We start from the raw sequence: 115,343 nt of genomic DNA on the forward strand, positions 1-115,343 counted from the left end.
TGAACCTAAGGGCGGGTACGGCATCCAGTTGCTCGTTTCTGATATGCCTATCAAAAACTGTTAAAACATCGAGTCCGTGAAAATACCGACTCTTCATTCATAATACAAGGGCGGGTGCAACCCGCGCTGTAAATCAATCTTAATGACGTATTGTTCAAATATTCGTTTAAGTATTTGCTCTCGCTTCAAATTGCCACCGCGATATTTTGAAAATTCTGGCGGCGCGGGTTGCACCGCCCTATAAATTTGACTAGCTAGGCGAGCCCGTCAAAATATTTAAAACTCCATCCAAGCCGACAAAATTCAAAGCCACATTCGCTTGCGCACGTACAACAGGCTTCGCGCGGAATGCAACGGATAAGCCAGCAATGCCCATCATCTTCAAATCGTTCGCACCGTCGCCCATGACGATAGTTTGTTGTGGATTGATACCAAGTTCGGCGCACACTTTTTCAACCGTGCGTTTCTTTTCGTCGGCGTCAACGATGGTGCCGATGACTTTGCCAGTCAGTTTATCGTCAACGATTTCGAGTACATTGGCATGGGTATAGTCAAGATTCAAGCGCGACTTCATTCTATCGGTGAAAAAGGTAAATCCGCCTGATACTAATAGAGTTTTCAAGCCCGCCGCTTGTACTTGCTTGAGCATATTCTCCGCGCCCAGCGATAAATGCAGGCGTTGATCGTAAACTTTCTGTAGCGCCGATGCTTCTAAGCCTTTCAGTAAACCGACACGACGGATTAAGCTTTCTTGAAATTCAATTTCACCACGCATAGCGGCTTCAGTGATTTCTGCGACTTGTGGCTTCAGACCTTGCATGTCGGCGATTTCGTCTATGCATTCTATGGTGATTAAAGTCGAATCCATATCCATCGCGACCAGCTTAAAGTCACTGAGTTGACGGGTTTGTCCGTGATACACATCAAGCTGCTCGACCAAGCATAACTCTTGAATTGCTTGCAGGATTTTTGTATCGCATTGCACGTTTTCCAGTCGAACTGCCTTGGCATTAATCGGTACGATTTTCTCTGCGCCTGACATCTGGGCGATGCTTTGTATAGTTGCTGCTTGCTGCGCTAAGACAGCATTTAAACCTTGTATGATCAGATTCATGTTTTGCATGTTGAAGTGTAGTGACGGACGATTAGTGCAGGGCTTTCATCGTGCTCTTAATTTGGGCTACGCGTGCGGCCAGATCGGGCATGTTGGCGCTGATGCGTAACTTGTCTTGTCCGTTGAGTTTGATGTGTTTGTTTTTCTGAACCAATTCGATAATGCGCATCGCATCGATCGGTGGTTGTGGTTCAAATTGCAGTGTTGCGGCTTCGCTGTGCGCATCAATCTTGATAATGCCCAGCGGCTTGGCGGCAACCCGCAGCCGGTGTGTTTCTAAGAGTGATTTGACGGGTTCTGGCAACTTGCCAAAACGATCTATCATTTCTTCTTGTAAGTCATCAATGGCATCAAGCTTATTGCAATTTGCCAAGCGTTTATAGATAGATAAGCGCTCGTGTACATCACCACAAAAATCGCTGGGTAAGAGAGCGGGGATGTGAAGATTAATTTCGGTCGTGGTGGAGAGTGGTGCTGCTAGATCCGGCTCTTTGCCGTTCTTTAAACTGCGTACGGCTTCACTCAACATGTCTGAATACATCTGGAAGCCAATCTCGTGCATTTCACCCGACTGATTGTCTCCCAAAACTTCGCCTGCTCCACGAATTTCTAAATCATGCATGGCGAGGTAGAAACCGCTACCAAGTTCTTCCATTTGTTGAATTGCTTCTAAACGACGATTCGCTTGTTTGGTTAAGCCTTGCACATCGTGCACCAGTAGATAAGCGTAGGCTTGATGATGTGAGCGACCGACGCGGCCACGTAATTGATGTAGTTGTGCCAAACCGAATTTATCGGCTCTGTGCATGATGATGGTGTTGGCACTTGGAACGTCGATACCGGTTTCAATAATCGTCGTGCAAAGTAAGATGTTGTAGCGCTGTGCAACGAAATCGCGCATGACTTTTTCCAAGTCGCGCTCATTCATCTGACCATGACCGACTGCGATGCGTGCTTCTGGCAACAAGACTTCGAGCATGGCTTTACGATTTTCTATGGTCTCGACTTCATTGTGTAAAAAATAGACCTGACCGCCGCGTTTAAGTTCACGTAAGCACGCCTCACGAATCACCGAATCGCCTTCACTGCGCACGAAAGTTTTAATAGCTAAACGTTTTTGCGGGGCGGTGGCGATGATAGAGAAGTCACGTAATCCTTCAAGCGCCATACCTAAAGTGCGTGGAATTGGCGTTGCTGTTAAGGTCAGTACATCGACTTCTGCACGCAGGGCTTTGAGTGTTTCTTTTTGACGCACACCGAAGCGATGTTCTTCGTCGATAATCACCAAACCTAGGCGAGAAAATTTGACGTCTTCGGATAAAAGTTTGTGTGTGCCGATGACGATGTCGACCGTGCCATCACCCATGCCTTTGATTGCTTGTGCGATTTCTTTGCCACTTCTGAAACGCGATAATTCGGCGATTTTCACTGGCCAATTGGCGAAACGATCGGTGAAGGTTTGTGCGTGTTGTTCTGCCAGCAGCGTGGTGGGTGCGAGAATCGCGACTTGCTTACCGCCCATCACCGCGACGAAAGCAGCTCGTAAAGCGACTTCCGTTTTACCAAAACCGACGTCACCGCAAATCAACCTGTCCATCGGTTTGCCCGAAGTCATATCACCTATCACTGCGGTAATCGCTGCCGCTTGATCTGGTGTTTCATCGAAACCAAAACTGTCGGCAAAGGCCGCGTAATCGTGCGCAGAATATTCAAAGGCATGACCTTGGCGCAAGGCGCGGCGAGCGTACAGATTGAGTAGCTCGGCCGCCGTGTCTCGAATTTGTTGTGCGGCTTTGCGTTTGGCTTTTTCCCACTGTCCCGATCCTAACGCATGCAAAGGCGCATCATCGGGCGAAGCACCGGAATAACGTGAGATCACATGTAACTGCGATACGGGCACGTAGAGCTTGGTGTCTTTCGCATATTCTAGATGCAGGAATTCGGTTTCACCTTCACCCAAATCCATGCTAATCAGTCCCATGTAGCGACCGATACCATGGTTGCTATGGACGACGGGATCACCAATTTTCAATTCAGACAAATCGCGCACCATGTGCTCGACTTGCGTCACGGCTTCTTGTTTTTTGCGACCTACGCGTTTGCCAGAGCCAGCGTATAACTCGGTTTCAGTAATGAAGGCGATGTCGTGCGCCTGGAATCCTGCATGTAACGGTGCTACACCTAAGACCAGTTTGGGGCTGCTGGTGATGAAGTCGGTGTAATCTTCGCTGATGCTAATTTTGAGATCGAAATCACGGAAATATTGTTGCAAGGTTTCACGTCGACCTGCAGTTTCTGCACAGATGAAGATGCGCTTATCGGTTTGCAATAAATACGAGCGCAAATTTGTTAGTGGATCATCGGCACGACGATTGACAGCGATATCCGGTAAAAAGCTAGAGACTTCAGAGGCCGCGCCACCATTTTGTATGATCCAGCGAGACTCCGATTTCAGCGTCGCAAAGAAATCCTCGTCGCGTAAGAAGATGGTTTCTGGCGGCAGGACAGGGCGTTCTCTGTCGGATTTTAAAAACTGGTAACGCGAGCGTGTATCAACCCAAAAGCGTTGTATCGCTTCCTCGATATCGCCAATCAAAACGTAATGGGTGTTTTGCGGCAGGTAATCGAAAAGTGTCGCTGTCGATTCAAAAAATAAGGGCAGATAATATTCGATACCAGCTGATGCAATGCCATTGCCGATGTCTTTATACACGGTAGAACGCGAAGGATCGCCTTCAAATTGTTCGCGCCAACGATTACGGAAAGCGCTACGCCCAGCTTCGTCCATAGGGAATTCACGACCCGGCAGCAAGCGAACTTCTTTCACCGGATACAGCGAGCGCTGAGTGTCCGCATCGAAGGTGCGTATGGTTTCTATGCTATCGCCGAACAGATCAAGACGATAGGGCAGCACAGAGCCCATAGGAAACAAATCAATCAAGCCACCGCGCACGGAATACTCACCCGGCGACATAACTTGGGAGACGTGGGTGTAACCAGCTAATGTTAATTGCGTTTTGAGTTTAGCTTCGTTGAGCGTTTCACCAACTTTAAAGAAGAAAGTATAAGCCGCTAAAAATGACGGCGGCGCCATACGGACCAAGGCCGTGGTAGCAGGGACGATTAAGACATCGCAATTGCCGCTATTGATTTCATATAAAGTCGCTAGACGTTCAGATACCAGATCCTGATGCGGTGAAAAAGCGTCATATGGCAGCGTTTCCCAATCAGGTAATAAATGGCAGCGTAGATCTGGTGCGAACCATGGTAATTCACTGAGTAAGCGTTGCGCATCTGCTGGGCTAGCAACGAAGATTGTCAGAAACCTTTGTTCAGCTTTTAAGGCGACAGCGGCTTGTGCAATGGCATAAGCATCGGCTGAGCCGTGAGTAGACGGTAGCACGAATCGGTGACCAGCTTTGGGTAGCGCTTTGATGAAATCGAAAGACATTAGATGTAAAGCAAGGAGTTCTGCAAATTCGTGCGCTACGAGCGGGAAAAAGCCCAGAAGCAGGAATTGGCGGTTAAAATGAGGATCAATTATAAACGATGCACAAGCACAGCTACTTGTATCCTCGAAATGACCCAACAATCTTCTGATTTATCGATTTTGCCCCGCGATGAGAACGGCGACTCGTCAAAAGACTTAGCGCCAAAATATATCGCTTTAATTCCAGCGGCGGGTGTGGGCGCTCGTATGGCTGCAAATGTACCTAAACAATACTTGGATTTGGCGGGGAAGAGCGTTTTGCAAAGAACAGTTGATTGTTTTCTTGCATGTCCGCAAATTGATCATATCTTTGTGGTTGTTAGCGCAGAAGATGCTTTTATCGATGAGGCTTTAGCAGCAAATAACAAGTTGACAGTGTTAAATTGCGGTGGCGCTACACGGCGAGATACCGTACAAAACGGTTTGCAAGTGATCAGCAAATTCAGCCATTATCAAAATCACGATCAAGTTCTGGTACACGATGCGGCACGACCAGGTTTGACGCCCGTTTTGGTGGGAAAATTGATCGATGCCATTGGCAATGATGTAAATGGTGGCTTGTTGGCTTTACCAGTTGTCGATACCGTTAAGCGTAGTGTGGCGGGGCAAGTAGAAACGATAGACCGACTAAACTTATGGTTAGCACAGACGCCGCAGTTATTTAGTCTTGGATTATTGTCCCGTGCACTGGAGATGGCGATAGAGGTTACCGACGAAGCCAGTGCAATCGAGGCAATCGGTTATCACCCCAAGTTAGTCGAGGGAGCGCTCCGCAATTGCAAATTGACGGTACCGGAAGATTTAGAATTTTTGAAATTATTTTTTTAAAGAGCTATGAGTACAAGTGTAAAAAGTCAGCCTATAAGTTTGCCTTTGCCATTTCGAATCGGCCAAGGTTACGATTGCCATGCCTTGGTTGAAGGGCGCAAATTGATCATTGGCGGCGTTGATATTCCCCATAAAACCGGTTTGCTGGGACACTCTGACGCTGATGTTCTATTGCACGCGATTACCGACGCACTCTTAGGCGCTGCGGCGCTTGGCGATATTGGTAAATTGTTTCCTGATACCGATGTCAAATTTGCCGGTGCAGACTCACGTGTTTTGTTGCGAGAAGCAATGGCTCGTGTGCATGCGAGTGGTTATGTGTTGGGAAATCTGGATGCCACTATCATTGCGCAACAGCCTAAAATGGCACCACATATTCCTAGCATGGTTCAACATATTGCCGAAGATTTGCAAGTAACGCTGGCACAGGTAAATATCAAAGCAAAAACCAATGAGAAGTTAGGTTATTTGGGGCGCGAAGAAGGCATCGCTGCTGAAGCTGTGGTCTTACTTTTCAAGGCTTAGTGCTACACTGAATCAAAGGGTGATTCAGAAAAATATGGCTGGAGTTTTTATCGTCGATATGTGATTGCCAGAAACAAGGAGAAAAAATATGAAACGCGATATGCTAAAAGGTTTGCTCAAACAATTGCAAGATGGCTTACATAGCACGGAGCAAGTTGACGCTGAGATGAAAGCCTTGCTACAAAACTTGCATCAAGACATTGAAACCGTATTGGCAAAAGAGGAAAGTCCCGATGACCCTTTGTATGTAGCACTAAGTGATCGTTCGCGAGCCATTTACGTCAAATTTGCCAGTAAACATCCGAAGTTAGAGCCTGCCTTACGTGAGCTTGGTAGTATGCTGGAAAAGATGGGAGTGTAGATTTTTTCCTGCCTTAGAAACAAGATTAGAAGCAAAAAAAGACGCCTAAAAGCGTCTTTTTTTGCGTCATAAGTCAGCGATCGTGAATTACTTGATCACAGCAGCTTTGATCAGGGATTGTTGGTAAGCCTGAACTTTTTCTTGTACCAAGCTTTCACCGATCTGTTGTTTTACTTCATCCAAAGTTGGCAATTTCAAAGGACGAACGTCATCCAATTTGATGATGTGAAAACCAACTTCTGTTTTAACTGGTGTTTCTGTGAATTGGCCTTTTTTCAAAGATGTCAACGCAGCAGCAAATGCTGGTGGAACATTAGCTTGAGAAACCCAATCCAAATCACCGCCTTTGCCAGCTGAACCTGTATCTTTAGATTGTTTAGCTAATTCTTCAAATTTAGCGCCGCCTTTCAATTTAGAAATGATGGCTTTCGCATCATCTTCTTTTTCTACCAAAATGTGGAAAGGATGGTATTCGTTGTCGCCGTTTTGTGTTTTCCATTTATCGTAAGCGGCTTTGACATCAGCTTCTGAAACTGGATTTTTTTCTACGTGAGCACGCATTAAAGATTGAATCAAAATTTGTTGGCGAGCCATTTCAATTTGAACTTTAACTTCTTCATTTTTGCCGTAACCAGCTTTTTCTGCTGCTTGCAACAATACTTCTGTACCAACCAAACGGTCTTTAATCATAGCGCGCAATTGTGGCGTGTCTTTTTGACCTTGTGCCAAAGCTTGCTTTACAAATGGTTCTGCTTTTGAAGCAGGGATTGCTTTTCCATTGACCGTTGCCAAATTCTGCGCCATCGCAGGGAATGCGGTTACTAGAAGTACAACCAGCAAATGAGCGGGTTTAAAAGTCATTATCTGTTCCTAAAATACAAAGTAAGTACAACAAAAACGGTTAATAAAATGTTATTTTGGTGTTTCAGAAGGACTTAAAGCCTGGATAACAAGTGCATGTATTTCCGTATGCATTAAATCGCCAACGGCATCATACACTAGTCGGTGGCGGGAAATACGATTTAAGCCTTCAAATTTTTCGCTAATAATTGTAACAGTGTAGTGTCCGGCACCACCTGCAGCACCGGCATGACCCTTATGCGCTGCGGAATCATCTTTTAGCTCGCACAAAATCGGCTCTAAAGCGGCTTGCAGCCTATGTTGTATGCGTTGAATGCGGTCATTCATTTTGGTTCCTCTATATATTTCATGAGAAAAAATGTTTGCCCAATAACAAAAACAGGCAATGCAAAGAATGAATAGAATTTGTAGCTTACCCAAGTACTTTGAGCAAAATTGAGTGCTACATACAGATTGGCTGCTCCCATAATGACAAAGTAGGCTATCCAAGCGAGATTTAAACGACTCCATGCCTCTTCTGGCATAGATATTTCGCCGCCCATGCTTACTTTCAGAAAATTCTTTTTCAATACATAGAAACCGAATGCAAAGCCAATTGCGAACATCCAGTAAATAATAGTTATTTTAATTCTAACGAAGGTGTCGTTTTGAAAGTAAATTGTGAGCCCACCAAATACACTGACAATGAAGAATGAAATCCATAGCATCAAATCTATTTTTCGCTTACGCAATAAAAGGTAAGTGATTTGCATAACTGATGCAATTACCGCAATGGCAGTTGCCAAGAGAATTGGCGCCATTTGTAATGACACCGCATTTCCAGAAGTCAATCCCGCTAGAAATTGATTTGCCAATTGATGTGAAACTGTCGGGTATTTCTCTGCCTGGTTATAGCTTAAGAAAAAGAGCAAGACTGGAAAAAGATCAAACAATAACTTCATCATAATTTGGTTGTAGCCTTAAAATTTAATGCTGCGGAATTAATACAGTATCGTAAGCGCGTCGGCGCTGGCCCATCGAGAAATACGTGACCTAAATGAGCGTCGCAGATATTACACACTATTTCGACCCGCGTCATGCCATGTGAGTGATCCGCAATTTCTCTCACGTGCTCGGGATTTAAAGCTTTAAAGTAGCTGGGCCAGCCACAGCCAGAATCAAATTTAGCATCCGATTCAAATAACGGCGTCTCACAACAAACACAAGTATAAATACCCGTTTCGTGATGATCCCAAAATTTACCGGTAAAAGCTCGTTCAGTGGCCGCATGTCGCGTCACTTGGTATTCCATGTCACTCAGTTGTTGACGCCATTCGGCATCTGTTTTCTTGATTTTATTCATGATAGTTCGCGTAAGTAGTGATGTCGGTCAAAGTATTATTGTGTCATTTTACGATGAACAGCTAACTGATAATTGACCAGCCCAATCAGGCGGCAGCTGAGCGTATTCCTTAAATTCGGGCTGTTCTGCAAATGGATTGGTTAATATTTTTAAGAGTTTTTCGATTTCACTAAAGTCTTTTTGCTCGGCCTTTTCTATCGCTTGTTGAGCCAAATAATTACGCAAAACATATTTGGGATTGATTTGGTTCATACGAATCTGGCGTTCTGCATCAATCGAATTCCCTTGCTGTAAGCGCGAGCGATACGTTTGTAACCAAATATCTAAGCTTGCCCTATCAGCAAATAGATCACGCAACGCATTATCGTTAGGGCTGGGCTGTCGTTCAACCTGACTCAAATTTCTAAATGCCAGTGTGAAATCTGTTCGCGTGCTCGCCATTAAGTCTAGGTACGCTGCAAATAATTCGTCATCACCGGGCATTTGGTCGAGTAATCCGAATTTTTGTTGCATAAGTTTGTGATAGTGCGCTTCATAATGATCAACATAAGGCGATAAGGCTTCTTGCGTAGTTTCCACGTCGCCAATTAATGGCAATAGGGCTTGTGCCAGTGCGTGACAATTCCATTGTCCTATGCGTGGTTGCATTTGGTAGGAATAACGTCCCTGATTATCACTATGATTGCAAATATGCGCAGGGTCAAATCCGTCCATAAAACCAAATGGGCCATAATCCAGAGTCAAACCCAGAATAGACATATTGTCCGTGTTTAATACACCATGCATGAATCCAACGGCCTGCCAATGCGCCACGAGCTGAGCGGTTTTGATGACGACTTCTTTCAACAAAGCTGGATAAGGATTCTCGGTATTCTGTAGGTGCGGATAGTAGTGCTGAATGACAAAGTCCGCCAATTGCTGCAATTGCTCAGGCTTTTCCTTGTAATACCAATGTTCAAATGATCCGAAACGAACAAAACTAGGAGCGGTTCGAGTTACGACTGCCGTTTTCTCTGGCATTTCACGCATCGTATATTGATCTGAACCTGTAATGCAAAGTGCGCGTGATGTGGGAATTCCTAATCCTGCCATCGCTTCTGAACACAAAAATTCACGCACTGACGAGCGTAACACTGCGCGCCCATCGCCCATGCGAGAGTAGGGCGTCATACCTGCACCTTTGAGTTGAATTTCATGTCGTATATTATCTTGTCGCGTGGCGAGATCGCCCAGTAAAATGGCGCGCCCATCACCTAACTGTCCAGCCCAAACGCCAAATTGATGCCCTGAATACACGGTAGCTAATGGGGCGCTACTTGAATGAACGCGATTTCCACTAAACACTTCAATCAATTCGGGCTCTCTGATTTGTTCATCGCTGATACCAAATTCACTTAGCATTTCCGGGCTGACTGCGATCAAATACGGGGACTTCAGTGGAGTTGGATGTTGGGGCGTGAAAAAGGCAGAGCCTAATTCAGCAAAGCAGTTTTGGAAATGAAGTGGTTTGTGAACTGGTGAATCAGGCTGGTTCATGAATAGGTACGATGTGGAGATCAAATATAGGAACACTATTTTGACAGAGAACCAGAATTCATGTTGAAACGGCGGCAGACTTCTCAGTCTGCCGCCGCTTTAGCATATATATAAACACCGATAGCTATTTTTAGCTATCTATTTCGAAGAGTTAAGTACCGTGACGCTCAACGACTTTGCAGCCATCTAGTAAGAACGACAAGCTAATTACCAATACCAATTCACCTTCGGCGGACCGCGCTGTTCCGGTAATGCCTGGTGTAGAAATGCAAGTCAATGGTTTGATCACCAAGTCAGATGTGCCATCAACAGAGTCGACCGAAATGATATAAGGATTCGGTGCGGCAATCACGATGCCGACACGTTCTGTACTCTTTTCATAGCCCAAGACTTGACCAAGCGAGCGGATTGGCAGTGGTCTGCCTAAGTCGCGCAAGACGGGCTGGCCACCAACACTTTCAAAGGTTTCTGGCAATTCAACGACGCGCTGGACGGTTGACATAGGCAATGCCAGCGATGCGCCGGCGGTACGCACTAACATGGTTGGAACAATTGATAACTCGATAGGCAAGCGGATAATGAAGGTCGTGCCTTTGCCTAAGTGAGAATTAATACGAATCGCACCGCGATGCCGTTCAACCGCAGTTTTCACGACGTCCATACCCACACCACGACCAGAAACGCTGGAAGCGACTTCTTTGGTCGAAAAGCCCGGCAAGAAGACCAATTGGAATGCCTCATCGTCCGTGCGCGCTTCATGAGCATTAATCAAGCCTTTTGAAATTGCTTTTTCACGCAGGCGATTCGCATCCATGCCTTTACCATCGTCGGTCACTTCAATCATGACGCTGCTCGCTTCTTGCCAAGCTTTGAGCAAAATCTTTGCGCGGGCTGGTTTCGTCGTCGCAGCTCGTTCTTCTGCGGATTCAATACCGTGATCCAACGAGTTACGTAACATGTGAACTAACGGGTCGTACAAACTATCCACGACGACACGATCAACCTCAGTTTCTGCTCCTGAAATTTCCAAATCAACTTCTTTACCTAAGTCTTTCGCCAACTCACGAATTAATCGTGGAAATTTTTGGAATAAGCGGCCAACCGGTTGCATGCGCGTAGCTAAAGTAGCGCGTTGCAATTCTGTGGAATAGCGCGAGGCACGGTTTAAGGTTTCTGTCAGTGCTGACATCAATGGAGCGGCATCACCATCGAACGGAAATTGCGATAGTTTTTCCAATAAAACAGCGGCTTGGTTGGCAGCCTGAACTGATTCCCCGGCAACTTCCAACAAGACATCGAGCTTAACCGCGTCAATACGTATACTTTCTTCTTTGACGGGAGCGTTTTGCTTTATTTCATTACTTGCCAGAGATGTTTTAACTGCTTCCTGTTCTTGCTTAATAACTGGATTAACTGGCGGAGCATCTGGCAAGGTTCCAGCCGGAACGACCGCACGATAATAAGCATCCCAAGGCACTTCACCTTCGGCGACTACGGTAGGGGCAACAGTTTGAATAACATCGCTACTTGATGGTTTTGCGCTGGTTGCTTTGGTGGCAGGCGCTGCAGAAGAAGATTTACCCTCGATCGCATCGTTCAGCAATTGTTCTAGCGCAGCCGGCATTGTCGATAACTGATCTGGATCGGTGCCATTTGACAGTGCAGTCAATTGATCGGACACAAAGCCACTTGCTTCGAGTGCGGCTTCAATCGCAATAGGAGTGACGGGGGATTTACCCGTGCGTAATGCATCAAATAAATTTTCTGTCAGATGGCATGCAGAGACCATCGCAGACAGATTCATGAAACCCGCGCCACCTTTGATGGTGTGGAAGGATCTAAACACGGCGTTGAGTGTGTTCATATCTTCGGGGTTACGCTGCAGTGAGAGCAGATGCTCTTCTACATTGACCGCGAGATCTAAAGCCTCAACGACAAATTCTTTGAGCATATCATCCATTTAGAAACCCAGACTATCAAGTAGGTTATCTACATCGTCCTGCTCTAACGCAGCATTTGGAACGGACGGACCTTCCATTAATTCAATGGCTTTTTCTTTGAGTTCAGTTGGTGCATTGTCGAGCAGAATTTGCGCCAACTCGTGTTCAACTGCCTGCGTGATAATGAGTACTTTTTTGATAAGTTGGCCTGTAAGATCTTGGAAATCTTGCGCCATCATAATGTCTAACAGACGTGCTTTTTCTGCATCAGTAGAAGCGAGCACTTTGTTCGCAAAGGATTTTGAGTCAGAAGCCAGTAGTTTAAAGTCATCGACGCTCATTTTCCCACTGAAAAGGGTCGCCCAACGCTCATCGATATCTTTTGCATTCTTTCCTAAAACATCTTGTTCCGGGATGCCGGCATCGGTCGCATTTAATACTTTGTTGGCTGCTTGTTCAGTCAAAGATGCGACATACTCAAGACGCCCCTGCGCATCAGCTATCTGCGACGCCACATCGGAAAGTGAGCGGTCATAGCCGAGTTCACGCATAGAATCATGCATCATGCGAACTAAGTTTCCTAGTCGATCAAACATCGGTTTGGATGCACTATCGCTATCAAGACTTAAGGATAGTTTGCCATGAGAGCTTTCGGCTACAGGCTCTGGTGCCGTGGCAGCTGCCGTGGCAACTTCAACTGCTGGCGAACTGCTATCTCGTTGATTGGACATCTCTTCAAATAATGCATCTAGATCATCTGCTGAATCTGTCATAATCTTTTTCTCTCCTAATCGCCAAACATTTGTGTGCGAACTTACATTGAATGCTGTTGTTATTGATAATAAGAATTCAGTATAGGCTCTGGGGTAGGCTTCAGTAATTGCATAAATATAATTTCATCGAAATATTTACCTACAGAAACCTAACTAGCATGTTGTAAGGATAACCCTGTGCAACAAAATTTGTCATCACTTTATTGTGCATTTAATGAATTTAGTTACAAAGCTTGCGCTTTTGCAACTAGTCTGGCTGTAAATTTTTCAGGCGTTTCAATGATGAATAAATTTAGATTTTGTATTTTTCTAGCTAATTTTAGTAAAGCCTTATCTTTTGTGACAAGAATCTGAGCATCGGCGTCACGACAAATTTCTAAAAATTTTTGATCGTCCTTATCGCTACATGCCGGGAGTTTTATGGTTTTCGGTGGGTTTTCTTCGATTGTGATGTAATGATCAAAAGTTGATACAATCTGCGCCCGATTGTCGTCGTCTACCGGTAAGTGTGGATAGTGCAATACTGCTAGCCACTCATTCCGACAATCTTCCCTCGTAATTGCGTTTAGCTCCTTACTATCCAGAGCTTGCAAAATCATTTGCCAGCGAGGGTCTTTAAAGGCAAATAAATCTAAACAAACATTGGTATCTAAGACTATTTTTATGGACATATTGGGGACCCTTGAATCATGCGTATTGTTTTACGTAGAGTTCTTAGTCTTCCTTTCGTTTGATATTCAATTTTCTGTGGCTAAGTTTGTTGCTTAATTTCTTGTAAAACCTATGTTGATATTGCTGTCCCCCGCGAAAAGCCTTGATTTCACTACCCCAGCGTTAGTTCGCACCTCGAGTCAAATTCAATTTTCAAACGAAGTTGACTATCTTGCTGGAATTGCGTCTCAACTTAGCAGCGCAGATTTGCAAGAGAAAATGAAAATCTCTCCCGCCCTGGCGCAATTAAATGTGGAGCGATTTGCAGACTTGGTAAGTCTAGCGGCAAAGAAAAAAGAAAGACAAGCAGTATTTGTTTTTGATGGCGATGTCTATAGTGGTTTGCAAGCGAGGCATTTAGCCAAGAAGGAAGTAACGTACTTGCAAAAGCACCTTCGCATTTTATCTGGCTTATATGGAATATTACGCCCTTTAGATTTAATCCAAGCTTATCGTTTAGAAATGGGAACCACATTGAAGACGATGATGGGCAATACACTTTACGCCTATTGGTCAGAGAAAGTTACCGCGCAAGTAATCGCCGATATTGAGCAAAATAAGGCGAAAACCCTAGTGAACCTAGCTTCGGAAGAGTATGCCAAGGTGGTTAAGCTCAAATCTCTTCCCGTTCCTGTGATTCAACCGATATTTCAAGATTACTCTGCAGGTAAATTCAAGGTTGTATCTTTCTTTGCCAAGAAGGCGAGGGGAAGCATGGTTCGATATTGCGCGCAGAATCACATTAAGAAAGCCTCTGAGCTAAAGAATTTTAACTATGATGGATATCGCTATATTGAGGAGGAATCAGATCCCAATCATTGGATTTTTCGCCGCAAAGTCTCCGACTAGAAACACAAAAGCCTCGAACTGATGTTAGAGGCTTTTGTAGATGTTGGTGCTCAGTTTTCTTGGAGGCCAAACTTTTCAATCAAGCTTGCTCAGACTTTGGTAGTAACTCTGAGCTTAACTCCAAAATTTCCACCATGATTTTTTTGAGCCATATGTGTCTAGTAATGTACTCTTAGGGAAATTGCTGGTGAAGACACGTTTGGCATCGTCTCTCAGCTCAATCATGCCCATGCCATCGTAAGCTTTGATAAGAACCACTAAGGCTTCTTCAATAGCCGGCGCATCTGGGTATTCTTTAATGGCAGACTGCGCGCGATTAGCTGCAGCAACGAAAGCATTTCTACGTAAATAGTATTTTGCTACGTGTAGATCATACTGTGCCAGAGAATTTACTAAATACTTCATGCGTGCAATCGCATCTGGCGTATACTTGCTGTCTGGGAATCGAGTGACCAATTCCTTGAAAGCATCAAATGAATCACGTGTCGCTTTTGGATCGCGCTCAGTAATATCCTGATTTGCGATAAAGCTGAAGAAGCCCATGTCATCATTAAAGTTGATTAAACCACGTAAGTAATACATGTAATCAACATTGGCATGATTGGGATGCAATTTAATAAAGCGATCAACCGCAGCCAAAGCTTGTGCCTGGTCGCCTTGTTTATAATGAGCATAAGCAATTTCGAGCTGTGCTTGTTGTGCATAAGCACCAAATGGGAAGCGGGATTCAAGCTTTTCAAACAATTGAACTGAGCGCTCATAAGATCCTGCAGCTAATTCATCTTTTGCTTCAGCGTATAATTTTTCTGCGGACCAGTTTTTACTTTCTTCAATTTTATCGCCGAAAATACCGCAGCCAGCAAGTGAGATGGATAGTGCGAGACCTAACAATTTTATGTATTTAATGTGCATGAGCTTTGCAAGTGCATGAGAATAATTGACGGATTATAGCCGATGGTAATTAATGTGACACCAAATGACAAAATGATTTTAACCGATAGTGAGCTAGATCTCGATGAAATTGATCAGGATACTCAGATAAAGGTAGCTGAAGAGGCTGAACCGATCGAATTGATATTGCCAGATAGTATTTGTGGTGATCGTTTGGATAAGGTTTTGTCCAAGTTGGTCCCACAGTATTCACGTGGTCGCATTCAGCAATGGATAGAAGAAGGTCACGTACTGGTTGATGGCAAACCTTCAAAAATTAAGACGACAATGCTTGGTGATGAGCGCATTACCATTATTCCTCAGGCAGCTGCCGAGGATAACGCCTATACCGCAGAAGACATTCCGCTCAATATCATTTATGAAGATGACGCGATTATTGTTCTGAATAAGCCCGCTGGATTGGTTGTTCATCCAGCTGCAGGTAATTGGTCAGGAACCTTGTTGAATGGTTTGCTATTTCATCGTCCTTTGCTGGCGGCGGTGCCACGCGCGGGAATTGTGCACCGACTCGACAAGGATACCTCTGGCTTGATGGTAGTCGCCAAAACCTTAACAGCACAAACGGAATTAGTCCGCCAGTTACAAGCAAGAACTGTCAAGCGCGAATACGCTGCGATGGTGTGGGGCACACCTAATGCATCCGGAACGGTAGACGCGGCAATGGCTAGACATTCACGTGATCGTTTAAAAATGTCTGTTTCTCACAGTGTTTTGGCAAAACCAGCAATCACGCACTTCCAAAGAATTTCTACTGGCATGTTGGAACGCTTTCCGGTGAGCTTGGTTGGCTGTCAATTAGAAACAGGCCGCACTCACCAAATTCGTGTGCACATGCTGTCGTTGGGCTTTCCTTTGGTGGGAGACACGCTCTACGGTAAGCAACATTTGGCGCGGTTTTTCCCACGTCAAGCTTTGCAAGCACGTAAGTTAGGTCTGATCCATCCTGTCAGTAACTTGCCAGTTGAATGGAGTATTCCTTTAGAAGCAGATTTCATGGATTTACTTGAGCGCGCAGGCATGGCCCAGCTATGAGTTTTATTCGTGATGATGATACTGGCTTAGTGCTAATTAAGCCCGATTGGCCAGATTGTCCTGCAAACGTTCGCGCTTATTCCAGCACGCGTATCGGTGGTGTCAGTGTAGCGCCGTATGGTGATGTCGATGGCGACAATGGATTGAACCTAGCCAATCATGTTGGCGATGATGTCAACGCTGTTCGCATGAATCGCGATTGCATATCTGATTTTTTTCCTAAGGATGTCACATTCTTATCACAAATTCATGGCATTCTGGCAGTTGATGCAGCGAACATCCAAGATGGGCAAATTGTAGAAGCTGACGCTTGCTATACCAAACTATCAAAAGTCCCTTGTGCGATATTGACCGCGGATTGTTTGCCGATTTTGTTGGCATCAACTGATGGTCGGTGTGTGGCTGCGGTGCACGCTGGTTGGCGCGGTCTTGCTGCAGGCGTAGTTGAAGCCGCAGTGTTGCAAATGCGTAAAAATAGTGGGCATGAAATTACCGCTTGGTTGGGGCCAGCAATTGGTGCGTCGGCATTTGAAGTTGGAGCTGATGTGGTGAATGCATTTACGCAAAAAATGCCACAACAAAAAGTTCATTTTAAGCCGCTTGATCGCGACGCTAAATTTCTCGCTGATATGTATGGATTGGCTCGTACGATATTACAAGGTGTGGGAATTAATAGTATTTCAGGTGGCGAACATTGCACCTTCACCGAAGATGCGCTTTTTTACTCTTATCGTCGGGATGGGGTGACAGGCCGGATGGCTAGTTGGATTTGGTTTGAGTAGTTTCGTCTTGCTGTCGTTGTTGTCGATGTTGTTCCAGGCGGTCTTGTTCAGCTTGTTTGATTCGACGTTTGCGCGCTGGTGAACTGAGTATGTACAACACAAGCCCGAGTGGGATGATGCAGTAAAAAATGAAAGTCATAACGCCTGCAAGTATTGATGACTCTGCTAAAGACATCAAGAGAACGACATAAATCCACGCGATTGCGATAAGATACAAGAAGGCCATAATATTTCAAATTAGGATGCTAAGTTAATTAGCAAAAGTTGGTTAGCAAAAGTAGTTTAGCAATACTTGATTTATTGACGCCAAAATTTAGATCAGCATTTGTGACAATACTCTAAAACTAGGAAAATTGCATAATGAGTGACAACTCTCAGACGATGTACGCAAATTGGTTACAGCAAATAATGCAACAAATGACGCAACAAATGACCCAGCAAAATCCCCTGCAAGAGTGGATGAAAGCAGGGAGTATGGGCCTCAATAATCCTTTTGCGCAAGACTCTTCCATGTTAACCATGCTGAAAGAATATGGCGCAGAAATTGACCCTGCAGTTTTAAGTCGCTTGCAGTCAGAATATTTTTCTGAGTTAGGCAATTTATGGAAAGATTTTATATCTTCTAAATTACCGCAAATAAATGATCGACGATTTTCATCGACTGATTGGCATCAACAAACAACGCATGCTTATAACGTTGCTGTCTACCTGCTGAACGCGCGATTCCTGAGTTTATTGGCGGAATCAGTGCAAGCGCCAGAAAAGAAAAAACAAAAAATTCGCTTTGCCGTTCAACAAATGGTCGACGCCATGTCACCAGCCAATTTTTTGGCGACCAACCCCGAAGCACAAGCCAAGCTCGTAGAAACTGGAGGCGAAAGCCTTATGAAGGGCATTACTCAAATGCTCGAAGATATGCAGAAGGGAAGAATTTCTCTGACAGATGAATCTGCATTTGAAGTGGGTAAAAATGTCGCGACTACGGAAGGTTCGGTCGTCTTTGAGAATCGCCTATTTCAGTTGATTCAATACAAACCGCTGAATAAAACTGTGCATCAACGTCCTTTATTGATGGTGCCACCTTGTATCAATAAATTTTATATCCTCGATCTACAACCTGAAAATTCCTTAGTTCGTTATGCAGTGGAGCAGGGGCATACCGTGTTCTTGGTGTCGTGGGCGAATCCGGATCAAAGCATGTCAGATGTGACTTGGGATGACTATATTGAACATGGTGCAATTAAAGCGCTTGAAGTCGTACAAGAGATCAGCAAGCAAGATAAATTGAATGTCTTTGGTTTTTGCGTTGGCGGCACGATAGTGTCAACCGCTCTAGCAGTGTTAGCAGATCGTGGCGTTTATCCTGCGAGTAGCTTGACGCTATTAACCACCTTATTAGACTTCACAAATACGGGCGTCTTGGACGTTTTTGTTGATGAGTTGCAAGTCAGTTTGCGCGAACAAACTTTAGGACACGGTGGACTAATGCCTGGTCGCGATCTGGCCAGCACCTTTTCTAGTTTGCGCCCAAATGATTTGGTATGGAACTATGTCCAATCAAATTATCTGAAAGGTCAAAAACCCCCAGCATTTGATCTTTTATATTGGAATTCCGATAGTACAAATTTACCAGGACCGATGTTTTGCTGGTATTTACGCAACACCTATCTTGAAAATAGTTTGAAAGAAGCTGGCAAATTGACCGTAGCTGGGAATAAAGTTGACCTATCCAAGATCGATGCGCCTGTTTTCATCTATGGCTCTAAAGAAGATCACATCGTACCTTGGCAGGCGGCTTTTGCATCAACAGAAATTCTTAATCCTAAAAAGAAAAGTCGAAATCGATTTGTCTTAGGCGCATCTGGACATATCGCAGGTGTAATTAATCCAGCATCAAAAAACAAGCGTAGCTATTGGATTAATGACAAATTAACTCACGACTCTCAAGCTTGGTTGGACGCGGCGACTGAGTGTCCGGGTAGCTGGTGGCCTGAATGGGCAACATTTTTGGCTGAACATGGTGGAAAAATGGTAAAAGCACCCGCAAAACCAGGTGCATTAGGTTATAGTGAGTTAGAGCCTGCACCTGGACGCTATGTCAAGGTTCGCGCCGATTAATTGATGTTAAGTGCATGTAATTGTTAAGTTTAGTAGTGCCTTTTATTGAAACTCTGGAGATTAAGTATGTCAAAGCGAATTGCTTATGTAACAGGTGGTATGGGTGGTATTGGAACTCCAATTTGCAAACGTTTATGCAAAGATGGCTATACGGTAGTAGCAGGCTGTGGCCCCAATTCACCACGCAAAGATAAATGGCTGGCCGATATGCGTGCAGAAGGATTTGATGTTCACGCTTCTGAAGGCAATGTCTCTGATTGGGAATCCACGCGCGCGGCCTTTGAAAAAGTCCGTACCGAAATTGGTGAAGTCGACGTTTTGGTCAACAATGCCGGTATTACGCGTGACGGTCAATTCCGCAAAATGAGCAAGGCTGATTGGGACGCGGTTATCGATACGAACTTAAATTCCTTGTTCAATGTAACGAAACAAGTGATTGAGAGCATGGTTGATCGGGGTTGGGGTCGTATTATCAATATTTCTTCTGTGAATGGTCAAAAAGGCCAGTTCGGTCAAACTAACTATTCCACTGCAAAAGCAGGTATTCACGGCTTTAGTATGGCGTTAGCGCAAGAAGTTGCGACTAAGGGCGTTACTGTGAATACGGTGTCTCCTGGCTATGTAGGGACAGACATGGTGCGCGCAATTCGTCCAGATGTATTAGAGAAAATCGTATCGGGTATTCCAGTTAAACGCCTAGCAGAACCAGAAGAAATTGCATCTATCGTGGCCTGGATTGCATCCGATGAAGGTGGATATGCAACAGGCTCTGATTTCTCTATCAATGGTGGTTTGCACATGGGCTAATCGTTCGATTTTATTCGAATGAACTATTCCCAAGAATTTTGCACTAAGTATAATGCTGTGCTGCAATAAGAGATGCTAAAAGCCTCATAGCGACACAGAGACATGCGTAGTGCAAAATTCGATTGAAATGCTTACATTGGAGACGGTAAATCGTAAGTATTTTGGCTTTATTTTTAATGTAGTTTTTGAATGAGAATGCAATGAACAGCACAAAAAAAATAAGCAAGCATTTGATTAAGAAATACCCAAATCGTCGCTTATACGACACCCAGACCAGCAGCTATATTACCTTGGTCGACGTCAAGCAATTCGTGATGGAAAATGATGATTTTGCAGTGGTGGATGCCAAAACCGGTGAAGATTTGACACGCAGTATTTTGTTGCAGATCATTTTAGAAGCCGAAGCAGGTGGTGCGCCTATGTTCTCCAGTGTCGCCTTGGCACAAATCATTCGTTATTACGGTCATGCAATGCAAGGCATGATGGGCTCGTATCTTGAAAAAAATATTCAGGCATTTATCGATATTCAAAACAAACTGACCGAGGGTGCTAGTGGTAACGTTGAAGGCAAACCATTTAGCCCAGAAATGTGGACACAGTTTATGAATGTGCAAGGACCTATGATGCAAGGCATGATGGGCAATTACATCGATCAGAGCAAAAATTTATTTGTACAAATGCAAGAACAGATGCAAAGTCAATCGAAAAATATGTTCGGCTTCCCATTTGTACCGGATGATAAGAAAAAGTAATAAATTCAATTGCTTGCAGCGTATTTAAAGCAGCGAAGGCTGTCGTAAGAAGTCTAGAAAAGGGTACAATAGCGAATTGCTTTGTATCCTTTTTTTATTATGCCTAACGAAACTCTCATTCCCGCATCCACGCAAGTCGCACCAAAAGTTGGCTTCGTTTCACTTGGTTGCCCAAAAGCTTTGGTCGATTCAGAACAAATCCTCACACAATTACGTGCAGAAGGTTACGAAACGGCAAAGTCTTACGATGGCGCGGATTTGGTGGTGGTCAATACTTGCGGTTTTATCGATGCTGCTGTGCAGGAATCTTTAGATGCAATTGCCGAAGCACTCAATGAAAATGGTAAAGTTATCGTCACTGGCTGTTTGGGCGCGAAAAAAGATGCTGATGGCAATGACCTGATTAAAAGCATACACCCGAAAGTCTTGGCGGTTACAGGTCCACACGCATTGACGGAAGTGATGAGCGCGGTGCATTTGCATTTACCAAAGCCACACGAGCCTTTCATCGATTTAGTTCCAGCCCAAGGCGTTAAGCTCACACCAAAACATTTTGCTTACTTAAAAATTTCTGAAGGTTGCAACCATCGTTGTAGCTTCTGTATTATTCCATCGATGCGCGGCGATCTGGTGTCTCGCCCGATTGGTGAAGTCATGGTAGAAGCGGAGAATTTATTCAAAGCTGGCGTTAAAGAATTACTGGTCATTTCTCAAGATACCAGTGCATACGGTGTCGATGTGAAATTCCGTACGGGTTTCTGGGATGGTAAGCCAGTCAAGACGCACATGACCCAATTGGTCGAAGCCTTAGGTGAACTCGCTAAACGTTATGACGCTTGGGTGCGTCTCCATTATGTTTATCCTTACCCGCACGTCGATCAAATCATTCCATTTATGAACAATGGACATGTTCTGCCTTACCTCGATGTACCTTTGCAGCATGCGCACCCGGACGTGTTGAAGCGTATGAAGCGCCCAGCCAGTGGCGAAAAAAATATTGAACGTATCAAAGCTTGGCGTGAAATGTGCCCAGAAATTACGATACGTTCCACTTTTATCGCTGGTTTCCCGGGTGAGACAGAAGAAGAGTTTGAATATCTTTTGGACTTCTTAAAAGAAGCTGAAATTGATCGTTTGGGCTGCTTTGCTTATTCGCCCGTGGATGGTGCCACAGCCAATGAACTGGCTAATCAATTGCCAGACGAAGTGCGTGAAGATCGTCGTCGTCGTGTAATGGAATTGCAAGAAACGATTTCTAAAAAGCGTCTGCAAGCGAAAGTTGGCAAGACTATGCGTGTATTAGTTGATAGTCTGGATCGCAGTGGCGGCGTTGGGCGTAGTTCGGCTGATGCGCCAGAGATTGATGGCGTGGTGTATGTGAAGCCGCCATTTGAACCGCATCGTAAATTGAAAGTCGGTGAATTTGTTGAAGTGAAAATCACCGCTGCCGACGCGCATGATTTGTGGGGCGAGGCAATTTAAACCAGATGTTGTAAGAATGAGAGGGGCGATTTTTCGCCCCTATTTTTTATCTGTTTTGATTTGTTTTTTTGTATGCGACCTCTGCACAACTGTCGCGAGTGGTCGAAGTTTGAATTGAGAAGCGCATCTGTGCAAGTGCACAGGGACGCATTTGCAAATAGCAGATTCAAAATTCGACCGCGTAGTAGGTTGTGCATAGGTCGCTGTATTTGAATTCAATAACGACCTTATTGTGACCACTTAATATGACTAACTTATCGCAAGGCCCAAGTACCGCGATTGTTCATCCTGATTATCAAGCTCCAGATGGATTTTCTGCTTTTCCAACCGCAATCCATCATGCATCGACTGTTTTGTTTAAAGATGTTAATGCAATGCGCGCACGTAGTTGGTTGAATAAATGGACTTACACCTATGGCTTACACGGCACGCCAACCAGCTTCCAATTAGAAGGCGAGATCGCTCAAATCGAAGGCGGTGATCATTGTGTATTAACACCTAGCGGATTGGCTGCGATCACCTTAGTGAATATGGCCTTTCTCGAAACTGGTGATGATGTCTTAGTGCCAGATAACGCCTACGGCCCCAATAAAGAATTAGGGACGTGGTTAAGGAATAGTTTTGGTATCAGCGTGCGTTTTTACGATCCTATGATAGGTAGCGGAATCACTGACTTGATCTTGCCAAACACCAAGCTTATTTGGACTGAGGCACCTGGTTCGGTATCGATGGAAGTGGCTGACGTGCCTGCAATCTGTGCGGCTGCGCATAGCAAAGGCGTGTTGGTCGCGTTGGATAATACCTGGTCCGCAGGTCTCGCCTTTAAACCCTTTGAGCACGGCGTCGATATTTCCATGCAAGCATTGACGAAATATCAGAGCGGTGGCTCTGACGTGTTGATGGGAGCGGTCATCACGAATGATGTCGAGCTAAATAATCGCTTATTGATGGCACACATGCGCTTAGGTTTGGGCGTAGGTATGGACGATGTGTACTTGGTATTGCGCGGCTTACAAAGCATGAAATTGCGTTTTGAAGCGCATGATGCCGCAGCCCGCAAAGTTGCAGCATGGTTGAAGAACCGCCCAGAAATCGCGAAAGTATTACATCCGGCGTGGGAAGATTGCCCAGGACATGATGTTTGGAAACGTGATTTTACTGGAGCAGGTGGATTGTTTTCCGTGTTGTTTGACGCAAAATATACAGAAGCACAAACCGACCAATTCGTGAACCAATTGAAGCTCTTCAAGATTGGTTTTAGTTGGGGTGGCTCGCATAGTTTATGCGTTCCGTATCGCATAGAAACCATGCGTCAAACCTGGAACGACAAGGGCATTCTGGTGCGTTTCAATATTGGTTTAGAAGATCCGGAAGATTTGATTGCCGACATAGCGCAATCTTTAAATACATTTTAATTATTTGAAAATCGTAGAGGTTCATTTTGTTACTCAGTATTCGCAAAGCAATACCAGCAGATGCTGCCACCATTCACGGCTTTATTGTTGAACTAGCTGTCTATGAAAAAGCAGAGCATGAAGTCAAGGCGAGCATCGCAGAGATAGAAAGCAGCATTTTCTCCACCGATTCACCCGCCAAAGCGTTGATTTGTGAATTGAATGGCGAAGCAATTGGCTTTGCAGTTTATTTCTATAATTATTCGACCTGGCAGGGGAAGAAGGGCCTGTATCTGGAAGATCTCTACGTATCGCTAAAACATCGTGGTCTAGGCGCAGGTAAATTTTTGCTGCGTCATCTGGCGCAAATTGCGGTGGAAGAGGGTTGTGGTCGTTTCGAATGGAGTGTCTTGGATTGGAATCAACCAGCAATTGATTTTTATGATTCCGTTGGTGCTAAGGCGCAGGCGGAATGGGTTAAATATCGTTTGGCTGGAGATGACTTACTGAATTTTGCGAACACGTAGACGGAAAAATGCCTGTAAAGCTTTCTTATTCCGAATTTGAAAGTACCAGAAAAACAAGAGCCAGGCTTCTTTACTGAAGCCTGGCTTTTGTCTTATTGAATTGCGCTAACGCTATTGATTATTTGCTTGCTGATGCAGAAGCTGCCGCTGGATTTGCTTCAGCTACTGGAGTTGAAGGCGCAGATGCTGTCGATGCTGCAGCGTCAACGACTGGCGCAGGTACAGGTGTACTTGCCGCCGCAGATGCAGCAGGCGCTGATACATGTTCAGAAGCTGCGCCAGCATGTGCGCCAGCTTCTCCCTGCATGTCCATCTTGTCACCAGCTTTAAAAATAAAGAACAAAGCGATTGCTGCAAAAACTAAAAAACCTACTAGTGCTTTCCACATACAGACTCCTCTTTTACTAAGTTAGAAAAACAAAAAAAATCGAAATAATCTCAAATACTAAAACACTGGTGTTATTGCCGTTTGATGACCTTGGCTACTTAATTTTGTGAATGACGCGGATCTGCGCCATTCATTGTGCCTTCGCCAGGCGTAATAAATAAAATCGTGCAGTTATTCTTAACCAAAGCGGTGTGCCAAGTGCCTTTAGGAATAATCACAAAGCTTCCCGGCACATTAAATTCAATTTGACTCTCTACACCACCAGAGTACAAAAGTAGGGTGGCATCACCTGAAATAAGATAAAGAGTTTCATCTCCGTTAGGGTGCATTTCCCATGATGACCAATCGGAAGAAAATGTGTATTCGGCGATCAGTAAACATCCTTTGAACTGATCAAATTTCGCATCAAGTTCTTCGTAGATGCCGGGCGTCACCGGAATTTCAGTTGCCGCTTGTTTGGTGTCTAGAACAATGAAGTTGGAGGCTAGTTTGGGTTGTGACATGTTCGGGCGCCGTATCTTAGTCTGGTAAAAGGAGAAGAAATAAACGATTCTTAGGAAATCATAAAGCTAGTGTGAAACCCTAAGCACAAAATATCCAACGACGTATTTACTTAAATATTACCACCGTATTTGTGCTTGCTCTTGTGGATTATCAAAGTTATGTCTGTACCAGATTCTGCTACGTAGGTGCGATTAGCGTAGCGTAATCACACGTATGAAAAAAAGCTGGAAATCTCAAGTATGCTTCAAATCTTATTGAAATAGAGTGCATTTTTTCGAACTTCAAAGTTGTTTACAATGATTTACATGCGTGCGATTACGCTACGCTAATCGCACCTACGAGCTCTAAGTCAATTAATTCGCGTGGACAATGCACTCTTCCCCTAACGGATTATTGACTCAGCGAAGGAAACTAAAATCCTTGTTCCTTCTAACATCGCTTTTTGATCTGGTAAAACTATGGCATGAAATCCAAGTGGATAGCGAAGATGAAATGGGTTGTCATACACACGATTAAGTTGGCTTATCCAATCAGGTCGTGGATTTATTAGATTGAATCCAGAGCGTTCAGTTTCATCCCATAACTTTAAGAGGTCGTGGCCATAAGGTCGCCTACTGAGAGTACGTGCGATTATTCCGTTGTAGGCCAATAATGATTTTAGTGCTGCCTCACATGCGTGTCCGCATAATAACGTTAATGCGAAATTCGGAATCGGTAGAATTTCCCCCAACGGCCTTGCTCCGGCGAGCATGCCCTGTGCCGCAATAAGGTAGCCTTGGGCTTCAGTAGGTTGAGCTATGAAATCATCAGCAAGTACTGTCATAAATTGATCGTCCAATGCCATATTAACTCCTGAATTAGCAGATTCTGTATATTGTTTCTTCTGAGAGTACAAGTTGAAGGCTCTCAAAATTATTATCGATAATATTTACATCCTTGCCGCAAGAGGTTTTCAGCTCTACACTTCCATCAAGTAGCCTTCCATTATGGCTTATTTGTCTAGTGTATTTTTTGACTTCAAATCGTGTCCCAGTAACTTTATTTTGATAAAGCCCGAGTAATTCAATTTTCATTTTAGGAGCCTTTTTGATTTGTTTGTAAGAGGATCAGCTACATCTAATACCTGTCGACGCGAGTTTCATCCGTGCTACAAATTTGTTCTCAATACCTTTTCTCACTGCCACACAAGAAAAAAGGGACGAAACCCAAAAGCTTCGTCCCCTATTCATCTTACTAGCAATCCTTGATTACGCAGCTAACAACTGACGCAACACGAATGGCAAGATGCCGCCGTGTTTGTAGTAATCAACTTCGATCGGTGTATCGATGCGCAATAAGACTTTGACTTCTTGTTTGCTACCATCGGCACGATTGATGACTAGAGTCACTTCTTGTTGTGGTTTGATATCGTTTTCGATACCTTTCAAGTCGAAAGATTCATTGCCAGTGATGCCCAAAGAATCAACGCCGTCTGTGCCGATGAATTGCAAAGGCAATACACCCATACCAACTAAGTTAGAACGGTGGATACGTTCAAACGACTTAGCGATAACGGCTTTTACGCCCAACAATTGTGTGCCTTTCGCAGCCCAGTCACGGGAGGAGCCTGTGCCGTATTCTTCACCACCGAAGATCATGGTTGGCGTACCTTCTGCAACGTATTTCATCGCTGCATCGTAGATTGCCATAGGCTCGCCGGTTGGTTGGAATAAAGTTTCGCCGCCTTCGACGCGGGAACCATCTTCCTTCGCTGGGATCATCAAATTCTTGATACGTACGTTAGCAAATGTACCGCGCATCATGATTTCGTGGTTACCACGACGTGAACCGTAGGAGTTGAAATCGGCTTTCAATACGCCGTTTTCTTTCAACCATTTACCGGCAGGGCTAGATTCTTTGATCGAGCCAGCAGGGGAGATGTGATCGGTTGTGATGGAGTCACCAAATACGCCCAAAGCACGTGCGCCAGTGATGCCTGTCGCTGCTGCTTTTGGTTCCATCGTGAAGTCAGCGAAGAACGGTGGCTCAGCGATGTAAGTAGAACTTGGCCAGTCGTAGACTTGACCTTCAGCCACGCCTTTGATGTCTTCCCACAATTTACCTGGAGCGCCCTTAACATCAGCATAGTTCTCTTTGAACGTTTTGGAATTCATCGCGAACTTCATCAACTTGTTGATCTCTGCACTAGTTGGCCAGATATCGCCCAAGAAGATGTCTTTGCCTTTGACGCGACCAACAGGTTCCGTCATCAAATCTTTGTTCATGTTGCCAGCGATCGCGTAAGCGACTACTAACGGAGGCGATGCCAAGAAGTTGGAACGAATGTTCGGGTGAATACGTGCTTCGAAGTTCCGGTTGCCGGACAATACCGCCGCCGCAACGATGTCGTTCGCAACAATCGCTTCGTTCATCGCTGGTGTCAAATCACCTGCGTTACCGATACAAGTTGTACAGCCGTATGCTGTTACGCCGAAGCCGAGTTTTTCCAAGTATGGCAACAAGCCAGCAGCTTCGAGATACTTAGTCACAACACGGGATCCAGGCGCTAAGGATGTTTTGATGTGCGGAGATACTTTTAAACCAGCCTCAACCGCTTTTTTCGCTAACAAGCCTGCCGCCAACAAAACGCTAGGATTGGAAGTGTTAGTGCAAGAAGTGATCGCAGCGATCAAGATATCGCCGTTTTTCACTTTGACGCCATCGGTATTGGTGTACACCGCTGTCAAATCTTCTGCTTTTTTGTTGAAGCCGCTTTCTGAAGTTGGCTTGCTGAACAGATCTGCAAAAGTAGATTTGACGTTGCCGATTTCGATACGATCTTGTGGACGTTTTGGACCAGCCAAAGATGGTGCAACCGTTGACAAGTCTAATGACAATTCTGTCGTGTAATCGATGTCGCCTTTTTTCGGAATACCGAACATTTTCTGCGCTTTGAAATAGCCTTCGAATGCGTCGATTTCTGCTTTAGTACGGCCTGTACCTTTGAAGTAATCGATCGTTGCTTCATCAACTGGGAAGAAGCCCATCGTCGCGCCGTATTCTGGTGCCATGTTAGCGATGGTTGCGCGGTCTGTCAGAGATAAAGTACGTGTACCTTCGCCGAAGAATTCGACAAACTTACCAACAACTTTTGCTTTACGCAGCATTTCTGTGATTGTCAACACCAGATCAGTTGCGGTACAACCTTCACGCAATGCGCCTGTCAAATTCACGCCAACAACGTCAGGTGTCAAGAAGTAAACTGGTTGACCGAGCATGCCCGCTTCCGCTTCGATACCACCCACGCCCCAACCAACTACGCCGATACCGTTAATCATGGTGGTGTGAGAATCTGTACCAACCAAAGTATCTGGGTAATACACATCGTTTTTCTTCGCATCAGATGCTTTATGTACGCCACGCGCCAAGTACTCAAGATTGACTTGATGCACAATACCAAAGCCTGGAGGAACCACGCCAAAAGTATCAAAGGCTTGCATGCCCCATTTCATGAACTGGTAACGCTCGTTATTGCGTTGGAATTCCAGTTTCATGTTCAAATCGAGGGCTTTCTTTTCACGGAAATGATCGATTTGTACGGAGTGATCAACGACCAGATCAACCGGCACTAATGGTTCGATATTTTTTGGATTCTTACCTTGTTTTGCTGCCACGTTACGCATCGCAGCTAAGTCGGCCAACAAAGGAACACCAGTGAAATCTTGCAATACCACGCGCGAAACGACGAATGGAATTTCATCGGTACGCGCTGCAGTTGCACCCCAGTTTGCCAATTGTTTGACGTGTTCTTCAGTGACTTTTTTACCGTCGCAGTTACGCAAAACGGATTCCAACACGATACGGATAGAAATCGGCAAACGTGATACTTTCACGCCCAGATTTTTTTCCAGTGCTGGCAAAGAAAAGAATTTACCTTTCTTAGTGTCAGTGATTTTAAAATCTTTCAGCGTTTTAAACGCGTCTTGATAGTTGGTTTGGCTCATGGCTGTTCCTTATTTTCGATGATGAACAATGAAGTGAGGTGATACGGATTTAAAACTAATCTTACAAATTCTTGAAATGCTTTTGTGTCGATGAATCTCGGCCAAATTTAGCTTAATTCAGCTTATTTGTGCTTGCCGGTACTTGCTTTTTCTTATTTAACTTCTATCTCGGTGACTTTCATGAGTGCAACTTTCGTGCTCTTACATTCATTCGCCAATTGATGGCCACGATGTGTGTCAAGTAACATGCCTTTGGAAGGAATGTTAATCCACATCAAGCCGACTTTTTGATTTTCAAATCGATGCGCACCCGTGGATGTTTCCACACGGGTTAATTTGTACAGGCGATTTCTCCAACGCATTGCCAAGCTCTGATCATCTTCCGGACGGGAGTACATCACCAAGGAGTTACCGAGCTCACACTTATATTCTGTATCTGCGCTTTGTTCGATATTCGGCTCTGGTTCGTTCGTATCAACATCAGTTTTTTTACTATCGGCTTTGGCAATTTTTGTCGTTTTTGCTTTAGTTGATTTTTTGCCAGTGGGGCCACTGGTAGTATCAGCCGCAATGGCAGATACGGTTAAGCTGCCTGCGCATAAAGTAATGAGTAACTTTGCCAGTAGCTGTGGTGTTGGTCGTAATGATTTCATGATGCCCCCAGTGATTCAAATTTGATTCAAAACTACATTCAATTTCTATTCGATTTCTAACGTCCTACTTACTTGCCTACTTACTACTTTGCTTAGCTAAGCTAAGCTAGACCAAGTATTGTGCACCTTCAGGCAAGTTGACGCCACTCATACTTGCTTTCTTTAAGACTGTCCAGTAATAGCGATAACTGGCTCGGTCATGCAGGCGGCCGTGCACTTCTATCGGCCCCCATTGACTTTCTTGTGCTGCACTCAAAATCGCAACTGCTTCATTAATCTCTGCACTGCGCGGTGCCATTGCTTTAATAATTGGTTTGATTTGGCTAGGATGTATGCTCCACATCCTGGTGTATCCAAACTCCTGACCCGCTCTGGTCGCATCGCTGATGGTTACCGATGGATCTTTAAAATCGGTAGTGACATTGTGTGATGGTACTTTGCCATGTAAATGACAAGCCGCTGCGATTTCCAGTTTGGCGCGTATCACTAATGGATGGGTGAATTGGGCTGGCGAGCGCATCGCACTCGCTGGGATTGCCCCCCAATGCGATGATACGAAATCCATAATTCCGAAGGAGAGACATTCAACTTGAGGAATTGCTGCCAAGGCTTGTACATGTGCTAGTGCAGCTTGCGTTTCAATTAGCAGATGTAGTGGAATGGATTTGCGATCATGGCATTGCGATAATTGGTTGATGGTATCAATCGCTATGTTGACTTCATCTACCGTATTTATTTTTGGAAGCACAATGTAAGCCAGTTTTTCACAGGCTACACGATTGCTTAAAAGCTGTTGAATATCTTGTTGAAACGCAGGGTGATCGAGATGGTGAACGCGCACCCCGATGCGATTAAATTGATTACTGTCGGACGCGATCATCTGCGTCAACATGTGTATGTGCGCCAACTCATTGCCAACCGCCGCGCCATCTTCACAGTCGAAAGTAATATCAAATACGGGCCCGAGCTCATTTTGCAGGCTCAAGGATTTGAGCATCAATTTTTCTGAACCAGCATAGTGATCACATACCGGTAAAAAAATTGGCGCTGCCTGATCTTGAAATAATGCCTGAGAGGGATGCATCGGCGCTGATGTCATTGATAAATATGGTAGTAAATCGTCGGGCGGTAAATCGGATTACAAATGCACTATTTTTAGACCAAATACAAATAGAGTACAAATTAAAGGGCTTGCCCTGATAGGCAAGCCCAGTTTTAGGTCAATTAGCCGACCAAGTGTTTTACGCCATCACGCTCTTCTTGCAATTCTTTGAGAGTGACGTTGATACGTTCACGAGAGAATTCATCGATTTCTAAACCTTGAACAATCGTGTATTCGCCGTTTTCTGTTGTAACAGGGAAGCCAAACATCGTGCCTTCTGGGATGCCATAAGAACCATCCGATGGAATGCCCATCGTTGTCCATTTACCACTTGTGCCAAGTACCCAGTCACGAACGTGATCAATTGCTGCATTCGCTGCAGAAGCTGCAGAAGACAAGCCACGTGCTTCAATGATTGCCGCGCCGCGTTTGCCGACTGTTGGCAAGAACACGTCTTTGTTCCATTCTTGATCATTGATCATGTCTTTAACAGATGCGCCTGCTACCGTTGCGAAACGGTAGTCAGCGTACATCGTCGGAGAGTGGTTACCCCAAACGCACAATTTTTCAATATCAGCAACTGCTTTGCCAGTTTTCGCAGCAACTTGTGACAAAGCACGGTTGTGATCCAAGCGCAACATCGCTGTGAAGTTTTTAGATGGCAGGTTTGGTGCAGATTTCATGGCGATGTAAGCATTGGTATTGGCTGGATTACCTACAACCAATACTTTGACATTGCGTGATGCAACCGCATCTAATGCCTTACCTTGCACTGTGAAAATCTGTGCATTTGCTTCGAGCAAATCTTTACGTTCCATACCTGGACCACGTGGACGTGCACCAACCAACAAAGCTACGTCAATATCTTTAAACGCTGTCATTGGGTCACTATGTGCAGTCATGCCGGCCAACAATGGGAATGCGCAATCGTCGATTTCCATCATTACGCCTTTGAGCGCTTTTTGTGCTTTTTCATCAGGGATTTCCAATAATTGTAAAATCACTGGTTGATCTTTGCCCAGCATGTCGCCGTTAGCGATTCTAAACAAGAGGGAATAGCCGATTTGGCCAGCTGCGCCAGTAACAGCAACGCGCATAGGGGATTTAGACATGGTATTTCTCCGCAGTGGTGTAAAAATAATATTGTAAAGCTTTAATCCAAGAATTAGATTGAAACGTCTTTTGAAATGTTCCTTGGATCGTCTATTTCATCAGTTTTGTCAAAATCACGCCAAATGAAATGAGCGGCTGAAATGATAACGCCGAATGATACTGACGGGCGATTGAATTTCTTGTTTTTCAGTTTGTTTTACTTCGGAAAGATCAAAAAAATTCATTAACATTGCGCTAGATCATCATAATTGTTGCGAGTTTATTGCGCCCCTCTGTTTGTGTCAATCGATATCTTATGTCTTATATAAGACATGATAAGTTTTTTACTTTTCTCTAGACTTATTGACTGCTTTTGTGGTGAAATTGCGGACTATGAATCCAACGGTATCATCAACTATGCAGCCTAATGAGTCGAAAAGTTTGCCAGCTTCCGATACGGATTCGTATTCTTCCGCAGCGCCTACGTTCAGTCCTCTGTATCAACAGATCAAAGGTTTGATTACGCAAAGCCTGCAATCTGGCGAATGGAAACCGGGCGAATTAATTCCCAGTGAAATCGAATTGGCTGCACGCTTTAAGGTTAGCCAAGGTACGGTGCGCAAAGCAATTGATGAATTGTCTGCTGAAAATTTAGTGGTACGCAGACAAGGGAAGGGCACGTTTGTTGCGACGCATCACGAAGCGCGATCTCAATTTCGCTTTTTGCGCTTAGTCCCTGATAACGGCGAGCGCTCCTATCCAGAAAATAAAATCATTGAAGTTAAACGCTTGCGCGCACCAGCAGAGGTGGCGCGTCTTTTGGAAATGAAGGCCGGTGAGTCAGTCGTTTTTTTAAAGCGTGTACAATCTTTTTCTGGCGTACCAACAATTTTGGAAGAGCTTTGGCTGCCGGGTTCTATTTTCAAGGGTTTGACTATTGAGCGCTTGAACGAATATAAGGGGCCAATGTATGCCTTGTTTGAGTCGGAGTTCGGTACGCACATGATTCGTGCGCAAGAGGAAATTCGTGCCATTTGCGCTGAAGAAGATACCGCAGATTTATTGCAAGTGGCAATTGGAACGCCACTGTTAAGTGTCGAGCGAATTTCATTTACCTATGGCGATAAAGCAGTGGAATTGCGACGTGGCTTGTACTTAACGAATGCGCATCATTATCGAAATGAATTAAGTTGAATTTGAAGTTTAAGTAGGCATGAACCAGAATTTTTGCTTAATTCTTGATCAAATTGAAGAATAATTCTCAGAAAACCATCAAATCAGTTGGTGCAATGCATCAAAATAGGCGAAAATTATAAAGTTGTAGTGCTGAGTTATTTTGGGGGAGTTAATTTATGTCTGAAGTTGTTAAAAACAAGAAGCGTTTTGGTGTGATGCGCCTTTCTGATGCAGTCTTTGGCGGCTATCGACTACCGCTAGCAGGATTTGTATCGATTCTGCATCGTATTAGTGGCATGTTGATGTGTTTGCTGTTGCCATTCGCATTGTATTTACTGGATCAAAGTCTTCGCTCTGAAGTGTCATTCGCCATGTTGCATGTTTTCTTCGCATCGATACCAGTCAAGCTCGTTGTGTTGGCTTTGGTGTGGGCGTACTTGCATCATTTTTCTGCAGGCGTGCGTCACTTGTTGATGGATTTTCATCTTGGTTTAGATAAAGACAGTGGTCGTCAATCAGCGGTCGCGGTGTTGTTCGTGAGCTTGGGCTTGACGGCTCTCGTTGCATTGAAATTGTTTGGAGTATTCTAAAAATGGCGAATAATAATATTGGATCAAAACGCCTGGTTGTTGGCGCAGGATATGGTATGCGCGATTGGTTGGCTCAACGCGTAACCGCAATTTTAATGGCGGTTTATACCGTCGTATTGTTGGTTTTGTTTTTAACTTCGAATGAGTCGAGCTACGTCGCTTGGAGTGGTATTTTTGCGATGCAATGGTTCAAGCTGTTGACGTTCGCAGTTGTCGTCGCTTTGCTCTATCACGTATGGATAGGCATGCGTGACGTTTGGATGGATTATGTGACGCATTCAGTGGTATTGCGTTTGGTATTTCAGGTCGGCACGATAGTGTGGCTGATCGCTTGTGCTGGCTACGCCGCACAGATTTTGTGGAGAGTGTAATCGTGGCTGCGACAAATTTTGGAATAAAGTCTGCAATCCCTTCGCGTCGTTTTGATGCGGTAATCGTCGGTGCCGGTGGATCTGGCATGCGTGCATCTTTGCAATTGGCAGAAGCTGGCCTCAACGTGGCTGTGCTGTCAAAAGTTTTTCCTACCCGCTCTCATACTGTTGCTGCCCAAGGTGGTATCGGTGCATCTTTGGGCAATATGTCTGAAGACAACTGGTTCTGGCACATGTTTGACACCGTTAAAGGTGGTGATTACCTCGGTGATCAAGATGCGATCGAATTCATGTGTCGCGAAGCACCGAAAGTCGTTTATGAATTAGAGCATTTTGGTATGCCATTTGACCGTAATGCGGATGGCACTATTTATCAACGTCCATTTGGTGGTCACACTGCGAATTTCGGTGAAAAGCCAGTTCAACGCGCTTGCGCGGCAGCAGATCGTACTGGTCATGCATTGCTGCATACACTGTATCAGCGTAATGTCCGCGCACGCACTCATTTCTTCGTTGAATGGATGGCGATTGATTTGATTCGTGATGCCTCTGGTGACGTTTTGGGTGTGGTTGCACTTGAAATGGAAACTGGCGAAGTGATGATGCTGGAAGCAAAAACGACAATGTTCGCAACAGGTGGTGCAGGTCGTATTTTTGCTGCTTCAACTAATGCATTTATCAATACCGGTGACGGTATGGGTATGGCTGCACGTGCTGGCTTACCTTTGCAAGATATGGAATTCTGGCAGTTCCACCCAACGGGTGTGGCCGGTGCTGGCGTTTTGATTACAGAGGGTGTGCGCGGTGAAGGCGGTATCTTGGTCAATAGCCAGGGTGAGCGTTTCATGGAGCGTTATGCGCCAACATTGAAAGACTTGGCGCCACGTGACTTCGTTTCCCGTTCTATGGATCAGGAAATCAAAGAAGGTCGTGGTTGCGGTCCAAATAAAGATCACGTTATGCTCGATTTGCGTCATATCGGCGCGGATACGATTCAAAAACGTTTGCCATCGATTTTGGAAATTGGTCATAAGTTTGCGAACGTTGATGCAACTAAAGAACCTATCCCAGTCGTTCCAACCATTCACTACCAAATGGGCGGTATTCCGACCAATATTCACGGCCAAGTCGTCACGACTAAAAATGGCGTGAATGAAGTCGTGAATGGCTTGTACGCTATCGGTGAATGCGCTTGCGTATCTGTTCATGGTGCGAATCGCTTGGGCACTAACTCCTTGTTAGATTTGATCGTATTCGGTCGCGCTGCTGGTAATCACGTTGTTGCAAGTAATCTCAAAGCACGTAGTAATAAAGATTTGCCGAAAGATGCGGCTGATTTGGCGATGTCACGTTTGTCTAAACTGGAAAACAGCACAGGCACAGAGCGCGTACAAGACGTAGCGAATGCGATTCGTAGCACGATGCAACAATATTGCGGTGTATTCCGTACTGATGAATTGTTGCAAACAGGATTGGGCAAGATTATGGAATTGGATGAACGTCGTAAGCACGTTTCTTTCAAAGATAAATCGAAAGTATTCAACACGGCACGCGTAGAAGCTTTGGAATTAGATAACTTGATCGAAACGGCAAAATCGACGATTACTTCTGCAAATGCACGTAAAGAATCGCGTGGCGCACATGCGCACCGCGATTACGAAAAACGTGATGATGAAAACTGGATGAAGCACACATTGTGGTATTCAGAGGGTAATCGCTTAGATTACAAACCAGTTGTGACTAAGCCGCTCACGGTGGAAACCTTCCAACCTAAAGCACGTACATTCTAAAGAGATCACTATGGCACGTACATTAAAATTTAAAATCTATCGCTACGATCCGGACAAGGATGCAAAGCCTTACATGCAAGACCTGACGGTGGAATTGCAAGACACAGACAAGATGTTGCTCGATGCTCTGCAGCGTATCAAGGCTGACGTCGATGATTCTTTGGCGCTGCGTCGTTCATGCCGAGAAGGTGTATGCGGCTCTGATGCGATGAACATCAACGGCAAGAATGGCTTGGCTTGCACTACCAATTTGAATGAGTTGTCTGAACCTATCATCTTGCGCCCATTACCAGGTTTGCCTGTAATTCGCGACTTGATCGTGGACATGACGCAATTCTTCAAGCAATACAATTCGATCAAACCGTACCTGATCAACGACAGCATTCCGCCTGAAAAAGAACGTCTGCAATCGCCGACAGAACGTGAAGAATTGGACGGTTTGTACGAATGTATTTTGTGTGCATGCTGCTCTACATCATGCCCGTCATTCTGGTGGAACCCAGATAAATTCGTTGGACCAGCTGGCCTATTGCAAGCCTATCGTTTTATCGCTGATTCACGCGACGAAGCGACTGGCGCGCGTTTGGATAATCTGGAAGATCCATACCGTTTATTCCGCTGCCACACGATTATGAACTGTGTTGACGTTTGTCCTAAAGGCCTCAATCCTACCCGTGCTATCGGTAAGATTAAAGAGTTGATGGTAAGACGTGCGGTGTAAGTAGTTTCAATGTATCGCGTTAATGATTAAAGATTAGCGCATTGAAGTACTCTGTGCCAGATTGACCAGGTTTTATACCTGTCAATCTGGTCAGTAAAAGAGATAGGAAAAATCATGTCAGGTGTTATGTCTGGCTTGCATCAAAGTGACCCAGTGAATCGGGCGCGTTTACGCTGGCGTGCGCGCCGCGGCTTATTAGAAAATGATTTGATACTCACGCGCTTTTTAGATGCGCATGAAGAAACCATGTCGGATGAAGAGGTGGATGCGTTTAGTCGCCTGATGGACATCTCCGACAATGCATTAATGGATTTGTTGATGGGGAAAAACGAGCCTGAAGATCAGCTTGATTTACCTCATGTCAAAGCATTGCTGACGCGTCTGCGCGCAGCATAAAATTTTTGTACTTTTTGATCATATTTTTTGATCGCATTTTTCACTAACGACTCACCTGCAACGAAGGAAGAGCCATGACTAACTCTGAAACAAAAGCAACGCTATCATTTTCTGATGGCTCCCCATCGATCGAGATGCCTATTTACAAAGGTTCTATTGGACCTGATGTAATCGATATCCGTAAGTTGTATGGCGCCACGGGCAAATTCACCTACGATCCGGGATTCATGTCGACTGCGGCGTGTAACTCTTCTATTACCTACATCGATGGTGATAAAGGTGAGTTGTTGTATCGCGGCTACCCGATTGAGCAATTGGCTCAAAATGGCGGCGACTTCTTGGAATCTTGCTACTTGTTGTTGAATGGCGAATTGCCAAATGCAGAACAAAAGCAAAAGTTTGTGGACACCGTAACTAAACACACGATGGTGCACGAACAGATGCAATTCTTCTTCCGCGGTTTCCGTCGTGATGCGCATCCTATGTCCGTATTGGTGGGTACAGTAGGTGCTTTGGCTTCTTTCTATCATGATTCTTTGGATATTAATGATGCCCATCATCGCGAAGTTTCCGCAATTCGTTTGATCGCGAAAATGCCAACCTTGGTAGCGATGGCATATAAATATTCTATCGGCCAGCCATTCGTGTATCCACGCAATGATTTGTCGTACAGCGCGAACTTCATGTACATGATGTTCTCGAATCCGTGTGAGCCATACAAAGTCAATGAAGTTTTGGTGCGCGCATTGGATCGTATTTTGATTTTGCATGCAGATCACGAACAAAATGCCTCTACGTCCACAGTCCGTTTGGCTGGTTCATCTGGTGCGAATCCATTTGCTTGTATCGCTGCTGGTATTGCCTGCTTGTGGGGTCCTGCTCACGGTGGTGCGAACGAAGCGGCCTTGAGTATGTTGGAAGAAATCGGCTCAGTCGATAACATTCCTCATTTCATCGAACAAGTCAAAGATAAAAACTCTGGCGTGAAATTGATGGGCTTTGGTCATCGCGTTTACAAAAACTACGACCCACGTGCGAAATTGATGCGCGAAACTTGCTATGAAGTCTTGAATGAACTCGGCCTGCAAGATGATCCACTGTTCAAATTAGCAATGGCATTAGAAAAAATCGCCTTGGAAGACGAATACTTCGTATCCCGTAAATTGTATCCAAACGTTGATTTCTACTCTGGTATCGTGCAACGTGCATTGGGTATTCCGACCGCTTTGTTTACAGGTATTTTCGCCTTGGCGCGCACAGTAGGTTGGGTCGCGCAGTGGAAAGAAATGATTTCTGATCCAGAGCAAAAAATTGGTCGTCCACGTCAATTGTTTGTTGGCTCACCAAAACGTGATGTGCCAGCGATTGATAAGCGATAGGCGAGAACAATAGAATGAAGTAACAGGCGATAATCAAAAACAGCCATATTCAATATTTAGTAAATTAAATATATTTTATAAAAGCGAGTAAAAATTACTCGCTTTTTTTATGGCGAAATATGTTATTCTCGCGTTTGATGTTGAAAGTCAATATTCCTCCTGTCAGTTTGAAGTGGTATTTGTTTTCCTACCGTATCAAAGTCTGGGTTGAAAATAGAATTTCGAATGAGTCCTTCCCCACAACTTGATGTGCAATCCGCTAACCGGTCAGGCCGTGTCGCGGAAGGTTAGATTAACCCGCTAATCTCGCGAAGCGCGAAGAAAGGTGAGCAATATGATGCAACAATATAACGCTAACTCGTATCTGTTCGGCGGCAATGCGCCGTATGTTGAAGAACTATATGAAGCGTATCTAAACAATCCTGGCTCCGTCCCGGATAACTGGCGTGCGTATTTCGACGCTATGCAACACGTTCCTGCTGTTGATGGTTCTGCCAAGCCTGACGTCGCACATGCGCCGGTCATCGCTTCTTTTGCAGAGCGTGCAAAACAAGGTCCTATTCGCACTGTAAGTGCTGCTGGCGATGCTGAAATGGGACGCAAACGTGTCGCCGCTCAGCAATTAATCGCTGCATATCGCTTTTTGGGTAGCCGCTGGGCAAATTTAGACCCGCTGCAACGCCAAGAACGCCCACCATTGCCAGAGTTAGAGCCAGGTTTTTACGGTTTAACTGACGCTGACATGGACACCCAGTTCAATATCAGCAACACCTATTTTGGATCAGAGACCGCCTCTTTACGCGATCTGCTCAATTCTCTACGTGATACTTACTGCCGTTCTATCGGTGCTGAGTTCATGTATATCAGTGATCCAGCCGAAAAGCGCTGGATGCAAGAAAAACTCGAATCTATCCGCTCCACACCAAGCTTTACAGCCGAAAAGAAAAAACACATTCTGGATCGCTTGACTGCAGCCGAAGGTTTGGAACGCTATTTACATACACGCTACGTTGGTCAAAAACGTTTCTCATTAGAAGGTGGCGAAAGCTTTATCGCTTCTATCGATGAGACTATTCAACGCGCGGGTGAACGTGGCGTCGAAGAAATCGTTATCGGTATGGCGCATCGCGGTCGTTTGAATGTATTGGTCAATACCTTGGGCAAAATGCCACAAGATTTGTTTGCTGAATTTGAAGGTAAACATGGCGATGACCTGCCAGCTGGTGACGTCAAGTACCACCAAGGTTTCTCCTCTGATGTTTCGACGCCAGGCGGCCCAGTTCACCTGTCTTTAGCATTTAATCCATCCCATTTGGAAATCGTTAATCCAGTGGTAGAAGGTTCTGTTAAAGCACGTATGGAACGTCGTGGTGACAAAGATGGCGCGCAAGTTTTGCCTATCTTGGTTCACGGCGATGCCGCATTTGCAGGCCAAGGTGTCGTCATGGAGACCTTGAATCTGGCACAAACACGTGGCTACGGTACAGGTGGCACAGTGCATATCGTCATCAATAATCAGATCGGTTTCACCACTTCTGATCCACGTGATGCACGTTCAACTTTGTATTGCTCTGACGTCGTTAAGATGATCGAAGCACCGGTATTGCATGTCAACGCAGATGATCCAGAAGCGGTCGTGTTGGCAACGCAAATTGCGCTTGATTATCGAATGATTTTCAAGAAAGACGTTGTTGTCGACATTATCTGCTACCGTAAATTGGGTCATAACGAACAAGATACGCCAGCATTGACACAACCATTGATGTACAAAAAAATCGCGCAACATCCAGGTACGCGTAAGATGTACGCCGACAAATTAGCGGCACAAGGTACGATCGCTGCTGACGGCGGCGATGAGATGGTGAAAGCCTTCCGTGATGCTATGGATGCTGGCAAACATACCGTTGATCCTGTTATTTCTAACTTCAAGAATAAATTCGCAGTTGACTGGATTCCATTCCTGAACAAGAAATGGACAGATGCTGCTGACACAGCAGTGCCAACCACTGAATTAAAACGCTTAGCTGAACGCATTACGAGCATTCCTGCAGATTTCAAACCACATAGTTTGGTTGAAAAAGTCTTGGGTGACCGTGCTGCCATGGGGCGTGGTGAAATGAATCTGGACTGGGGTATGGGCGAACATTTAGCATTCGCTTCTTTGGTTTCTTCTGGTTATGCAATCCGTTTAACCGGTCAGGATGCTGGCCGCGGTACTTTCGTTCATCGTCATGCGGTATTGCATGATCAAAAACGTGAGCGTTGGGATGCGGGTACGTATATTCCTTTGCAAAACATCTCCGATAAACAAGCACCGTTCACTGTGATCGATTCTGTCTTGTCTGAAGAGGCAGTGTTAGCGTTTGAATATGGTTATTCCAGCGCAGAACCGAATACCTTAACGATTTGGGAAGCGCAATTCGGCGATTTCGCGAATGGTGCACAAGTTGTAATCGATCAATTCATTAGCTCAGGTGAAGTGAAGTGGGGTCGTGCTTGTGGTCTGGTCATGATGCTGCCACACGGCTATGAAGGTCAGGGTCCAGAGCATTCTTCTGCTCGTCCAGAACGTTTCTTGCAATTGTGTGCTGATAACAATATGCAAGTGGTGCAACCAACGACAGCGTCACAGATTTTCCATCTGTTGCGTCGTCAAATGATCCGCCAATTCCGTAAGCCTTTGGTCATCATGACGCCAAAATCTTTGCTGCGTAATAAGGATGCGGGTTCACCTTTGTCTGAATTGGCAAAAGGTAATTTCCATACCGTGATTGGTGAAGTTGATGAATCTATCGATGCGAAAAAAGTAAAACGTGTAGTCGCTTGCTCCGGCAAGGTTTACTATGATCTGGTCAATGCTCGCAAAGAACGCGGTCAATCTGATACAGCGATCATTCGTATCGAACAACTCTACCCATTCCCACATAAGAGTTTTGTGGCGGAATTGAAAAAATTCCCGAATATGGTGGAATTGGTTTGGGCGCAGGACGAACCGCAAAATCAAGGTCCATGGTTCCAGATTCAACACAATATCTTTGAAAGTTTGGATGAAGGTCAGAAGCTCGCTTACGCAGGCCGCCCTGCTAGTGCATCACCTGCTGTCGGTTACTACGACAAGCACTATGCACAACAAAAAGCATTGCTTGATGCAGCCTTTTCGAAACTTAAAGGTTATATCCTGACTAAATAATCTTAGGTGGTGCCGCCAATAATAAATATAGTGCGGCACCAAATAGACATCCTACACGGAGAAAAAACATGGCAATTATCGAAGTAAAAGTTCCTCAGTTATCTGAATCCGTCGCCGAAGCGACTTTACTGTCTTGGCACAAAAAAGTAGGCGAAGCAGTCACTCGCGATGAAAATCTCGTGGACGTAGAAACTGATAAAGTGGTGTTGGAGTTACCGGCACCAGCAGCTGGCGTCATCACACAAATTATTAGCGGTGATGGTAGCACTGTGGTTGCAGGTCAAGTGATCGCGATGTTGGATACGGAAGCGTCGGCTGGCACAGTTGCCAGTGCTCCGGCAGCGGCTGCAGCGGTAGCAGCACCAGCCGCTGCGGCGGCAACTGCGAGTTCAGCAGCAGGTATCGCAATGCCAGCAGCAGCGAAAATTTTGGCAGAAAACAATTTGTCGGCAGGTGCAATTGATGGCACAGGCAAAGATGGTCGCGTGACTAAGGGTGATGCATTGGCAGCCGTGGCGAACAAATCTGCACCAGCTGTTGCGCCTTTGGCAGCTCCAGTTGCAGCAAAACCAGCATTGCAACAAGTATCTGCACCGGCAGTAGCCAACCTTGGTGATCGTCCAGAAGAGCGCGTTCCTATGAGCCGTTTGCGCGCACGTATCGCTGAACGTCTGGTGCAATCTCAATCTACTAATGCGATTTTGACGACCTTCAATGAAGTCAACATGGCGCCAGTGATGGAGTTGCGCAACAAGTACAAAGATAAGTTTGAAAAAGAACACGGCGTGAAATTAGGTTTCATGTCTTTCTTCGTCAAAGCTGCAGTTGCGGCATTGAAAAAATACCCAATCATCAATGCTTCCGTTGATGGCAATGACATCGTGTACCACGGTTATTTCGACATCGGTATTGCGGTCGGTTCACCACGCGGTTTAGTTGTGCCTATCTTGCGCAATGCAGATCAAATGTCTATCGCTGAAATCGAGAAGAAAATCGGCGAATTCGGCGCGAAAGCGAAAGACGGTAAATTGACTTTGGATGATTTGACTGGCGGTACTTTCTCCATTTCTAATGGCGGTACTTTCGGTTCTATGTTGTCAACACCGATTATCAACCCACCACAATCTGCAATTTTGGGCGTACATGCGACTAAAGATCGTGCAGTAGTTGAAAATGGTCAAATCGTGATTCGTCCTATGAACTACCTAGCAATGTCTTACGATCACCGTATCATTGACGGTCGTGAAGCGGTGTTAGGTTTGGTCGCAATGAAAGAAGCACTGGAAGATCCAGCTCGTTTGTTGTTGGATCTGTAATCTTAACAATTACTATCACACCAAAATATGAATATTGCTGACGAAATTAAACGTCTGCACGAATTGCATCAGTCAGGCGCATTGACTGATGCAGAATTCGCTCAGGCTAAAGAGAAGTTACTTGCATCCTTGAATGCGAATGCTTCGCAAGCAGGTGCAAATGGTGAAAACCCATTTGCCCATATTAATCAATTGCGTCGCTCAAAAAACGATCAATGGATAGGTGGCGTTTGCGGTGGTTTGGGTAAATTTACAGGCATGGAATCCTGGGTTTGGCGCCTGATGTTCTTTTTGTTTGTGGCATGTTTTGGATTTGGTGTTATCGCGTATTTGCTGGCCTGGATTTTCATCCCTGAGGAAGCATAAAACAGCAATATTTTTGAGCGCAGGCAATGGTCATTACGATTAATTGTTGCGCTCATTTTTCATTTATTTTTATTTACAGTGAACCTGGCAAGGTAAGACTATGAGCAAACAATTTGATGTCGTCGTGATCGGCGGCGGTCCTGGCGGTTATATCGCCGCAATTCGTGCGGCACAATTGGGTTTTTCTACTGCGTGTATTGATGCGTGGACGAATGAAAAAGGTGGTCCTGCACCAGGTGGCACTTGCACGAATGTAGGTTGCATTCCATCTAAAGCTTTATTGCAATCCTCTGAACACTATGAACACGCGGGTCATGCATTTGCGGATCACGGTATCAACGTCAGTGGTTTGGAATTAGACGTTGCGAAAATGCTTAAGCGTAAAGACACGATTGTTAAGCAAAATAACGACGGTATCATTTACCTGTTCAAAAAGAATAAAGTCACTTTCTTCCACGGTCATGGTTCTTTCGTTAAAGCTGCTGATGGCGCGTATGAAATCAAAGTCGTTGGTAAAGCGGAAGAAACTATCACTGGTAAACATATTGTTGTAGCAACTGGCTCAAATGCACGTGCATTGCCAGGCGCAGCATTTGATGAAGAATTGATTTTGTCGAATGATGGCGCATTGAAAGTTGGCGCTGTTCCTAAGAAGTTGGGTGTGATTGGCGCTGGTGTTATTGGTCTGGAAATGGGTAGCGTTTGGCGTCGTTGCGGTGCTGAAGTTACCGTCTTAGAAGCATTACCAACTTTCCTTGGCGCAGTCGATGAACAAATCGCTAAAGAAGCGCACAAACTGTTTGTAAAACAAGGCTTATCTATCAACCTCGGCGTGAAAATTGGCGAAATCGTCAAAGGTGCGAATGATGTCACAGTCAATTACACCGATGACAAAGGCGCTGAACACAAAGCGGTTTTCGACAAACTGATTATCTCTATCGGTCGTACACCAAATACCAATGGTTTGAATGCAGAAGCTGTAGGATTGGCTTTGGACGAGCGTGGCTTCGTCGCAGTGGATGGCGATTGCAAAACGAACTTGCCTAACGTCTGGGCGGTTGGTGACGTCGTACGCGGACCTATGCTGGCGCACAAAGCAGAAGAAGAGGGCGTCGCCGTCGCTGAACGTATCGCCGGTCAACATGGCCACGTGAACTTCAACACGATTCCTTGGGTGATCTACACTTCACCAGAGATCGCTTGGGTTGGTCGCACTGAACAGCAACTGAAGGCTGATGGCGTAGCATACAAAGCGGGTACGTTCCCGTTTATGGCAAATGGTCGCGCACGTGCTTTAGGTGATACATCAGGTATGGTGAAATTCTTAGCCGATGCGACCACGGATGAAATCTTGGGCGTTCACATCGTCGGTCCTATGGCTTCTGAGTTGATTTCTGAAGCTGTCGTCGCGATGGAATTCCGTGCATCATCCGAAGATATCGCTAGGATCTGCCACGCGCATCCATCTTTGTCTGAAGCGACAAAAGAAGCAGCTCTCGCAGTCGATAAGCGTTCTTTGAACTTCTGATTGACAAGTTCATAGCTCGACGCAAGAAGCGGAGTAGATTATCGATGATCTATTCCGCTTTTAATTAGGACTTACGAAAAACAGATGCTGGCGTCGTTGTTATCGCCTTGTCGTACAGTTGTACTGTCTTCGGCGACACGCTTGGTTAGCACAATCTTGCGTAAGTCCTATAAGTTTGTAAGCCAGTCCTACTGAGTATCACTCATCACGACAGCCACATCGCAATCACCTTCGCTTCACACTTTCACCATAACTAATACGCAAGCATGAATGTTCACGAGTTTTATCAAGAAGCAATTACTAAACGTGGCTTTCAAGTCGATGCTGCACAAAAACGTGCGGTTGACCGGCTACAACAGGCGTATGACGATTGGGTAATATATAAATCAAAGCGCTCGAATCGCCTGGTGCGCCTGATCAGTCGCCCCGAAGTTCCACGCGGCGTTTATATGTGGGGTGGCGTTGGTCGCGGCAAATCGTTTTTGATGGACAGCTTTTATTCCGTCGTGCCTGTGGTTCGTAAGACCCGATTGCACTTTCACGAATTCATGCGCGCAGTGCATCGTGAATTGGATGAACTCAAAGGCGTAGCGGATCCCCTCGATGAAGTCGCAGCGCGTATCGCGAAGAAATATCGATTGATTTGCTTTGACGAGTTCCATGTGTCCGATGTGGCCGACGCCATGTTGTTGTATAACTTGATGAAAGCACTGTTCGACAACGGTGTGTCCTTCGTCATGACTTCAAACTATCAACCAGATACGCTCTATCCTGACGGTTTGCATCGTGATCGCATGTTGCCGACAATCGCACTAATTAAAGAGCGTATGGATGTGATGAACGTCGATTCTGGCAACGATTACCGCAAGCGCGCACTGGAGCAAGTAGATGCCTATTTGACACCACTCGGTGCCCACACCGATCAATTATTGCGTGATGCATTTAGTCGATTGGCCGAGACCAAAGAAGAAGATCATCAAGTTGACATAGAAGGGCGTCGCCTGAAATCTTTGCGCCGGGCGGGGACTACCATCTGGTTTGATTTTGCAACACTGTGTGGTGGGCCGCGCTCACAAAATGATTACCTTGAAATTGCTAGCCGTTTTCATACAGTGATTCTGTCATCAATACCGCAGATGTCGGCAGGCATGTCCTCCGAAGCACGTCGCTTTACCTGGTTAATTGATGTCTTTTATGATAATAAAGTAAAACTAATTATGTCGGCCGAAGTGGCACCGGAATTACTCTATATGCAAGGTACTTTATCGAATGAATTCCATCGCACCGTCTCCCGCATTATAGAAATGCAATCACAAGAATATATGAATGCAGATCAAAGAGAGATAGTCTCTATGCTGAACCATACACATTCAAACTAATACGACTATGAATATTAAGCATGAAGGACTGGCGATAGGGAACAAGCTGGTATTGATTTGCCTGTTGCTGTGCGTCGCCTGCTCATCGACAGCGGCTCAATCAACTAGAAACGCAGACGCCAACGCAGATACCAACATAGATAAAGCATCGATTGATGCCATCGTAGCGGAACTGGATAAAGAATTTGCACGAGGCTCCATTGCGACAACGGAATTGGCAGAATTGGCATTGAGCAAGTTGGAATTAGTGCAAAGCCAAGTGCAAAGTCATTTACAGGCTAAAGAAGTCGCCTGTCACGAAAACTTCTTTACCAATTCCTGTCTGCTCGACGTACGTCTAAAGAAACGTCAATTGCAAGAAATACTGCGTCAAATCAGTATTGAAGCCAAATCCTTCCTTAGACGATCCCGCGTCGCGAAGTCTCAAGAGCAAGCCGACAAAAACTAGATCTTTAAGAGACGTTCTAAGGCCGCATCCAAGGTTTTTTCTTGTTTCGCAAAACAAAAACGCACCAACCGGTTTTGTGTTTGCTCTCGATAAAACGCCGAAACCGGGATCGCTGCCACACCTATCTCTTGCGTTAACCAGGTTGCAAAGTTAATTTCCGATTCGTCTGAGATAGCAGAGTAATCGACGCATTGAAAATAAGTCCCGCTAACAGGCAAAAGTTGAAATCGGGAATCTGCCAATGCATGACGAAAATAATCGCGCTTCGCTTGATAGAAATGCGGCAAGTTTAAATGGTGCTCAGCATTTTGCATGTAATTGGCGATGCCTAATTGCATTGGTGTATTGACTGTAAATACATTGAATTGATGAACTTTTCGAAATTCGGTCGTCAAGGCTTTCGGTGCCAAAACATAGCCAACTTTCCATCCCGTCACATGATAGGTTTTCCCAAAACTGGAAATAATAAAGCTACGTTGAGCTAGCTCTGGATGCGAGGCGATGGATAAATGAGCTTTCCCATCAAACACCATGTGCTCATAGACTTCATCCGAAATTAATAATATTTTGGTATTTCTAATTAAATTCGCCAACATCTCAAAATCATTCGACGTGAGCGACATTCCAGTTGGGTTGTGTGGTGAATTAATTAATATTAAACGTGTTTTAGGATTAATTTTTGTCGCTAATAAATCCCAATCTATAGAAAATTGTGCATTTTCCAATTTCATTCCAACTAACACCGGAATCCCACCCGCCAATTCTATCGTTGGGATATAGCTATCATAAGCTGGCTCAATTACGATCACTTCATCGCCTGGATGAACGCAGGCAAGAATACTCGTCATGATCGCTTGTGTGGCACCGGCCGTTACCGTAATTTCAGTGTCTACATCATACTTTGCATGATATAAATTTAATACTTTCTCTGCGATCGCTTGCCTCAAGGCAGGCACACCTGTCATAGGGGGATATTGATTATGCCCGGCAAGCATCGCCTGGTTCACATATTCTATAAGCGAGCTATCACAACTAAAATCAGGGAAGCCTTGGCCGAGATTGATCGCCTGATGTTTCTGCGCCAACGTTGACATTGTGGCGAATATCGTTGTTTTAACTTGGGGTAATTTTGATTCAATCAAATACTCGTTGTTGATAGTCATAGATAGCGCACGCAATGTAGAGATAAAGCTGAGGATTTTACTTGCAATTTCGGTATCGAAGCAGATTCTACTTAGATATTCTCTTCATAAACTCATATTGAGCTTATGTAGTCCTTATCGTGCAATACAGTCCGCACTAGCAATTTTTGATAAAGCACCGAATTGCGGGCTTTTTCCCGTTCTGCTTCTGACTTCGTTTTAAATTCTTTCGTTGATAATTCAAGCTACATAAATCTCAATGTAAAGCGCATAGCGGGTTTCACATTGAGGATTTGGAACTACTCAACCATGAGGTGTGCAATGAATGACAATCAAATGATACTTAACCGACTCTCAATGGGCGCAATGGCGATTGACGACCATCACAATGAGGCGTTCGATTTGGTCAATGATGACAGTCTTGCCTCGCACGCACGGATAGATATTAAGGGAATCCGTGCAGCCATCGCCAAAGTTGAAGCTGCCGAGGCGCAGATAGCACAGATAGAAGATACAAACAGACCCGCAACGACGATAGCGGATTCTGTTGAGGACTTAGCCCCGACGGAAATTCAAGAAATAGCCAGTGCAGAAGAGCACAATTTACTCAAGCAAGAAGCCAAGTTTCAAGCTGGATTGCGTTTCAAGAACGAACAAAATGCAAAAGATTTAGTGATAGAACAAATCAAAATTGACACTCAGCTTAATTTCAAAGCGAAAGTGGATGCAGAACAACTCGCGGTTGAAGCAGAAAATGCCAAACAATGGGCTGCGGAACGTGCCGCTGCATCTTATGCCGCCAAACAGGAAGCTATAGAACGTGCCAGAGTCGATGCACGCATTGCCGAACAAGCCAGAGAACGTGAACGTCAAGACCGCGAAGCCCGTTTGAATGCCGAACGTCTGGCAAAGGTGCGTAATGAATCGCAACAAATCAATCGTGAACGCGATCAAGCAGAAGCAATCGCCCTCGAAGTGTCTTTAAGCCGTACTCCACTAGAAATCAGAGCGCGCGAAGAAGCACGTGGACGCGCCGTTTTAGAGCGCGAATATGAAGCGATCGCTCAAGCACGCGTTGATTCCGAAAAGCGTGCTGCCGATGCGATTCAACTTCGCTTACAAGCCGAAGAAGCCTTGTTAGCCGCAGCAAACCGTCGTGAACAAGCTGAAAAAATTGCAGCAGAAGCAGCGTTGGCACGCAGTGAAGCCGAAGAAAAAATTCGCTATGCGACCGAATCACGGATAGAAGCAGAAAAGGAATTGCAATCAAAAGCCTTAATGCGGGTTGAAACAGAACAATATGCAGATGCCAATGCACGAGCCCGTTTAGAGGCGGAAGAACAAGCTAACGAAGAGGCAAAACGTCGCCGCCAAACGGAGTTAGAAGCCGCACAAATGGCAAGACAACGTCGCGAAGAAGAAGAACGCGCTGAAAAATACGCGAAAGAAAAAGCCACATTGGAACGTGAAGCAGTTCAACTCGCCAAAGAAAAAGCGGATGCAGAGCAGAAAGCACTCGCTGCCATTGCGATGCAAACCGAATATCTCAAACGTGCTAATCAAGCAGCGAACTCTAAGGCGAAAAGCGTCATTGAATTAGCTAAAGCAGAAAAATTGCGCGCAGAAGCAGAACAGCGCGCTGCCAATGCGATTCAAGCTAAAGTCTTAGTCGAGAAAAAAGTCACAGAAGAAGCGGAGACTATCGCGAAGGTAGAAGAAACGCAGGTCGAAGTTTTGAATATGAAGCATCAAGCGCAACAGGCAATCCGTATTGCGCAAGAAACAAAGGTAGTCGCCGAAAAAATTGCGCTGGAAAATACAGTCGAAAATGTGAAATTGGGCCAGCAATTAGCGATGATTGCGATTCAAAAAAATCAAGATACGCAAGCTCTACTGGAAACACAGCAAGCACGCGTTGATGCTGAAGGTAGAGCACTTGAATTGATTCAAGAAAAGTTAATGCTTGAAAAGCGTCGTGCAGAATCTGCAGAAAAACTCTTATTGGCGTCGCAAGAAAAACTCGCCAGCGAGAAAGATGCAGAACAAGCTGCCGTGGCAAGATTAAAAGCCGAAGAGGAAGCCATTGCATTAGCTGCGCAAAAAGAAGAGTTAGAGCGCCAACAGCAACAAGCTTTAGAAGCAAGTACTGAAGCTGAACGTCAAGCCATCGAGCAGGCGCAAGTACAAGCAGAATTGCAATGCAAGGCCGCAGCCTTGACACTATTGAAAGCGCGTCAAGTCGTCGAAATGACTAAGGCGGAACAATTGCGTTTAGAAGCAGAACGCAATGCAGCCTTAGCGAATCAAGAAAAATTAGAAGCAGAACGTCAAGCCGCAGAGCAAGTGTTAGCGCGCGCAAAAGCAGACCGTGAGCACGCGCAGATGCTGTTCGCTCGTCAAGAAAAAGAAAAAGAATCGAAGCTCGCCCGCCAGCAATTGCTGCAAGCCGAGCAACTACGCCTGCAGAAAATGACTGAGCACGCCGAATTACAAAGGCAAACTGCGACAGTTGCTAAATCCAAAGCGACTGAGGCGGTCGAATTGACTAAATTGATGCGTCAACGCGAGCAAGAAGAATTGCGTAAATTGGCGTTGATCGAAGAGAAAAAAGCTGTAGAGAAAAAAATGATCGCAGAGATCGCGGCGAAATCTGAAGCAGAACAAAATGAAGTTCGCTTAAATCAAGAGCGTTTAGAATCTGAACAAAAAATGCGTCAGCTCGCTGAAGAAAAGGCAGTCGCTGAGCAAGCATTGATCGCACAAAATCAAGCAAAAATTCAACTCGAACAACAGATAAAAGAGGCGACAGAATTGCGTGCTAAACGCGCATACGAGTTGACAGAAATTGAAAAAACAAAATTACAAGCGCAACATACAGCCTTAAAATCCCTGGAAGAAATCACTGCTTTAGAACTGCAACAAAAAGAAGCCGCTCAACAAGAAGCGCAATTAAAACAGCAACGCCTGGAACAAGAGCGTTTGAGCGCCGCAGATACAGAAGAAAAACTGGCATTAGAAAAACAAAATTCAATCTTAGTTGAAGAGCGTGCGCGGATCGAATCAGAAGCGAAGCGCCTGGAGCAAGAGAAACTACAAGAAGAACAAGAGTTGCACGCCAAAGCAAAAGCCTATGCCGACTTGCAGGATCATGCACGCCAAGTGCTCATTCAAAAGAAACAGCGCATCGCAGAGTTAGAAAAAGTAGCACAAGATCGCTGTGCTGCCGATCAAGCATTGTTGTCAACAACCAATGAGAAAATCAGTTTAGAACAAACAACACTGCAAACCTTGTGCGAACAACAAAGCCTTGAACAACAAGCTTTGCGTAATGCCACGATCAACGAGGAAAAAACACAACAGGCAAAACGAGATGCAGAATTTGCTTTAAGTAAAGAGTTGGCATTGCATGAAGCACTCGCTGCCAATGCCGACGCACAACATCTTTTCGCAAGCTTCATGCAAGAGCGTGTAGAGCAAGAATTGAACTTGCATCGATTGCACGAAGAACGCATAGAAAAAGAAAAAGAAGCTTTGAGCGCATTAGCCTTTTCTCAAACCGCAGAAAAAAATGCGCTAGACGAGGCAACAAAGTTAATCGCGACCGAAGAAGAAAAAATGCACCTGGCAATCCAACGCCAAAAATTAGATGAACAAGCCCGCATTGAACTTGAAAAACTTAATCTTGAAGAAGCGAGCTATTTGACCTTGGCTGAAAAAGAAGCCTGTGCACGTCAGCAAGCCAGTGCGTCTTTGGAGCAAAAAAATCAATCCTTGATCAACTCAATTGCGGTCGCAGAGGAATCCTCTCGCGTCGAAGCCCAACTCAACGCCGCCATACAACAAAAAATCGAAGACGAACAACGTGCCATGTTCGCCTTAAACGAGAGATTGCGTATTGAATCGATGTTGGCGGAAACTGAACGCCAACGTGCAGAAGATGAAGTGTTGGCAGCTGAGATCACGCAAGCCAAATTTGCCACAGAAAACGCATTATTGGCCAGTTCACGCGAACATACAGCGGCTCAAAAGACGGCACTCAGCTTGGTTGAGGCTAGATTAGCCCAGTCACAAGAACTGCAACAATATGAAGAACAAAGAATCGCCTTTGAAACGCAGGAGTTGCAGTTGCTGCAGCAAAAAGCGATCGCCGAAAAATATCTCGCCGATGAGACGCAAAAACGCATAGTCGCAGAGCAAGCCTATTTGCAAGAATGCGAAAGTCGCGTGATGGCCGAACAAGAAGCGAGAATTGCAATTCAAAATCGTTTTGCTGCCGAAAATGAAGCCAGAGTACTGGCTGAACAGCAAACACAATTGGAATATGAATTAACCGCAACTGCACAGACCCTTGCCAACCAACTGTTGAGCCTGCAACAGGAACAAATGACCCGTTTGGAATTGGAAACTGCCGCAACGACTAAGGCACAAGAACAATTATTGGTAGAGCAAGAATTGGCCGCCTTACATCAATCCACTTTGTTAGATATTGAAATGAAGTTGGAAGCCGAGACTTTAATTTTGGCCGAATCTAAACGCCGTGCTGATTTAGAACATCAGGCTTTGGTGCAGGCGCAAGAGCGTTTGGCCGCAGAACGTCAGGCGGCAACGATTGAACAACAAAAATTTGAAACAGAATTAGCGTTGACGCTAGCGATTAGTGCAAAAGCAGAACAAGATGATTTGCAGTCCAATGCAAATCAACAAAACCGTATTCAGCAAGAGCAATTGGCAGATATGGAAAGCGACAATGTGGAAGTAGAAAAGCATATCGCTGCATTGTTAGCTGAACAAATCGTGGAAGCGCAACATGTACGTCAAATGAATGCAGAGCGTTTGGAGCGTGAACAGCAAGCTCAAAAATTAATGCAAGAGCGTTTGCAACAAGAACAAAATGCCTTGGCTGTGGCAAATGCAAAGTGCGCAGAAGAACAAGCCTTGCTAGAAAAATCAGCAGCACTCACGGCAAAATTGCAACACGAAGTAGAAATGCACAAAGAGATTCAAAAGGAAAATTCTATCGCCTTACAACAGCAAATAGAAGCTGAAAAACGCGCCGCTGAAGAGTTGACTAAACAATTATTAGATCGTCTAACGCTAGAGCAGGGCAGTCATCAACAATGGTGCAATCGTGCAAAAGAAGTGCTGCAAGCATCACCCGTACCTGTTCCTTTGAAAGCTTTAACAATTTTAAAGAAAAACCGTTCATTACGCTCACCAGTTTTGTTTAGCGTACTAATGAGTATTGGCATGGTTGGTGCAGCAAGTTGGGGTATGTTGCAAGCACAAGCAAGCAATATTGCGAGCACTGGTTTAGTTGCACAAAAATCGACTCCACAAAAAGTCGCATCAGTCCAGCAAGTGAACAGTGTTCAAAACAATATGCGTATGACTTATCAGTTGGGGAACAAGAACTAGTGCGTTCTGTGAGATTGCTCGAGATTAACGTTATTTATTTGTGTGATTTACAATTTTTTCGTAAGAATCATTTGCTGTCCTTCTCGTACCATACTTACTCGTTTAAGAAATGACATTCCAAGTAAGCAGATGCCGAGATCATTTTCTTGGACTGAGGCATCGACTTGAAATAATTCTATGTCGCCGATTTTGATGGAATCGAGTCTGACCAAATAGGTTGGAACAATTCCATTAGCGGTACTGGTTCGAGAAGGTGTTCCTTTTTTGTAATCAATTCCCAAGCGTCGGGCATCGTTGGCCGACATCGATACAAAACTCGCACCTGTATCAACCAGCATACGAATATTACTACCGCCGTTGATTTTTCCTTCTGTGAAAAAATGCCCGTTTTCGCTAGCTTGTAAAGTGACGCTGCTATTCTTATTAGGTTCACTGCGGAGCACCGCATGTCCCAAAAACACCGTTTGCTTTTTCCCATCTACTTCAATGGTAGCGCTATTGCTATTCGTTGAAATTAGCTTACTGGTCGCGGTGATCATGCTTCCTACCGCATACATCTTGGGTAGCTTGTCGTCGACGACCAGCATGGCTTTGCCGTTGCTTAATGCGACCAAACTAAATTCACTCGCCTGAGCACCTTCTGATGATAGCAAATTGCCGAAAGACGCAAGACTGAACAGCAATACAGATCGAATAGTAGTTGCCGACAAAGTGTTGAATATTTTATCGTTCATTATTCAGATCCGTAAGCTGAAATCCATGAGATGCAACGTCTATAGGAAAACCAAGTTGTCGCGTGTGCTAAAGCTACCATCCACTAAGTTTTCCATATACCGTTCACTAAGATACGTGCTCGATTGGATTAATCGCGGAAATTATTAAATTCCAGTGGCAAGTCTTTAATCTCTTTGCGCAACATTGCCATCGCAGCTTGTAAATCGTCACGCTTAGCACCAGTAACGCGAACTGCGTCGCCTTGTATGCTCGCTTGAACTTTCATTTTGCTGTCTTTAATGACTTTGACGATCTTCTTTGCATCTTCAGTTTGTATGCCGTTTTTGACCTTGATCACTTTCTTTACTTTGTCACCGCCGATCTTTTGTACATCGCCGATGTCAAGAAAACGTACATCAACGCCGCGTTTCCCCATGGTTTGTGTGACTTCGATCATGATTTGATCAAGGTGAAAGTCGGAGTCGCCAAAAATCGTAATTTCGCGCTCTTTGTCTTTCAATTCAACTTTGGCACTGGTACCTTTTAAATCAAAGCGATTCGTCACAACCTTATTGGTTTGTGTGATCGCGTTTTTGACCTCTTCCATATTGGCTTCAGAGACAGTATCAAATGATGGCATGGGTTTTCCTAACTGATTAATTGAAGATTTTGAATATTGCTCGCACCAGATGTGCACTGGCGCGAAGGAAATAAGGTGAAACGATCCATTTTCCTTACAGTGACGCTATTTTAACAAAAACTAACACTGACTTTACAGGCAATTTGCGCTGAAACTAAAGGGAATTCGCTTATTCCCGACTATAATCTTGTCTCTATGAAACCTGAATTTACACTACAGCAAGATGTCTCACTGCATAGCTTAAATAGCTTTGGAATTAACGCTCGCGCGCATCGGTTTGTGCGTATTGAAAACCTCGCACAATTGCAAGCTTTGCGCACGCAAATTCTTGCAGATACGTTGCTCGGTAGCTTGCCGCGTTTTGTGCTCGGCGGCGGGAGCAATGTTATTTTGTCCGATCGCTTGCCACATCTAGTGATTCAAATGGCAATCATGGGGCGCGAAATGGTCTGTGAGACGGATGAAAATTATATTATTCGCTCCGGCGCCGGTGAAAATTGGCATGCCTTTGTGCTTTGGACATTAACGCAAGGCTATGGCGGCCTAGAAAATCTCTCTTTAATTCCCGGAACAGTTGGCGCTTCACCGATACAAAACATCGGTGCCTACGGCCTCGAGATGCAAGACTATTTTTATAGCCTGACTGCTTTTGATTTTGTAAGCGGTGAACTAAAGACGTTTCTAAAGCAAGATTGCGCTTTCGGTTATCGCGATAGTATTTTCAAAAGCGGCGAGCAAGATCGTTATGTGATCATCGACGTGAGTTTTGCTTTGCCTAAACAATGGCAGCCGCGTTTGAGTTATGGCGATGTAGCGAAATTTTTGCACGATCGTGATATCGCAACACCAGCGCCGATCGATGTCAGCAATGCGATTATCGCCATACGTCAGAGCAAATTGCCAGATCCAGCGGTGATCGGGAACGCCGGAAGTTTTTTTAAAAACCCTATCGTGCCTGCCGAACTACGAAATCAACTCTTGCAGCAATATCCTGATTGCGTCAGTTATCCGCAAACCAATGGCGACTTCAAATTGGCGGCAGGTTGGTTGATCGATCAATGTGGTTGGAAAGGTCATTCTGGCGAGACCGTTGGCGTTTACGAAAAACAGGCTTTGGTACTGATCAATCTTGGCGGCGCAACTGGTGCTGCGGTCAGAGCTTTGGCGCAAGAAATTCAAGCAGACGTATTCAAAAAATTTAGTGTTAATCTCGAAGTTGAGCCTGTGTTTGTGTAGACATTTGGTTCCATTTAAATTGCGCTCAATATAGAAATAAAATTCGACGTCAAAATGTAGAAAACGATGTGGATTCATCCCATCCAAGAAAAAAGAAACAATGAAATCTGATGCCAATATTTTGTACGGACAAGTACAGCCAGAATTAATTAAAGCGGAATGTTTAGCCGATCTGCTCGAAGCCACCATCCTAGCGTCTCCAGAAAAAATCGCGCTGTCCAGCGACAGCGAGCAAATCACTTATGCTGATCTTGGTGCGCGTGCCGATTTGGTAGCGAGTCACTTGATCAATGCAGGAATCAAACCAGGAGATATTCTGGGCTTATGGCTGCCGCGTGGAGTCGAACTGTTAGTGATGCAAGCGGGCATTGCCAAATCAGGTGCGGCCTGGTTGCCATTTGATGCGGAAGTGCCAGTCGATCGCATAGCGGTTTGTTTGGAAGACGCACAAGCGGTTGGCTTGATCACAGTCGAAGAATTCTTGCCGCAGCTTGAACAATTAACTCAGCCGATTTTTACTTCTGCAAGTCTATCTAGTGCTTTAGTGGGTGGGTTACAGAGACGTAGTGCCGTCAATGTAAATGATCCTGCCTATGTTATTTATACATCTGGTTCAACTGGTAAGCCAAAAGGCATCGTCATTAATCAAGGCAGTATTTGCCATTTTTTACGCAGTGAAAATAGCGTCTTAGGAATTACAGGTAATGATCGCGTTTACCAGGGTTTTTCAGTGGCATTCGATATGTCATTTGAAGAAATCTGGATTAGTTACTTAGTCGGCGCAACTTTATGGATAGCGCCAAAAGAAGTTGCACTCGATCCTGATGCCTTGCCACGTGCGCTAATCGCCAATCAAATTACAGTGTTACATGCAGTGCCTACGCTGCTGGCCTTGTTCAGCATTGACGTGCCTTGCCTGCGTTTGATTAATCTCGGTGGTGAGATGTGTCCGGCTAGTCTGGTGGATCGATGGGCGGTCAATGGTCGTCAAATGTTTAATACCTATGGCCCGACTGAAGCAACGGTGTCTGCCAGTTTGGCACCATTGCATGCAGGTGAGCCAGTGACGATAGGTATTCCATTGCCGAATTATGGTTTGTTGGTGATTGATCCTGAAGTTGATAAGGGCTTGCGTTTATTAGCACGTGGTGAGACAGGTGAGCTTTGTATTTTTGGACCGGGTGTTTCGGCGGGCTACCTTGGACGACCTGATTTGACCGCAGAAAAATTCTTGGCCAATCCTTGGGCAAATGATCCTATTAACGGCAAAATTTATCGCACTGGTGATTTGGCCAAAATCGGCGAAGATGGCACGGTGCAATGTCTGGGACGTGCTGATGATCAAGTAAAGATACGCGGTTTTCGAGTCGAGTTGGGCGAAATCGAAGCGGTGTTAGCACAGCAAAATGGTGTGGGTACGGTCGCAGTGATTTTGCGTTCAGAGCAGGGTATCGATCAATTGATTGCCTTCATCGTTCGTGAAATTGGTGCTGATCTGGAAGCGGTCAACGGCAGCAACTTGCGTCAAGCATTGGCGCAAAGTTTGCCAGCCTACATGGTGCCAACCCGCTATGAATTTTTAGAAGAAATGCCACGCCTAAGTTCAGGCAAAATTGATCGTAAGACTTTGAAAGCACAGGAGCTAGCGGTACAGGCGTCATCGTCGGAAAGTGATTTGCCAGAAACCGAAGCGGAGTCTTGCTTGTTTGAGGCTATGACGCGCTTATTCCCTGGTCAGGCAATTCGTCGTGACGCTGATTTTTTTACTGATCTCGGCGGACACTCATTAATGGCGGCACGCTTAGTGTCATCCTTGCGCTTGGATGCCCGCTTTGCCTACTTTAAAATCAGTGATATCTACCAACAACGCAGATTGGGGCAAATCGCCACCGTGATGCAAGAAGGTTTGATTAAAGCAACGGACCAAACTCAAGCCGCCGAATCATGGGAGCCACCATCGTCGGTCAAACGTTGGGTATGTGGCCTTGCGCAAGCGACGATGATACCGTGTCTGGTTGCCTTCCGTATGCTGCAATGGTTGACGCCATTTTTTGCCTATCACTTCTTTACTGGTGACAGCGAAGATTCGATTCCACGTGCGGTAGCGCTTTCACTCGGATGTTTTTTGTTGGTGACTGTTGCCGAATTCTTTCTGGCGATTGGCGCGAAGTGGTTGATACTCGGGCGCTTAACGCCGGGCAAATATCCTTTGTGGGGAATGACTTATTTCCGTTGGTGGCTAGTTGACAGAGTGATTGAAGCTGCGCCTGCGTATATGCTCAGCGGTTCATCGATTTACACCTGGTGGTTAAGAGCATTGGGTGCAAAAATTGGTGATGAGGTATTGATTGGTTCTATCACTTTACGTGCCGCTGATCTATTGAAAATTGAAGATGGCGTCAGCATAGGTAATGCCTGTAATTTTGAAAACGCGCGCGTCGAAAAAGGCTACTTACATTTAGGCCGAATTGATATCGGTGCAAATGCCTACGTTGGTTCGTATGCTGTCGTTGAGGGCGGTACTTGTATCGAGCAGCAGGCACATCTGGCCGGGCAATCTTGTTTGGTGGATGGGCAAAAGATCCCAGAAAATCGCATGTGGGAAGGCTCTCCAGCGCGTGATGTCGGCATGTTTGATCCTCAAGCTTTACCGCCGCGCCCAGTGGTCAGTCGCCTGCGCCAAACCGGTGAAGCAATGTTTTTTATCTTGGGCAGCTTGAGTATTTCTGCCTTGTTTTTCCTGCCTGTTTTCCCGACGTTTATTCTGATTGATTGGTTAGATACTTTGGAGTTGTTACCGAGTACGCAGAATGCAGACGTGGCTTTGCAGTTAAGCGAATATTTCGTTTTTGCATTTCCGGCAACCGCAGTGTTGATCGTTTGTACGGCGATCTTGTCGGCAGGAATACGTTGGGGATTGCTACCGAAAATGGTACCAGGACGTTATGCCGTCCACAGTAACGTGTACTGTGGAAAATGGCTTGTGAATCAAATTCAGGAATCAAGTCTGAATGTCTTGCACGGCGTCTACGCAACGATTTATTCGCCATTTTGGTACCGCATGTTGGGTGCGAAAGTCGGTAAGGGGGCAGAAGTTTCTACTGCCCTTGGCGTGGTGCCAGATATGCTCACTTTGGGTGACGAATGCTTTATCGCCGATGCAGTCATGCTAGGAGATGAAGAGATAGATCAAGGCTGGATGTCGGTGCAAGCGACTGAAGTGTCACGCCGTAGTTTTGTTGGCAATGGTGCGTATATTCCTGATGGAACTGTGATCCCGGAAAACGTCTTGATTGGCGTCCATACAAGTGCGCCAGCGAATGGCGCAATGCGTAGCGGCAATACGTGGATAGGTTCACCAGCCATGAATTTACCAGCGCGTGAAGAAGTCAAAGGCTTTGCCGAAAACCTGACCTTTAAGCCGTCCTTATGGCGACGCATCGCGCGCGGCCTAATCGAAGCATTCCGCATCATCGCACCACATGCATTGGTGATCGCGATTGGTTATACGATTGTGCTGGATCTGATGCCGCTAGCGGCAGAAGAACGTTGGTTAGAAGTTCTGTACTACCTGGTCATTTCTGGCTTGTCGTATGGCGCAGGTTGCTTCGTATTTATCTTCTTGGCGAAATGGATTTTGATTGGTCGTTACAAGAAAAGCAGTCATCCTATGTGGACTTGGTTTGTCTGGTCATCAGAAGCGATTACCAATCTTTACGAAGGTATCGCTGTTCCAAACTTTATGCGCTATCTGAAAGGTACGCCTTGGTTACCTCTGGCCTTCAATTTGTTAGGTGCCAAAATCGGTAAGGGTGTGTATTTGGATACCACCGACATCACCGAATTCGATTGCGTGACTATAGGTGCGTATAGCGAAATCAATGCGGCGGCGTGTCCGCAAACGCATTTGTTTGAAGATCGCGTCATGAAAGTTGATCACGTGCTGATCGGTGAACGTGTGTACCTCGGTCCGCGCAGCTTTGTTCTCTATAGCGCAGTGGTTGGTGACGATGCCAAACTAGGCGCATTAACGTTGGTAATGAAGGGGGAATTTATTCCGGCGAACTCGAGTTGGCGCGGTTGTCCGGCCTCAGTTGCTTGACCAATTGCCTAAGCTTTCAGAAAAGCCTGCACCATGTTGATTTATCGCTTACCTGATCAATTGGCGCTGGCCTGCGAGCAACTGCAACAAAATGGTCTGACTGTAATTAGTGTCGACATTGCGCAGAACAGTGCGCGTGATGATGCTCGCTTACAAATCCGGCAGGCGGTGAGTGCAGTGTTTGCGACTGCATTGAATATTAACAAGGACAATATTCGCATTCACGCAGAAAAAGGGCAGGCACCGTATGCCGAAATTGGTGTTGGTGATCAGCGTCGCTATTATTCTTTATCGATTGCGCATGAGGATAAATATGCGATGGCAGCGATTGGTGGCATATTGGGCGCAAGTCGTATAGGGCTTGATCTCGTGAAAGTTGCCAGTCCCTTTGAATGGATAGATACGGCAAATCTCTATCTTGGAAATGTCACTTCTAAAAGCATCTTGGCAAAACCCAGTGAGCAGCAATTTGACCACTTCTTGCAAGCCTGGGCTAGTCATGAAGCACGTCTAAAATGTCTTGGACTAGGTTTGCAAGAGTGGAGCGAGAAACTGGAGCAGCGATTGTACTCAGTTCGCAGTGAAGTCGGCTATGTAAGTTGGGATACAACTTACATAGCGGCACTTGCTAGGCTACAAAGTGACAAACATAATCCAGCAATTCTGAAGTCTCAATTTCAAAACTAGAATTTGCTGGCACATGAAATTCTTTTCCTGCACCATAGCTCTGCCATTCGCTATTTCCTGCTAAACGAATGCGGCATAGACCCGCATTGATTTCCATAATTTCTGCTGCAGCGGTATTGAAAACGAGAGATGATGGAAAAATCACGCCTATCGTTTTCTTGCTGCCGTCAGCAAATAAAACAGTGTGAGAAATACATTTGCCATCGAAATAAACGTTAGCTTTTTTGATGACGCTGACTTGATCGAATTGTGTGCTCATGATGACATAATTAGGTGGAGGAGTAGGGAGGGTGTAACCCGCGCCGACAAAACGTGGTGCGCGCGAAATCGACCTATGAACCGCGCGAGTTGCACCCGCCCTACAATTTTTAGAACTGCTTTTGCAATGGATTTATTAATTAACCGCGCTTCAATTTTGCATTCGCTGCGATGCGCATACGCAAGGCATTGAGCTTAATGAAGCCACCTGCATCAGCTTGATTGTAAGCGCCGCCATCTTCATCGAATGTCGCAATATTCATGTCGAATAAAGAGTCTGTTTTTGAATCACGCGATACGGTAATCACATTGCCTTTGTACAGCTTGACGCGTACCCAGCCATTTACATTTTGCTGCGTGTGATCGATCAAAGTTTGCAATGCCAAACGCTCTGGTGACCACCAGTAGCCGTTGTAAATCAAGCTGGCGTAACGTGGCATCAAGTCATCTTTCAAATGCGCGACTTCACGATCTAAGGTGATGGATTCGATCGCACGATGTGCGCGCAACATGATGGTGCCGCCAGGTGTTTCGTAGCAGCCACGTGACTTCATACCAACAAAACGATTTTCAACCAGATCCAAACGACCGATACCGTGCTTGCCACCGAGGCGGTTCAATTCAGTCAGCACCGTTGCTGGTGACATGCGCACGCCGTTCAATGCTACGATATCGCCTTTTTCGTATTCGATATCGAGGTATTCAGCTTGATCCGGTGCCGCTTCTGGGCTGACGGTCCAACGCCACATCGATTCTTCTGCTTCAGCACTTGGGTTTTCCAAATGACGACCTTCAAAACTGATGTGCAGCAAGTTGGCATCCATGGAGTAGGGCGCGCCACCATTTTTGTGTTTTTGATCGATTTCTATGCCAGCATCTTCGGCATATTTCATCAATTTTTCACGCGACAATAAATCCCATTCACGCCATGGCGCGATCACTTTGACATTAGGCATCAGAGCGTAAGCACCGAGTTCGAAACGAACCTGATCATTGCCCTTACCGGTCGCGCCGTGAGATATCGTATCAGCGCCAGTTTGACGTGCGATTTCGATCAAACGTTTGGCGATCAATGGACGTGCAATTGAAGTGCCCAATAAGTATTCACCTTCATACACAGTGTTTGCACGGAACATAGGGAAAACGAAATCACGCACAAATTCTTCGCGTACGTCGTCGATGAAAATGTTCTCAGGCTTAATACCAAATTTCAAAGCTTTGGCACGTGCTGGTTCAAGCTCTTCACCCTGACCTAAATCGGCAGTGAAGGTGACGATCTCGCACTTATAGTTGTCTTGCAACCACTTCAAAATCACGGAAGTATCCAGACCACCGGAATACGCTAAAACTACTTTTTTGACGTCGCTCATAATGTGCTTTCTATTTGCTAAAAGTATGTAAAACGAAAATTTCTATTTTGGGTATTTAAGTTAAATAATCGCAACTATTCAGTCACTACAAAAAAGTTTAAAACCTCTCAACGTCGAGACGCAGAGGCGCGGAGATACGAGGAGAAAATCAGTAAAATCTTCGCTTTTCTCTGCGCCCCTCGGCGCCTCTGCGTCTCGGCGTTGAGGGGTTTGGTTTTTTACTCTTATCAATGAAATTGAATAGTCACAAATATTCAATTATTGACTTTGCCGATGACTAAATATTCAAGCAAAGCTTTTTGTACGTGCAAGCGATTCTCAGCTTCATCCCAGACCACAGATTGCGGTCCGTCAATCACGCCAGCGGAAACTTCTTCACCACGATGCGCTGGCAAACAGTGCATAAAAATCGCCTCAGGATTGGCGCGAGCCATTTTTGCTTCATCCACAATCCAGCCATCAAAGGCTTTGAGACGGGCTTGATTTTCAGCCTCGTAACCCATGCTGGTCCAGACATCGGTATTGACTGCATCAACGCCAACGCAGGCATCGGATGGATTATCGAACACCGTGTAGTGTTCAGCTTCCACCGTCACACAAGCAGGATCAATGTCATAACCTTTAGGTGTAGAAATATGCAGATGGAAACCAAAAACTTTCGCCGCCTGCATCCATGAATACAGCATATTGTTGGCATCGCCTATCCACGCCACTTTTTTGCCCGCGATAGAACCGCGATGTTCAATGAAAGTGAACACATCGGCAAATACTTGGCATGGGTGATGCTGATTGGTTAAACCATTGATGACAGGCACACGGGAATTCGCGGCAAATTTTTCTATCATCTCTTGTTCAAAAGTACGGATCATGATGACGTCACACATGCGTGACATAACTTGACCCGCGTCTTCGACAGGCTCGCCACGACCGAGTTGGCTGTCACGGGTATTCAAATAAATCGCCGCACCACCGAGTTGGTGCATGCCCGCTTCAAAACTCAAACGCGTACGGGTGGAATTTTTTTCAAATACCATGACCAGCGTTCTGTCTAAGAGTGGATGATAAGGTTCGTATTTCTTAAAACGATCTTTAATGATACGAGCTCTCTGCATCAGATAATCGTATTCATCGAGAGTCAGGTCGGAGACCTGTAAATAATGTTTGATAGCCATTTTAAATTTTTACTGAGATTGTCGTTTTATGATGCCGTCGATGCTGCTGCTTTTTCGTCTATCACCTGTTGGATGACTTTGCTCAACATAGAAATCATGGTGTCGATTTCTTCGTAGCTGACGTTCAGTGCTGGCATAAAACGGAGTAAATTAGGGCGCGGAGAATTAATCAATAAGCCAATCGGTTCCATATCACGTGCGACTTCAACTAAACGTGGACCAATGTCGCTGCCTAATTTCAGCGCACGTAATAGGCCTTCGCCGCGTTCGCCTTCCATGCCGAATTGTTCGGAAAGTTTATTGAGCGCTTGACTTAAGTAGGCTGACTTGGCTTTCACTTCATCGAGAAAGCCCGGTGCGGTTAAGGCCTTTAATACAGCGAGACCGACCGCCGTCATTAGTGGAGCACCGTTGTATGTGCCACCTTGATCACCTGGAACAAAGCACGAGACTTCTTCTTTCGCTAGCAAAGCAGCGAGTGGAACACCACCGCCTATGCCTTTGCCCAAAGTCATGATGTCTGGTTCGATACCAGAAAGCTGATAGCCGAACAATTCACCGGTACGTCCCATGCCAGTTTGGACTTCATCGACGATTAATAAAATATTGTGTTGCTTAGTGAGCGCACGCAAAGCTTGCATGAATTCGCGACTTGCAGGAATCACGCCGCCTTCACCTTGAACAGGCTCCAGCATTACCGCCACTGTTTTATCGTTGATGAGTTTTTCAACGGAGGCGATATCGTTTAAATCTGCTTTAGGAAAACCTGTTACCTGAGGTGCGAAAATGGTATCCCAGCCCGGTTTGCCGGATGCGGACATGGTCGCTAAGGTACGGCCATGAAATCCGTGATCGAAAGTAATGATTTCAAACGCGCCATTTTTATTTTTTTGACCCCATTTGCGCGCTAATTTAATCGCACCTTCATTTGCTTCGGCACCGCTGTTAGCAAAAAACACGCGATCAAAGCATGAGTGCTGTGTGAGTTGGTTGGCCAGCTTGATCATGTTTTCATTGTAGAAAGCAGGAGAAGGATTTAGTAATTTGCCTGCCTGCGCGACGATCGCATCTTCTATACATTTTGGTGAATGACCAAGGCAATTGACTGCCCAGCCCTGTAAATAATCGAGGTAGCGTTTGCCATTATGGTCAGTCATCCACATGCCTCGGCCCTCGGTAAACACCAACTCAGGACGTGGTGTGATGTACATCAGGGCGTCGACGTTGTACTGACTAAATTCCATTTCAAAACTCCTTAAAGATAAATACAAAGTAGGGTAGAAGATGTTACCGCAGAACTGACATTCATAGAACTTACGCAAAACAGTCCCAGCGTTGTTGTCGCCGCCTCGCCGTGCTCAAGCACTGTCTTCGTCGGCACGCCTAGCTGGGACAATTTTGCATAAGTCCTAATTCAAACATGCGCAAAAAAAAACCACAGGGGTTGAGCCTGTGGTTTTATCGTGACCTTGCTTTTCTTACGCGCAAGACTTCCCAGGCTCGGTGTGCGAACTGCGACGTCGAGCGATATTTGGGGAAGACATGTCAGTAAAATTTTTCATGGGCGTAGTGTAACGGTTTTTTTGCGGTTTTGCGCACTGCAATACTGAAATAAATCAAAAAAAATGAAAAATAATTTCATCAATTTAAATAAATTAGTTTTTTGTTAAATCTGCTTCTGAGGTGAAAGCGTCTGCATAAAACTCATCCGCAGGCAATTGCGACTTCGCTACAAAGTCGCGTTTTGCTGACTCCACCACGATAGGTGCGCCGCAAGCATAGACTTGATACGTCGATAAATCAGCGTAATCATCGACCACAGCTTGATGTACAAAGCCAGTACGACCGTTCCAATTATCTTCATTTTTTGCATCGGAAATCACGGGCGTATATTGGAAATCCTCAAGCTTACTTGCCCAATCTTCGCACAGTGACTGCATATAGAGATCTTGCGGACGACGACCACCCCAATATAAATGAATTGAGCGCTTAGAGTCGATGTGGATTAAGTGTTCAACGATCGCTTTGATTGGGGCGAAGCCCGTGCCTGATGCCAATAAAATCACTGGTTTGTCGGATTCTTCACGTAGATAAAAACTGCCTTGCGGTCCTTCAAAACGCATAATGTCGCGCTCTTTGACTGTAGAAAACACTTGATCGGTGAAGTAACCGCCTGGCATGTGGCGCACATGCAAGCTTAGAGGGCCGTCGATATGCGGCGCATTCGCCAAACTATAACTACGACGTTTCCCATCTTTTAATAGGAATTCTATGTACTGCCCAGCGCGATAATTGAGTTTTTCATTGGCTGGCAATTGCAACTCAATCAGCATGACGTCATCGGATAATTTTTCCAATTTGGCGATGCGGCTTGGGAGTTTTTTGATGGGATAGTCGTCGTCCGCCAACATTTCGCGGGCTTCGATGCTGAGATCTGATTGAGGTTTCGCACAGCAGAATAATGCGCCGCCTTGTGCTTCTTCTTCGTCACTTAGCGCTTTTTGTTGATGATTGCCATGTACCACTTGTCCGCTGCTGACCTTACCTTTACATGACCCGCACGCACCATTTTTACAGCCGTATGGCAAAATGAGTCCTGCACGTAGGGCAGCCGCCAATACGGTTTCATCGCTATCGCAATTAAATTGCCGACCACTTGGTGAGATTGTTACTTGAAACGTCATACGATTCCTGAATTTAAAAAACTTAAATAAAATAAAAACCTATGCAGCAACGCATTTCTGAACTAGTCCGTAGCCCCCAATTTGCAAAACCCCGCTGTTTGATTATTGGCTGCGGCGATGTTGGCATGCGCTTGTTGCCGCATCTGGTCGATCGTTTTCGGATGTTTGCGGTGACCAGTCAGGGAGCTGCTTCAGAGCGTTTTGCGCAATTGCGTGCGGCGGGCGCTGTTCCTGTATTTGCCGACTTGGATCAGCCGGATACTTTGAGGCGATTGGCTGGACTTGCAAACTTTATTGTGCACCTGGCACCGCCGCGTAGTGATGGTGAAAATGATGTCAGAACACGGCATTTGGCCGCCATTTTACCTGAGAAGGCGCATCTTGTTTATATCAGTACCACGGGGGTGTACGGAGATTGCAGTGGCGCGCAGTTTGACGAAACGCATTCTTTGAACCCGAATAATGCGAGAGCCAAGCGTCGGGTGTCGGCTGAAGCTATCTTGCGTGCATGGGCAAAGCGACGGGGTGGTCAGTTGTCCATTTTGCGCGTGCCAGGGATTTATGCGGCGGATCGTTTACCGATTGAACGCTTACGTAAAGCAACGCCGGCCTTGATTGAGGCTGATGATGTGTACACCAACCATATCCATGCAGAAGATCTTGCTAACCTGATCAAGTTGGCAATGTTTCGGGCGCGGCCAAATCGTGTTTATCATGCAGTGGATGATAGCGATTTGAAAATGGCCGACTATTTTGATCAAGTTGCCGACCATTTTCAATTACCGCGTGCACCACGCTTGCCGAGGCTTGAATTGGAAAAGCAAGTGTCTCCTACGCTGTTGTCGTTTATGTCAGAGTCTCGCCGTTTGCGCAATCAAAGGATCAAAGCGGAATTGGGTGCGCGCTTGATGTTTCCTACGGTGGCGGATGCCTTAAAGCGGATGTCCAATAAGTCTTGTACCACTTAATTGCCGCAATGCGGCAAAGCCCGCTTTGCAGGAGTACAATGTCCATTCTTCTCTATTGAATTTGGCCTTATCATGTCCTCCCTTGTTTTTAGCCCTGAGCTTAATGTCGATTTGCATTGTCACTCCACCGTTTCTGATGGTGTCCTAGTTCCGGCGGCAGTCGCGCAGCGTGCGCATGCACAGGGTGTTGATGTTTGGGCACTAACAGATCATGACGAAGTCAGTGGTATCGTCGCTGCACGTGAAGCCGCGACCGATTTGGGCATGGATTACGTGACAGGTTTAGAGATTTCCGTTACCTGGGCAAATAAAACTATCCATATTGTTGGCTTGAATATCGATGAAACTAATCCTGATTTAATGGCAGGATTAGTCAAAACCCGCTCAGGTCGTCAACGTCGAGCAGAAGATATGGCGGCCGATTTGGCGCGCGTTGGTATCCCAAATTGTTATGCCGGTGCTTTGAAATATGTCGGTAATCCTGATCTGATTTCTCGTTCGCATTTTGCCCGTTACTTAGTTGAAATCGGTGTGTGTGAAGATGTTTCCGCGGTATTTAAAAAGTATTTGGCGGATGGTAAACCGGGCTTTGTTCCGCATCGCTGGGCTACATTGACGGAGGCAGTTGGCTGGATACGTGGTGCTGGCGGTGTAGCTGTTGTGGCGCATCCGGGGCGTTACGATTTAACGCCATTGGCTTTTGACGCTTTTTTTAATCAGTTTAAAAATCTCGGTGGCAAGGCGATTGAAGTCGTGACTGGCAGTCATACTGTGGATCAATACGATGAATACGCTAAAATCGCCAATCACTACGGATTTATGGCTTCACGAGGTTCGGATTTTCATGCGCCGGACGAGAATTTACCCGATTTAGGGCAGCTTCCTGTGCTGGCGAAAGACTTAACGCCTGTCTGGCGTAGTTGGATGAAGTGATCCTACTTAGATTGGCGGCACTTGAAATCACACTAAACATCAGCATATTGCACTATGCTTAGTCCACAATAGTCTGTTGTTTAGATTTTGGAGAATTGAATATGAAACGTATCGTCTTATTTTTAGCTACCAATATTGCCGTCATGTTAGTCATGACCGTGATTTTGTCGTTGTTGGGTGTGAATAATTATCTGAGCGCTAAAGGTTTGAATCTGGGGGCGTTGGCGGTATTTTCGCTAATCGTCGGTTTTACTGGTTCTATCTTTTCTTTGCTGATCAGTAAGCCGATGGCGAAATGGTCAACAGGCGCGCGCATGATCGATAATCCTTCTTCGTCCACGGAGTTTTGGTTAGTCAGCACCGTAAAAACTTTATCTGAGCGTGCAGGTATCGCGATGCCGGAAGTTGCGGTGTATAACGGTGAGCCAAATGCTTTCGCTACTGGTGCATTTAAGAACTCTGCTTTGGTTGCAGTTTCGACTGGTCTGTTGGAAAGCATGACGAAGGAAGAAGTAGAAGCGGTATTGGGACATGAAGTTGCCCACATCGCGAATGGCGATATGGTCACCATGACTCTGATTCAAGGCGTGGTAAATACTTTCGTGGTGTTTTTGTCGCGTATCGCCGCTTATGCGGTTGATAGCTTCTTATCGAAAGATGACGAAAACCATACGCCCGGTTTAGGTTTTTATATCGCCTCATTTGTGTTTCAAATTTTGTTTGGTATTGGTGCATCCTTGATCGTTGCGTGGTTCTCTCGTCAGCGTGAATTCCGGGCTGATGCGGGTGCGGCAAAATTGTTGGGAGATCGTCAGCCTATGATCAACGCGCTTGCGCGTTTGGGTGGCATGGCGCCGGGCGAGTTGCCACAATCGATGGCAGCGGTTGGTATCAGTGATAAACCAGGTTGGGCGGAATTGTTTTCGACTCATCCACCGATGGCGCAACGTATCGCAGCGCTCCAACAACTAAGATAAACTAAGAAATTAGTAAGATAATCAACGGAGGCTTAGCCTCCGTTGTCATATTCACAGAATTTATTTATGAGCCAATTTTTTCAAATTCATCCCGACAATCCACAGCTACGTTTGATCAAACAAGCAGTACAAATTATTGATCAAGGTGGCATCGTCGCTTTGCCTACCGATTCTTGTTACGCTCTGGTCTGTCATCTTGATGATAAAGACGCCGTGATGCGTTTGCGCCGAATTCGTGGCGTCGATGAAAAACATCATTTGACTTTGTTATGTCGAGATTTGTCGGAAATCGCGCAATATGCCAAGGTTGATAATCGCCAGTTCCGTATGCTGAAAGCCGCAACGCCGGGGGCTTATACCTTTATTCTGGAGGCGACCAAAGAAGTACCGCGTCGCTTAAGTCATCCTTCACGTAAAACAATAGGTTTACGTGTACCAGAAAATCAAATTACCCACGCTTTGCTAGAAGAACTAAAGCAGCCTTTGCTGGGAACCACTTTGATTTTGCCGGATGAAGATGAACCATTAACCGATCCTGAATTAGTTCGTGCACGTTTGGAAAAACAAATTGATTTGGTGATTGATGGTGGCGCATGCAGTTTGATTCCAACCACTGTGATTGATATGACACAGGAAATGCCGGAGTTGATTCGTCAGGGGCGTGGCGATGCGGCATTGTTCGGTTTGTAATTTGTTGGAAGTAGTGCTTTGGCGCAAAAATCAAAATTAAGGATCGATTGAATTTATGGATGCACTGATACAAACCATCGCGGTTTATGCGATACCGGTGATATTGGCGATTACTTTGCACGAAGCAGCGCATGCGTATGCGGCGAAATTTTTCGGAGATACGACTGCTTATAGTCAAGGCCGCATGAGCTTGAATCCTGTTGTGCATATTGATTTATTTGGTACGATTATTATTCCTGTCGTGCTGTACATAGCAACTGACGGACAGTTTTTGTTCGGCTACGCGAAACCAGTACCAGTCAATTTTGGTGCTTTGCGCAAACCTAAACGCGATATGGCTTGGGTGTCTTTAGCCGGACCTGGCGCAAATTTTCTTATGGCATTTTTGTGGATGATTTTGGCGATTTTGTTGGTGGTATTTAAAGTCGAACACGAATTTTTTTATCGCATGGCGCAAGCAGGTTTACTGACCAATTTGGTAATGTTCGCATTTAATCTGTTTCCAATTCCACCTTTAGACGGTGGACGTATCTTGACGAGCTTGCTGCCACATCGTCAGGCATATCAATTTGCCAAAATCGAGCCCTATGGTTTCTTCATCGTCATGGCTTTGGTTTATTTTAAAATTTTGCAGTTTTGGATGTATCCATTGATGAATATCGCGCAGTCAATTTTGCAATTTGTATTGACGCCGTTCACTATGCTATTAAAGTGAGTTTTTGTGAGTAATAGCAATCCTTCGTCATGGGTGCAGCGCTTTCTTGAGGAAATTCCCCGGTCAAAAGGTCCCGTACTCGACTTAGCCTGCGGCTCAGGACGCCACACTCGTTTGTTAATTGCGGCTGGCTACGATGTATGGGCTGTCGATCGTGATGCAGATTCTTTGTCTGAATTAGAAAAAATCGGGGCAAATTGTCTACATATCGATTTGGAACAAGATGGTTTTAAATGGCCGTTTGCCACCGAGCAATTTGCAGGCATCATCGTGACCAATTATCTGCATCGCCCCTTAATGCCCTCGATTTTGTTTTCTCTCGCAGATAATGGTGTGTTGATTTACGAGACCTTTGCGACTGGCAATGAAAAATATGGCAGGCCACGTAATCCTGATTTTCTGCTACAAGAAAATGAATTGCTAACGCATTTTGTCAGTGTTGAATCTGCATCTTGGCGCCAACAATGTCTTGCTTTTGAACATACCTATGTCAACCAAACCAATGAAGCCATCGTTCAAAGAATTTGCATCCGGCGTTTGCGCAAATAAATCTCGACTCAATGCGTGATTTTTATTGGCACATGTCGGTTGTTTTGATCGATATTTCAACTTAATTTTCAATCCGTCAAGTTTGTCGCCAGTTTGACTCCTGTCTGAATGAGATTTGCTGTCGATTCTTCTCGAATCTGTCCTCGATTCTCTCCCATAGCAGGTAACGATCCGCTACAATAATGGCTTTACTTTTTCCACGCGCTAAGATGACAACGATACAAGGAAGTTTGGTCGCGATTGTGACCCCAATGCATGCCGATGGTAGTCTTGATATTCCAACGCTGCGCAAGCTGATCGACTGGCATATCGCCGAAGGTACGGACGGCATCGTGATTGTCGGTACCACTGGTGAATCGCCAACTGTGAGTGTTGAAGAGCATTGCGAGTTGATCCGTATCGCGGTGGAGCACACAAATAAGCGCGTACCAATTATTGCTGGTTCCGGTGGCAATTCTACAGTTGAAGCAATCGCCTTGACCAAGTTTGCTAAAGAAGCGGGTGCTGATGCTTCCTTGCAGGTTGTTCCTTACTACAATCGTCCTACGCAGGAAGGTATGTATCAACATTTCAAGAAAATTGCTGAATCCGTTGATATTCCTATCATTTTGTACAATGTGCCTGGCCGTACGGTGGCCGATATGTCGAATGAGACCATTGCTCGTCTGGCACAAGTCCCTGGCATCATTGGTATCAAAGAAGCTAGCGGCAATGTGGGTCGTGATCTCGAATTATTGCGTATGGTGCCAAAGTCATTCGCGGTGTATTCAGGTGATGATCCAACTGCAATGACCTTGATGTTTTGTGGTGGTAAAGGCAATATTTCCGTGACTGCGAATGTCGCTCCACGCGCTATGCACGAGTTGTGTGCTGCAGCCATGCAGGGCAATATTGCGAAAGCAGTTGAAATAAACAATCGCTTAATTCCCTTGCATGCCAAGTTATTTGTGGAGCCAAATCCAGTACCAGTCAAATGGGCATTGGCAGAAATGGGCTTGATGCCAGCTGGAATTCGTTTGCCTTTGGTTAGCCTTTCTAGCCAATATCATGATATTGTTCGTTCCGCTTTACGTGAAGCAGGTGTATTGCAATAAGAATTTTTGACGAGTGCACATGGCGAGTCCATGGCTGGAGACCAGCGCTCGTGCTTTCATGCATATTTAATTGATTACAATTCGTAGGGATTTTCACATGGCAAAAAGCGTTGTTGCTAATAAAAAGATGGTTCGTGCTTTAGCATTGGCTGGCGTAATTGGAATTACGGGTTTTTCTACTGGTTGTAGTTTTGTAGGGAATATTGCTGAATCAAATCGTATCGACTATAAGAGTGCGAGTAAGGCCAAGACGACATCTTTAGAAGTCCCACCGGATTTAACTCAGATTCGTCGCGACAATCGCTTTTCAATTCCCGACGCTGAGCAAGGTAGCGCAACTGCATCTTCTTATGCTGCTAAGCGTGCTGGCGGTGCTACAGTCGCAACGGCTAATGGTGCCGTGGCACCAAATCAGTTGAAAGACATGCGGATCGAACGTAATGGCACGCAACGTTACTTGGTGGTGAAATTAGCGCCAGAGATCTTATGGCCGCAATTGAAAGACTTTTGGCAGGAACAGGGTTTCTTGATCAATGTTGAGAATGAATCAACGGGTGTAATGGAAACTGACTGGGCCGAAAATCGCGGAAAAATTCCTCAAGACTTTATTCGAGCCACGATAGGCAAAGTTTTTGATGGTCTGTACTCCACTGGTGAGCGTGATAAATTCCGTACTCGAATTGAACGTGCTGCAAATGGGGATGTTGAGATTTACGTCAGCCATCGCGGTGCGCAAGAGGTATTGACTGGTAGTGACAAGTCGAGCACGGCTTGGACTTCCCGCGCGAATGAAGCTGGTTTGGAAGCAGAGTTTTTGTCGCGCTTAATGTTGCGCTTAGGTGCGGACGAAGGCAAAGCTAAAGCGGTGGTTGCAGCAAGTACAAACGCCTCCAGTGCAGTGGCTGACGCAAACGTCGCTCCGCGCTCTAAGCTGTTAACATTGAATGACCTAAACTACTTAGAAACCGATGAGGGCTTCGATCGCTCATGGCGTCGAGTTGGATTAGCCTTGGATCGTATCGGCTTCACAATTGAAGATAGAGATCGTTCTAAGGGCATTTACTTTGTCCGTTATATTGATCAGGATATTGATGCTAAGACGAAGGGCGCTAGTGAAGGATTCTTTGCGCGCTTATTCTCATGGGGCTCTAGTGATGCCGCTAAAGATGGCGAGAAGTACCGTATTCTGGTCAGAGATGCAGGTGAGGTAAGCAATGTTACTGTGCATGGTGATGATGGTAAGGTTGCATCGACTCCGGTAGCGGCGAAGATCTTAAAAGTACTGAACGAACAACTGAAGTAAAATAGATGTTACTTAAAAAAACGGATCAAATTTGATCCGTTTTTTTCGCTTTTCATTTAAATATGAAAATTTTGGACGTAAAAAAAGCCGGTCAGAGACCGGCTTTTCTTTAAAAGTAATAAAAATTACTTAGATGCAGATGCAGATGCTGCAGCTGCTTCTGCTGCTGGAGAAGCTGCAACTGCTGCTGCGTCAGCTGCTGGTGCAGATGCTGGAGCTGCTTCGACTGCTGGAGCGGATGCTGGTGCAGATGCTGGAGCTGCTTCAACTGCTGGAGTAGATGCTGGTGTTTCAGCTGGTTTGTTGCATGCTACCAAAGCTACTGCCAACAAGGAAACGAGCAAAAGTGATTTTTTCATGTTTTTACTTTCAAAAAATAGATCTAAAAAAACAACAAACTTGCGATGAATAATTACCGGTAATTATCGCTCAATAGGTTAAGCCGTCGGTACAAAAATCAAGAAGATCTTACGATTCCTTCGAAACTTTCCCAACCGCGAATTATAATGATTTTTCTGTCAATCGAATATACCTAAGGGCATTTTTTTCAAAAAAAACAGACTAATTGAACGATTTCGCGACGAATAGTGTTTTTCTCTGTTGTATGTCGACCAAATTGCTGGATTTGCTGACAATTAAAGGTATTTTTGTTGTCAAAGTACGGTCATTTTGGCGATAGCTCTAACCAGCCATCTTCATACCAAATACAGAAGGCTTCTAATACGTCATCTGATGCTTTTGCTACTTCTTCTGGAGTTAAACTACGTTGATTGGCCAATATGCTTAAAGTTTTTTTATCGTCCCTGCCGACACTGAAAGATTCACCATTAATGAATATGTGTTTGGCTTGATATAACATTTGTGTTTTCAATGAAAGACGTACGCCATGTTTGAGTGCAGCCTGCGTGAATTTTTTTGGTGTTAGGGGATTTTCCGGTGAGTCGAAAAATACGCTGGCTTTTGGCTCAGTTAAATATTCACCAATAAAAATGCTCATGTCTTCTTTGTTCAAGCTGATTTTCATCAGTTCCGCGATTATCTTTTCCAGCATTGCAGTACTGATTTCTGCAGGATTCTTGTTGACAGTTAATTCTGGGTCCGCATAGCGGCCAGGCAGTTGGATCGTATCCGCCATAAACTGCAGATAGCCCTCACCCAGTTCTTGATAAGAGGGTGAGCGGAAGCCTATGGAGTAGGTCATGCATTCTCCCAGAGCTACTCCATCATGCGCATAATGCGGAGGCAGATAGAGCATGTCGCCCGGCTCCAAAATGAACTCTTGTTCACATTTGAAATTGCGAAGAATTTTTAATGGCATGCCTTCAATTAAACTTAAGTCTTTTTGTGCGCTAATTTGCCAACGGCGCTGCCCATGTGCTTGCAATAAGAATACGTCATATGAATCGAAATGGGGTCCTACGCCACCGCCTTCACGTGCATAGCTAATCATTAAATCATCGAGACGCGCATCAGGTGCAAAGCGAAATTGGCGCAATAGTTCGTCGGCTTTTTCTTGGTGTAAATTGACACCTTGAACTAGTAAAGTCCAATCCTTCTTTTCTTTGAGAGGAATTTTATCGATGGGGCCGCTCTTCATTTCCCAATGCTGTTTGAAGTAGCAAATCAGGCGTGACTCAACATCATCGCGACTAGCCATTTCAAATAATTCCTCTGGACTAAACAGTGCTTTGAATCCGGGAATGGCTTGACGAATAAGTAAAGGTTTCTTTTGCCAATAGGTGGCAAAAAAATCTTCAGGAGTAATACCGCCAAGGAGTGTGAGTGCAGCAGTGGATTTTGTCATGGTGCGATAAAGTTCATGGGAAATAAAAAAGTTCAGGCAGGATAAATCATAGGTGCCAGTTGAGGAAGGTATAATGCACCCTGAAGTACAAAAGAACAGAAATTTTTAAGGAAATAGTATGAAAATTGCCAAAAATACCGTAGTCACCGTCGAATATAGTTTGTCCGATACGCTCGGCAATCTGATCGAGCAAGGACAAGAACCTATGGTGTATCTGCATGGGGGCTACGAAAATACCTTGCCAAAGATAGAAGAGGCTCTGGAGGGGAAGGATGTTGGCTTTAACGAAACAATACAGGTTGAACCAGAAGATGCCTTTGGTGAATATGATGCTGAATTGGTGAAGATGGAAGATCGCAGTCGCTTGCCTTCACCGATTGAAGTTGGGATGCAATTTGAAGGTACACCAGACGATGACGAAGATGGCGATAGTCTGATTTTCACGGTGACAGAGATTGCCGAAGATAAAGTGGTGTTAGACGGCAATCATCCCTTAGCAGGAATTGCATTGCGTTTCACATTGAATGTCACCGATGTGCGTGAAGCCACCAAGGAAGAAATTGCACATGGTCATGTACACGGTGCTCATGGACATCATGATGATGACGAAGATGAAGATGGTGAGTACCGCAGCTATCCCTTGCATTAATACACACTAATTTGGCGACAATTGTTGTTCGTCGGGGCATTTTTCCGCAGTCACATTGTTTGGGACTGAGATTTCGCTAAAAACCAAAGAAGGAAATGCGACTATTTAGGTGGCATTTCCTTCTTCTTTACATATAGCTTGCTTTGGTAATGTTTTGCTTATTTAACCGGAACTAAATAGGCATCTGGTAAACTGAGTTGTATTCGTTCAGCTTCAAACAGCAACGAAATAATCCACCAGCGGGTGCCGTCATGCATTAATTGCACGCTATTAATTCCCCGTTGAGTTGATTTGTTGGCGTCTCGTGTAGTTTCGTAGGTGGTAAATACTTGAGCGAGTTCCCCCCATTGTTCGGTTTTGCGGCTTAGTTCTCTTTCTCGAAAACCTGTATCCACCAAAATTGGGCCTGAGTTGGCGATGTAATCACTAAGGCTGAGTATTCTAAGTCCCAAATCTTTGCTGTCACGCTTGGGTCCGATTGCCATAATTCTGGCTTCCGGAATAAATAGGGATCTCATGCGATTCCAATCTCGAACCTGGCCAACACCCCCAGATATCACATCATAGAGAGCTGCAACTATGCCATCAATAGTTTGCACATCGCTGAGGCGGGCCGGTGGGGAGGTGGTGATGACTGGCGATGCCTGTTGTAACATCACAGGTGAATCTGCTGCGTGACTATTCGCGATGACACTGAGAGCTAGGCCCAGTAGCATTCCGATACAGGCTATTCTGCGAACGATTTTCATGTAATCTCCTTTGAAATGATTGACGATCTAGGGATTCGAGTGAGTATTGAAAAGAAAGTTCATAGAAAAGAGGCTTCACGACGTCGAGGAAGCTGATTTGCTAGCTGTAATTAGTTAATTTTCCAAAGTTTTTGGGATGTTTAATGTCAGGATAAATTTTCGAAATGCTCCTCCTAAATTTCGCATAATTTATATTATGTAAAATTTACACAAGGCGGTACTGAAATGCTTCTGGAGTAGCTGTGCTACTTGGGCGAAAACAGCATCACCATTTTCGCTAGAACCACATGGGTGACTTGCGCGATTCACGCAACCACACGACGAAGCAAAAGGCACGATGGCATTTTGAAACGAACGGTGGTGTATTAAAAATTGTCGCAGTAATTTGCGAGTATTTGGTTTGGCTACTTGACTACCGAAGGCTAATGGGTGGCCCTTTTCCTACTTTTTTGCCCCTTTTGTTTGCGGCCTTTTACTGGGTTAACTAGCTAATATTCCAGCTTTAACAAAGATCCATTCTTTTGTTGACCGTAAAAGCGTAATTGAGTAAATAGCTGAACTATTACACCGATAATAATATACTACTTTCGAATCACCAAATTCTTCCTTAGAGTCAGAAACGTAGTCATTTTTTTTGGGGCACTTAAGTGCCTCATTAATCAAAGGAATTTCATACCCAAACACATTACATACAATTTTATTTGGGGCACTTAAATAATTCCTATTTCCATTTATATTTAAACAATGTTGATATTCCTTCACAGCTGCCTTGATAATTTTTCGTGTAGGGTCTTCAACAGAAAAGGTCGCGGTTACGGTCAAGCTAATCATTTGCAAAATTATAAAAACAAGTAATCTTCCTATAAACATATATGTCACCTCATATTTGCAATCATTTTTATGATTTTTTCGATAAAGAAACTCGTAGCTCCATGGGTCACTTTACATCTCAAATAGCCGAGAAATATCGTGCCTCCGTACCTTTGAATCTTTATCATACGCCATGATACTATCGATCCCGTTGTGCCAGTGCTGCATTCCTAAGTTATGTCCAAATTCATGAACATAATCTGCTTTTATCGCTCTGTTTGTAAGGTACATTATATTTCCCGCAATTTGTCCTTTTGCTGCGACAAATTCAGTCGGTGAAATAATTGGGCACATAGACGTGGGACAAGGTTTGAGAATTAGCATCGCCGCTTTTTTTTCATCATCGGTTTTCGCTAAAACAAGCTGAGTCGTAATCGACTGTATCCGCCCATCTTTATTAACATACGACCCAGTTAAACCTTTATTGATCGCCTTAACAACTTGTTCCCCTTGCCCTGTACGTTGGTCATCAACAAATCCCTCGATAAATATGTCATCTCGATTTAGTCCTGACTTAAACTTCAGATGACCTGAGTTAACGAAGGGACCATTGGTATCACTGTCTTTGCTAATCGTCACTGGCATATCGAAGCTGTTCCAGCTGATGCTGCGCCTTGCTCCACTGACCTGGTTGCCGTTGTCGTCGTAACTAAAGCCACCTAGGGTGGCGACGTTGGAAACCGCATGCGGGCGTTTTTTGCTGGCACCGCTCACCGCATCAAAACTGGTCGGGCTGACATTGCCTTAATCTCTGCATTCACTTCACCAATTTAACAGCATCTGGATGCACCGCAATCAGCGCACGTGCATCAATTGATTTGAGAAAATCAGGCGTCATCGCGGCATCACTGAATTTGTTCTCTATCGCCCACCTTGCTTGATCCTTCATCATGAATAATAAGTTTTGATCAAGGTGAACGACGTATCGATAATTGGGACCAACGGTATCAAAGACTGACCTTTCTATGTTCATTAGTCGTGCGATTAAGGTGAATGCCTCCTGCGGATTTTCATCAACGTCATCTTTAGCTTTGATTATTGCCCGCAGCAACCCTTGAACAATGTTCTGATTATTTGCAATCCATTCTGATCGACCTGCTAAATTATAGTTGAGCACAAAATCGCCAATTGTGCGGAATTCTATGCCGTTCTTGTCTAAGGCCCGTGAAAAATCCTTCAACCATGGCTCCCAAGTCGAGACAGCATCAACCTCACCTCTAAGCAGCGCATCCATCATTTTTTCTGGCACTACATTTTCAATCTGGACTTGATCCAAAGAAATATGATGGCGTGCCAACATAGTGCTAAATACATAGTGGCCATCCGTTCTTAATGTCACACCAATTTTCTTTCCTTTCAAATCACTAAACCTATGTATCAGTCGATCTCGTCTCGCAATAACGCCATACGATTGGCGGGCATTGAAAATAGTTGCCACGACGGAGACTTGCTGTCCCTTCATACTTTCATAAACGATAGGTAAATCTGCAACTGTTCCAAGATCCGCCTGCCCACTTTGCGTCGCGCTCAGTGCATCGCGCCCACTGGAATGCGGTTGCAAACTAACGTCGAACCCTTCCCGCGCAAAATACCCTTTTTCGAGTGCCAAATAGAGCAAACCTGATCCTGGGTACTTTGTCACTGCGAGTGTGATTTTTTGTTTTTGCCCTATTGCAGGTGAAAACCAAGACACAATTGGTTGCCAAAAGACTCTCAAAATCAATCCCAAAACAAGGGCCAATACTGCAATTAACATCTTGGTGTTCTTTGAAAAAATCATAGTCACATTCCCAAAATATTTGCGATTTAAACGAAATTTTACCGAGCTAAACTCGGCTAGCGAGGCACCAACTGCTGTCTTTTAAGAAGCGGATCAATGAGCAATACAAACCAATTTAATGCCTTTAACAATGCAATCAATTCGTACTTATTCAATATAGAAGATAGAGTTTTTCTAAACAATCAGTTTTGAATTAACGACCGTCACCAAAGAAATAATTTCCTAACAGCAAATTGCATGCCACTAAATACAAGTCAAATCTATGCTGAGATACTTTTTTCCGAGAAGCAAAATCAGGCGTGAAAACAAGAATTTACACGTAATTTCATCCAATCAACTGTGTCCTTTACATCTCAATCCTTAAACAAGACGTGGATAACCAGTGATTCACGCATCTACTTTAAAAAATAATTGCAGCTATCAGGCTTGATTGTGCTGGCCATCACATTTCCTCTGAGTGAGTGCTTTTATGATGTATGCGTAGGTCTTGCAGCAAGACCTCAATACATAGCATTGGTGCGTAAATCAGTGCTTTAATCAAACAAAAGGAAAGTTGAAATGTTGGCCGCAATAAGAGATTACAAAGAATGGCGTAGTTATAAAGTACCCGTTGGACAAGCACTACGTTTGACATGGAAAAACAATTTAGTCATTCGTTTGAAGCTGGTGCGATAGGCTTGCTTAGTTGGTGATGAATTTAATGTGAGTAAGGTGGGGCTAATTACTGTTCCACAAATTGCCCTGAACTCGCATAGAATACTTGCTTCTGGTTAATTGAGGTGATATATCTCTATCATGATAAATTCTTCTGCATTTTCTTTTGACGACATACAAGTCGCTCATCAACGCATCTCTCCCTATATCCAACGAACACCTGTTTTAACATCGACAACGGCAAATCAACATACTGGTGCCAAGTTGTTTTTCAAATGTGAAAATTTTCAAGGTACAGGTGCTTTCAAGTTTCGAGGTGCATGCAATGCGCTTCTGCAGTTTACTCCTGAACAAAAAGCACGCGGCGTGGTGACATTTTCTTCTGGTAATCATGCGCAGGCGATTGCAAAAGCTGCGCAGCAATTTGGTATGCGTGCTGTTATCGTGATGCCGAAAGATGCGCCAGCGATTAAGGTAGCAGCAACCCGAGGCTATGGCGGAGAAGTTGTTTTATATGATCGCTACACCGAGGATAGAGAAGAAATCGGTCGTCAGTTAGCGCAGAATCAGGGCTTAACTTTAATTCCGCCGTATGATCATCCACATGTCATGGCGGGTCAGGGAACGAGCGCGAAGGAGCTGATTGAAGAGGTTGGTGAGCTTGATTATTTGTTAGTACCCTTAGGCGGCGGTGGCCTGTTATCAGGATGTGCGACCGCAGCCAAAGCCTTAAATCCCCATTGTCAAGTGATAGGTATCGAGCCAGAAGCTGGAAATGATGGTCAGCGAAGTTTTCGTACGGGCAGCATTGTCCATATTGAGACGCCCAACACCATTGCCGATGGGGCTCAAACCCAACACTTGGGGAATCATACTTTTCCAGTAATTCAGAAATATGTGGACGATGTGTTGACCGTGAGCGACGCGCAATTAGTTGACGCAATGAAGTTTTTTGCCAGTCGTATGAAAATCATGGTGGAACCAACTGGGTGTTTAGGCGCGGCCTTGGCTCTTAGTGGTCAAATTGGTGGTCAAAATAACGGTCAAAATAAGCTCACCAATCAGCGCGTCGGGATCATCGTTTCTGGCGGCAATATCGACTTAACGCGTTTTGCAACATTGGTACAGTAGGCAAAATTTTGTAGTCCTTTCGATAAATAATCAAAATTCGTGCGCTTTTCTCTTGCTAGTCATGTAGATGTTCACTAGTCTTAGGGAATGCTGTTTTTTAGTCCAACGTCCCTCCTTCATCGCATGACTTTTAAGGAATGCTCATATGTTAAAGTTGAATGTTAATACCAAAGAAAGCTCGCTCAATCTGGCACCGGATACACCCGTGTTATGGGCTATCCGTGACGGATTAGGATTAAGCGGTACTAAATATGGCTGCGGTGTCGCCCAATGTGGTGCTTGTACCGTACATTTAGACGGTCAGGCGATTCGATCTTGTGTGACGCCAGTATCTGCCGTCACAGGTCGCAAAGTCACCACCATTGAGGCGATGGCGAATGACAAAGTAGGCAAAGCCGTACAAGCCGCTTGGGTAACGCACGACGTGGCTCAGTGTGGCTACTGTCAGAGCGGCCAGATCATGAGTGCGACGGCATTATTGAAATCCAATAAAAAACCGAGCGATGCTGAAATAGATGCTGCGATGTCCGGCAATATTTGCCGCTGCGGTACTTATCAGCGCGTACGTAGTGCGATCAAAGCGGCTGCGGCCACTTTGGCGTAATCCCAAGTTAGCTAGATAAAGGACATCGATATGCATTTCCATCCAAAAAATAGCGACTTGAGCCGACTCCAGTTACCCAAAGGAATTGCCGCACTCATCCAAAAACAACATCATACGGCCGACGATAATGCCTCCCTCTCCCGTCGGAATTTCTTAAAAATAAGTGCAGCGGGCGGTTTTGCCTTGGGGATGTTTCCTGTGATGGCGCAAACAGACAAGCCCACTGCTGCCGGTCTTAAACCCTATGAGCAACCTGCGGCTTTTGTGCAGATTGCAAAAGACGGCGCGATTAGTATTACGATTAATCGGCTCGAATTCGGCCAAGGTGTGCATACTGCCTTACCTATGATTCTGGCGGAGGAGTTAGATGCCGACTGGAGTAAAGTTAGTGCTCAGCATGGCAGTGCGGATCCCGCCTATGTGGATCCAGCTTTTGGTATGCATCTTACTGGAGGCTCTGGATCTATCAAGCATTCTTATATGCAGTATCGTGAATTAGGAGCTCGTGCTCGTGCAATGTTAATTGCTGCCGCCGCCGCTCAGTGGAATGTGAATCCAGATATCTTACGCACAGACCGCAACACGGTCATTCGTGCAGATGGAAAAACTTTAAGCTATGGCGAACTTGCTGAAGCGGCGATGAAGTTATCTGTGCCAGAAAAAGTGAGTCTAAAAGATCCTAAGAATTTCAAAATTATTGGTCAACATATAGGTCGCTTGGATGCAAAAGATAAATCCAGCGGCAAGCAAGATTTCGGTATTGATGTCCATCTGCCAGGCATGTTGACTGCGGTCATTGCACATCCACCAGTATTTGGTGCCCAGCTCAAGTCGTTTGATGATAGCGCTGCAAAACAAATTCAAGGCGTGCGTGCTGTAGTTAAAATTGCGGTGGATCGTGGCGGCGAAGGTGTGGCTGTGATCGCCGATGGGTTTTGGCCTGCAAAGCAAGGACGTGCGGCTTTAAAACTAGAGTGGGATACTAGTACAGTAGAAAAAGTCGATAGCGTCAAACAACTGAAGCAGTATCAGGCGCTGGCGAAAACGCCAGGCAAGCTGCATTTTAAGGCAGATGTCAGCAAGCTCGCGGCAGCACCTAAGAAAATTAGTGCAGAGTACCACTTCCCGTATTTGGCACATGCGCCAATGGAGCCGCTTAACTGCACTGTCAGTATCAGTGCAGACGCTAGCAAAGCCGAACTCTGGGTCGGGTCACAAATGCCTGGTGTAGAAACGATGGCCGCGGCACAGGCTTTAGGTATGCAACCGCAAAATGTGAATTTGCATGTGCAGATGGCAGGTGGCGGCTTTGGCCGACGTGCGGTACCGACTTGCGATTACGTGACTGAGTCGTGCAATGTCGCGAAAGCGGCGCACGGTATAGGTCTGCGAGCGCCGATCCGTACCATCTGGAGTCGTGAAGATGATATCAAAGGTGGTTACTACCGCCCTATGCACGTACACACTGCAGAAATTGGTTACGATGAACAAGGCCAAGTGCTTGCTTGGGATCATGCTATCGTTGGGCAATCGATTGTTGCTGGCACGCCGTTTGAAGGTTTCTTAATGAAAGATGGAATTGATGGTACCGCAGTCGAAGGTATGCGTGATCCCTACCCTATTCCAATGCGCCTAACGGTACATCATCCCAAAGTGAATGTACCTGTGTTGTGGTGGCGTAGCGTAGGTTCAACGCATACCGCCTACGTAATGGAAACTCTGATTGATGAAATTGCGCGTAGTGCCAAAATTGACCCGGTTGCCTATCGCCTAAAACAATTTGGCGACAAGCATCCGCGCCATACAGCTGCACTGCAATTGGCCGTTGACAAGTCTGGCTACAATAAACGTCGTTTACCCAAAGGACATGCTTGGGGTGTAGCCGTTCATGAATCCTTTGAAACTGTTGTTGCCTACGTTGTTACTGCATCGATACAAAATGGTCGTGCAAAATTGCATACCGCAACGGCGGGTGTGCATTGCAATTTAGTAGTGAATCCGAAAACCATAGAAGCACAGGTGCAAGGTGGCGCGTTAATGGGCTTAGGTATGTGTTTGGAAAATGCGGCGATTACTTTGAAAGACGGTGAAGTTGAGCAAAATAATTTTGGTGAATATGCCGTTGCCCGAATTACAGATATGCCGCAAATGAGCGTACATGTCGTGCCGAGTGCTGACCCGCCAACCGGTATGGGTGAACCAGGCTTGCCGCCTTTGGCACCAGCTTTTGCGAATGCAATTGCTAATTTAACTGGAAAAGTGCAGCGAAGTTTGCCGTTTAAATTGGGCTAAATCAAGTTGTGCCAAGTTGTGCCAAGGTGGGCTGGATTAAATCCAGCGACAAAAAACAAAGCGTAAATTAAAAAGCTCCTAAAAGTGATTTTAGGAGCTTTTTAATTTTGTTCGTGCGTCAATTGAAAGAACTAATAAAAGAACCAACAAAAAAACCAGTAAAAAAAATCAATCGCGCTGGAGTTTTGCATGATGAGCTTTAAAGAACCGAATGAAGATAAGACAAAATAAGGCAGCCGTTCCGGTAAGCATAATCAGTAAAAAGTAAAGCACGGGCTTTTCCAGTGGTAATTCACTGTCCATATAAATTTGCCCAGGTTTGGTGATAAATTTGCCATCCGAACTCATCATGCCGCCGCCCTTAACTACTTTGAGGCCGCTTTCTTTTTTCGGCATGATCACGGTTGCACTAATGGCTTGTCCTGCGACGACAGGGAACTCATTATTTGCACTTTTCAGACCCTTCTTACTGCATGCTTCATTCGAGAACGATTTTTTGCCACTACTATCAACACAAACAAAGGCGTCAGCGCGGGCGACATCGTTAGAAATCATGGCACAGAAAATAAAAAGTAAAGTAAGGAAACGCAACATAGAAATACAATGCAGAAAAGGCAAACAATTAAGTAAAAAATGACTAGTGAAGTCATAAATAAGCGGCGATGGTATCAGAGCGGCGCTGGCTTAGGGAATTTTTAGCGGAATTTCAGGTCAGAAATTGGTGCGAACTGCATGCAGTATTTTATAAAAAGACATAAAAACCCGCAGATAGACTTATTTCATCTCTGAACGTGGGAAACGTTTCAACTTATAGTATATTTTCAGAAGTGCAGCAAATCACAAAAACGATTACTCAATTCGACTGGCGAAATTAAGTCTCATGCAAATCACAATTTACGATAAAACAGACAAGGGACGCGAAGAAATTGCAACCCGCAAATGGCATTTAGCTTCACGCATGCGCTCACTATTGGTGCTGATTGACGGCAAAAAAACTGACGCTGACATCGTTCAAAAAATTGGTGGCTTGGGATTGAATTTGCAAAGTTTGCAAGAGTTGCAAGATGACGGTTTTATTCAGCGTGTTTCCGTTGAGTCGGACCAAGTAAATACTGTGCTGGATATGCAATCCAACGACTTGGATTTGACTGTATCGATCATGCCCACTCAGTCAAATTTGGAAGGGAATACCCTTGGTTCGATTGATGCCTTAGAAGAGTCACAAACAATTTTTGAGCCGTCCGAAGATCAGGATCCCGCGTGGAACCAAGATTTAGATGCTCTATTGGCAAAATATGACGATGATAATGCCGAATCTCGGGTCGATATGATGAAGCGCTATCTTGCCGATTTGATCAAAGAGAATCTTGGATTAAAGGGTTTTTTCTTGCAAAGGAAACTGCAAAAAGCCCAAAGCTTGCTTGATATTCATACATTCCGTCAACCTTATATCTCAGCGATTTTGCACTCCAAAGGCAAAGATAAAGCGATCGAATTACGAGATCAATTTGACGCGCGTATGTATGTTCGTTTTTCGATTGAAGACCCAGAGTTTCTAGAAAATTGATCGATCACTGCACAAATAAAAAAAGACCAGAAAATTCTGGTCTTTTTTTATTTCAAGGTCTAAAGAAAAATTACTCAATACCCTGACTAGTTAAATATTCTTCATAGGTACCACGGAAGTCAATGATCTTACCATCTTTGACTTCTAGCACACGAGTCGCCAAAGACGATACGAATTCACGATCATGTGATACGAAAACTAAAGTGCCTGCATATTTCTCTAGGGCGATGTTTAAGGATTCAATTGATTCCATGTCCATGTGATTGGTAGGCTCGTCCATCAACAAGACGTTATGACGACCCAGCATTAGTTTACCGTAAGTCATGCGGCCTTTTTCACCACCAGATAAGACTTTGACTGACTTCTTAACATCATCACCACTGAACAATAAACGACCAAGGATAGAACGTACCGCCTGATCATCATCGCCCTCTTGCGTGTACATGCCCATCCAGTCGGTCAGATTTTTATCGGACGCAAAGTTCTCAGCAGGATCTTGCGGCATATAGCCAGGATTAGCATTTTCCGCCCATTTCACTTCACCACGATCCGCAGTTAAACCACAGAGATCTGCTCCGCCTATGCAACGCAATAAGGTTGTCTTACCTGCGCCGTTGGCACCAATGATGGCTATGCGTTCGCCAGCTTCGATCATGATGTCAAAACTATCGAATAGTTTTTGATCATAGGCTTTGGACAGGTGTTTAACTTCCACCGCCAAACGATGCAATTTTTTCTCGCCATCGAAACGGATAAATGGATTTTGACGGCTTGACGGCTTAACGTCTTCAATCTTAATTTTTTCGATTTGCTTAGCACGTGAAGTTGCTTGGCGCGCTTTGGATTTGTTCGCTGAGAAACGGCGTACGAAATCTTGCAACTCTAAAACTTTATCTTTTGCCTTGGCGTTATTGGCTAATTGCTGCGCACGTGCTTGCGATGATGCCAGCATGTATTCATCGTAATTGCCTGGATAGACCTTCAAGGTACCGTAATCCATATCGGCCATGTGCGTACAAACTTGATTCAAAAAGTGACGATCATGGGAAATGATGATCATTGTTGAATTACGCTGATTCAAAATATCTTCTAACCAACGAATTGTATTGATGTCCAAGTTATTGGTTGGTTCATCGAGCAACAGAATATCTGGATTGGAGAACAAAGCTTGCGCCAACAAGACGCGCAATTTCCAACCTGGCGCTACGGAGCTCATCAAGCCTTGGTGTTGATCGGTAGGAATACCTACGCCCAATAACAATTCACCTGCACGTGCCTCGGCTGTATAACCATCATATTCAGCGAATTTGGCCTCCAGATCGGCGGCCTTCATGTAATCGTCGTCAGTAGCTTCAGGATTGGCATAAATCGCATCACGTTCAGCCATCGCCGCCCACATTTCGGTGTGCCCCATCATGACGACGTCGAGTACGCGCATGTCTTCAAACGCAAATTGATCCTGACGCAATTTACCTAAACGCTCATTTTGGTCGAGCATGACGGTACCGGAGGATTGATCCAGATCGCCACCTAAGATTTTCATGAAAGTGGATTTGCCGCAACCATTCGCGCCGATCAAACCGTAACGATTGCCCTCGCCGAACTTAACCGAGATGTTTTCAAACAGTGGCTTAGGGCCAAACTGCATGGTGATATTTGCTGTTGCTAACACGTTGAGACCTTTTGCATGGAATTAAATTAACCGCGCATTATATCATCGTGCATAGGGGCTAAGCGATTTTTCGCCGCAGAGGCGTAGAGTGCGTAGAGGTTTTCAATTACTACGATCTTTTCGGGTCTGAAGATGCACAAAAAAACTATCTCATTCAAAATTTATAACGAAGTAACGATACGCAATTACGTGACCAAAATGAGTATTTCGATAATTGTCATTATTTTAGCTTAAGTATTTTTCTTAGCGTCCTACCAGTTTGATCATACTTAATGTCATAGATTTGTTCGCCTTTCTTACCATTGCCAGATACGCCAACGAACTCCAAGCATCGACGCTTTGTAGTTTGCTCAATAAAGCACACCTCAACCAACTGTTTTGTTTTTGATCGAATTGTCAGATCTCGTGCATCTGGATCTTGTGAGTCAAACAAAATATCAAAATCGAGCGCACAAACTTCCTTCGTTTTTCTAGCGCATTGTGCATCGTTAAAAATTGCTAATGCGAGCTCATCTGTGAAGATTCGCCTGAGTTTAACTAAACTTTCCTGATTTAAAGAAATTAAGGATTTAGAAGTACTATCAACGCCGAAAACCACTATCCAAGCATATTCTTTATAGCTTGCTTCGACCATCTTTTTAAGGGCAGGCACATTTGTGTCATGAGCAGAAGATCGTTCTGATGCGTTGATTAGGGCAGGTAAAGTAAGTGCAATCAGCATCAAAAAAAATCGAAAAATATAACTCATTTACTTCCTTCAATGTTCACGTGATTGCTTATTAAGATTCCATTTCTTCGTTAGCTTACTCGACTCTTCGTTGTCAGCATCAAGCTCACCTCTGGGGAGAACATCAACAACGAATTTTCGTGAATCCAGGCTTCCTCGTTCCGCAGCAAGGCGCGTCCATTGAAGTCCAGTTAACTCATCAGAACTTTCTGTTTCATCGAACAGAAAGATTCCATTTTTTTGCTAAACTTTTTGACTCTATTCGATCCGTATCGAGCTCACTTCTGGATAAAACGTCAACGACGAGTTTTTGCAAATTTACATCACCTTGCTCTGCACCAATGCGAGCCCACTTAAGTCCATTAATATCGTCGACCTCGGAAAAAAAATAGTGATTAACCAGTCGATTGGTGGAGGCAATATCGCCACCATTAGCGTTCTCAATTGTATTCCTTAGTTCAGATGCTGGAATTCGCATGCTTGCAGATGGAGACCGAGATAAATCGATCATATCGAATTTAAATAAAGCAATAAGGAGAAGTCCGCAAGCGAGTAGACCAACTGCTATCTTAAGAGTTTTCATTTGAATGTCCAATTTCCAAAAAATATCCATTGCCCTGGATCCGAGCGATTTATCGTGTCATCGGAATTTTTTCCAAACAGATAGTCTGATGGCCCCCCAAGGGCGATACCATATTTGTCGATCAGGTGCCATTGTTGGTGTTTCGAAGTCCTTAGAAAATCGCTCAGCTATAGAATTCTTTCCACGACCAGTGTTGCATGAACGGATTATCTGACTAAATTGAAGAGTGATTCTAAATCGTCCAAGTCCCACCTTGATGCCCGTGTTGGAACTGTTGCAAAAGGCTATCCACCTTATCCCAGCCTAAATTGTCAGCATAAAACATAGGCCCGCCACGATGTAGAGGGAAGCCATAGCCTTTTAAATACACAATATCAATATCAGATGAACGCGCAGCAATACCATCGCGCAGAATTTTCCTGCCTTCGTTGGCTAAAGATAGAACAAGTCTTTGGACGATTTCTTCATCACTGATTTGTCTTTGTGCGACTCCCAAAGTTTGTGCATGGGCGCGTATCATTTGCACGACCAAGTCAGAAGGATGTGCGGTTCTGTCATTGGCTTGATAGTCATACCAACCCACGTGAGTCTTTTGCCCGAAGCGTCCCTGTTCGCATAACAAGTCGCCGAGCTTGGAATAGACCAGGTTGGGATTGGTGGCGAGTCGACGCTTGCGGATTGCCCAACTGATGTCATTACCAGCCAGATCATTCATACGGAAAGGGCCCATGGCAAAGCCGAATGTCTCGATTACTTGATCCACTTGTTGTGGCGTGCAGCCTTCTTCCAGCAAGAATGCGGCTTGCTTGGTATATTGCTCTAGCATGCGATTACCGATAAAACCATCGCAGACACCGGCTACTACGGCGGTCTTCTTGATTTTTTTTGCGAGTACGGAGCAAGTTGCTAAAACATCGGCTGCAGTTTGCTCGGCACGTACAATTTCCAATAATTCCATAATATTGGCTGGGCTGAAAAAGTGCAGGCCAATCACATCCTGCGGACGTTTGGTGAAACGTGCGATTTGATTTAAATCTAAAGTGGAAGTATTCGATGCCAAAATAGCGTCAGCTTTCATCACCTGATCGAGCTGTTCAAATACACTTTGTTTGACTTGCATATCTTCGAACACGGCTTCAATGACCAAATCCGCATTGGCAATTGCCGCATAATTATCTACGCCTGCGATCAAACCACAACGTTGCTCACATTGTTCTTGTGTGAGCTTGCCTTTGTTGACGGCACTTTGGTAGTTGCTGCGAATTCTCTCCAAGCCTTTTGCTAAGGATGCCGCTTGCAAGTCAAGAATTTGCACAGGGATGCTGACACTGGCGAAATTCATGGCAATCCCCGCACCCATGGTGCCAGCGCCAATCACTGCGACGGAATTGATACTACGCAAGGGAGTATTCGCATCCACACCTTCAATTTTACTCGCGGCACGTTCTGCCATAAAAATATGGCGCAAGGCTTTCGACTCTTCGCTTTGTAATAATTGTTGAAAAATCGCGCGTTCGGTTTTGACGCCCGTATCAAAGTCTTGCGTCAAGCTCGCTTCCAATGCGTCTAGGCAGGAGAATGGTGCGGGGAAACGGCTGGATTTTTTCTTCAAGGCTGCACGTGCAGTTGTGAAAAAATCTGTGCTTACTTTTTGCTCGACCAATTGTTCTACTAATAGATCGCGGACTCTAGGAAGTGGCCGCACAGCAGCAATATCCTGTGCAAAATTAGCCGTAGTTTGCCGCAGTTTTTGCGGATCGATTTCAAAGGCACTGAATAATGCGCTCTTGACTAATTGATCTGACAGCATCACTTGACCTGTACTAATCATATTGGCGCAGATTTCCATGCCGAGTAATCGTGGTAAACGCTGTGTGCCGCCAGCGCCAGGTAATAATCCTAGCTTCACTTCAGGCAGCGCCAATTGCACCGCCGTTGTCGCGACGCGATAGTGACAAGCCAACGCAAGTTCTAAACCGCCTCCCATGCAGACCCCGTTGATCGCCGCAATAATAGGCTTGGTGCAGGCATCCATTTGTTCAATCAAAGCTGGCAAAGATGGCTGGGCGTAGGTTTTATCCGTGCCAAATTCTTTAATGTCTGCACCGCCTGAAAACGCTTTGCCAGTGCCGGTGAGGATAATCGCACTGATGTCAGGATTAGCTTCTGCGGCACGTAGATGTTCGGCAATCGCAGTGCGTGTCGCGTGACCAAGCCCATTTACAGGAGGATTGTTGATCGTGATGATGGCAAGCTTATTTTGTAGTTCTAGGGATGCGCTCATTGTTTGTCTCGTTATGGCCATTTTTATTGGGGAATAATTTTTTATTTAAAGAATTTTAATGCAAATATGGCGCTTACTTATCACTGAAGTTGCGCAATAGTTGCGCAATAGTTGTGTCATCGCAGTGTTACAAGAAGCACTAAATTTCTAACCACTCTTTGCGCAACTGAATATTGTTCTGCAGTTCTTCACGACTGCCATTAAATACTGTTTGCCCGTGCCCTAGAATAATAAATCGATCTGCGAGTTGCAGCGCTAAATTGAGTTTTTGTTCAACTAATAGTATCGCCACACCACTTTGCTTGATGGTTTGAAATACGTCGAGTAATTGCTGAATGATTTGTGGTGCCAAACCCTCGGTTGGTTCATCTATCAGTAATAAATCTGGGTTCCCTAGCAGGCTACGCGCTAATGCGAGCATTTGTTGCTCGCCACCCGACAAAACACCAGCTTGCGTTTGGCTGCGTTCTTTAAGTATGGGAAACAAAGTATAAGCGTCTTCTAACTGCCACTTGTTTTTGTTCTCGGCCTGGCTCGTTTTCTCTGGCTTTATTCCAAGCTTTATTCCAAGCAAAAGATTTTGTTCGACAGTTAAATTGGCGAAAATTTCTCTACTTTCAGGAACATACCCGATGCCAGCTTGCGCGATCATAAAGGAAGGGAGTCCTGAAATTAATTTTCCACAATAGTGAATCTCACCTTCTGTTTTTACCGTGCCCATGATCGCCTTCAGGCAAGTGCTGCGCCCTGCCCCATTTCTGCCAAGCAGTGCGACAACCTCAGCCGGCCTAATGTCGAAATTCACGCCGCGCAAAATATGACTTTGGCCGTAATAGGCGTGCAAATTATTGAGCTGTAAAAGATGATTCACGTTGCGGTCCAATCCGACAGATAAGCAGCCTGTACTTGGGGATTACTGCGGATACGTTCGGGGGTATCGCAAGCGATAATCTGCCCTTGTACCATCACGGCGATTCTGTCGGCTAATGCGAATACAACTTGCATATCGTGTTCGACCATCAGCAAACTTCTACCCGCACTAATTTGACGTATTAGTGTCATCATTTTGTTAGTCTCAGTCCGGTTCATGCCCGCAGTCGGCTCATCCAATAAAATGCAGTTTGCATCACCGGCCACGCTCATGCCGATTTCTAGCGTTTTTTGTTCTGCATACGTCAGTGTTCCGGCGAGGTCACTTCTTCGTTGCTGTAAGTCGAGTAAAGTCAGTATGCGTTCTGCGGTTTCTATCACCCGCCTTTGTCGAGATAAGCGTCGCCAAAATGTATACGCTGAGCCTGCTTTCCACATCGCGGCGCAGCACAAATTATCAAATACACTTAGCGCAGAAAACAGGTTGCTGCTCTGGAAGCTGCGACTTAAACCATGTCGAATAATTTTGTGCGGTGTTAGTCCTACAATCGACTTCTCACGCAAATAAATCTGTCCACTACTACATCGCTGGCGCCCAGAAATGACGTTGAATAAACTCGATTTTCCGGCACCATTCGGACCTATCAGTGCCAGGCGTTCACCTGCATTGAGTTCCAAATTCACGCCTCGCAAAATTTCTGCGTGGCCAATACGGAGCTTAACTTGATCGAGTTTTAGCACGTTCATCGCTGGCTCTTTCGCAATGAACATAGGAGAAAAATTCCCAGCCCGAATAGGATAAATGCGCTTGCCCAGCTAGAGTTGTTTTGTGCAGAGAAATGAGCGCCGAGCAAGACGATTTCTCGAAATGATTCAATCGGGAAGCGCCAGCGATACAATAATTCGATCAAGATCACGGCGCCACTGCAAAGTAGTGCTGCGGCGGCAAAATAGGCGAAGCTAAGCCCCATCAGAATACGGAGTCTGTTTTGATGAATTGCGAGTCTGATGGCATTTGAGTAGGTCACTAATAAACCGCTAATACCTTGCGGCGCAAACGATACTGTCAGCATGAATAGAGTGCCGAGATAGAGCTGCCACGCAGGTGTTATTTCGGATAAGAAAACCGACATGACAATTGCTAACACGGCGCCCAATACGGGGCCAAGAAACAGTGCAGTGCCGCCAATGTAGGTGAATAGCAAGATAGATCCAGAGCGCAGCATGCTTAAATTGTCCGTCGTCGCGATTTCGAAATGCAAAGCCGACAGCCCGCCCGCTACCCCGGCAAAGAAGCAAGAAAAACACAGCATGAGAAAGCGCATCCAACGTGGATCAAATCCCAAAAATGCCAATCGTTCTGCATTTTCACGCACAGCAGAGGCAAGTTTGCCCAGCGGTGTTAGCGTCAAAAAATATATTGTCCCTGCCACCAATAGTGTCCAGATGATGATTAAGTAAGTGACTTCGATTTGTGGTCCAAAGCTAATCCCCAGCCAGGCTGTTCCAGAAACGCGGTTCGCACTGACTCCCCCTTCCCCGCCAAAAATAGTGGGAAACATCGCCGCGCCGGCGAACACGAGTTCGCCAATACCAAGGCTAATCATGGAAAAAGTTAAACCGGATTTTTTGCTCGATAGCCATCCAAATAATGCACCGAAAAATAATCCGGCCAAGCCAGCGACCAAGGGAACCAAACTAATCGGTAAGGACCAAGTGCCTTCGCTGATTCGATTCATGGCATGAACTGCGGCAAATGCACCCAGACCAGAATACACAGCATGCCCAAACGATAGTAGTCCCGTCTGCCCTAGCAAAAGATTAAACGACAACGCAAACACTGAGGTGATACAAATTTGTGTGATGAAGTTTAACGCTGCATTTGAGGAAAATGCCAAAGGCGCCAGCAGTAAGAGCGCACTGATTGTGATTGCTGAAATAACAGTAGCAGAAATCGGAAATTGATATCGCATGCTTAATTTACTTCCGACTTTGTACCGAACAATCCATGTGGACGCCAAATCAACATCAGCAATAAGATGATAAACGGTAAAACTGGTGCCATCTGCGAGAGGCGCAGATTCAGTAATCCTGATAAGCCGAATGTCCCTACATTGTCAGCTGCTAAGGGGGCACTGAGGAAAGGCTTAAAAACATCGAGTAAAGATAGATCTGAAGTCACCGCAAATGTTTGCAAAAGCGCGATCAACATAGAGGCTAAGAACGAGCCAGAAAGTGAACCTATGCCACCCAATACGATGACTACGAAAATAATACTGCCGACGTTCGCCGCCATACCGGGCTCAGTAACCAAGAGATTACCGCCAACCGCGCCAGCTAAACCAGCAAGGCCACAACCAAGTCCGAAAATCCACATAAAGATACGCGGCACATTGTGCCCTAAAGCTTCGACCATCCGCGGCTGAGTTAACGCAGCCTGAATCACTAAACCGATCCGGGTACGACCTAGCACTAAGTACATCAATCCCAACATGGCCAGTGCTAACACAGCGACAAATCCGCGATAAATCGTAAAGGGGCTGGAATATACAGTGAATAAAGTGCCTTGCAATGCATCAGGTATGCGATAGGGAATGGCCAATTTCCCCCAAATTAATTGCACGATTTCCAGCATCACATAAGCAAGGCCGAAGGTGAATAAGAGTTCGGCAAGCTGTCCCTGCACATGTAAACGACGTAAGGCAAAGCGTTCGACCAGCATCCCCAAGCAAGCTGTGATGATTGGTGCGATTAACAATCCATACCAATAGCCCCACAAACCACTAAAGCTATAACCGAGATAAGCACCTAGCATATAGAAACTGGCATGGGCAAAATTGAGTACGCCCAACATGCTGAAAATAAGCGTAAGCCCTGCTGATAACATGAAGAGCAGCAGTCCATAACTGAGGCCATTGAGCAGGTTGATGAGAAAAAATTCCACGGTGCGCTTATGATATTAATGATGAGCGCTATGGACGTTTCATTTGACAAGACGTCGCTTGGCTCGCAACATACGGCTCAAACTTCTGCAAGGTTTTCCAGCCTAAGCCTGTGTTTTCCTGATCAAAGCGCACGTCTTTGCCGTTCACTTTTACCCAGTTCGACACATACAGCGCTTGTTGAAATTGATGATCGGTTTTGCGCATAGAGGCAGGTGTACCAAAGAAATCGATTTGTACGTCTTCTAGTGCAAAAGCAATTTTTACCGGGTCGAGATCAGCACTTTGTTTACTTGCTATCGTCATCGCTTTTGCGAGGCTGGCAATCATGGCGTAAGTTGATGTCGATGAAAAATCGTCTTTGTATTGTTCTTTGTAGCCTTGCGTAATCGCACTGCCGAGTTTGGAAAAATTATTGGGATGCCAGTAGCCAATCAACTTCACCTTGTCGATTCCTGCCTCTCCCATCGCCGTGGGTACACCGGTTGAACTCGCATAATAGGTATAAAAATTAGCGTTTAAGTTCATCTCTTTGCCCGCCTTTATCAACAAAGCTAGGTCGGTACCCCAGTTACCCGTAATGACGGCATCCGCCCCTGACGCTTTGATCTTATTGATGTAAGGAGAAAAATCTTTGACGCTGGCGATAGGATGTAAATCTTCGCCGACGATTTGTATATCGGGACGCTTACGTGCCAAGTAGGCTTTCGCCGCGCGCGCTACCTGTTGCCCATGCGAGTAATTCTGCCCTATCAGATACACCTTTTTGATATTTTTATCCGCCGCCATGAAGCTGGTTAAAGCCTCCATTTTCATATCGGAATTCGCATCAAAACGAAAATGCCAAAAGCTGCATTTGCTATTCGTCATATCGGGATCAATCGAGCCGTGATTGAGGTAGATAATTTCTTTGCCCGGGTTGCGTTGATTATGTTTGTTGATTGCATCGATTAGTGCTAGGCCAACTGCAGAGCCTGTTCCCTGAGTGACGAAACGATAGCCTTTATCTGCCACCGTTTTTAACAGGCTCAAGCTCTCTTGTACGCCCGCTTTGTTATCGAAAGCATCGAAAACGATGCGATGCTCTCCCGCCCACTTCTCGGTATTTGCCTTGTCGGCGATGAATTTAAATGAATTGAAAGTATTTAGACCGACCGGAGCAAATGGTCCGGACATGGGATCAATGACAGCGATTTTGATGGTGTCGGCTTGGGCGAACTGCGTGCTGATCGTTAGGGTGAAGATGACACTGATAGTCGATTTGATCAATGTACGTAGTGATATATGCATGAGACTTTCCGCATAAAATATTGGATGAAGAATCAGGTATGTTAGCGATGTCGCTCAGTGGAGGTTAGAACATTGAGATGTCATCCCTGCGCAGGCAAGGATCCAGTGCCTTTAGCTTTTTTGTGACGCTGAATCCTCCTAAATGAACTTAGCGTGAGCGCGTCTTCGATAAGTTTGCCGGACGTGCAGTGCGTTTGCCTTGACCTAAGTCACGACTTGGTGCAGCGGCAGTTCCAGTTCTCGCACCACCTTTATTTGCATCGGTTCTATTCGCATTGTTGGTGCGCAAACTACCAACTTGCGGGCGACCAACACCTGTTCCACGCGCACTACGATCAACTGGCGCACGAACCGGGCTTTTTATCTTAACGGTTTCAGTTTCACCAGATTCGATCTCGAATTTAGCACTGACGTCTTTACCCAATACACGCACTAAATACGGCATCACTTCACGCAATGTCGCTTCTAAAGTCCAAGGTGGATTGATAATAAACATGCCGCTGCTATGCAAGCCAAAACCGTCTGGGCTTGGCCCACTGATACTCAAGGTCACATTTAACCAGCCATTCGCCGGAATACGTTTTAAACGCTCTGGTAATTGTTTGGACTCTATGCGCGACAAGACCGGATACCAGACCGCGTAGGTGCCGGTTGGAAAACGTACCAAAGCGTCTTCTAGACAAACTTTAACGCGGCGATAATCATCTTTGACTTCATACGGAGGATCAATCAAGACTAAGCCACGGCGTGAAGGCGGTGGCAAAATTGCCTTCAAACCTTCAAAACCATCACCAGCATTAATCATGATGCGTTTGCCGCGCACAGTTTGACGTTCGCCCTGCTCTGCCTTGTGCGCTTCTAATTTACGAAAATTTTCACTCAGGATTTTGATTTCACTAGGATGCAATTCAAACAGACGCAATCGATCTTGTGAACGCATCACTTCATTCGCGCAGTAAGGCGAACCTGGGTAGTAGCGCATCTTGCCGCTAGGGTTCATGGCCTTGACCAAATCCAGATATACCTGCAAAGCGGCTGGTACATCATCTCTATCCCACAAAGGGCCGATACCAGTTTCGTACTCCGCATTCTTCATCGCGTAGCCAGTATCCAGAGAATACAGGCCTGCACCGGAATGCGTATCGACATAGGTGTAAGCCGTGTCTTTTTGACCGAGATAATTGAGTAACTCGATTAAAACAAAGTGTTTGAGAACGTCAGCATGATTGCCAGCGTGAAAACCATGGCGATAGCTCAGCATAGTGGGGATTCCTAAAAAGAGAGATCATGGACGAGAAGTACTGCCATTTCCAAGATCAAAAAATCGTATAAGGCCGAATTTTACTCTGTTTATGCTCTTGAGCCCGAAATCGGCCGCAAAAAGTGGGGATTCTACGAAGTATTCAGTGAGTTATTCGATGAGGTATTCAATAACAGTCGAATACCCCTCAGATTATTCACGCTAATTCTTAAGGGTTATACAAAATTTACATTCACATTTTACGAACCAACTGCAAAGCCAATGAGCGAGGTGCCATCGGAAAATCGTGTGGGATTGCTAGACCCGGTGCCAAACTAGGCTCACGTACATCGGCGTTAAACAGATTACGTGCATTGAGAGATAGTTCCCAGCTGTCTAATTTGGTACTCAGTGCCAGATCAAAGGTGGTGTAATCAGAAACAGGTGGGCGGGTGTCTCCGGCCGAGCGTTGGCGTCCGGCGACCCGGTTGACTTGCGGGCTAAGTAGTATGCCGGGTGCCATTTGCCAATTCAATTTAGCGAAGGTGTGGTGGCGTGGAGCGAGGCTAGGATCCGTACCGTTTTGTGGATCTCGCGCCTTTTGCCAGGCATGCTGGAAGCTACCGCGTAAATTATCACTGAGTTCCCAATTCAATTCTAGTTCTGCACCGTGTCCGTTGACTTGTCCCACATTCCGATAGCTTGCGCCGGGCGCTGGTGCTGGATTTGCCACGCTACGGATAATCGACGCCATGTGATAGTCGAACAAATTCAGGTTAACACCTAACTTATAGTTCGCTTGCCAGTTCAAGACTAACTCATGGGTAGTGATGGTTTCGGGTTCTAATGAAGAATTGCCACTATTGACTGGGTTAATGCCGTATTGCTCATTAAACGAGGGAGCACGAAATGCGCGACCAGTCAGCAATTTCGCCGTCACATCGACGCTCGCATCCCACACCAAAGCCAAGCGCGGATTCGTGGTGCCACCGAAGTCATCATAGCGATCATGCCTGATACCCGCCGTCATTACCCAATCGGGTAATAATTGCCATTCATCCTGTAGATACACATAATTGATATGTCGGCGGTGCGGCAAAATATGCGGTTGAATTGCATTGTAGTCTTGCACTGGTCCCGTTGGAATGGGTAAGCCCGCAGGGCTAAGTAAGAAATTTTTAAAGGTGGTTGTGTGATACAAATTTAAATCATCATGACCTGCGCCAATACGTATGGCATGCCCCTGCCAACCGTTATAGGCCGCAAATCCCGAGAGACGCACTGTGCGCTGCCATCTTCCCGGACCGCCTATCATCCCATCAGGAAAGTAACTAGGGCCGATACGAGCACCCGGTGGAAATAAAGCGATTCCTTGTGGTGTTTGCTCTGCCAGCCGCAAGTAGCTGAGTACCGCACCGAAGTTCCAGTCATTAATCAATTGCGCTGAGTTCCAGCTCAGGTCGCTGGTAAAGCGATTACTATCACTATGGTGCGTTGGATCAAGGGCGCTATTTACACCTGGACCAAAACCAATGTCGTTACGGATTTTGTAGCTACTACGCCAGCGCCAATTGCCAGTAGAAAGATCTAACTGAGCATCTAAAGCACGATATTCTGTATTGAGTGAGCCCGGCGCAACGCTGACATGTGTGCCGAATCGTTTGTCATTCAAGCTTTGTGCATCTTGATCAATGATGCTGTGCTGGCCATCTGTACGCCCCACTTGCAGATACGCCGCCACCGTCATATCAGCCAATTTCCCGCCATGCTGTATCCAAGCATCTGCAGTACGAAAAGAAGCAACACGTCCACCCAATGTCGTACCAGGTATTTCGGCAGCCGATTTAGTGATGATATTAATCACACCCGCAAATGCATCGGCACCATATAAAGCAGAACCGGGTCCGCGGATAATTTCAATGCGAGATACATTAGTGAGTGGCATGCTCACCCAGTTATTACCCTTATCACCGTTGTAGACATCGGTCATTGGGATACCATTTTGCAATACCAACACCTGCGGATTGATCACTCCATTGCCACCGATACCGCGTATCGCATAGCTAGTCGCATAAGTCGGCGCAATACGATTCACGTGGATGCCAGTCACGGTTTCCAGTACGTCGTTCAAATCATGAAGCCCCATCGCGGCAATATCTTCTGCTGTAATGACTGTGGCGACCGCAGGTGCACGACGTAACGTTTGAGAGTTACCGGTGGCGACGCTGATCGTGGCACGGTCTCCAAATACGAGTGCCAGATCTTCACCTGATTGCGCATTAGGATTAATGGATTGAGCATGCGCGATACTTGTGAAACAAGGTAGCGCCAACATCGCGACGAGGCTCTTTTTCAGGAGCAGTATATTGAAGTCTACTTTACTAAAGTCTACTTTATTGAGGTTTGTTTTACTCATAGATAAGCCTTGCAAGTGATCCAATGCGGGTGGCGTGAATAATATCGAATTGGAAGTAAAACCAATCGATGTACATACCTGCTAAACATATCTGTATCGCGTATAAGAATCATAGAATTAAAAAATTCCCCCGACAAGTTGTGCTTTCGTTTGTGTCGTTGAAAGTCGTCATTAGTGTATTTTTTTACGCAGTTTTTCTAAGTGGTTTTTGTAACGCGCAATGCAACGCAGAATACTAGGAAGCTATATTCTGTGGCGCTGCACAGGGCAAGGTAATCGTAATGCGTGTCCCCTTATCAAGCACACTTTCAACATTGATTTCCCCTCCCAATAAACCGGTCACCAAATTGTAGACAATTTGCATACCCAGGCCGGAACCACCCTGACCAAATTTCGTAGTAAAAAAAGCTTCAAAGATACGCAAACGTACCGCCTCGCTCATACCGACACCGTCATCGCTGCAAATGATTTGTACGTAATCTGGATGATGACTGCGGCTTTCTATAGTCAAACATCCATGATCTCGTCCTGCAAAACCATGCACGAGCGCATTTTGTATAAGATTGCTGATGACCTGTCCGAGTGGTCCGGGGTAACTATCTATTTTCAAACCTGGCGTTAATTTGGTCTCTATCTGGTAAGGCTTGTGCTTGAACATAGGTTGCGAAGCAAATAAAATCTCCGAAATAACATTATCAACTTCAAAGACGCGACGCATCTCTGTAGTTTGATCAACCGCGAGCTGTTTGAAGCCACGGATAATTTCTGCTGCACGCTGTACATTTTGCGTCACCATAGCGCTACCTTCTATACTTTGCGCGATAACTCGTTCAAATTCAGACTTGCGCAGACCACCAGAAGCCATAGCATCGACAATTTTTTGCAAAATGTCTTCTGTCGTTGATGCTGCCATCAAAGCATTTCCCAACGGGGTATTGAGCTCATGTGCAACACCCGCAACAAGGCGTCCTAACGAGGCAAGTTTATCGGATTCAATCAATTGTCTTTTCGCTTCACGCAAAGTACGTAGTGCTTGTTGTAACTCTGCATTACTACTACTAAGTGACGCCGTGCGTTGTGCAACCTTTTCTTCCAATGTGGCAGCATGGTTGGCTAATTCTGCATTAGTTTCTTGCAATTCTTGTTCCCGTTGCTCCAGACTTTGCATCATGCTATTAAACACTTGCGCCATACTGGCGATATCGCTAGGCCCATCTGGCACCGCTCGTAATCCCATTTGTCCTTTACCTGCTTGAGCCATCACCGTGGATAGCGCCCCTAAAGGTTGGCTCAGTCTATGTGCTAACAAACGTAGTAGCCCCAATAAAATGCATGAGAGCACCAGACCGACACCGAAATTAATGACAGCCAATCGGCTTACTAATTTTGATAGCGCAGCTTTACCTTGTGTCACGCGTACATAACCAAGTAATTCAGGCGTCGCTATATTCGCCTCGAATGGTGAAGCTGCGGCTGGCTTGGTGTACACGGGAGCTACAAAGCGCCAAGCCTCACTGGTTTCGGTCTCAAGATACGAGCCTGACATTCCAGTTTGTGGTTTACCTGCACGCATTTCTGCGACAGTTCCCCGGGTAATCAAACTGCGACCATCGGTGTACAGTAATTCGACTTGCAAGATATCCGTAAAAGACATCGCACGTTCAATGGGCTCGCGTGCATTGTCTGCACTTTCCGTCAATAAGGCTAATTGGCTTTGCTGCGCCACGCTGTTTGCCAAACTTAAACCTTGTTGTACTAAGGTTTCACGTACTTGCAGACTGCCCTGCCAAGTTGAAAGCAAAGCAGTCACTGATCCCACACTAAATACCCCAATTGCCACGGCGATAATTAGTTGTCGTCGGAATGTGGCATGCCGCAGTCGCGCCAGCCAATAGGAGAGGCTCAAGCGATTCATCGTTCGGGCAATAGCAGCTGAAAGCCGCTCTGAAATTGTGGTGTTACATCCAAACCTAAATGACTAGCCGTACGCGTATTCAGTGCGGCTTGCACATCACGCAAGGGCACCGCACCACGCGCTAATGGCGCATTGCTGTTAAGTCTGGCTAGTGCAGACCGTCCGAGGCTGCGCCCCAATTCGAGATTATCAGGATAAAGTGAAAATAAGGCCCCTCGTCGAACATGAGCGACATTACTAGAAAAGAGTGGCAGATTCTTATTCCAGCACTCCTGAAGCACCAGAGGTAACACGCTAGAATCATCAACTGCGAGTGGATCTTGCAGCAGCCAGAGCGCATCTTGTGAGGTCGCCTGCGCAAAGAAATCCTGGTAATAACGCAGGGCACCGCGTAAATCACTAACTTCTTGCGCTCGTAAATCTAGTCCCGTTTGTTTGGCGGCATCCTGCGCAAAACGCATTAGCCAAGCACTATGCCGTGCCGAATAGGCGACATTGACGCGTTTCGCAGTGGGTAATAAAGTTTTTAAGCGTTGCAGCAACAACGACGGATCTGGTGCTAAGCATAATATGCTGGCGTCGCGTGCTTCGTTTTCTGTTGGGCTGATAATGCCACCTGCGACCACGTCCACGCCCCGCTCTAGAGCGCTGGCTAAACGCATACCCGCGCGCCCAAGCGCAATCACTACCTTCAAGTCCGAACGCCGTAAATCAGCAACCATAGCACTTAAATCTGTGTCGCTTGGCACTGCAAGTTTATAGGTGCGCGTTTGTAATTTGTCGTCTATACCTTCCAATATCTTGGCAAAGACAGCGCGAAATGGCTCACCGATTTCTGGATACAGAACGGCTAAATTTTCTTTACGGGAAGTTTGCGCAAAAGCGGACTGAGAAATCGCGCAATTGATACCACTACCGACAAAACCACCTAACATCGCAGTCGACAAATAGCGCAAACAATCTCGCCGCGCGATACGATCAATATTTTGTCGCTGTCTCATAAAACCAACTGCCTTTCTAAAGCAGATCGTTTGGTATGGATAAACCCATTGCAGGAAAATGAGATCAACACTTCGAAGTCACCATCAGCCACTGTGAAGCGATGCATAGGAAAGAATCAATGGGAAATAAAATTAATGACGAACCAGCCATAAAGAAGTATAGGCTCTCGAATTGCTTGGGGTCAACGGAATAAATAGTTCTTTGTACTTGATCGAATAGGTGAATTCTATAAACTTAAGCACAAGAAAATTAAGAAATTGCACTAATTTTAATTGTTAATTTAAGAACAAATTAACATGACTCCTTCTAGTCAACCCGTTTACCAAAAATAATCAAATCACGCTCGATTCCATCCAAAGTCGCCACCCTAGGCATGTTCGCCCAGATTTCGAAATTAAATGAGGCAAACAAATTCATGCTGGGCACATTGTGTCCAAAGATGAAACCTAAGAGCGTATGGACTTTAATTTGAGGCGCAAATTGAATTGCTTGTTCCAGAAGGTAGCGACCGAGGCCGAGGCGACGTGTGGATTCGTGCAGATAAATTGATAGTTCGGCTGTGCCTGAATACGCTGGCCGTCCATAAAAATTTGAGAATGAGAGCCAGCCGATAATTTCACCCTGCTCGCTTTCGACGACCCATAAAGGGCGTTTTTCTGGCGTGTGTTCATGAAACCAATTTAGGCGCGATTCAACTGAAATTTCTTCTGTATCTGCCGTGACCATGCGCGACGCGACTGTGGAGTTATAGATGGCGACAATAGCGCTTAAGTCTTCTAATCGGGCGAGTCGGTGACTGAAACTAGTTGAGAGATGCTTGGACATGAGAAGGATTAGACTCAAAAATTCGGATCAAAATAAAAGCGCTGAACTCATTTTAAAAGTATCAGCGCTTGATGCAGATTTATAGGTAAAACGATATTGTGGTTTATAAGGTGTGCGTGGCACGTGAGGATCGTATCGTTGCACCCAACACTTCTTCGACGCGCGTTTTTACGCGTATACCACTTTCATCTTGCGGAAAATGTACACCTATTCCCTGCGATTTGTTATTGCCAGCGCCAGCTGGCGTTACCCACGCGACTTTGCCGGCGATAGGATATTTGCTAGGGTCATCAAGCAAAGTCAAAATGACGTAGATTTCTTCACCCAACTTATAGGACTTATTGGTGGGTACGAAGATACCGCCATTTTTTAAGAATGGCATATACGCAGAGAACAGTGCAGACTTTTCTTTAATCGCCAAAGAAAGCACAGAAGGCCGCGATGGCGAAGGCATATTTAATGGTATGCCGGGGTCTTGTGGTAACTCAGCCATAATTTTCCCTATTGATCTCTTTTACGTCCCCATTTAAGAGGAAAAAGGAATCCAAAAATACTTAGATAAAAGCAGAAGAATATTCTAACAGCATATCTTCTAAAAATAGCTTACCAGACAAGGGATGGCTCGCAATTGCCTGTCGATCTTGTGCATTTTTGATCAAATGCATCAATTTATCGAGGCTTACACGCTCTGCAAGTCTGGAAATGTCTGCCTGGTGTTTGGGATAATAGCGAATCAAACCAGTTTGTTTATACGAGAAAATATCATATAACCAACGTTGCATCCAAGAGACGGTACGCGGCATGTCCATTTTTTGCATCTTGTCGGCGGTTTTTAGACTCGCTTCCACATCGGGTTTGCCCAAGGTGCGCAATAGCTCATCGAGCTCTTTTAAATCCTCTGATTGCGCCATGTCTAAGGCTAACAAAGGTGCTCCGCCTTGTTGTGCCAGCCAAACTTCCGCGTCTTTTACGCCCTGCACTTTTAGCCAAGCTAAACCCTGCTCCTTCGTCGGCATCGTCAAAGGGAGTTTGTGGCAGCGTGACAAAATCGTCGGCAATAGTCGATCAATCTTATGCGAGACCAAAATGAACACCGTATTCGGATTTGGTTCTTCTAAGGATTTCAACAATGCATTGGCCGCGGGGATATTCAAAGCTTCAGCTGGATACATGACGACCACACGCGTACCTTGACGGTGCGTAGAAATATTCATGAAGTTTGCCAACGCCCGCACCTGATCAATCACAATTTCTTTGGACGGTGCTTTAGTTGATTTGGCGGTTTTCTTTTCTGGCTCTTCGCCACCCTCGCCGGTTTCTGCTTCCGCTGCATCTTCTTCATCGAGCAAACCGGGGCGAACACGACGATAATCGGGATGGCTATACTGATCAAACCAGTTGCAAGATAAGCAGTGAGTGCAGGCATGTCCGTCTTCTGCTGGTGATTCGCAAAGCAATGATTTAGCCAGATGTTCGGCAAATTGTGCTTTGCCTATCCCTTCTGAACCATACAGCAAAAAAGCATGCGGCATACGTTCGCGCATTGCCATAATTTGCTGCCAAGTATCTTGCTGCCAATCGAATAAGGTGTTGCTCATTGTTTGATTTCTGACCTATCTAGTTTGTGTAGTCTGCTGAATCTACTGGATTTGTCTAATCCATAGAATATCGGAACAAACTTAACGCGTAAGCTTGGCGCAAAGCGCATCAATTATTTCTGACAATTCTTGTTGTATTGTTTCTATGCTGCGGCTTGAATCGATGACTTTAAAACGCTGAGGAAATTCTGCAACGCGACGCAAATATTCATTGCGTGTATCGTTGAAGAAGTCACTTTTTTCTTGCTCAAACTTATCTAAAGTGCGAGTTGCATCCAAACGCGCTCGGGCAACTTCAACAGGCACATCAAACAGTAAAGTTAAATCAGGTTGTAAATGTGGATGCACCCACTGCTCAAGAGTGTTCAATTTATCGATAGCTAATTTACGCCCACCGCCTTGATAGGCGAACGTCGCATCAGTAAAACGATCTGAAATCACCCATGTTCCTGCATCTAATGCCGGTTGTATCACTTGAGCGATATGTTCGCGACGTGATGCGAACATCAGTAAAGCTTCAGTCTCTAAATGCATTTTTTCTTTTAACAGCAGGTCTCGTAAGGCCTCACCTAAAGGCGTCCCGCCTGGCTCTCTGCTTGTAATTACCTTGATGCCACGCTGCATTAATTTGTCTTGCACGAAGCTGATATGGGTCGATTTGCCAGCACCATCTATGCCTTCGAAACTGATAAATAATCCCGATTTTTGCTCTTTATTCGTCATACTTTTTCTCGTTTTTCTAAGTACTAAAATACTTAATGCTGATACTTAATGCTGATACTTAGCGCTGATACTTAGCGCTGATATTTATTCACCGCTTTATTGTGTTCGCTCAAATTATCTGAGAATTGGCTGGTGCCATTGCCACGCGCCACAAAATAATAAGCATTGCTAGGTTCAGGATTGAGTGCCGCCTTTAAGGCATCTAAACCCGGCAATGCAATTGGTGTCGGTGGCAAACCAGCGCGGGTGTAGGTATTGTAAGGCGTATCCGTAGTCAAATCGCGTTTGCGGATATTGCCTTGAAATTTATCCCCCATGCCGTAGATCACGGTGGGATCAGTTTGCAGCAGCATCCCTGTGCGCAAACGATTCACAAACACACTGGCGATCATGCCGCGTTCTGACGCTTGTCCGGTTTCTTTTTCTATGATGGATGCCATGATCAAGGCTTGGTATGGTTCTTTATAAGGTAAATTTTGAGCACGATTTTTCCAAGCTGCGTCGAGATGATTTAGCATGGCCTGATGCGCTTGTTGAAAGACTTGGATATCGCTACTATTTTTGGCGAATAGATAGGTGTCCGGATAAAACAAACCTTCTGGATGCGTGTATTTGCTAGCAATTTTCACCAGTAAATCACGATCAGAGAGTCCGGTTGTATCATGCTTGATAGATGGATGAGCATCAATTGCATTGCGCATTTGTTTAAAGCTCCAGCCTTCGATAACGCTCAAGCTTGTTAGGCTAAATTTACCCTCAACGATTTTTTTCAGTAATTGTTGCGGCGTTTCTTGGGTTTGCAATTCAAACGATCCTGCTTTTAAACTGCCCGCCTTGCCGGTAATTCGTGCTAAAGCCTCAAATAAATACGGGTGAACCGGAACGCCAGCGTCAACCAATTGGCGCGAAGCACTGCGTATATTGCTACCGGGTTTAATCGTAAAATCAATGCTCTTACCCACGTCTAACGGGGTATCGATCCAACGCATGAATGCCCAAGTGCCTCCTCCAGCAAGCAAGATCAGTAGTAAAGTACAAAAAACAAAGAATTTTTTCAAAGAAGCCATGTGAACACTAATCTCAATTTGCTGCGATAATCACGAAAAATCGCTGCCATTGTAAATGGAAGCATTCTGCATTGGAAAAAAAACTGGAAAAATGAACACACCATGAGCACAACCACGCAATTTTTGGAGTCAGCAGAAACGCTGGACATGAGCAAACTTGGTATTACGCAATTACAAAATGGGTATGTCTGCCAATTAAGTGACCAAAGTCTAATACAAGCAAGGGGCGACGATGCTGCTAGTTTTTTGCACAATCAATTAAGCAACGATGTTGAACATCTCAACGACACGCAGTCGCGATATGCTGCCTATTGCACCCCTAAGGGGCGCATGCTGGCTAGTTTTCTCTATTGGAAAATGGATGGCAATATCGTTCTGCAATGTTCCGCGAGTTTGCAACCTGCACTGCAAAAACGCTTACAAATGTTTGTGATGCGTTCCAAAGTAAAGTTAAGCGAAGTTTCTGAGCAATTTGCCATATTAGGCCTTGGCGGCAAAGCGGCAGAAGCCTTTTTATTAACGCAATTTGATCAATTACCAAGCGCGATCAACGACAAAGTAAGCAGCGACGATGCCGGCACTTTAGTTCGCTTGCATGATGCCTTTGATACTGCTCGTTACCAGTGGGTAGTCGCACAGGAAAAATTGACAGCAATTTCTGCGAACATGAATGTGAGTTTGTTAAAAGTCGATGCAAGCATCTGGCGCTTAGGAAATATTCATGCAGGTTTGCCACAAGTTGTAGAGCTAAGCAAAGAAAAATTCGTGCCACAAATGATTAATTTTGAATTGATCGGTGGTGTGAATTTCAGAAAAGGCTGCTACCCAGGTCAGGAAATCGTGGCACGTAGCCAATATCTGGGAAAACTCAAACGCCGCATGGCGATTGCCACTGTTAAAACTGATGTAGTCGATGTGGCGATGGAAATTTTTTCCGACAATGATCCTAGTCAGCCCTGCGGCATGATTGTTAGCGCAGAACGCAATTTCGGTGAGGGCTTTGCCTGTTTGGTAGAAATTAAATTAGCTGATCAAGAGCAAGGCAAAGTGCATTTGGGCGCTAGCGATGGACCAATACTAGAATTTTTGCCTTTGCCTTATGCATACCTTGATGTGACGGAATAATTTGTCACTATGGACTGCTACATTTACTACAAAAGCAAAATTGAACACGCAACGGAAATTTGCCGTAGCGTCGAACTCTTGCGTACAGGCTTGGCGGGTAAATTAGATTACCCGCCGCTTTTGCAACGACGACCTGAACCCAATAATGGTCTCATTACTTGGATGGAGATCTATCAAGACGTACCGCAAGATTTTGAAAAAATTCTTCATCTTGCTGTTATTCAGTCAGGTATCCAAGAGTTGATCAATGGAGAGCGCCGATTGGAATATTTTATGTCGGTTCAAAATTAATTTGAAGTTGTCTCGTTGAGACCGCTTATCTAGATTAGCTATAATTTCGCCTCAATTCTCACTACATATTCACCCCAATTCCATTAAGAAAACAGATTTATGGACTTGCAGATTTTTCCACCTTTACCACGTTTTAAACAACTACTTATGTATACGCTTTGGTTGCCACAACCAGCTTATCAAGCCTATATACCAGCGATCTTATCTCCCTCGATCATGTTAATGGTACGAGGTGGGGCAGAAATAGTGCATGCGAATGGAAGGCGAGCGAGCGTGCCCCGTTTCTTTTTACGAGGACCGTTTACCGAACCCATGTATGTCGAATATGCGCCAGATACCATCACAATGACGGTCTGCCTTATTCCCGGCATGTTATCGAAGACAGCGAATCTAGAAATAGCGAACTTACTCAATGGTTCTGTACCCATGGATCAAATTTTTGATCCAATATGTGTCGCTGCCTTTTTAAAGAAAATCGATGCGACATGTGAAGCAGGAGTCGATGCAGAAAGTAATGTACGTGATTTTCATACCTTTCTCAGCCAAGTTTTGCATGAGCATAAAAAGAATATCTTGGGCGACGCCATCGTTGCTGCACACAAAAAAATCTTTTTCCCCATGATGACACTTAGCGCCTATTTTGGTATCGGAGAACGTCAATTAGAACGTCGCATACGTACGACTTTTGGCGTCAATTTACGCGAACTGCGCCGCTTAGTTCGTTTCGGCTTTACTTTGCAACGTATCGCTAATGAAGGCTCAACATGGGGAGATCTGACCCAAGTTGCACAAGATTCTGGTTATTACGATCAAGCCCACATGCATAAAGAATTCCAAGATCTGGCAGGTATCAGTCCGACCAATTTATTGCAAAGAATCGCGGCAAAAGATCCAGCGTATTGGGTGTACCAACTTAGCCCAAGTGAGTTCCAAAATCTTTTCATACCGGGATAATGTCGACTCCATACAAATTTGTCGTTTTGATACAAGTATGCTTTTGCCAATCTAAGTAGACTCAGGCTCAATTTTTCCACTCAGGAGTTGAGCATGCAAGCACTAGAAATACAGCAAGAAGATCATGTGATTTTGGCGCGTCTGGACGAAGTTGCCGACCTCGTCAGGACCAACAGTATGTGGTACCTATCTTTTGGACTCGCTTGTTGCGCAGTCGAGATGATCCATGCAGCGATGCCGCGTTACGATATGGAGCGTTTTGGCATGATTCCACGTGCCAGTCCACGACAAGCTGATTTGATGATCGTCGCAGGTACCTTGACGAACAAAATGGCCCCTGCGTTGCGTAAAATCTACGATCAGATGGCAGAGCCTCGCTATGTCATTTCTATGGGGTCGTGTGCTAATGGCGGCGGCTATTATCATTATTCTTATTCGGTCGTGCGGGGTTGTGACCGGATTATTCCTGTCGATATTTATGTGCCAGGTTGTCCGCCGACAGCAGAAGCTTTAATCTACGGCATTTTGCAGTTGCAAAATAAAATACGCAGACAAAATGCTATTTTGCGATAGAGAAAAACGTAGATCGAAAAAAAGGGAAGCTAGTCGCTTCCCTTCTTGGTCGTCCGATCTAGATTCAGTTAGGCCAACTTAGCTCAATTCTTCCAAACGCAACTTAGTCACACTACCCGTCACCGATGCCAATGCCTCGATTCGTGCAATCGCCGCATCCACATTTTTCTCTTGCGTCTGATGTGTCAGCATAATGATGTCAGTACGTGACTCCCCTTCTGCTGGTTCTTTTTGCAGCATCGCATCGATAGAAATCGAAAACTCCGCAAGTATCTTCGTCACATCGGCCAATACACCAGGTTTGTCTTCGACGCGCATGCGCAAGTAGTAACTGGTGAATACTTCAGAAATCGGTAATACGTTCAAATCGCTTAAAGCATTGGGTTGGAAAGCCAGATAAGGTACGCGATGCTCAGGATCAGCCGTTGCTAAACGTGTGATATCAACGACATCCGCAATCACTGAAGAAGCCGTTGGTTCCGAACCTGCGCCTTTACCGTAATACAAAGTGGCACCTACCGCGTCGCCTTGCACCAAGACTGCATTCATTGCGCCTTCCACGTTAGCGATCAAACGTTTTTCTGGAATTAGGGTTGGATGCACACGCAGCTCTATACCTGCCTCGCTACGCTTGGTGATACCCAAGAGTTTGATGCGATAACCGAGTTGTTCAGCATATTCGATATCAGTCGCTTCTAATTTGGTGATGCCTTCGATGTAGGCTTTATCAAATTGCGTTGGAATACCAAATGCAATAGACGCCATGATGGTCAGTTTGTGTGCTGCATCGATACCTTCGATATCAAAAGTCGGATCAGCTTCGGCGTAACCGAGCGCCTGCGCCTGTTTTAAAACCGTGGCGAAGTCTAGGCCTTTATCACGCATTTCGGACAAGATGAAATTCGTCGTGCCATTAATGATACCTGCGATCCATTGAATGCGATTTGCCGTCAAGCCTTCGCGCAAAGCTTTGATGATAGGAATTCCACCTGCTACCGCAGCTTCAAATGCGACCATCACGCCTTTATCCTGTGCGGCTTTAAAGACTTCATTGCCGTGTTTTGCGATCAAAGCTTTATTTGCTGTGACAACGTGCTTGCCATTCGCGATTGCTTTCAGCACAAGATCTTTGGCGATATCATTGCCACCAATCAGTTCGATGACGATGTCGATGTCAGGATGATTTACCACTAAATTGCCGTCGGTGACGATTTCAACTTCACCTTTGACGATGTCTTTTGCACGTTCTACATTGCGCACTGCCACCATCGTAATTTCAATCGCACGACCTGCACGGCGCATAATCTCTTCTTGATTGCGCTTGAGAACATTGAAGGTGCCTGAGCCGACTGTGCCTAATCCTAATAGGCCTACTTTGATGGGTTTCATAGTTGCTTAATTTTAAAAAAAGATTGATTATAGATTATTCATTTACGTGCTTGGGCGCGAATTCACCTGTGCCATGACGACGACGATAGCCTTCAAGGAAACGTGCGATACGGCCTATTGCATCAGTTAAATCATCCGTGTTGGGTAGGAATACGACGCGGAAATGATCCGATGCGATCCAGTTAAAACCTGTGCCCTGCACGAGTAAAACGCGTTGTTCAACCAAGAGATCTTGGATGAAAGCCTGATCGTCTTCTATTGGGTAAATAGCAGGATCAAGTTTGGGGAACATATACAGCGCGGCTTTTGGCTTGACGCATGTCACCCCAGGTATTGCGGTTAATAATTTGTGCGCAAGATCGCGCTGCTTCAATAGCCGGCCACCAGGGCCGACTAAATCTTTAATACTTTGATAGCCACCTAATGCCGTCTGGATCGCGAATTGTCCTGGTGCATTTGAACATAGACGCATCGATGCCAACATATTCAGACCTTCGATGTAATCTTTGGCATGACGTTTTTCACCGGAAATCACCATCCAACCCGCGCGATAACCGCAAGAACGATAGTTTTTGGAAATGCCGTTTAAGGTCAGGAATAAAACATCGTCCGCCAAAGAGGCGATCGAAGTGTGTTCTGCTTCATCGTATAAAGTTTTATCGTAAATCTCGTCTGCAAACACGATTAATTGTTTCTCGCGGGCGATGTCGACAATCTTTTGTAATACTTCTACCGGATATAAAGCACCCGTCGGATTGTTCGGATTAATGACGACGATGGCTTTGGTATTCGCAGTGATTTTGCGTTTGATATCCTCGATATCTGGCATCCAATCAGCACTTTCATCGCAGATGTAATGCACAGGTTTGCCACCAGAGAGGCTGACAGCCGCTGTCCACAAAGGATAGTCCGGCGCAGGTACCAAAACTTCATCGCCAGGATTTAGCAAGGCATTCATACCCATGACAATCAATTCAGATGCGCCATTGCCGATATAAATATCCTCCATGGTCACGCCGTGGATTTTCTTTTCCTGCGTGTAGTGCATGATGGATTTACGTGGTGCAAACATCCCTTTTGAGTCTGTGTAGCCCGCGGCACCTTGCATGTTCAAAATCATATCCTGGACGATTTCGTCCGGTGGACCAAAGTTGAATACGGCCAGATTGCCGATATTTAACTTGATGATTTTCTGACCTTCTTCTTCCATCTGCTTGGCCTTCTCTAATACGGGGCCGCGGATGTCATAACAAACGTCTGCAAGTTTTTGGGATTTTTGGATGGGGCGCACGAGACTGCTTTCAAAAGGTGAATTAAAAAATGCTGCACTGCCGAATGATCCATTCTGCCCAAAGCTCCCTATTTTATCAATGTGTTTTGCCAAATTATTTAAGGAGATTTGCTTTCAGACGCGGTTTTACTCTTGGCTTTTACGCTTTAGGCACAATTTAAAGGATTAAATGTGTTAAATCTCCGCAGGAAATCTGCGATCAATGCCTACTCTGTTGAGGAACTACTTGACATAGATGTCATCTATCTACGGTAAAAATGCAAGAATGCATTCAACCACTCATGAAGAATACATGCTAAAAACACTATTAATAGAACTTAACGGTCCCTCTTTTAACGAGCGTAATGAGCCTAACGACTCTAATCCCATTCCTCTACTCGTGAGACTGTTTGCGCTGCTACGCCCGACGACTCGCTATAGCACTTCACAATTGCCCACCGTTATCGCACTGCTGCAGTCCGAACCAGAATTAGCAGTCGGCCTACGGAATACCTTGCTTCGTTTGTTTTCCCAAAGACATGCAGTCTTGTTGCTGGCGACTTCTGGAATTTACCCTGCGACTGGCGTTTTCTCTGAAACCTTAAGACGGATTTCGCACAAGTTGCTTCCAGAAGTTGACGATGTTACTCAGCTCAAAGATGGATTGCGTGAATTATTGCAAGCAAGTGATGCGCATTGGTTGTCTGAAAGTCGCTTGGAAGACTGGCAGCAATTGATTGATTTACTAGGCTTTAACGCCGTTGCCTCCGATGTTGGTAGTTCATCTTTGATGGCGGATACTTTAGAAGCCTTGCGAGTGGTCGCGCACAGGATTGCAGCGGCAGGCCTAGAAACTGAGATGTTAAGACTCGATCCAGCATTGGAAAATCATGGTTCACCGTTCTTAGGCGTGTGCGAGGAGGCACTCGATTTAGCAAAATCCATAGAAACGCAACTGAGTACAGATGAGTCCAAGATCGATACCGTCAATATGGATATCGCCCAGCTAGAGGTGCTCGTAGCACAAGCACGTGCGGCGATTGCGCGTATCCGTAAACGTGCGCAGCAGCAAGGCGCAAGCTTTCACCTGACTTTTCATTTAAGGCGATTACAGCAACATTTAGATCGATTAGTCACGCTGAGTAATTTGCTTGCTAGCCATGTACGCCATGATCGCCAAATATGGATAACGCAGATCGCGGCCTTGTGGCAAGAGTTGGCGGTGGCTGAGTGTAGTCAAAATAAGGTCAGGGATTTTTGGAAGAAAAATGCTGAGTTAGTTGCCTTGCGCGTCACTGAAAACGCTGGCCGTAGCGGAGAGCACTACATCACAGAAACGCGCAAAGATTATTTCACCATGCTAAGAGCCGCGGCAGGTGGCGGTTTGGCTGTCGCCTTGGTTGCCGCTCTTAAGATTAATATCAGTGCACGCGGTTTAGCCCCCTTAGCCGAAGTTCTTGCGAATTGTCTGAATTATGGTTTCGGCTTCGTACTCATTCACTTACTCCACTTTTCAGTCGCAACTAAGCAGCCGGCCATGACAGCGAACGCGATTGCAGCCGCAATTGGTGAAATTCAAGACAATCCTCGCGAACGCAAACATGACTTGGAACCTCTAGTAACCTTGGTGGCGCGCACCATGCGCACCCAGCTTGCCGCCATTGTGGGGAATATCGGTTTGGCGATTCCGGTAGCTTTGATGATTGCCTACATGGTACAACATATGAGTGGGGTGCACTTTGTCTCGCCCGAAAAAGCTAAACATCTCTTGCAAGATATTAATTTGTTTAGCGCAGGTACGTTGATTTTTGGCGGTGTGGCGGGCGTGTGCTTGTTTTTGGCGGGTTTGATTGCCGGCTATTACGACAATCTTTGTAGCTATAGCCGAATACCCGAAAGGCTCAATCAATTGAAATGGGCGCAAAGTTTATTTGGCAAAGACAGGTGGCAACGAGTCAGTGACTATATTCGAAATAATTTGGGTGTGTTAGCAGGTAATTTTTTCCTAGGTTTTCTGCTCGGGGGAGCCGCGGGCTTGGGCGCATTGCTCGGTTTACCGATTGATGTAAGACATACGACTTTATCCTCCGCAATGTGGGGCTATTCTTTGTTTGCCCTTAATTTTCAAGTGCCGTGGCAATTGATTGTGAGCACAGCGCTAGGTTTTCTTGGCATAGGCATGATGAATCTCGGCGTCAGTTTTTATCTGGCTCTATCCGTCGCTTTAAGGGCACGTGGGGTGGACTTTACCCAGCGATTGGCATTGTTGCGCGCGATTGGTCGTCGCTTTAGAAACTGTCCGCGAGATTTTTTATTACCACCCAAATAATATGCAGCTACGTTCGAATTTACGCTATGACTTGCCTGTTTTTGTAGTGTCGTTCAGTATTTCGCTAATGTTGCGATGTAGTTGCGCATCTTTAACAACGGTGAAATCAGGCTTAACGACACTTGGTATGTTGGCCTTGTTGGTAGTAAGTAAGATCGTTTTGGTCCGCTCCTTTTTGCCTTGAGCCAATCCAAGCGCAGCGATGATCGCTGCGCCATTGAGACGATGTACTTCCATGCTGCTAATCACAAAATCAAAAGACTCAGTCAATGCTCTGCCTAATGCAACGTAACCATCATTCACAATTTCTGCGCGAACATGCTGATCTTTCAAACATTCTCGCAACAAAACAATAAGCACATTGGAGCGTTCGACAATTAAGGCCGTACGCATTGATGGAAAAGCTTTATGACGTAGTTCTTGGAGCCGGCCTTCTATATCAATTTGACATTCATCATTGAAACTATAGTCATCCACGACATCGCGTAGTAAATCGATGTAGGCTAAAGCAATATCGGTAAAGGCTCTCGTCAGCTTATCTGGATGCTCCAAAATTTCACTTAAACTATCTTCGAGGGGGTGGCAAATATTGGTAATTTCGTAAATGCCATAAGTGCCGCCACTTCCTTTCAAACTGTGTACCAGACGAAACAATGAATTAAAATCTTCGGCTATAAAGCCAGATTTTTCCAACGCCATAACGGCGTGCTCAATATCATTTAAACGAGTCGGCAATTCGTTTAAATAGGTCGTTCTTAATTGCTGCAACATCTGTGCCGCGATATTCATGTTTTATCCCTTAACGCTGATGATCTTTGGATGATTTACAGATTCATCATAAACTGAATTTTTGAATGACATGTCAATGTTAGAATAATTAAGTGCTTCCACAATGTGTGCTTACAACATGAGTGAATTGCTAAACTTGGCTCATGTTATTTTAAAATGGTAAGTCGGCACGA

General features: G+C 45.3%; 101 protein-coding genes and 1 pseudogene. 47 read left to right on the plus strand and 55 right to left on the minus strand.

The window, feature by feature from the left end:
* Positions 1–250 precede the first annotated feature (250 nt).
* Positions 251–1,114: a phosphoserine phosphatase SerB gene (gene serB, locus H8K55_RS17290; RefSeq protein ID WP_186943317.1), complete on the minus strand. Its 864-nt coding sequence runs from the start codon at positions 1,112–1,114 to the stop codon at positions 251–253.
* Positions 1,115–1,145: 31 nt separating this feature from the next.
* Positions 1,146–4,565: a transcription-repair coupling factor gene (mfd, locus tag H8K55_RS17295; RefSeq protein ID WP_186943318.1), complete on the minus strand. Its 3,420-nt coding sequence runs from the start codon at positions 4,563–4,565 to the stop codon at positions 1,146–1,148.
* Between the two features lie 129 nt (positions 4,566–4,694).
* Between mfd and ispD the strand changes: the two genes are divergently transcribed.
* The 3 genes from ispD (at position 4,695) to H8K55_RS17310 (ending at position 6,318) form a co-directional block, all read left to right on the plus strand.
* Positions 4,695–5,432: a 2-C-methyl-D-erythritol 4-phosphate cytidylyltransferase gene (ispD, locus tag H8K55_RS17300; RefSeq protein ID WP_186943319.1), complete on the plus strand. Its 738-nt coding sequence runs from the start codon at positions 4,695–4,697 to the stop codon at positions 5,430–5,432.
* A 6-nt stretch (positions 5,433–5,438) separates the two neighbouring features.
* Positions 5,439–5,957, plus strand: coding sequence for a 2-C-methyl-D-erythritol 2,4-cyclodiphosphate synthase (ispF, locus tag H8K55_RS17305; protein WP_186943320.1), 519 nt, complete (start codon positions 5,439–5,441; stop codon positions 5,955–5,957).
* Positions 5,958–6,045: 88 nt separating this feature from the next.
* Positions 6,046–6,318 (plus strand): DUF4404 family protein, encoded by a 273-nt coding sequence (locus H8K55_RS17310; protein ID WP_186943321.1) that lies wholly within the window; start codon positions 6,046–6,048, stop codon positions 6,316–6,318.
* An 87-nt stretch (positions 6,319–6,405) separates the two neighbouring features.
* Here the strand turns inward: H8K55_RS17310 and H8K55_RS17315 are convergent, their stop codons facing one another.
* The 8 genes from H8K55_RS17315 to H8K55_RS17350 all read right to left on the minus strand — a co-directional run bounded on the left by H8K55_RS17315 (position 6,406) and on the right by H8K55_RS17350 (position 13,441).
* Positions 6,406–7,179 (minus strand): peptidylprolyl isomerase, encoded by a 774-nt coding sequence (locus tag H8K55_RS17315; RefSeq protein ID WP_186943322.1) that lies wholly within the window; start codon positions 7,177–7,179, stop codon positions 6,406–6,408.
* 51 nt (positions 7,180–7,230) lie between these two features.
* Entirely contained in the window at positions 7,231–7,506 is a 276-nt protein-coding gene (locus H8K55_RS17320; protein WP_186943323.1) for a BolA family protein, read from the minus strand.
* On the minus strand, positions 7,503–8,123 hold the full coding sequence (locus H8K55_RS17325) for a septation protein A (RefSeq protein WP_186943324.1): 621 nt from the start codon (positions 8,121–8,123) through the stop codon (positions 7,503–7,505). Before H8K55_RS17325 ends, H8K55_RS17320 begins: the two co-directional genes overlap by 4 nt.
* Positions 8,120–8,521 (minus strand): peptide-methionine (R)-S-oxide reductase MsrB, encoded by a 402-nt coding sequence (gene msrB / locus H8K55_RS17330; protein WP_222612515.1) that lies wholly within the window; start codon positions 8,519–8,521, stop codon positions 8,120–8,122. Before msrB ends, H8K55_RS17325 begins: the two co-directional genes overlap by 4 nt.
* A gap of 48 nt (positions 8,522–8,569) precedes the next feature.
* On the minus strand, positions 8,570–10,057 hold the full coding sequence (locus tag H8K55_RS17335) for a protein adenylyltransferase SelO (RefSeq protein ID WP_186943325.1): 1,488 nt from the start codon (positions 10,055–10,057) through the stop codon (positions 8,570–8,572).
* Positions 10,058–10,208: 151 nt separating this feature from the next.
* Entirely contained in the window at positions 10,209–12,017 is a 1,809-nt protein-coding gene (locus H8K55_RS17340) for a chemotaxis protein CheA (protein ID WP_186943326.1), read from the minus strand.
* Positions 12,018–12,770, minus strand: a complete 753-nt coding sequence (locus H8K55_RS17345) for a protein phosphatase CheZ (protein WP_186943327.1) — start codon at positions 12,768–12,770, stop codon at positions 12,018–12,020.
* A 224-nt stretch (positions 12,771–12,994) separates the two neighbouring features.
* Complete coding sequence (locus H8K55_RS17350; protein WP_186943328.1) at positions 12,995–13,441, minus strand: putative toxin-antitoxin system toxin component, PIN family; 447 nt, start codon at positions 13,439–13,441, stop codon at positions 12,995–12,997.
* A 112-nt stretch (positions 13,442–13,553) separates the two neighbouring features.
* Between H8K55_RS17350 and yaaA the strand changes: the two genes are divergently transcribed.
* On the plus strand, positions 13,554–14,330 hold the full coding sequence (gene yaaA / locus H8K55_RS17355; protein ID WP_186943329.1) for a peroxide stress protein YaaA: 777 nt from the start codon (positions 13,554–13,556) through the stop codon (positions 14,328–14,330).
* Between the two features lie 114 nt (positions 14,331–14,444).
* Here the strand turns inward: yaaA and H8K55_RS17360 are convergent, their stop codons facing one another.
* Positions 14,445–15,242 (minus strand): outer membrane protein assembly factor BamD, encoded by a 798-nt coding sequence (locus tag H8K55_RS17360; protein WP_186943330.1) that lies wholly within the window; start codon positions 15,240–15,242, stop codon positions 14,445–14,447.
* A gap of 42 nt (positions 15,243–15,284) precedes the next feature.
* Here H8K55_RS17360 and H8K55_RS17365 point away from each other — a divergent pair, with 42 nt between their 5' ends.
* The 8 genes from H8K55_RS17365 (at position 15,285) to H8K55_RS17400 (ending at position 24,175) form a co-directional block, all read left to right on the plus strand.
* The gene (locus H8K55_RS17365; RefSeq protein ID WP_230408686.1) at positions 15,285–16,313 is read left to right on the plus strand and encodes an RluA family pseudouridine synthase; all 1,029 of its coding nucleotides are present in this window, start codon (positions 15,285–15,287) and stop codon (positions 16,311–16,313) included.
* Positions 16,310–17,095: a peptidoglycan editing factor PgeF gene (gene pgeF, locus H8K55_RS17370; protein WP_186943331.1), complete on the plus strand. Its 786-nt coding sequence runs from the start codon at positions 16,310–16,312 to the stop codon at positions 17,093–17,095. The genes H8K55_RS17365 and pgeF overlap by 4 nt, the downstream gene beginning before the upstream one ends.
* A 381-nt stretch (positions 17,096–17,476) precedes the next feature.
* Positions 17,477–19,213 carry a class I poly(R)-hydroxyalkanoic acid synthase gene (phaC, locus tag H8K55_RS17375; RefSeq protein WP_408057986.1) on the plus strand — a complete coding sequence of 579 codons (1,737 nt, stop codon included), beginning with the start codon at positions 17,477–17,479 and terminating at the stop codon, positions 19,211–19,213.
* A 66-nt stretch (positions 19,214–19,279) separates the two neighbouring features.
* On the plus strand, positions 19,280–20,020 hold the full coding sequence (locus tag H8K55_RS17380) for a 3-ketoacyl-ACP reductase (protein WP_186943332.1): 741 nt from the start codon (positions 19,280–19,282) through the stop codon (positions 20,018–20,020).
* Between the two features lie 200 nt (positions 20,021–20,220).
* Positions 20,221–20,772, plus strand: a complete 552-nt coding sequence (phaR, locus tag H8K55_RS17385; RefSeq protein WP_186943333.1) for a polyhydroxyalkanoate synthesis repressor PhaR — start codon at positions 20,221–20,223, stop codon at positions 20,770–20,772.
* Positions 20,773–20,871: 99 nt separating this feature from the next.
* Complete coding sequence (rimO, locus tag H8K55_RS17390) at positions 20,872–22,254, plus strand: 30S ribosomal protein S12 methylthiotransferase RimO (RefSeq protein ID WP_186943334.1); 1,383 nt, start codon at positions 20,872–20,874, stop codon at positions 22,252–22,254.
* 245 nt (positions 22,255–22,499) lie between these two features.
* On the plus strand, positions 22,500–23,669 hold the full coding sequence (locus H8K55_RS17395; RefSeq protein ID WP_186943335.1) for a cystathionine beta-lyase: 1,170 nt from the start codon (positions 22,500–22,502) through the stop codon (positions 23,667–23,669).
* A gap of 26 nt (positions 23,670–23,695) precedes the next feature.
* A complete protein-coding gene (locus tag H8K55_RS17400; RefSeq protein ID WP_186943336.1) occupies positions 23,696–24,175 on the plus strand; it encodes a GNAT family N-acetyltransferase in 480 nt (159 codons plus the stop codon).
* A gap of 118 nt (positions 24,176–24,293) precedes the next feature.
* Here H8K55_RS17400 and H8K55_RS17405 read toward each other — a convergent pair whose 3' ends face one another.
* The 8 genes from H8K55_RS17405 to H8K55_RS17440 all read right to left on the minus strand — a co-directional run bounded on the left by H8K55_RS17405 (position 24,294) and on the right by H8K55_RS17440 (position 31,917).
* Positions 24,294–24,563, minus strand: a complete 270-nt coding sequence (locus H8K55_RS17405; protein ID WP_186943337.1) for a hypothetical protein — start codon at positions 24,561–24,563, stop codon at positions 24,294–24,296.
* A gap of 98 nt (positions 24,564–24,661) precedes the next feature.
* Entirely contained in the window at positions 24,662–25,066 is a 405-nt protein-coding gene (locus H8K55_RS17410; protein ID WP_186943338.1) for a cupin domain-containing protein, read from the minus strand.
* A gap of 383 nt (positions 25,067–25,449) precedes the next feature.
* Positions 25,450–25,911, minus strand: a complete 462-nt coding sequence (locus H8K55_RS17415; protein ID WP_186943339.1) for a hypothetical protein — start codon at positions 25,909–25,911, stop codon at positions 25,450–25,452.
* A 13-nt stretch (positions 25,912–25,924) separates the two neighbouring features.
* Positions 25,925–26,140 carry a hypothetical protein gene (locus tag H8K55_RS17420; protein WP_186943340.1) on the minus strand — a complete coding sequence of 72 codons (216 nt, stop codon included), beginning with the start codon at positions 26,138–26,140 and terminating at the stop codon, positions 25,925–25,927.
* 174 nt (positions 26,141–26,314) lie between these two features.
* Positions 26,315–29,050 carry an aconitate hydratase AcnA gene (gene acnA, locus H8K55_RS17425; RefSeq protein ID WP_186943341.1) on the minus strand — a complete coding sequence of 912 codons (2,736 nt, stop codon included), beginning with the start codon at positions 29,048–29,050 and terminating at the stop codon, positions 26,315–26,317.
* Between the two features lie 152 nt (positions 29,051–29,202).
* Entirely contained in the window at positions 29,203–29,703 is a 501-nt protein-coding gene (locus H8K55_RS17430) for a hypothetical protein (RefSeq protein WP_186943342.1), read from the minus strand.
* A 106-nt stretch (positions 29,704–29,809) separates the two neighbouring features.
* Positions 29,810–30,787, minus strand: a complete 978-nt coding sequence (locus H8K55_RS17435) for an HpcH/HpaI aldolase/citrate lyase family protein (RefSeq protein WP_186943430.1) — start codon at positions 30,785–30,787, stop codon at positions 29,810–29,812.
* 140 nt (positions 30,788–30,927) lie between these two features.
* A complete protein-coding gene (locus H8K55_RS17440) occupies positions 30,928–31,917 on the minus strand; it encodes a malate dehydrogenase (RefSeq protein ID WP_186943343.1) in 990 nt (329 codons plus the stop codon).
* A gap of 397 nt (positions 31,918–32,314) precedes the next feature.
* Here H8K55_RS17440 and H8K55_RS17445 point away from each other — a divergent pair, with 397 nt between their 5' ends.
* The 13 genes from H8K55_RS17445 to H8K55_RS17505 all read left to right on the plus strand — a co-directional run bounded on the left by H8K55_RS17445 (position 32,315) and on the right by H8K55_RS17505 (position 46,547).
* Complete coding sequence (locus H8K55_RS17445; RefSeq protein WP_186943344.1) at positions 32,315–33,091, plus strand: GntR family transcriptional regulator; 777 nt, start codon at positions 32,315–32,317, stop codon at positions 33,089–33,091.
* Between the two features lie 158 nt (positions 33,092–33,249).
* Positions 33,250–33,663: a succinate dehydrogenase, cytochrome b556 subunit gene (sdhC, locus tag H8K55_RS17450; RefSeq protein WP_186943345.1), complete on the plus strand. Its 414-nt coding sequence runs from the start codon at positions 33,250–33,252 to the stop codon at positions 33,661–33,663.
* A gap of 2 nt (positions 33,664–33,665) precedes the next feature.
* Positions 33,666–34,034, plus strand: a complete 369-nt coding sequence (sdhD, locus tag H8K55_RS17455) for a succinate dehydrogenase, hydrophobic membrane anchor protein (protein WP_186943346.1) — start codon at positions 33,666–33,668, stop codon at positions 34,032–34,034.
* Positions 34,035–34,057: 23 nt separating this feature from the next.
* Positions 34,058–35,824, plus strand: a complete 1,767-nt coding sequence (gene sdhA, locus H8K55_RS17460) for a succinate dehydrogenase flavoprotein subunit (protein ID WP_186943431.1) — start codon at positions 34,058–34,060, stop codon at positions 35,822–35,824.
* A gap of 10 nt (positions 35,825–35,834) precedes the next feature.
* Complete coding sequence (locus H8K55_RS17465; protein ID WP_186943347.1) at positions 35,835–36,545, plus strand: succinate dehydrogenase iron-sulfur subunit; 711 nt, start codon at positions 35,835–35,837, stop codon at positions 36,543–36,545.
* 126 nt (positions 36,546–36,671) lie between these two features.
* The gene (locus tag H8K55_RS17470) at positions 36,672–36,941 is read left to right on the plus strand and encodes an FAD assembly factor SdhE (protein ID WP_186920958.1); all 270 of its coding nucleotides are present in this window, start codon (positions 36,672–36,674) and stop codon (positions 36,939–36,941) included.
* Between the two features lie 74 nt (positions 36,942–37,015).
* Entirely contained in the window at positions 37,016–38,320 is a 1,305-nt protein-coding gene (gltA, locus tag H8K55_RS17475) for a citrate synthase (RefSeq protein WP_186943348.1), read from the plus strand.
* Positions 38,321–38,654: 334 nt separating this feature from the next.
* Positions 38,655–41,510, plus strand: coding sequence for a 2-oxoglutarate dehydrogenase E1 component (locus tag H8K55_RS17480; protein WP_186943349.1), 2,856 nt, complete (start codon positions 38,655–38,657; stop codon positions 41,508–41,510).
* 68 nt (positions 41,511–41,578) lie between these two features.
* Positions 41,579–42,826 (plus strand): 2-oxoglutarate dehydrogenase complex dihydrolipoyllysine-residue succinyltransferase, encoded by a 1,248-nt coding sequence (odhB, locus tag H8K55_RS17485; protein WP_186943350.1) that lies wholly within the window; start codon positions 41,579–41,581, stop codon positions 42,824–42,826.
* 27 nt (positions 42,827–42,853) lie between these two features.
* Entirely contained in the window at positions 42,854–43,192 is a 339-nt protein-coding gene (locus H8K55_RS17490; protein ID WP_186943351.1) for a PspC domain-containing protein, read from the plus strand.
* A gap of 100 nt (positions 43,193–43,292) precedes the next feature.
* A complete protein-coding gene (lpdA, locus tag H8K55_RS17495) occupies positions 43,293–44,720 on the plus strand; it encodes a dihydrolipoyl dehydrogenase (protein ID WP_186943352.1) in 1,428 nt (475 codons plus the stop codon).
* A gap of 266 nt (positions 44,721–44,986) precedes the next feature.
* A complete protein-coding gene (gene zapE, locus H8K55_RS17500; RefSeq protein WP_186943353.1) occupies positions 44,987–46,099 on the plus strand; it encodes a cell division protein ZapE in 1,113 nt (370 codons plus the stop codon).
* A 7-nt stretch (positions 46,100–46,106) separates the two neighbouring features.
* Positions 46,107–46,547, plus strand: a complete 441-nt coding sequence (locus tag H8K55_RS17505) for a hypothetical protein (RefSeq protein WP_186943354.1) — start codon at positions 46,107–46,109, stop codon at positions 46,545–46,547.
* Here H8K55_RS17505 and H8K55_RS17510 read toward each other — a convergent pair.
* Positions 46,544–47,710, minus strand: coding sequence for a pyridoxal phosphate-dependent aminotransferase (locus tag H8K55_RS17510; RefSeq protein ID WP_186943355.1), 1,167 nt, complete (start codon positions 47,708–47,710; stop codon positions 46,544–46,546). The two genes, H8K55_RS17505 and H8K55_RS17510, sit on opposite strands and share 4 nt — an antisense overlap.
* Before the next feature lie 300 nt (positions 47,711–48,010).
* Here H8K55_RS17510 and H8K55_RS17515 point away from each other — a divergent pair, with 300 nt between their 5' ends.
* Positions 48,011–53,104, plus strand: a complete 5,094-nt coding sequence (locus tag H8K55_RS17515; RefSeq protein ID WP_186943356.1) for a hypothetical protein — start codon at positions 48,011–48,013, stop codon at positions 53,102–53,104.
* Between the two features lie 47 nt (positions 53,105–53,151).
* On the opposite strand, the gene H8K55_RS17520 is transcribed toward H8K55_RS17515, so the two are convergent.
* Together H8K55_RS17520 and H8K55_RS17525 are read right to left on the minus strand one after the other, a co-directional pair.
* Positions 53,152–53,838 carry a retropepsin-like aspartic protease family protein gene (locus H8K55_RS17520; protein ID WP_186943357.1) on the minus strand — a complete coding sequence of 229 codons (687 nt, stop codon included), beginning with the start codon at positions 53,836–53,838 and terminating at the stop codon, positions 53,152–53,154.
* Positions 53,839–53,966: 128 nt separating this feature from the next.
* Positions 53,967–54,458 (minus strand): YajQ family cyclic di-GMP-binding protein, encoded by a 492-nt coding sequence (locus H8K55_RS17525; RefSeq protein WP_186889407.1) that lies wholly within the window; start codon positions 54,456–54,458, stop codon positions 53,967–53,969.
* Between the two features lie 195 nt (positions 54,459–54,653).
* Between H8K55_RS17525 and murB the strand changes: the two genes are divergently transcribed.
* From murB to H8K55_RS17540, 3 genes are all read left to right on the plus strand, one after another.
* The gene (gene murB / locus H8K55_RS17530; RefSeq protein ID WP_186943358.1) at positions 54,654–55,694 is read left to right on the plus strand and encodes a UDP-N-acetylmuramate dehydrogenase; all 1,041 of its coding nucleotides are present in this window, start codon (positions 54,654–54,656) and stop codon (positions 55,692–55,694) included.
* 100 nt (positions 55,695–55,794) lie between these two features.
* Positions 55,795–59,796 (plus strand): Pls/PosA family non-ribosomal peptide synthetase, encoded by a 4,002-nt coding sequence (locus H8K55_RS17535; protein WP_186943359.1) that lies wholly within the window; start codon positions 55,795–55,797, stop codon positions 59,794–59,796.
* Positions 59,797–59,829: 33 nt separating this feature from the next.
* Positions 59,830–60,483 (plus strand): 4'-phosphopantetheinyl transferase superfamily protein, encoded by a 654-nt coding sequence (locus H8K55_RS17540; protein WP_186943360.1) that lies wholly within the window; start codon positions 59,830–59,832, stop codon positions 60,481–60,483.
* Here H8K55_RS17540 and ppnP read toward each other — a convergent pair.
* From ppnP to H8K55_RS17565, 5 genes are all read right to left on the minus strand, one after another.
* Positions 60,425–60,742, minus strand: coding sequence for a pyrimidine/purine nucleoside phosphorylase (gene ppnP / locus H8K55_RS17545; protein ID WP_186943361.1), 318 nt, complete (start codon positions 60,740–60,742; stop codon positions 60,425–60,427). The genes H8K55_RS17540 and ppnP overlap by 59 nt on opposite strands.
* Positions 60,743–60,881: 139 nt before the next feature.
* The gene (locus H8K55_RS17550) at positions 60,882–62,111 is read right to left on the minus strand and encodes an argininosuccinate synthase (RefSeq protein ID WP_186943362.1); all 1,230 of its coding nucleotides are present in this window, start codon (positions 62,109–62,111) and stop codon (positions 60,882–60,884) included.
* 254 nt (positions 62,112–62,365) lie between these two features.
* On the minus strand, positions 62,366–63,283 hold the full coding sequence (gene argF / locus H8K55_RS17555) for an ornithine carbamoyltransferase (protein ID WP_186943363.1): 918 nt from the start codon (positions 63,281–63,283) through the stop codon (positions 62,366–62,368).
* Positions 63,284–63,309: 26 nt separating this feature from the next.
* Positions 63,310–64,527, minus strand: coding sequence for an acetylornithine transaminase (locus tag H8K55_RS17560; RefSeq protein WP_186943364.1), 1,218 nt, complete (start codon positions 64,525–64,527; stop codon positions 63,310–63,312).
* Between the two features lie 411 nt (positions 64,528–64,938).
* Positions 64,939–65,967, minus strand: a complete 1,029-nt coding sequence (locus H8K55_RS17565) for a CDP-6-deoxy-delta-3,4-glucoseen reductase (RefSeq protein WP_186943365.1) — start codon at positions 65,965–65,967, stop codon at positions 64,939–64,941.
* A 41-nt stretch (positions 65,968–66,008) separates the two neighbouring features.
* Here H8K55_RS17565 and H8K55_RS17570 point away from each other — a divergent pair, with 41 nt between their 5' ends.
* The 8 genes from H8K55_RS17570 to bamC all read left to right on the plus strand — a co-directional run bounded on the left by H8K55_RS17570 (position 66,009) and on the right by bamC (position 73,196).
* Positions 66,009–66,935, plus strand: coding sequence for an SDR family oxidoreductase (locus H8K55_RS17570; protein ID WP_186943366.1), 927 nt, complete (start codon positions 66,009–66,011; stop codon positions 66,933–66,935).
* Positions 66,936–67,007: 72 nt separating this feature from the next.
* Entirely contained in the window at positions 67,008–67,868 is an 861-nt protein-coding gene (locus tag H8K55_RS17575) for a 3',5'-nucleoside bisphosphate phosphatase (protein WP_186943367.1), read from the plus strand.
* Between the two features lie 101 nt (positions 67,869–67,969).
* On the plus strand, positions 67,970–68,845 hold the full coding sequence (gene htpX, locus H8K55_RS17580) for a protease HtpX (protein WP_186943368.1): 876 nt from the start codon (positions 67,970–67,972) through the stop codon (positions 68,843–68,845).
* Between the two features lie 66 nt (positions 68,846–68,911).
* Complete coding sequence (locus H8K55_RS17585; RefSeq protein WP_186943369.1) at positions 68,912–69,535, plus strand: L-threonylcarbamoyladenylate synthase; 624 nt, start codon at positions 68,912–68,914, stop codon at positions 69,533–69,535.
* A 55-nt stretch (positions 69,536–69,590) separates the two neighbouring features.
* Positions 69,591–70,250 carry a site-2 protease family protein gene (locus H8K55_RS17590; RefSeq protein WP_186943370.1) on the plus strand — a complete coding sequence of 220 codons (660 nt, stop codon included), beginning with the start codon at positions 69,591–69,593 and terminating at the stop codon, positions 70,248–70,250.
* 6 nt (positions 70,251–70,256) lie between these two features.
* A complete protein-coding gene (locus tag H8K55_RS17595) occupies positions 70,257–70,799 on the plus strand; it encodes a class I SAM-dependent methyltransferase (RefSeq protein ID WP_186943371.1) in 543 nt (180 codons plus the stop codon).
* A gap of 182 nt (positions 70,800–70,981) precedes the next feature.
* Positions 70,982–71,893 (plus strand): 4-hydroxy-tetrahydrodipicolinate synthase, encoded by a 912-nt coding sequence (dapA, locus tag H8K55_RS17600; protein WP_230408687.1) that lies wholly within the window; start codon positions 70,982–70,984, stop codon positions 71,891–71,893.
* A 97-nt stretch (positions 71,894–71,990) separates the two neighbouring features.
* The gene (bamC, locus tag H8K55_RS17605) at positions 71,991–73,196 is read left to right on the plus strand and encodes an outer membrane protein assembly factor BamC (protein ID WP_186943372.1); all 1,206 of its coding nucleotides are present in this window, start codon (positions 71,991–71,993) and stop codon (positions 73,194–73,196) included.
* 125 nt (positions 73,197–73,321) lie between these two features.
* Here bamC and H8K55_RS17610 read toward each other — a convergent pair whose 3' ends face one another.
* Complete coding sequence (locus H8K55_RS17610; protein ID WP_186943373.1) at positions 73,322–73,555, minus strand: hypothetical protein; 234 nt, start codon at positions 73,553–73,555, stop codon at positions 73,322–73,324.
* Between the two features lie 305 nt (positions 73,556–73,860).
* A complete protein-coding gene (locus tag H8K55_RS17615) occupies positions 73,861–75,000 on the minus strand; it encodes a cupin domain-containing protein (protein WP_186943374.1) in 1,140 nt (379 codons plus the stop codon).
* 118 nt (positions 75,001–75,118) lie between these two features.
* On the opposite strand from H8K55_RS17615, the gene H8K55_RS17620 reads away from it, so the two are divergent.
* Positions 75,119–75,649: an FKBP-type peptidyl-prolyl cis-trans isomerase gene (locus H8K55_RS17620; protein ID WP_186943375.1), complete on the plus strand. Its 531-nt coding sequence runs from the start codon at positions 75,119–75,121 to the stop codon at positions 75,647–75,649.
* Positions 75,650–75,807: 158 nt separating this feature from the next.
* Here H8K55_RS17620 and H8K55_RS17625 read toward each other — a convergent pair whose 3' ends face one another.
* The 4 genes from H8K55_RS17625 to H8K55_RS17640 all read right to left on the minus strand — a co-directional run bounded on the left by H8K55_RS17625 (position 75,808) and on the right by H8K55_RS17640 (position 79,048).
* On the minus strand, positions 75,808–76,398 hold the full coding sequence (locus H8K55_RS17625) for a hypothetical protein (RefSeq protein WP_186943376.1): 591 nt from the start codon (positions 76,396–76,398) through the stop codon (positions 75,808–75,810).
* Between the two features lie 480 nt (positions 76,399–76,878).
* Positions 76,879–77,268 (minus strand): hypothetical protein, encoded by a 390-nt coding sequence (locus H8K55_RS17630; RefSeq protein WP_186943377.1) that lies wholly within the window; start codon positions 77,266–77,268, stop codon positions 76,879–76,881.
* 72 nt (positions 77,269–77,340) lie between these two features.
* The gene (locus tag H8K55_RS17635; RefSeq protein WP_186943378.1) at positions 77,341–77,982 is read right to left on the minus strand and encodes a hypothetical protein; all 642 of its coding nucleotides are present in this window, start codon (positions 77,980–77,982) and stop codon (positions 77,341–77,343) included.
* A 43-nt stretch (positions 77,983–78,025) separates the two neighbouring features.
* A complete protein-coding gene (locus H8K55_RS17640; RefSeq protein WP_222612516.1) occupies positions 78,026–79,048 on the minus strand; it encodes an ABC transporter substrate-binding protein in 1,023 nt (340 codons plus the stop codon).
* A gap of 795 nt (positions 79,049–79,843) precedes the next feature.
* Between H8K55_RS17640 and H8K55_RS17645 the strand changes: the two genes are divergently transcribed.
* The 3 genes from H8K55_RS17645 (at position 79,844) to H8K55_RS17655 (ending at position 83,729) form a co-directional block, all read left to right on the plus strand.
* Positions 79,844–80,833, plus strand: a complete 990-nt coding sequence (locus tag H8K55_RS17645) for a threo-3-hydroxy-L-aspartate ammonia-lyase (RefSeq protein ID WP_186943380.1) — start codon at positions 79,844–79,846, stop codon at positions 80,831–80,833.
* Between the two features lie 145 nt (positions 80,834–80,978).
* Complete coding sequence (locus tag H8K55_RS17650; RefSeq protein ID WP_186943381.1) at positions 80,979–81,437, plus strand: (2Fe-2S)-binding protein; 459 nt, start codon at positions 80,979–80,981, stop codon at positions 81,435–81,437.
* 30 nt (positions 81,438–81,467) lie between these two features.
* A complete protein-coding gene (locus tag H8K55_RS17655; protein WP_186943382.1) occupies positions 81,468–83,729 on the plus strand; it encodes a xanthine dehydrogenase family protein molybdopterin-binding subunit in 2,262 nt (753 codons plus the stop codon).
* Between the two features lie 168 nt (positions 83,730–83,897).
* Here the strand turns inward: H8K55_RS17655 and H8K55_RS17660 are convergent, their stop codons facing one another.
* Entirely contained in the window at positions 83,898–84,284 is a 387-nt protein-coding gene (locus tag H8K55_RS17660) for a hypothetical protein (RefSeq protein ID WP_186943383.1), read from the minus strand.
* 325 nt (positions 84,285–84,609) lie between these two features.
* On the opposite strand from H8K55_RS17660, the gene H8K55_RS17665 reads away from it, so the two are divergent.
* Positions 84,610–85,296 carry a hypothetical protein gene (locus H8K55_RS17665; RefSeq protein ID WP_186943384.1) on the plus strand — a complete coding sequence of 229 codons (687 nt, stop codon included), beginning with the start codon at positions 84,610–84,612 and terminating at the stop codon, positions 85,294–85,296.
* A gap of 70 nt (positions 85,297–85,366) precedes the next feature.
* Here the strand turns inward: H8K55_RS17665 and H8K55_RS17670 are convergent, their stop codons facing one another.
* The 18 genes and pseudogenes from H8K55_RS17670 to mltG form a co-directional block, all read right to left on the minus strand.
* Positions 85,367–86,968, minus strand: coding sequence for an ABC-F family ATPase (locus H8K55_RS17670; RefSeq protein ID WP_186943385.1), 1,602 nt, complete (start codon positions 86,966–86,968; stop codon positions 85,367–85,369).
* Between the two features lie 220 nt (positions 86,969–87,188).
* Positions 87,189–87,716 carry a DUF3828 domain-containing protein gene (locus tag H8K55_RS17675; protein WP_186943386.1) on the minus strand — a complete coding sequence of 176 codons (528 nt, stop codon included), beginning with the start codon at positions 87,714–87,716 and terminating at the stop codon, positions 87,189–87,191.
* Positions 87,717–87,909: 193 nt separating this feature from the next.
* The gene (locus tag H8K55_RS17680; RefSeq protein WP_186943387.1) at positions 87,910–88,278 is read right to left on the minus strand and encodes a hypothetical protein; all 369 of its coding nucleotides are present in this window, start codon (positions 88,276–88,278) and stop codon (positions 87,910–87,912) included.
* 232 nt (positions 88,279–88,510) lie between these two features.
* The gene (locus H8K55_RS17685) at positions 88,511–90,562 is read right to left on the minus strand and encodes a 3-hydroxyacyl-CoA dehydrogenase NAD-binding domain-containing protein (protein WP_186943388.1); all 2,052 of its coding nucleotides are present in this window, start codon (positions 90,560–90,562) and stop codon (positions 88,511–88,513) included.
* 139 nt (positions 90,563–90,701) lie between these two features.
* Entirely contained in the window at positions 90,702–91,433 is a 732-nt protein-coding gene (locus H8K55_RS17690) for an ABC transporter ATP-binding protein (protein WP_186943389.1), read from the minus strand.
* Positions 91,430–92,179 (minus strand): ABC transporter ATP-binding protein, encoded by a 750-nt coding sequence (locus tag H8K55_RS17695; protein ID WP_186943390.1) that lies wholly within the window; start codon positions 92,177–92,179, stop codon positions 91,430–91,432. The genes H8K55_RS17690 and H8K55_RS17695 overlap by 4 nt, the downstream gene beginning before the upstream one ends.
* The gene (locus H8K55_RS17700) at positions 92,176–93,405 is read right to left on the minus strand and encodes a branched-chain amino acid ABC transporter permease (RefSeq protein ID WP_186943391.1); all 1,230 of its coding nucleotides are present in this window, start codon (positions 93,403–93,405) and stop codon (positions 92,176–92,178) included. The genes H8K55_RS17695 and H8K55_RS17700 overlap by 4 nt, the downstream gene beginning before the upstream one ends.
* A 2-nt stretch (positions 93,406–93,407) precedes the next feature.
* Positions 93,408–94,376 (minus strand): branched-chain amino acid ABC transporter permease, encoded by a 969-nt coding sequence (locus H8K55_RS17705; protein WP_186943392.1) that lies wholly within the window; start codon positions 94,374–94,376, stop codon positions 93,408–93,410.
* Between the two features lie 28 nt (positions 94,377–94,404).
* Positions 94,405–95,664, minus strand: coding sequence for a branched-chain amino acid ABC transporter substrate-binding protein (locus H8K55_RS17710; protein WP_186943393.1), 1,260 nt, complete (start codon positions 95,662–95,664; stop codon positions 94,405–94,407).
* Between the two features lie 379 nt (positions 95,665–96,043).
* Positions 96,044–96,925 (minus strand): annotated as a pseudogene (locus H8K55_RS17715) (23S rRNA (adenine(2030)-N(6))-methyltransferase RlmJ); the annotation flags it as partial.
* Between the two features lie 232 nt (positions 96,926–97,157).
* Complete coding sequence (locus H8K55_RS17720; protein WP_230408688.1) at positions 97,158–99,320, minus strand: TonB-dependent receptor plug domain-containing protein; 2,163 nt, start codon at positions 99,318–99,320, stop codon at positions 97,158–97,160.
* A 235-nt stretch (positions 99,321–99,555) separates the two neighbouring features.
* Positions 99,556–101,235, minus strand: coding sequence for a sensor histidine kinase (locus tag H8K55_RS17725; RefSeq protein ID WP_186943395.1), 1,680 nt, complete (start codon positions 101,233–101,235; stop codon positions 99,556–99,558).
* The gene (locus H8K55_RS17730) at positions 101,232–102,236 is read right to left on the minus strand and encodes an ABC transporter substrate binding protein (protein WP_186943396.1); all 1,005 of its coding nucleotides are present in this window, start codon (positions 102,234–102,236) and stop codon (positions 101,232–101,234) included. The genes H8K55_RS17725 and H8K55_RS17730 overlap by 4 nt, the downstream gene beginning before the upstream one ends.
* Before the next feature lie 307 nt (positions 102,237–102,543).
* Positions 102,544–103,062 (minus strand): GNAT family N-acetyltransferase, encoded by a 519-nt coding sequence (locus tag H8K55_RS17735; RefSeq protein ID WP_186943397.1) that lies wholly within the window; start codon positions 103,060–103,062, stop codon positions 102,544–102,546.
* A 103-nt stretch (positions 103,063–103,165) separates the two neighbouring features.
* Positions 103,166–103,555, minus strand: a complete 390-nt coding sequence (locus H8K55_RS17740) for a PilZ domain-containing protein (RefSeq protein WP_230408689.1) — start codon at positions 103,553–103,555, stop codon at positions 103,166–103,168.
* 61 nt (positions 103,556–103,616) lie between these two features.
* On the minus strand, positions 103,617–104,660 hold the full coding sequence (holB, locus tag H8K55_RS17745) for a DNA polymerase III subunit delta' (RefSeq protein WP_186943398.1): 1,044 nt from the start codon (positions 104,658–104,660) through the stop codon (positions 103,617–103,619).
* An 81-nt stretch (positions 104,661–104,741) separates the two neighbouring features.
* On the minus strand, positions 104,742–105,383 hold the full coding sequence (gene tmk, locus H8K55_RS17750) for a dTMP kinase (protein ID WP_186943399.1): 642 nt from the start codon (positions 105,381–105,383) through the stop codon (positions 104,742–104,744).
* Positions 105,384–105,454: 71 nt separating this feature from the next.
* A complete protein-coding gene (mltG, locus tag H8K55_RS17755) occupies positions 105,455–106,450 on the minus strand; it encodes an endolytic transglycosylase MltG (protein ID WP_186943400.1) in 996 nt (331 codons plus the stop codon).
* 102 nt (positions 106,451–106,552) lie between these two features.
* Here mltG and ygfZ point away from each other — a divergent pair, with 102 nt between their 5' ends.
* The 4 genes from ygfZ to H8K55_RS17775 all read left to right on the plus strand — a co-directional run bounded on the left by ygfZ (position 106,553) and on the right by H8K55_RS17775 (position 109,393).
* On the plus strand, positions 106,553–107,575 hold the full coding sequence (gene ygfZ / locus H8K55_RS17760) for a CAF17-like 4Fe-4S cluster assembly/insertion protein YgfZ (RefSeq protein WP_186943401.1): 1,023 nt from the start codon (positions 106,553–106,555) through the stop codon (positions 107,573–107,575).
* A 9-nt stretch (positions 107,576–107,584) separates the two neighbouring features.
* Positions 107,585–107,866 (plus strand): DUF4936 family protein, encoded by a 282-nt coding sequence (locus tag H8K55_RS17765; RefSeq protein WP_186943402.1) that lies wholly within the window; start codon positions 107,585–107,587, stop codon positions 107,864–107,866.
* A 99-nt stretch (positions 107,867–107,965) separates the two neighbouring features.
* Entirely contained in the window at positions 107,966–108,820 is an 855-nt protein-coding gene (locus H8K55_RS17770; protein WP_186943403.1) for a helix-turn-helix domain-containing protein, read from the plus strand.
* Between the two features lie 93 nt (positions 108,821–108,913).
* Entirely contained in the window at positions 108,914–109,393 is a 480-nt protein-coding gene (locus tag H8K55_RS17775) for a NuoB/complex I 20 kDa subunit family protein (protein ID WP_186943404.1), read from the plus strand.
* 78 nt (positions 109,394–109,471) lie between these two features.
* Here H8K55_RS17775 and H8K55_RS17780 read toward each other — a convergent pair whose 3' ends face one another.
* Positions 109,472–110,782 (minus strand): homoserine dehydrogenase, encoded by a 1,311-nt coding sequence (locus H8K55_RS17780; protein WP_186943405.1) that lies wholly within the window; start codon positions 110,780–110,782, stop codon positions 109,472–109,474.
* Positions 110,783–110,816: 34 nt separating this feature from the next.
* Entirely contained in the window at positions 110,817–112,073 is a 1,257-nt protein-coding gene (locus H8K55_RS17785) for a pyridoxal phosphate-dependent aminotransferase (protein WP_186943406.1), read from the minus strand.
* Between the two features lie 292 nt (positions 112,074–112,365).
* Here H8K55_RS17785 and H8K55_RS17790 point away from each other — a divergent pair, with 292 nt between their 5' ends.
* Entirely contained in the window at positions 112,366–114,381 is a 2,016-nt protein-coding gene (locus H8K55_RS17790) for a preprotein translocase subunit TatB (RefSeq protein ID WP_186943407.1), read from the plus strand.
* Positions 114,382–114,405: 24 nt separating this feature from the next.
* On the opposite strand, the gene H8K55_RS17795 is transcribed toward H8K55_RS17790, so the two are convergent.
* Positions 114,406–115,152, minus strand: a complete 747-nt coding sequence (locus tag H8K55_RS17795) for an Hpt domain-containing protein (RefSeq protein ID WP_186943408.1) — start codon at positions 115,150–115,152, stop codon at positions 114,406–114,408.
* Positions 115,153–115,343: the final 191 nt, after the last annotated feature.

Source organism: Affinundibacterium flavidum (assembly GCF_014284175.1).
GTDB classification, from domain to species: Bacteria; Pseudomonadota; Gammaproteobacteria; order Burkholderiales; family Burkholderiaceae_D; genus Undibacterium; species Undibacterium flavidum.

What these genes read in the sequence shown, in the direction of transcription:
- H8K55_RS17675 (WP_186943386.1), bottom strand. Translation starts at nt 87,716, where the DNA reads ATGAGTTATATTTTTCGATTTTTTTTGATGCTGATTGCACTTACTTTA.
- sdhC (WP_186943345.1), top strand. Translation starts at nt 33,250, where the DNA reads ATGTCTGAAGTTGTTAAAAACAAGAAGCGTTTTGGTGTGATGCGCCTT.
- phaC (WP_408057986.1), top strand. Translation starts at nt 17,477, where the DNA reads ATGTACGCAAATTGGTTACAGCAAATAATGCAACAAATGACGCAACAA.
- H8K55_RS17320 (WP_186943323.1), bottom strand. Translation starts at nt 7,506, where the DNA reads ATGAATGACCGCATTCAACGCATACAACATAGGCTGCAAGCCGCTTTA.
- H8K55_RS17550 (WP_186943362.1), bottom strand. Translation starts at nt 62,111, where the DNA reads ATGAGCGACGTCAAAAAAGTAGTTTTAGCGTATTCCGGTGGTCTGGAT.
- H8K55_RS17540 (WP_186943360.1), top strand. Translation starts at nt 59,830, where the DNA reads ATGTTGATTTATCGCTTACCTGATCAATTGGCGCTGGCCTGCGAGCAA.
- H8K55_RS17770 (WP_186943403.1), top strand. Translation starts at nt 107,966, where the DNA reads ATGGACTTGCAGATTTTTCCACCTTTACCACGTTTTAAACAACTACTT.
- H8K55_RS17775 (WP_186943404.1), top strand. Translation starts at nt 108,914, where the DNA reads ATGCAAGCACTAGAAATACAGCAAGAAGATCATGTGATTTTGGCGCGT.
- H8K55_RS17700 (WP_186943391.1), bottom strand. Translation starts at nt 93,405, where the DNA reads ATGCGATATCAATTTCCGATTTCTGCTACTGTTATTTCAGCAATCACA.
- H8K55_RS17445 (WP_186943344.1), top strand. Translation starts at nt 32,315, where the DNA reads ATGCAGCCTAATGAGTCGAAAAGTTTGCCAGCTTCCGATACGGATTCG.
- H8K55_RS17310 (WP_186943321.1), top strand. Translation starts at nt 6,046, where the DNA reads ATGAAACGCGATATGCTAAAAGGTTTGCTCAAACAATTGCAAGATGGC.
- H8K55_RS17325 (WP_186943324.1), bottom strand. Translation starts at nt 8,123, where the DNA reads ATGATGAAGTTATTGTTTGATCTTTTTCCAGTCTTGCTCTTTTTCTTA.
- H8K55_RS17340 (WP_186943326.1), bottom strand. Translation starts at nt 12,017, where the DNA reads ATGGATGATATGCTCAAAGAATTTGTCGTTGAGGCTTTAGATCTCGCG.
- H8K55_RS17505 (WP_186943354.1), top strand. Translation starts at nt 46,107, where the DNA reads ATGAATATTAAGCATGAAGGACTGGCGATAGGGAACAAGCTGGTATTG.
- ppnP (WP_186943361.1), bottom strand. Translation starts at nt 60,742, where the DNA reads ATGAGCACACAATTCGATCAAGTCAGCGTCATCAAAAAAGCTAACGTT.
- H8K55_RS17735 (WP_186943397.1), bottom strand. Translation starts at nt 103,062, where the DNA reads ATGTCCAAGCATCTCTCAACTAGTTTCAGTCACCGACTCGCCCGATTA.
- H8K55_RS17490 (WP_186943351.1), top strand. Translation starts at nt 42,854, where the DNA reads ATGAATATTGCTGACGAAATTAAACGTCTGCACGAATTGCATCAGTCA.
- rimO (WP_186943334.1), top strand. Translation starts at nt 20,872, where the DNA reads ATGCCTAACGAAACTCTCATTCCCGCATCCACGCAAGTCGCACCAAAA.
- H8K55_RS17335 (WP_186943325.1), bottom strand. Translation starts at nt 10,057, where the DNA reads ATGAACCAGCCTGATTCACCAGTTCACAAACCACTTCATTTCCAAAAC.
- H8K55_RS17725 (WP_186943395.1), bottom strand. Translation starts at nt 101,235, where the DNA reads ATGAATCGCTTGAGCCTCTCCTATTGGCTGGCGCGACTGCGGCATGCC.
- pgeF (WP_186943331.1), top strand. Translation starts at nt 16,310, where the DNA reads ATGAGTTTTATTCGTGATGATGATACTGGCTTAGTGCTAATTAAGCCC.
- H8K55_RS17525 (WP_186889407.1), bottom strand. Translation starts at nt 54,458, where the DNA reads ATGCCATCATTTGATACTGTCTCTGAAGCCAATATGGAAGAGGTCAAA.
- acnA (WP_186943341.1), bottom strand. Translation starts at nt 29,050, where the DNA reads ATGAGCCAAACCAACTATCAAGACGCGTTTAAAACGCTGAAAGATTTT.
- H8K55_RS17685 (WP_186943388.1), bottom strand. Translation starts at nt 90,562, where the DNA reads ATGAGCGCATCCCTAGAACTACAAAATAAGCTTGCCATCATCACGATC.
- H8K55_RS17585 (WP_186943369.1), top strand. Translation starts at nt 68,912, where the DNA reads ATGAGCCAATTTTTTCAAATTCATCCCGACAATCCACAGCTACGTTTG.
- H8K55_RS17420 (WP_186943340.1), bottom strand. Translation starts at nt 26,140, where the DNA reads ATGAAAATTGAATTACTCGGGCTTTATCAAAATAAAGTTACTGGGACA.
- H8K55_RS17795 (WP_186943408.1), bottom strand. Translation starts at nt 115,152, where the DNA reads ATGTTGCAGCAATTAAGAACGACCTATTTAAACGAATTGCCGACTCGT.
- ispD (WP_186943319.1), top strand. Translation starts at nt 4,695, where the DNA reads ATGACCCAACAATCTTCTGATTTATCGATTTTGCCCCGCGATGAGAAC.
- H8K55_RS17470 (WP_186920958.1), top strand. Translation starts at nt 36,672, where the DNA reads ATGTCTGGCTTGCATCAAAGTGACCCAGTGAATCGGGCGCGTTTACGC.
- yaaA (WP_186943329.1), top strand. Translation starts at nt 13,554, where the DNA reads ATGTTGATATTGCTGTCCCCCGCGAAAAGCCTTGATTTCACTACCCCA.
- H8K55_RS17350 (WP_186943328.1), bottom strand. Translation starts at nt 13,441, where the DNA reads ATGTCCATAAAAATAGTCTTAGATACCAATGTTTGTTTAGATTTATTT.
- bamC (WP_186943372.1), top strand. Translation starts at nt 71,991, where the DNA reads ATGGCAAAAAGCGTTGTTGCTAATAAAAAGATGGTTCGTGCTTTAGCA.
- H8K55_RS17360 (WP_186943330.1), bottom strand. Translation starts at nt 15,242, where the DNA reads ATGCACATTAAATACATAAAATTGTTAGGTCTCGCACTATCCATCTCA.
- H8K55_RS17380 (WP_186943332.1), top strand. Translation starts at nt 19,280, where the DNA reads ATGTCAAAGCGAATTGCTTATGTAACAGGTGGTATGGGTGGTATTGGA.
- msrB (WP_222612515.1), bottom strand. Translation starts at nt 8,521, where the DNA reads ATGAATAAAATCAAGAAAACAGATGCCGAATGGCGTCAACAACTGAGT.
- H8K55_RS17660 (WP_186943383.1), bottom strand. Translation starts at nt 84,284, where the DNA reads ATGATTTCTAACGATGTCGCCCGCGCTGACGCCTTTGTTTGTGTTGAT.
- zapE (WP_186943353.1), top strand. Translation starts at nt 44,987, where the DNA reads ATGAATGTTCACGAGTTTTATCAAGAAGCAATTACTAAACGTGGCTTT.
- sdhD (WP_186943346.1), top strand. Translation starts at nt 33,666, where the DNA reads ATGGCGAATAATAATATTGGATCAAAACGCCTGGTTGTTGGCGCAGGA.
- htpX (WP_186943368.1), top strand. Translation starts at nt 67,970, where the DNA reads ATGAAACGTATCGTCTTATTTTTAGCTACCAATATTGCCGTCATGTTA.
- H8K55_RS17590 (WP_186943370.1), top strand. Translation starts at nt 69,591, where the DNA reads ATGGATGCACTGATACAAACCATCGCGGTTTATGCGATACCGGTGATA.
- H8K55_RS17560 (WP_186943364.1), bottom strand. Translation starts at nt 64,527, where the DNA reads ATGGAATTTAGTCAGTACAACGTCGACGCCCTGATGTACATCACACCA.
- H8K55_RS17640 (WP_222612516.1), bottom strand. Translation starts at nt 79,048, where the DNA reads ATGATTTTTTCAAAGAACACCAAGATGTTAATTGCAGTATTGGCCCTT.
- H8K55_RS17395 (WP_186943335.1), top strand. Translation starts at nt 22,500, where the DNA reads ATGACTAACTTATCGCAAGGCCCAAGTACCGCGATTGTTCATCCTGAT.
- H8K55_RS17680 (WP_186943387.1), bottom strand. Translation starts at nt 88,278, where the DNA reads ATGAAAACTCTTAAGATAGCAGTTGGTCTACTCGCTTGCGGACTTCTC.
- H8K55_RS17515 (WP_186943356.1), top strand. Translation starts at nt 48,011, where the DNA reads ATGAATGACAATCAAATGATACTTAACCGACTCTCAATGGGCGCAATG.
- ygfZ (WP_186943401.1), top strand. Translation starts at nt 106,553, where the DNA reads ATGAGCACAACCACGCAATTTTTGGAGTCAGCAGAAACGCTGGACATG.
- H8K55_RS17610 (WP_186943373.1), bottom strand. Translation starts at nt 73,555, where the DNA reads ATGAAAAAATCACTTTTGCTCGTTTCCTTGTTGGCAGTAGCTTTGGTA.
- H8K55_RS17620 (WP_186943375.1), top strand. Translation starts at nt 75,119, where the DNA reads ATGAAAATTGCCAAAAATACCGTAGTCACCGTCGAATATAGTTTGTCC.
- ispF (WP_186943320.1), top strand. Translation starts at nt 5,439, where the DNA reads ATGAGTACAAGTGTAAAAAGTCAGCCTATAAGTTTGCCTTTGCCATTT.
- H8K55_RS17345 (WP_186943327.1), bottom strand. Translation starts at nt 12,770, where the DNA reads ATGACAGATTCAGCAGATGATCTAGATGCATTATTTGAAGAGATGTCC.
- H8K55_RS17405 (WP_186943337.1), bottom strand. Translation starts at nt 24,563, where the DNA reads ATGTGGAAAGCACTAGTAGGTTTTTTAGTTTTTGCAGCAATCGCTTTG.
- H8K55_RS17575 (WP_186943367.1), top strand. Translation starts at nt 67,008, where the DNA reads ATGTCCTCCCTTGTTTTTAGCCCTGAGCTTAATGTCGATTTGCATTGT.
- H8K55_RS17570 (WP_186943366.1), top strand. Translation starts at nt 66,009, where the DNA reads ATGCAGCAACGCATTTCTGAACTAGTCCGTAGCCCCCAATTTGCAAAA.
- H8K55_RS17435 (WP_186943430.1), bottom strand. Translation starts at nt 30,787, where the DNA reads ATGCATCCCTCTCAGGCATTATTTCAAGATCAGGCAGCGCCAATTTTT.
- H8K55_RS17465 (WP_186943347.1), top strand. Translation starts at nt 35,835, where the DNA reads ATGGCACGTACATTAAAATTTAAAATCTATCGCTACGATCCGGACAAG.
- H8K55_RS17765 (WP_186943402.1), top strand. Translation starts at nt 107,585, where the DNA reads ATGGACTGCTACATTTACTACAAAAGCAAAATTGAACACGCAACGGAA.
- H8K55_RS17480 (WP_186943349.1), top strand. Translation starts at nt 38,655, where the DNA reads ATGATGCAACAATATAACGCTAACTCGTATCTGTTCGGCGGCAATGCG.
- H8K55_RS17430 (WP_186943342.1), bottom strand. Translation starts at nt 29,703, where the DNA reads ATGAAATCATTACGACCAACACCACAGCTACTGGCAAAGTTACTCATT.
- H8K55_RS17740 (WP_230408689.1), bottom strand. Translation starts at nt 103,555, where the DNA reads ATGGCTGAGTTACCACAAGACCCCGGCATACCATTAAATATGCCTTCG.
- mfd (WP_186943318.1), bottom strand. Translation starts at nt 4,565, where the DNA reads ATGTCTTTCGATTTCATCAAAGCGCTACCCAAAGCTGGTCACCGATTC.
- H8K55_RS17655 (WP_186943382.1), top strand. Translation starts at nt 81,468, where the DNA reads ATGCATTTCCATCCAAAAAATAGCGACTTGAGCCGACTCCAGTTACCC.
- H8K55_RS17695 (WP_186943390.1), bottom strand. Translation starts at nt 92,179, where the DNA reads ATGAACGTGCTAAAACTCGATCAAGTTAAGCTCCGTATTGGCCACGCA.
- tmk (WP_186943399.1), bottom strand. Translation starts at nt 105,383, where the DNA reads ATGACGAATAAAGAGCAAAAATCGGGATTATTTATCAGTTTCGAAGGC.
- odhB (WP_186943350.1), top strand. Translation starts at nt 41,579, where the DNA reads ATGGCAATTATCGAAGTAAAAGTTCCTCAGTTATCTGAATCCGTCGCC.
- dapA (WP_230408687.1), top strand. Translation starts at nt 70,982, where the DNA reads ATGGCTTTACTTTTTCCACGCGCTAAGATGACAACGATACAAGGAAGT.
- H8K55_RS17665 (WP_186943384.1), top strand. Translation starts at nt 84,610, where the DNA reads ATGCAAATCACAATTTACGATAAAACAGACAAGGGACGCGAAGAAATT.
- H8K55_RS17730 (WP_186943396.1), bottom strand. Translation starts at nt 102,236, where the DNA reads ATGAGACAGCGACAAAATATTGATCGTATCGCGCGGCGAGATTGTTTG.
- lpdA (WP_186943352.1), top strand. Translation starts at nt 43,293, where the DNA reads ATGAGCAAACAATTTGATGTCGTCGTGATCGGCGGCGGTCCTGGCGGT.
- H8K55_RS17365 (WP_230408686.1), top strand. Translation starts at nt 15,285, where the DNA reads ATGGTAATTAATGTGACACCAAATGACAAAATGATTTTAACCGATAGT.
- H8K55_RS17440 (WP_186943343.1), bottom strand. Translation starts at nt 31,917, where the DNA reads ATGTCTAAATCCCCTATGCGCGTTGCTGTTACTGGCGCAGCTGGCCAA.
- H8K55_RS17415 (WP_186943339.1), bottom strand. Translation starts at nt 25,911, where the DNA reads ATGGCATTGGACGATCAATTTATGACAGTACTTGCTGATGATTTCATA.
- H8K55_RS17650 (WP_186943381.1), top strand. Translation starts at nt 80,979, where the DNA reads ATGTTAAAGTTGAATGTTAATACCAAAGAAAGCTCGCTCAATCTGGCA.
- H8K55_RS17410 (WP_186943338.1), bottom strand. Translation starts at nt 25,066, where the DNA reads ATGTCACAACCCAAACTAGCCTCCAACTTCATTGTTCTAGACACCAAA.
- phaR (WP_186943333.1), top strand. Translation starts at nt 20,221, where the DNA reads ATGAACAGCACAAAAAAAATAAGCAAGCATTTGATTAAGAAATACCCA.
- H8K55_RS17315 (WP_186943322.1), bottom strand. Translation starts at nt 7,179, where the DNA reads ATGACTTTTAAACCCGCTCATTTGCTGGTTGTACTTCTAGTAACCGCA.
- H8K55_RS17520 (WP_186943357.1), bottom strand. Translation starts at nt 53,838, where the DNA reads ATGAACGATAAAATATTCAACACTTTGTCGGCAACTACTATTCGATCT.
- H8K55_RS17645 (WP_186943380.1), top strand. Translation starts at nt 79,844, where the DNA reads ATGATAAATTCTTCTGCATTTTCTTTTGACGACATACAAGTCGCTCAT.
- H8K55_RS17720 (WP_230408688.1), bottom strand. Translation starts at nt 99,320, where the DNA reads ATGAGTAAAACAAACCTCAATAAAGTAGACTTTAGTAAAGTAGACTTC.
- H8K55_RS17625 (WP_186943376.1), bottom strand. Translation starts at nt 76,398, where the DNA reads ATGAAAATCGTTCGCAGAATAGCCTGTATCGGAATGCTACTGGGCCTA.
- murB (WP_186943358.1), top strand. Translation starts at nt 54,654, where the DNA reads ATGAAACCTGAATTTACACTACAGCAAGATGTCTCACTGCATAGCTTA.
- H8K55_RS17630 (WP_186943377.1), bottom strand. Translation starts at nt 77,268, where the DNA reads ATGTTTATAGGAAGATTACTTGTTTTTATAATTTTGCAAATGATTAGC.
- mltG (WP_186943400.1), bottom strand. Translation starts at nt 106,450, where the DNA reads ATGGCTTCTTTGAAAAAATTCTTTGTTTTTTGTACTTTACTACTGATC.
- H8K55_RS17780 (WP_186943405.1), bottom strand. Translation starts at nt 110,782, where the DNA reads ATGAAACCCATCAAAGTAGGCCTATTAGGATTAGGCACAGTCGGCTCA.
- H8K55_RS17615 (WP_186943374.1), bottom strand. Translation starts at nt 75,000, where the DNA reads ATGACAAAATCCACTGCTGCACTCACACTCCTTGGCGGTATTACTCCT.
- H8K55_RS17790 (WP_186943407.1), top strand. Translation starts at nt 112,366, where the DNA reads ATGCTAAAAACACTATTAATAGAACTTAACGGTCCCTCTTTTAACGAG.
- H8K55_RS17535 (WP_186943359.1), top strand. Translation starts at nt 55,795, where the DNA reads ATGAAATCTGATGCCAATATTTTGTACGGACAAGTACAGCCAGAATTA.
- argF (WP_186943363.1), bottom strand. Translation starts at nt 63,283, where the DNA reads ATGGCTATCAAACATTATTTACAGGTCTCCGACCTGACTCTCGATGAA.
- holB (WP_186943398.1), bottom strand. Translation starts at nt 104,660, where the DNA reads ATGAGCAACACCTTATTCGATTGGCAGCAAGATACTTGGCAGCAAATT.
- H8K55_RS17510 (WP_186943355.1), bottom strand. Translation starts at nt 47,710, where the DNA reads ATGACTATCAACAACGAGTATTTGATTGAATCAAAATTACCCCAAGTT.
- H8K55_RS17565 (WP_186943365.1), bottom strand. Translation starts at nt 65,967, where the DNA reads ATGACGTTTCAAGTAACAATCTCACCAAGTGGTCGGCAATTTAATTGC.
- H8K55_RS17710 (WP_186943393.1), bottom strand. Translation starts at nt 95,664, where the DNA reads ATGCATATATCACTACGTACATTGATCAAATCGACTATCAGTGTCATC.
- serB (WP_186943317.1), bottom strand. Translation starts at nt 1,114, where the DNA reads ATGAATCTGATCATACAAGGTTTAAATGCTGTCTTAGCGCAGCAAGCA.
- gltA (WP_186943348.1), top strand. Translation starts at nt 37,016, where the DNA reads ATGACTAACTCTGAAACAAAAGCAACGCTATCATTTTCTGATGGCTCC.